General features: G+C 72.1%; 89 protein-coding genes and 1 pseudogene (2 of these 90 cut by a window edge). 50 read left to right on the forward strand and 40 right to left on the reverse strand.

The window, feature by feature from the left end; all coding sequences use genetic code 11:
• A protein-coding gene (locus IAG44_RS37520; RefSeq protein WP_187751519.1) for an NmrA family NAD(P)-binding protein crosses the window boundary here: on the reverse strand, positions 1-698 show its 5' portion. Its footprint begins 136 nt before the window's first position; only the first 698 of its 834 coding nucleotides appear in the window; it begins with the start codon at positions 696-698; its stop codon lies beyond the left edge, outside the window.
• Positions 699-787: 89 nt separating this feature from the next.
• On the opposite strand from IAG44_RS37520, the gene IAG44_RS37525 reads away from it, so the two are divergent.
• The 6 genes and pseudogenes from IAG44_RS37525 (at position 788) to IAG44_RS37550 (ending at position 5616) form a co-directional block, all read left to right on the forward strand.
• A complete protein-coding gene (locus tag IAG44_RS37525; RefSeq protein WP_187751520.1) occupies positions 788-1663 on the forward strand; it encodes an AraC family transcriptional regulator in 876 nt (291 codons plus the stop codon).
• A 161-nt stretch (positions 1664-1824) separates the two neighbouring features.
• Complete coding sequence (locus tag IAG44_RS37530) at positions 1825-2664, forward strand: alpha/beta fold hydrolase (RefSeq protein ID WP_187751521.1); 840 nt, start codon at positions 1825-1827, stop codon at positions 2662-2664.
• 65 nt (positions 2665-2729) lie between these two features.
• Positions 2730-3683 (forward strand): ankyrin repeat domain-containing protein, encoded by a 954-nt coding sequence (locus IAG44_RS37535; protein WP_187751522.1) that lies wholly within the window; start codon positions 2730-2732, stop codon positions 3681-3683.
• A 139-nt stretch (positions 3684-3822) separates the two neighbouring features.
• Positions 3823-3990, forward strand: a pseudogene (locus IAG44_RS37540) (Dyp-type peroxidase); the annotation flags it as partial.
• Between the two features lie 157 nt (positions 3991-4147).
• Positions 4148-5053 carry an ion transporter gene (locus tag IAG44_RS37545; RefSeq protein ID WP_187753028.1) on the forward strand — a complete coding sequence of 302 codons (906 nt, stop codon included), beginning with the start codon at positions 4148-4150 and terminating at the stop codon, positions 5051-5053.
• Between the two features lie 86 nt (positions 5054-5139).
• On the forward strand, positions 5140-5616 hold the full coding sequence (locus IAG44_RS37550) for a MarR family winged helix-turn-helix transcriptional regulator (protein WP_187751524.1): 477 nt from the start codon (positions 5140-5142) through the stop codon (positions 5614-5616).
• 9 nt (positions 5617-5625) lie between these two features.
• Here IAG44_RS37550 and IAG44_RS37555 read toward each other — a convergent pair whose 3' ends face one another.
• The 10 genes from IAG44_RS37555 to IAG44_RS37600 are packed head-to-tail and all read right to left on the reverse strand — an operon-like array spanning position 5626 to position 16686.
• The gene (locus IAG44_RS37555; RefSeq protein WP_187751525.1) at positions 5626-7128 is read right to left on the reverse strand and encodes an ABC transporter ATP-binding protein; all 1503 of its coding nucleotides are present in this window, start codon (positions 7126-7128) and stop codon (positions 5626-5628) included.
• Positions 7125-7940 (reverse strand): ABC transporter permease, encoded by an 816-nt coding sequence (locus tag IAG44_RS37560; protein WP_187751526.1) that lies wholly within the window; start codon positions 7938-7940, stop codon positions 7125-7127. Before IAG44_RS37560 ends, IAG44_RS37555 begins: the two co-directional genes overlap by 4 nt.
• Entirely contained in the window at positions 7937-8890 is a 954-nt protein-coding gene (locus IAG44_RS37565) for an ABC transporter permease (protein ID WP_187751527.1), read from the reverse strand. The genes IAG44_RS37560 and IAG44_RS37565 overlap by 4 nt, the downstream gene beginning before the upstream one ends.
• The gene (locus IAG44_RS37570) at positions 8887-10446 is read right to left on the reverse strand and encodes an ABC transporter substrate-binding protein (RefSeq protein ID WP_187751528.1); all 1560 of its coding nucleotides are present in this window, start codon (positions 10444-10446) and stop codon (positions 8887-8889) included. The genes IAG44_RS37565 and IAG44_RS37570 overlap by 4 nt, the downstream gene beginning before the upstream one ends.
• Before the next feature lie 28 nt (positions 10447-10474).
• Positions 10475-11251: a class I SAM-dependent DNA methyltransferase gene (locus IAG44_RS37575; protein WP_187751529.1), complete on the reverse strand. Its 777-nt coding sequence runs from the start codon at positions 11249-11251 to the stop codon at positions 10475-10477.
• 4 nt (positions 11252-11255) lie between these two features.
• On the reverse strand, positions 11256-12503 hold the full coding sequence (locus IAG44_RS37580) for an MFS transporter (RefSeq protein WP_187751530.1): 1248 nt from the start codon (positions 12501-12503) through the stop codon (positions 11256-11258).
• A complete protein-coding gene (locus tag IAG44_RS37585; RefSeq protein ID WP_187751531.1) occupies positions 12487-13560 on the reverse strand; it encodes a dipeptide epimerase in 1074 nt (357 codons plus the stop codon). Before IAG44_RS37585 ends, IAG44_RS37580 begins: the two co-directional genes overlap by 17 nt.
• Entirely contained in the window at positions 13557-14636 is a 1080-nt protein-coding gene (locus tag IAG44_RS37590) for a PLP-dependent cysteine synthase family protein (protein ID WP_187751532.1), read from the reverse strand. The genes IAG44_RS37585 and IAG44_RS37590 overlap by 4 nt, the downstream gene beginning before the upstream one ends.
• Entirely contained in the window at positions 14633-15439 is an 807-nt protein-coding gene (locus tag IAG44_RS37595; RefSeq protein WP_187751533.1) for a Rossmann-like domain-containing protein, read from the reverse strand. The genes IAG44_RS37590 and IAG44_RS37595 overlap by 4 nt, the downstream gene beginning before the upstream one ends.
• Complete coding sequence (locus IAG44_RS37600) at positions 15436-16686, reverse strand: ATP-grasp domain-containing protein (RefSeq protein ID WP_187751534.1); 1251 nt, start codon at positions 16684-16686, stop codon at positions 15436-15438. The genes IAG44_RS37595 and IAG44_RS37600 overlap by 4 nt, the downstream gene beginning before the upstream one ends.
• Positions 16687-16845: 159 nt before the next feature.
• On the opposite strand from IAG44_RS37600, the gene IAG44_RS37605 reads away from it, so the two are divergent.
• From IAG44_RS37605 to nagZ, 3 genes are all read left to right on the forward strand, one after another.
• On the forward strand, positions 16846-17394 hold the full coding sequence (locus tag IAG44_RS37605; protein ID WP_246562383.1) for an alpha/beta hydrolase: 549 nt from the start codon (positions 16846-16848) through the stop codon (positions 17392-17394).
• 163 nt (positions 17395-17557) lie between these two features.
• A complete protein-coding gene (locus IAG44_RS44385; RefSeq protein WP_187751535.1) occupies positions 17558-18490 on the forward strand; it encodes an LAETG motif-containing sortase-dependent surface protein in 933 nt (310 codons plus the stop codon).
• A gap of 143 nt (positions 18491-18633) precedes the next feature.
• Positions 18634-20130, forward strand: a complete 1497-nt coding sequence (gene nagZ / locus IAG44_RS37615; RefSeq protein ID WP_246562384.1) for a beta-N-acetylhexosaminidase — start codon at positions 18634-18636, stop codon at positions 20128-20130.
• 9 nt (positions 20131-20139) lie between these two features.
• Here the strand turns inward: nagZ and IAG44_RS37620 are convergent, their stop codons facing one another.
• A complete protein-coding gene (locus IAG44_RS37620) occupies positions 20140-21402 on the reverse strand; it encodes a glycoside hydrolase 5 family protein (RefSeq protein WP_187751537.1) in 1263 nt (420 codons plus the stop codon).
• A gap of 45 nt (positions 21403-21447) precedes the next feature.
• On the opposite strand from IAG44_RS37620, the gene IAG44_RS37625 reads away from it, so the two are divergent.
• Both IAG44_RS37625 and IAG44_RS37630 read left to right on the forward strand, forming a co-directional pair.
• On the forward strand, positions 21448-22596 hold the full coding sequence (locus IAG44_RS37625) for an N-acetylglucosamine kinase (RefSeq protein ID WP_187751538.1): 1149 nt from the start codon (positions 21448-21450) through the stop codon (positions 22594-22596).
• Between the two features lie 307 nt (positions 22597-22903).
• Positions 22904-25138 (forward strand): glycoside hydrolase family 3 N-terminal domain-containing protein, encoded by a 2235-nt coding sequence (locus IAG44_RS37630; RefSeq protein ID WP_187751539.1) that lies wholly within the window; start codon positions 22904-22906, stop codon positions 25136-25138.
• Here IAG44_RS37630 and IAG44_RS37635 read toward each other — a convergent pair.
• The 6 genes from IAG44_RS37635 to IAG44_RS37660 all read right to left on the reverse strand — a co-directional run bounded on the left by IAG44_RS37635 (position 25128) and on the right by IAG44_RS37660 (position 34679).
• Complete coding sequence (locus IAG44_RS37635) at positions 25128-26012, reverse strand: carbohydrate ABC transporter permease (RefSeq protein WP_187751540.1); 885 nt, start codon at positions 26010-26012, stop codon at positions 25128-25130. The two genes, IAG44_RS37630 and IAG44_RS37635, sit on opposite strands and share 11 nt — an antisense overlap.
• Positions 26009-27019 (reverse strand): carbohydrate ABC transporter permease, encoded by a 1011-nt coding sequence (locus tag IAG44_RS37640; RefSeq protein WP_187751541.1) that lies wholly within the window; start codon positions 27017-27019, stop codon positions 26009-26011. The genes IAG44_RS37635 and IAG44_RS37640 overlap by 4 nt, the downstream gene beginning before the upstream one ends.
• Positions 27020-27021: 2 nt before the next feature.
• The gene (locus IAG44_RS37645; RefSeq protein WP_187751542.1) at positions 27022-28392 is read right to left on the reverse strand and encodes an extracellular solute-binding protein; all 1371 of its coding nucleotides are present in this window, start codon (positions 28390-28392) and stop codon (positions 27022-27024) included.
• A 149-nt stretch (positions 28393-28541) separates the two neighbouring features.
• Positions 28542-29117 (reverse strand): peptidyl-prolyl cis-trans isomerase, encoded by a 576-nt coding sequence (locus tag IAG44_RS37650; RefSeq protein WP_187753029.1) that lies wholly within the window; start codon positions 29115-29117, stop codon positions 28542-28544.
• A gap of 305 nt (positions 29118-29422) precedes the next feature.
• Complete coding sequence (locus tag IAG44_RS37655; RefSeq protein WP_187751543.1) at positions 29423-33697, reverse strand: glycoside hydrolase family 38 N-terminal domain-containing protein; 4275 nt, start codon at positions 33695-33697, stop codon at positions 29423-29425.
• Positions 33698-33794: 97 nt separating this feature from the next.
• A complete protein-coding gene (locus tag IAG44_RS37660) occupies positions 33795-34679 on the reverse strand; it encodes a MurR/RpiR family transcriptional regulator (protein ID WP_187751544.1) in 885 nt (294 codons plus the stop codon).
• Positions 34680-34831: 152 nt separating this feature from the next.
• On the opposite strand from IAG44_RS37660, the gene IAG44_RS37665 reads away from it, so the two are divergent.
• Positions 34832-35608: a sugar isomerase domain-containing protein gene (locus tag IAG44_RS37665; protein ID WP_187751545.1), complete on the forward strand. Its 777-nt coding sequence runs from the start codon at positions 34832-34834 to the stop codon at positions 35606-35608.
• Between the two features lie 61 nt (positions 35609-35669).
• On the opposite strand, the gene IAG44_RS37670 is transcribed toward IAG44_RS37665, so the two are convergent.
• From IAG44_RS37670 to IAG44_RS37690, 5 genes are all read right to left on the reverse strand, one after another.
• Complete coding sequence (locus IAG44_RS37670) at positions 35670-38705, reverse strand: beta-N-acetylglucosaminidase domain-containing protein (RefSeq protein ID WP_187751546.1); 3036 nt, start codon at positions 38703-38705, stop codon at positions 35670-35672.
• A gap of 263 nt (positions 38706-38968) precedes the next feature.
• The gene (locus tag IAG44_RS37675; protein WP_187751547.1) at positions 38969-39880 is read right to left on the reverse strand and encodes a YceI family protein; all 912 of its coding nucleotides are present in this window, start codon (positions 39878-39880) and stop codon (positions 38969-38971) included.
• Positions 39881-40026: 146 nt separating this feature from the next.
• Positions 40027-41076, reverse strand: coding sequence for a maleylacetate reductase (locus IAG44_RS37680; protein ID WP_187753030.1), 1050 nt, complete (start codon positions 41074-41076; stop codon positions 40027-40029).
• Positions 41077-41099: 23 nt separating this feature from the next.
• Positions 41100-41951 carry an intradiol ring-cleavage dioxygenase gene (locus tag IAG44_RS37685; RefSeq protein ID WP_187751548.1) on the reverse strand — a complete coding sequence of 284 codons (852 nt, stop codon included), beginning with the start codon at positions 41949-41951 and terminating at the stop codon, positions 41100-41102.
• Between the two features lie 9 nt (positions 41952-41960).
• Positions 41961-43703 (reverse strand): FAD-dependent oxidoreductase, encoded by a 1743-nt coding sequence (locus IAG44_RS37690; RefSeq protein ID WP_187751549.1) that lies wholly within the window; start codon positions 43701-43703, stop codon positions 41961-41963.
• Between the two features lie 141 nt (positions 43704-43844).
• Between IAG44_RS37690 and IAG44_RS44605 the strand changes: the two genes are divergently transcribed.
• Positions 43845-46064, forward strand: coding sequence for a helix-turn-helix domain-containing protein (locus IAG44_RS44605; RefSeq protein WP_343075759.1), 2220 nt, complete (start codon positions 43845-43847; stop codon positions 46062-46064).
• Between the two features lie 157 nt (positions 46065-46221).
• Positions 46222-48267, forward strand: coding sequence for a galactose-binding domain-containing protein (locus IAG44_RS37700; protein WP_187751550.1), 2046 nt, complete (start codon positions 46222-46224; stop codon positions 48265-48267).
• A gap of 87 nt (positions 48268-48354) precedes the next feature.
• On the opposite strand, the gene IAG44_RS37705 is transcribed toward IAG44_RS37700, so the two are convergent.
• Positions 48355-52365 carry an SdrD B-like domain-containing protein gene (locus IAG44_RS37705; RefSeq protein ID WP_187751551.1) on the reverse strand — a complete coding sequence of 1337 codons (4011 nt, stop codon included), beginning with the start codon at positions 52363-52365 and terminating at the stop codon, positions 48355-48357.
• 165 nt (positions 52366-52530) lie between these two features.
• Here IAG44_RS37705 and IAG44_RS37710 point away from each other — a divergent pair, with 165 nt between their 5' ends.
• A complete protein-coding gene (locus tag IAG44_RS37710; RefSeq protein ID WP_187751552.1) occupies positions 52531-52812 on the forward strand; it encodes a hypothetical protein in 282 nt (93 codons plus the stop codon).
• A 221-nt stretch (positions 52813-53033) separates the two neighbouring features.
• A complete protein-coding gene (locus tag IAG44_RS37715; protein WP_246562386.1) occupies positions 53034-55313 on the forward strand; it encodes a M4 family metallopeptidase in 2280 nt (759 codons plus the stop codon).
• 59 nt (positions 55314-55372) lie between these two features.
• Here IAG44_RS37715 and IAG44_RS37720 read toward each other — a convergent pair whose 3' ends face one another.
• Entirely contained in the window at positions 55373-56314 is a 942-nt protein-coding gene (locus IAG44_RS37720; protein ID WP_187751554.1) for a GNAT family N-acetyltransferase, read from the reverse strand.
• A gap of 234 nt (positions 56315-56548) precedes the next feature.
• Here IAG44_RS37720 and IAG44_RS37725 point away from each other — a divergent pair, with 234 nt between their 5' ends.
• The gene (locus IAG44_RS37725) at positions 56549-57073 is read left to right on the forward strand and encodes a hypothetical protein (protein WP_187751555.1); all 525 of its coding nucleotides are present in this window, start codon (positions 56549-56551) and stop codon (positions 57071-57073) included.
• A gap of 16 nt (positions 57074-57089) precedes the next feature.
• On the opposite strand, the gene IAG44_RS43895 is transcribed toward IAG44_RS37725, so the two are convergent.
• Together IAG44_RS43895 and IAG44_RS37740 are read right to left on the reverse strand one after the other, a co-directional pair.
• A complete protein-coding gene (locus tag IAG44_RS43895) occupies positions 57090-58454 on the reverse strand; it encodes a DUF6745 domain-containing protein (protein ID WP_246562387.1) in 1365 nt (454 codons plus the stop codon).
• A gap of 13 nt (positions 58455-58467) precedes the next feature.
• Entirely contained in the window at positions 58468-58794 is a 327-nt protein-coding gene (locus IAG44_RS37740) for a hypothetical protein (protein WP_187751556.1), read from the reverse strand.
• A gap of 173 nt (positions 58795-58967) precedes the next feature.
• Here IAG44_RS37740 and IAG44_RS37745 point away from each other — a divergent pair, with 173 nt between their 5' ends.
• From IAG44_RS37745 to IAG44_RS37765, 5 genes are read left to right on the forward strand one after another with little or no spacing between them, the layout of a single operon-like run.
• Positions 58968-59927: an STM4015 family protein gene (locus IAG44_RS37745; protein ID WP_187751557.1), complete on the forward strand. Its 960-nt coding sequence runs from the start codon at positions 58968-58970 to the stop codon at positions 59925-59927.
• A gap of 5 nt (positions 59928-59932) precedes the next feature.
• The gene (locus IAG44_RS37750; protein WP_246562388.1) at positions 59933-61372 is read left to right on the forward strand and encodes an STM4014 family protein; all 1440 of its coding nucleotides are present in this window, start codon (positions 59933-59935) and stop codon (positions 61370-61372) included.
• 1 nt (position 61373) lies between these two features.
• A complete protein-coding gene (locus IAG44_RS37755; RefSeq protein WP_187753033.1) occupies positions 61374-62186 on the forward strand; it encodes an STM4013/SEN3800 family hydrolase in 813 nt (270 codons plus the stop codon).
• Positions 62183-63487 carry an STM4012 family radical SAM protein gene (locus tag IAG44_RS37760; RefSeq protein WP_187751558.1) on the forward strand — a complete coding sequence of 435 codons (1305 nt, stop codon included), beginning with the start codon at positions 62183-62185 and terminating at the stop codon, positions 63485-63487. Before IAG44_RS37755 ends, IAG44_RS37760 begins: the two co-directional genes overlap by 4 nt.
• Before the next feature lie 8 nt (positions 63488-63495).
• Entirely contained in the window at positions 63496-64356 is an 861-nt protein-coding gene (locus tag IAG44_RS37765) for an STM4011 family radical SAM protein (RefSeq protein WP_187751559.1), read from the forward strand.
• Here the strand turns inward: IAG44_RS37765 and IAG44_RS37770 are convergent.
• Genes IAG44_RS37770 through IAG44_RS37785 form a run of 4 tightly spaced genes read right to left on the reverse strand, consistent with a single transcriptional unit; the run spans position 64328 to position 70624 of the window.
• On the reverse strand, positions 64328-67387 hold the full coding sequence (locus IAG44_RS37770) for an alpha-mannosidase (RefSeq protein ID WP_187751560.1): 3060 nt from the start codon (positions 67385-67387) through the stop codon (positions 64328-64330). The two genes, IAG44_RS37765 and IAG44_RS37770, sit on opposite strands and share 29 nt — an antisense overlap.
• 50 nt (positions 67388-67437) lie before the next feature.
• Positions 67438-68325, reverse strand: coding sequence for a carbohydrate ABC transporter permease (locus IAG44_RS37775; RefSeq protein ID WP_187751561.1), 888 nt, complete (start codon positions 68323-68325; stop codon positions 67438-67440).
• Positions 68325-69248: a carbohydrate ABC transporter permease gene (locus tag IAG44_RS37780; RefSeq protein ID WP_425508497.1), complete on the reverse strand. Its 924-nt coding sequence runs from the start codon at positions 69246-69248 to the stop codon at positions 68325-68327. The genes IAG44_RS37775 and IAG44_RS37780 overlap by 1 nt, the downstream gene beginning before the upstream one ends.
• Positions 69245-70624 carry an extracellular solute-binding protein gene (locus IAG44_RS37785; protein WP_187751562.1) on the reverse strand — a complete coding sequence of 460 codons (1380 nt, stop codon included), beginning with the start codon at positions 70622-70624 and terminating at the stop codon, positions 69245-69247. Before IAG44_RS37785 ends, IAG44_RS37780 begins: the two co-directional genes overlap by 4 nt.
• A gap of 315 nt (positions 70625-70939) precedes the next feature.
• Between IAG44_RS37785 and IAG44_RS37790 the strand changes: the two genes are divergently transcribed.
• Positions 70940-72178, forward strand: a complete 1239-nt coding sequence (locus tag IAG44_RS37790; RefSeq protein WP_246562389.1) for an ROK family transcriptional regulator — start codon at positions 70940-70942, stop codon at positions 72176-72178.
• A gap of 1421 nt (positions 72179-73599) precedes the next feature.
• Here IAG44_RS37790 and IAG44_RS37795 read toward each other — a convergent pair.
• Entirely contained in the window at positions 73600-75006 is a 1407-nt protein-coding gene (locus tag IAG44_RS37795; protein WP_187751564.1) for an MFS transporter, read from the reverse strand.
• A 111-nt stretch (positions 75007-75117) separates the two neighbouring features.
• A complete protein-coding gene (locus tag IAG44_RS37800) occupies positions 75118-75474 on the reverse strand; it encodes a peptidase inhibitor family I36 protein (protein ID WP_187751565.1) in 357 nt (118 codons plus the stop codon).
• Between the two features lie 273 nt (positions 75475-75747).
• Between IAG44_RS37800 and IAG44_RS37805 the strand changes: the two genes are divergently transcribed.
• Positions 75748-76794: a cellulase family glycosylhydrolase gene (locus IAG44_RS37805; protein ID WP_187751566.1), complete on the forward strand. Its 1047-nt coding sequence runs from the start codon at positions 75748-75750 to the stop codon at positions 76792-76794.
• Positions 76795-76881: 87 nt separating this feature from the next.
• Here the strand turns inward: IAG44_RS37805 and IAG44_RS37810 are convergent, their stop codons facing one another.
• The gene (locus IAG44_RS37810) at positions 76882-77247 is read right to left on the reverse strand and encodes a hypothetical protein (RefSeq protein ID WP_187751567.1); all 366 of its coding nucleotides are present in this window, start codon (positions 77245-77247) and stop codon (positions 76882-76884) included.
• Between the two features lie 151 nt (positions 77248-77398).
• Between IAG44_RS37810 and IAG44_RS37815 the strand changes: the two genes are divergently transcribed.
• The 4 genes from IAG44_RS37815 (at position 77399) to IAG44_RS37830 (ending at position 79306) form a co-directional block, all read left to right on the forward strand.
• A complete protein-coding gene (locus IAG44_RS37815; RefSeq protein ID WP_187751568.1) occupies positions 77399-77752 on the forward strand; it encodes a hypothetical protein in 354 nt (117 codons plus the stop codon).
• A complete protein-coding gene (locus tag IAG44_RS37820; protein ID WP_187751569.1) occupies positions 77749-78552 on the forward strand; it encodes a hypothetical protein in 804 nt (267 codons plus the stop codon). The genes IAG44_RS37815 and IAG44_RS37820 overlap by 4 nt, the downstream gene beginning before the upstream one ends.
• A complete protein-coding gene (locus tag IAG44_RS37825; protein WP_187751570.1) occupies positions 78549-78770 on the forward strand; it encodes a hypothetical protein in 222 nt (73 codons plus the stop codon). The genes IAG44_RS37820 and IAG44_RS37825 overlap by 4 nt, the downstream gene beginning before the upstream one ends.
• A 146-nt stretch (positions 78771-78916) precedes the next feature.
• Entirely contained in the window at positions 78917-79306 is a 390-nt protein-coding gene (locus IAG44_RS37830) for a roadblock/LC7 domain-containing protein (RefSeq protein WP_187751571.1), read from the forward strand.
• A gap of 73 nt (positions 79307-79379) precedes the next feature.
• Here IAG44_RS37830 and IAG44_RS37835 read toward each other — a convergent pair whose 3' ends face one another.
• Positions 79380-79586 carry an antitoxin gene (locus IAG44_RS37835; protein ID WP_246562391.1) on the reverse strand — a complete coding sequence of 69 codons (207 nt, stop codon included), beginning with the start codon at positions 79584-79586 and terminating at the stop codon, positions 79380-79382.
• A gap of 165 nt (positions 79587-79751) precedes the next feature.
• On the opposite strand from IAG44_RS37835, the gene IAG44_RS37840 reads away from it, so the two are divergent.
• From IAG44_RS37840 to IAG44_RS37860, 5 genes are all read left to right on the forward strand, one after another.
• Positions 79752-80837 carry an S-(hydroxymethyl)mycothiol dehydrogenase gene (locus IAG44_RS37840; RefSeq protein WP_187751573.1) on the forward strand — a complete coding sequence of 362 codons (1086 nt, stop codon included), beginning with the start codon at positions 79752-79754 and terminating at the stop codon, positions 80835-80837.
• A complete protein-coding gene (locus IAG44_RS37845) occupies positions 80837-81454 on the forward strand; it encodes an MBL fold metallo-hydrolase (protein WP_187751574.1) in 618 nt (205 codons plus the stop codon). The genes IAG44_RS37840 and IAG44_RS37845 overlap by 1 nt, the downstream gene beginning before the upstream one ends.
• A gap of 184 nt (positions 81455-81638) precedes the next feature.
• Positions 81639-82001, forward strand: coding sequence for a bifunctional 3-phenylpropionate/cinnamic acid dioxygenase ferredoxin subunit (locus IAG44_RS37850; RefSeq protein WP_187751575.1), 363 nt, complete (start codon positions 81639-81641; stop codon positions 81999-82001).
• Complete coding sequence (locus tag IAG44_RS37855; RefSeq protein WP_187751576.1) at positions 81998-83161, forward strand: NAD(P)/FAD-dependent oxidoreductase; 1164 nt, start codon at positions 81998-82000, stop codon at positions 83159-83161. Before IAG44_RS37850 ends, IAG44_RS37855 begins: the two co-directional genes overlap by 4 nt.
• 34 nt (positions 83162-83195) lie before the next feature.
• Positions 83196-84332, forward strand: coding sequence for an aromatic ring-hydroxylating oxygenase subunit alpha (locus tag IAG44_RS37860; RefSeq protein ID WP_187751577.1), 1137 nt, complete (start codon positions 83196-83198; stop codon positions 84330-84332).
• Between the two features lie 8 nt (positions 84333-84340).
• Here IAG44_RS37860 and IAG44_RS37865 read toward each other — a convergent pair whose 3' ends face one another.
• Positions 84341-85138, reverse strand: a complete 798-nt coding sequence (locus IAG44_RS37865) for an IclR family transcriptional regulator (protein ID WP_187751578.1) — start codon at positions 85136-85138, stop codon at positions 84341-84343.
• Positions 85139-85290: 152 nt separating this feature from the next.
• Between IAG44_RS37865 and betA the strand changes: the two genes are divergently transcribed.
• A complete protein-coding gene (gene betA / locus IAG44_RS37870; protein ID WP_187751579.1) occupies positions 85291-86961 on the forward strand; it encodes a choline dehydrogenase in 1671 nt (556 codons plus the stop codon).
• Positions 86962-87037: 76 nt separating this feature from the next.
• On the opposite strand, the gene IAG44_RS37875 is transcribed toward betA, so the two are convergent.
• A complete protein-coding gene (locus IAG44_RS37875; RefSeq protein WP_187751580.1) occupies positions 87038-87196 on the reverse strand; it encodes a hypothetical protein in 159 nt (52 codons plus the stop codon).
• Between the two features lie 115 nt (positions 87197-87311).
• Positions 87312-88184, reverse strand: a complete 873-nt coding sequence (gene purU, locus IAG44_RS37880; RefSeq protein WP_187751581.1) for a formyltetrahydrofolate deformylase — start codon at positions 88182-88184, stop codon at positions 87312-87314.
• Between the two features lie 237 nt (positions 88185-88421).
• Here purU and IAG44_RS37885 point away from each other — a divergent pair, with 237 nt between their 5' ends.
• The 7 genes from IAG44_RS37885 (at position 88422) to asnB (ending at position 99626) form a co-directional block, all read left to right on the forward strand.
• Positions 88422-89891 (forward strand): aldehyde dehydrogenase family protein, encoded by a 1470-nt coding sequence (locus IAG44_RS37885; protein ID WP_187751582.1) that lies wholly within the window; start codon positions 88422-88424, stop codon positions 89889-89891.
• A 33-nt stretch (positions 89892-89924) separates the two neighbouring features.
• On the forward strand, positions 89925-91001 hold the full coding sequence (locus tag IAG44_RS37890; protein ID WP_187751583.1) for a quaternary amine ABC transporter ATP-binding protein: 1077 nt from the start codon (positions 89925-89927) through the stop codon (positions 90999-91001).
• The gene (locus IAG44_RS37895; protein ID WP_187751584.1) at positions 90998-92974 is read left to right on the forward strand and encodes an ABC transporter permease; all 1977 of its coding nucleotides are present in this window, start codon (positions 90998-91000) and stop codon (positions 92972-92974) included. The genes IAG44_RS37890 and IAG44_RS37895 overlap by 4 nt, the downstream gene beginning before the upstream one ends.
• Positions 92971-93927, forward strand: coding sequence for an ABC transporter substrate-binding protein (locus IAG44_RS37900; RefSeq protein WP_187751585.1), 957 nt, complete (start codon positions 92971-92973; stop codon positions 93925-93927). Before IAG44_RS37895 ends, IAG44_RS37900 begins: the two co-directional genes overlap by 4 nt.
• A 181-nt stretch (positions 93928-94108) precedes the next feature.
• On the forward strand, positions 94109-96547 hold the full coding sequence (locus IAG44_RS37905) for a GcvT family protein (protein ID WP_187751586.1): 2439 nt from the start codon (positions 94109-94111) through the stop codon (positions 96545-96547).
• A 13-nt stretch (positions 96548-96560) separates the two neighbouring features.
• Positions 96561-97415: a bifunctional methylenetetrahydrofolate dehydrogenase/methenyltetrahydrofolate cyclohydrolase gene (locus IAG44_RS37910; RefSeq protein ID WP_187751587.1), complete on the forward strand. Its 855-nt coding sequence runs from the start codon at positions 96561-96563 to the stop codon at positions 97413-97415.
• Positions 97416-97784: 369 nt separating this feature from the next.
• Positions 97785-99626, forward strand: a complete 1842-nt coding sequence (gene asnB, locus IAG44_RS37915; protein WP_187751588.1) for an asparagine synthase (glutamine-hydrolyzing) — start codon at positions 97785-97787, stop codon at positions 99624-99626.
• Here asnB and IAG44_RS37920 read toward each other — a convergent pair.
• The gene (locus IAG44_RS37920) at positions 99623-100423 is read right to left on the reverse strand and encodes a GNAT family N-acetyltransferase (protein ID WP_187751589.1); all 801 of its coding nucleotides are present in this window, start codon (positions 100421-100423) and stop codon (positions 99623-99625) included. The two genes, asnB and IAG44_RS37920, sit on opposite strands and share 4 nt — an antisense overlap.
• A 132-nt stretch (positions 100424-100555) precedes the next feature.
• On the opposite strand from IAG44_RS37920, the gene IAG44_RS37925 reads away from it, so the two are divergent.
• The 3 genes from IAG44_RS37925 to IAG44_RS37935 all read left to right on the forward strand — a co-directional run bounded on the left by IAG44_RS37925 (position 100556) and on the right by IAG44_RS37935 (position 105120).
• Positions 100556-102751: a hypothetical protein gene (locus tag IAG44_RS37925; RefSeq protein ID WP_187751590.1), complete on the forward strand. Its 2196-nt coding sequence runs from the start codon at positions 100556-100558 to the stop codon at positions 102749-102751.
• 1 nt (position 102752) lies between these two features.
• The gene (locus IAG44_RS37930) at positions 102753-104378 is read left to right on the forward strand and encodes an ABC transporter substrate-binding protein (RefSeq protein ID WP_187751591.1); all 1626 of its coding nucleotides are present in this window, start codon (positions 102753-102755) and stop codon (positions 104376-104378) included.
• A gap of 73 nt (positions 104379-104451) precedes the next feature.
• Complete coding sequence (locus IAG44_RS37935; RefSeq protein ID WP_187751592.1) at positions 104452-105120, forward strand: type 1 glutamine amidotransferase domain-containing protein; 669 nt, start codon at positions 104452-104454, stop codon at positions 105118-105120.
• Positions 105121-105197: 77 nt separating this feature from the next.
• Here IAG44_RS37935 and IAG44_RS43905 read toward each other — a convergent pair whose 3' ends face one another.
• On the reverse strand, positions 105198-108644 hold the full coding sequence (locus IAG44_RS43905; protein WP_246562393.1) for a glycosyltransferase family 39 protein: 3447 nt from the start codon (positions 108642-108644) through the stop codon (positions 105198-105200).
• Positions 108645-108995: 351 nt separating this feature from the next.
• Here IAG44_RS43905 and IAG44_RS37950 point away from each other — a divergent pair, with 351 nt between their 5' ends.
• The 6 genes from IAG44_RS37950 to IAG44_RS37975 form a co-directional block, all read left to right on the forward strand.
• Positions 108996-110282: a sensor histidine kinase gene (locus IAG44_RS37950; protein WP_187751593.1), complete on the forward strand. Its 1287-nt coding sequence runs from the start codon at positions 108996-108998 to the stop codon at positions 110280-110282.
• Between the two features lie 83 nt (positions 110283-110365).
• A complete protein-coding gene (locus IAG44_RS37955) occupies positions 110366-111679 on the forward strand; it encodes a beta-ketoacyl-[acyl-carrier-protein] synthase family protein (protein ID WP_425508549.1) in 1314 nt (437 codons plus the stop codon).
• Positions 111676-112881, forward strand: a complete 1206-nt coding sequence (locus IAG44_RS37960) for a ketosynthase chain-length factor (RefSeq protein ID WP_187751595.1) — start codon at positions 111676-111678, stop codon at positions 112879-112881. The genes IAG44_RS37955 and IAG44_RS37960 overlap by 4 nt, the downstream gene beginning before the upstream one ends.
• Positions 112882-112934: 53 nt before the next feature.
• Positions 112935-113981, forward strand: a complete 1047-nt coding sequence (locus IAG44_RS37965; RefSeq protein WP_187751596.1) for a methyltransferase — start codon at positions 112935-112937, stop codon at positions 113979-113981.
• A gap of 62 nt (positions 113982-114043) precedes the next feature.
• Positions 114044-115090: a methyltransferase gene (locus IAG44_RS37970; RefSeq protein ID WP_187751597.1), complete on the forward strand. Its 1047-nt coding sequence runs from the start codon at positions 114044-114046 to the stop codon at positions 115088-115090.
• A 26-nt stretch (positions 115091-115116) separates the two neighbouring features.
• A protein-coding gene (locus IAG44_RS37975) for an acyl carrier protein (protein ID WP_246562394.1) crosses the window boundary here: on the forward strand, positions 115117-115343 show its 5' portion. 37 nt of this gene lie beyond the right edge of the window; 227 of the gene's 264 nt are visible here — the first part of the coding sequence; it begins with the start codon at positions 115117-115119; its stop codon lies beyond the right edge, outside the window.

The raw sequence follows: 115343 nt of genomic DNA on the forward strand, positions 1-115343 counted from the left end.
AGGTCATGCACGGCCTCCTCGGGATAACCCTCGTCCAGCAACTCGGCACGGTACTCCTCCGGCGTCAACTCCTCGTAAACAATGGGCCGTTCGGCAGCGCGAGCGATCACCTCGACCGCCTCCGCGTAGGTCGGCGCGGTCGCCCCCGACAGGTCGTACACCTCGCCCTGGAGAGCGTCGGACGTCAGCAGCGCGGCGGTCACCTCGGCGATGTCCCGTACGTCCACGAAGGGTTCGGGGACGTCCCCGACGGGCAGGGCGAGGCGCCCGGCGCGCAGCGGGGCCCGCCACTCGGCCTCGTCGAAGTTCTGGTTGAAGCTGTTGGGGCGCAGCACCGTCCACTCGACCCCGGAACCCTGAACTGCCTTCTCCGCGGCGGCCATTCCCCGGAACGCGTCGGACGGAACCCGGTCCATGCCCCGCCCGGACAGCGCCACGAACCGTCGCACACCGGCGTCGACGGCCTGCCGCACGAACGGCTCGGCGAGGGCGGGATCCTGCGGTGCGAGCAACTGGACGGCGCTCACGCCCTCCAACGCCCCGGCCCACGTGTCCTGTTCGGTCCAGTCGAACCGCACCGCGCCCGAGCGCGACGCCGCCTTCACCCGCCGCCCGGCCGCCTGAAGCACCGGCACGAGTCTGCGGCCCACCTTGCCGGTCGCGCCCAGTACGAGAATCGCGTCTGTGTATGTCGTCATGACCGTCAGTCAACTGGGCTGCCGGAGCGGGGGACATGGCCGATCGTCCGGCGCGGCTGCGTGATCGTCCGGGCCACTAGGGTGTGCCCATGGATCCGTTCGACGATCTGTTGCAGGGCGTGCGCGCGGACGGGGCCGGGCTGCGGCGCACCGACCTCGCGCCGCCCTGGTCCGTGCCGCTCGGCGGCACCAACTCCCTTACGCTGTGCACGGTGCTGACGGGCGAGGGGCGCCTCGACCGGGGGGACGCCGTGCGGGCCGGTGACTCCGTCGTCGTGAAGGGACCCGAGGCCGTGGAGCTGTCCGGCACGGAGCCGGCGGGGCTGCTCAGCGGGGCGTACGAGACGCGGGGCACCGTCGCACGGCGGCTGGTCGGGGTGCTGCCCGAGGTGATGGTGGTGCCCGGGCACGCGGGGTGCGCGCCCCTGCTGGACTTCCTCGCCGGGTCCGGGGACGGGGGCCGGCCCGTCGTGCGGGACCGGCTGCTGGACTGGCTGCTGGTGTGCGCGCTGCGGGGCTGGTTCGACCGGCCCGGCGCCGTGCCGCCGGGGTGGTTCGGGGCGCTCGGGGACGAGGTCGTCGGGCCGGTGCTGCGGGTCATGCACGCGGCGCCGGAACGCCCCTGGACGCTGGTCGGGCTCGCCGCCGAGGCGGGTGTCTCCCGGACGACCCTCGCGGACCGGTTCGTCCGGCTCGTCGGGACGCCGCCGCTGACCTATCTGACGTCCTGGCGGATGAGCCTCGCGGCCGACCGGCTGACCGGGACGCGGGAGACCGTGGGCGCGGTGGCGCGGCGGGTGGGGTACGCGGACGCGTTCGGGTTCAGTGCGGCGTTCAAGCGGGTGTACGGGGTGAGTCCGAGCGTGTACCGGAGGTCGGGGGGTGCGGGGTCGTCGGCGGGTGAGGGCCCGACGGGTGCGGGTGCGGGTGCGGGTGCGGGGCCGGGGCCGGCAGGGGCGGGCTGATAATCTCATCGCGTATACGCATCGGCCGCCGTCGCGGCCCTCGACCGAGGAGGTGGGACCCATCACCGCAGGAGCAGGACGGGCACTCACCGCCAGGCGCCGCTGACCTTGAGGTCGTCGCCGGAGTGCCCCGAAACGGCACCCCGAAAGGCTTGAACCTCATGACGTACGACCACTTCACCGCCCCCGACGGCACCCGCCTCGCCCACCACACCTCCGGCGCCGGCACCCCCCTCGTCTGCCTCCCCGGCGGCCCCACCGACTCCGCGTACCTCGGCGACCTCGGCGGACTCACCGCCCGTCACCGACTGATCCGGCTCGACCTCCGGGGCACCGGCCGCTCGGCCGTCCCGGCGGACGCGGCCTCCTATCGCTGCGACCGCATGGTCGACGACGTCGAGGCACTGCGCGTCCACCTGGGTCTCGAAAGGGTGAATCTCCTCGCGCACTGCGCGGGCGCGAACCTCGCCGCCCTGTACGCCGCCCGCCATCCGGAACGCGTCGCCCGCCTCGCCCTCGTCACCCCGAGCACCCGGGCCGTCGGGCTGACGATCCCCGGGGAACTGCGGCTCACGACGGCCCGGAAGCGGCGCGGCGAGCCCTGGTTCCCGGACGCGTACGCCGCCCTGGAGGCGATCAGCGCGGGGCGCGCCGACGCCGGCGCCTGGGAGGCCGTCGCACCGTTCTCGTACGGGCGCTGGGACGCCGTCGCGCGGGCGCATCACGCCGGGGAGGCACTGGATCCGGTGATCCTCGCGGCGTACGGGGCCGACGGGGCGTACGAACCGGCGCGCACACGCGCGGGGCTCGCGCGGCTCGCGGCGCCGGTACTGGTGGTCGCCGGGTCGGTCGACGTGGTGGCTCCGCCGGGGGTGGTGGGGGAGTTCGCGGGGGTGTTCCCCGACGCGGAGGTGGTGGTGCAGGAGGGCGGCGGGCACTTCCCGTGGCTGGACCGGCCTGAGGAGTTCGCGCAGGTCGTGGGCGGGTTCTTCGGGGAGTAGGGGGCGTTGTCAGTGGCGTCTGCGAGGGTGGGGGCAGTGGGTGATCGGCGAGGGAGGGACGCGGGATGGGCGCGGGTGACTGGGTGGGCATGGGGGACTGGAAGGACCACGCGCAGGTGCGCGCACGGCTCGACGCGGGCGCCGATCCCGAGTCCTGGAGCGGCGGACGGCCCCTGCACCGCGCGGCCGCCTTCGGCTCGCCCGAGGTCGTCGCGGAACTCGCCGCGCGCGTCGCCGACGTGGACGCCCTGGAGCGCGGGGTGAGCGCCCTGTGGGAGGCGGTCGAGTACGGGCGCGTCGAGCACGCCCGCGTACTCGTCGCCGCCGGGGCCGATCCCTGGCTGCCCCAGCTCGCCGGCTGGTCGCCGGGCCGCCTCGCCCTCGCGGGACCGACGCCGGACCTCTTCGAACTCCCCGCTGGGCAGGCCGGGTTGACCGACGCGGAACGGCTCCTCGCCGAGGAAGCGGCACGGCTCCGGGCAGCGCTCGGGAAGTTCTGCTCCGACGGGATGAGCGTCGCCTGCGTGACGGGCGTCGACGCCGACGAGGCCGTCCGGCGTCTGGACGCGTCCGACGCCGACGCCGAGGTGCTCGAAGACGTGCGGGAAGCGCCGGACGACTTCGAACTGGACGAGGTCCTGCCCTTCGTCGGCGTGACCTCGGTGCCCGGCGGCTGCGTGCTGGTCCAGCCGTGGGGGTACGCGGCCTCCACCCCGGTCGTCCTGAAGCTCCTCACCCCCGGCACGCGCGCCTACGGCGTCTACGCCAACCCCAAGAGCGGCAACCAGGGCAGCACCGCGCGCGACGGCGTCATCGAGGGGTGGGACCTTCACCCCGGCGGCGGCCCGGACACCGGCCAGACCCCCGAGGACGTGCTCAGGGGGTACCTCTACTCCTGCCGCCCGATGGCGTACGCGTGCGCGTGGGCGGGGCTGGCACCGGCCGACGCGCGGGCGTTCGTGGGGGAGCCGGACAGGTGGGTGAGGCTGCCGGAGCGGGATTACTGGGGGGAGGGGTGAGGGGGCTGGGCGGAGGCGTTGGGGCGAACCGGCGGGACGGGGCCGGTTGGCTCGGGGTGCCCCATCGGGGCAGGCGTGGGCGTCGAACGCCGGGCCGGGCCGACGAGGGAGAGGGCTACCGGTGAAAATCCAGTGCCTGCTCGCGTACGCGCGTGTCCCCGAGGTGCCCGAGACCATGCCGCGCCGGATGTTCCTCGGCACGCGGGACACCGGCCCCGACCCGATCCTCGACTTCTCCGAGGCCGTCACCGGCACGCTGTTCTGCGTCCCGCCCGTGGACTTCCTGAAGGGCCTGGCGGCTCGCTGACCCCAGCCTCTCCCCAGCTTCTCTACTGTCCTGTAGAAGCCGCCGTCCTGTAGAAGTATCCCGGGTGATCACTCAACCCGCCCTCCACCGGGGCGGGTTGACCGGGTACGCCCTCTCGCACGCGTGACGAAGGAGCAAGGGCAGCAGGATGCCGCACATGCACGACCGGGCGATCGAAGCGGGCGCCGCCGAGATCGCACCACCGAACACCGCCCGCCGGGAACTGGCCGACCGCTGCCGCACGGTCGCCGAGTCCCGCTGGTTCGCCCTCACCGTCTTCGCGGTGATCCTCCTCAACGCGGCGCTCCTCGGCGTCGAGACGTACACCGGGCTCGTCGCGCGCTGGCACACGGGGTTGCGGCTGGCCGAGCACGTCTGCCTCGCCGTGTTCACCGTCGAACTGCTGATCCGGCTCGCCGCGCACGCCGACCGGCCCCGGGAGTTCTTCAAGGACCCCTGGAACCTCTTCGACCTCGCCGTCATCCTCACGACGTTCCTGCCGGTCGTCCGTGAGAACACGACGATCCTGCGGCTGCTGCGCCTCGCCCGCGTCCTGCGCAGCGCGAGGTTCCTGCCGCAGTTGCGGGTGATGCTGGTCGCGGTGCTGCGCAGCCTCCCCGGCACGCTGAGCTTCCTGCTGGTCGGCGCGCTGCTGCTGTACGTGTACGCCATGGTCGGCTGGGTGTTCTTCAGCCGCGAGGACCCCCAGCACTACGGCTCCATCGGGCGGGCCGTGCTGACCCTGTTCCTCCTGATGACCCTGGACGGCATCGGGGACGCGGTCCACAGCGGACTGGAGATCTCCCGCTGGAGCCTCGTCTACTACGCCTCTTACGTGCTGCTCGCCTCGTTCGTGCTCGTCAACGTCCTCATCGGCGTGGTGATCACCTCACTGGACGAGGCGCGGGACATGGAACGGGAGGCCGAACGGGAGGCACGCGGCCCGGAGCCGCACGCCCTGTCCGGCGACGACGCACTCCTCCTGGCCCGCATCAGCGCCGCCCGCCAGGCCCTCGACGACCTCGAACGCGACCTCGCGAGCAGCACCCGGGAGAGACCTTGACCTGAACACAAGCCTTGACCTGAATATAACTTGAGGTCCTACGGTCGAAGACGTCACCGACCGCACCGCACCCAGGGGGAACCGCCATGACGGCCCAGCACCTCACCGACGCCGAACTCGCCGCGCAGCCCGTCGCCCACTGGACGGGCCTCGCCTACGAGGCGACCCTCGCCCACATCCGCGCCCACATGGCCGAACTCGGCACTTCCCAGCCGCAGTTCTGGATCCTGCGCAACCTCTCCCGCCACGACCTCTCGCCCGACGGCCACGGCAGGACCATCCCGCAGCTCCGCGAGGCCATGGCCACCTACCTCCGCCCCGAGGACGACCTGGCCGCCGAGGCTGACCTCATGCTGGCCAAGGGCTGGCTCACTCGCGACGGCGAGGCGCGCCTGTGGATCACCGGGGCGGGCGAGGAGGCCCGCACGGAGATCCGGCGGCACGCCCCCGCCGTCCGCGCGCGGATGCACGAGGGCGTCGACGACGCCGACTACGTCACCACCGTCAAGGTGCTGCGGCGGATGATCCGCAACGCCGGCGACCCGGCCGGGGTCCTCGGCTGAGAGCCCGTGTCACGCGCCCTGCAGACGCGCCGTCGTCCGGGTCAGCGCGGCCGTGAAGGGATGCGCCGGGGCGGTCAGGATCTGCCGCGCCGGGCCCGTCTCGACGAGTTCCCCCGCGTCGAGGACCGCGATGCGGTGCGCGAGGGCGGCGGTGTCGAGGTCGTGGGTGATGAGGACGAGGGTGAGGTCGGGGCGGGTGCGCAGGAGGCCGGTGAGGGTGTCGAGGATGGTGCGGCGGGTCACCGGGTCGAGGGCCGAGGTGATCTCGTCGCACAGCAGGACACGCGGGTGGGCCAGCAACGCGCGGGCCAGCGCGGCGCGTTGGAGCTCACCGCCGGACAGGCCCGTCGGCTGACGGTCCCACAGGGACTCGGTGAGACCGAGGCCCGCCAGCGTCTCCCGCGCCTCCTCCCGCGCCGCCTCCGCGCCCGCGCCGCGCAGCCGGACCGCCGTGCGGGACACCTGGTCCAGGACCGTGCGGTGCTCGTCGAACGCGGCCCGCGCGTCCTGGAACACGTACTGCACGGCCGCGAGTTGGGCGCGCGAACGGTCACGGAGACTGCGGGGCAACCGGGCGCCGTCGAGCGTGACCTCACCGTCGTACGCGCGGTGCAGGCCCGCCAGCGCGCGGGCCAGCGTCGTCTTCCCGCTGCCCGAACGGCCCACGACGGCAAGGCACTCGCCCTGGTGGAGGGTGAGCCGGGGGACACGCACGACGTCCGCCCGGCGGTGACGTGCCGTCAAGTCCCGGATCTCCACGACGGGTTCGCCCGGTGCCGTCTCCGGAGAGGTGAACGGCCGTGCCGCGTCGAAGAGTTCACGCGTCCAGGCGTGCCCCGGGGTCAGCCGCAGGCGGTCTGCGGGCCCCGACTCGACGACCCGCCCGGCGCGCATGACGTGCACCTCGTCCGCGAGGGCGCCGACGACGTCGAGGTCATGACTGAGGAGGACGACCGCGATGCCGCGCGCGGCGAGCGCGGCCAGCTCCTCCACCACCCGGCTCTTGGTCAACGCGTCCTGACCGGTGGTGGGTTCGTCGGCCACGACCACCCGCGCCCCGAGGAGCAGGGCCTGCGCGAGGGTGACGCGCTGCTGCTGGCCCCCCGACAACTGGTGCGGGAAACGCCGCAACAGAGGCTCGGCGTCCGGGAGTTGCGCGTCCCGCAGCGCGTCCAGGACCCGTCCCCGGCGCTCCTCGCGCGGCCGGGTGCGCGCGATGTCCCGCAGCAGCGCCGAGACCCGGCGGGCCGGGTTCAGGGCGGCCGCCGGATGCTGGGGAACGTACCCGGCGCGGTCGGCGGCCCGCACCTCGCCGGTCACCGCGGCGCCGGGCGGGAACTCGCCCAGCAGCGCCAGTCCCGTCGTCGTCTTGCCGCTGCCCGACGCCCCGACCAGCGCGGTCACCCTGCCCGCGACGACCCGCAGGGACACGCCGTCGACGATCGCCCGGCCGCCGATCTCCACGCGCAGATCACGGAGTTCGGCCACGACTTCTTCGGCCCCGAGGCTCATGTACGCGCCTTCCCCTTCTCGCGGCCCGGCGCCGCCTTGCCGCGGTCGAGCGCCGCGTCGAACAGCAGATTCGTCCCCGTCGTCAGCGCGACGATCAGCAGCGCGGGCACCACCACCGCCCAGGGCTGCACGAACAGCCCCGTCCGGTTGCGGTCCACCATCACCGCCCAGTCCGCCGCGTCCGGCGCGACCCCGACGCCCAGGAAGGCGGCCGTCGCCACCAGATAGAGGACGCCGGTGAGGCGCGTCCCCGCGTCGGCGGCCAGCGTCCGTACGCCCGAGCGGGCGACATGGCCGACGGCGATCCGCCACCAGCTCTCGCCCTGCATGCGCAGCGCCTCGACGGCCGGCCGCGACGCGGTCTCCCCGGCCGCCGCCCGCACGATCCGCGCCGCGTCCGGCACGTTCACCGCCGCCACCAGCAGCGCCAGCCCCACCGCGCCCGGCGAGAACACGGCCGCCACCAGCAGGATCAGCAACAGCGACGGCACCGCGAGCAGGACGTCCAGCGGACGCATCAACGCCTCCTCCAGCCACCGCCGGTGCGTCAGCGCGCAGAACAACCCCACCGGCAGCGCCACCAGATACGCCAGCGCGGTCGCCGCGAGCGCCGTCACCACCACCGGCCGCCCGCCGTACAGGATCTGCCGGACGACGTCCCGGCCGACGAAGTCGGTCCCGAGCCAGTGCCCGCCGCCGAGCGTGAACGACGTGCCCCGGGGCCCCGGTTCACCCGCGAACAGCGGCCCGAACAGGGCCAGGACCAGCGGCACGGCGACGATGACCGCCCCGTACACGAAACGACGTCTCACGCCGCCACCTCCGCCCGCGGCGCGAACCGGTGCGCCACCAGATCCGCCCCCAGATTCAGTACGACCGTCAGCACCCCGAACACCACGGCGAGGCCCTGCACCACCGGCACGTCCCGCTCGGACACCGCGTTGAGCAGCACCGTGCCGAGGCCGGGCACCACGAACAGGGCCTCGACGACGATCACCCCGCACAGCAACCAGTCGACCGTGCGCGCCAGTTGCTGCACGGCCGGCGCGAGCGCGTTGGGCAGCGCGTGCAGATACCGCACCCGCGCCTCCGGCACCCCGTACCGCCGGGCCTGCGCCACGTACGGCGAGGCCAGCGCCTCGACCATGCCGGCCCGCACCAGCCGCGACAGCGAGCACACCGGCCGCGCCAGCAGCACGAGCACCGGCAGCACCAGCACCGCCGGATGCGCGAGGAGATCCGTGCCGTAGCCGACGGCCGTCGGCGGCAGCCAGTCCAGGCGCAGCGCGAACACCGTCACGAGCAGCACCCCGAGCGCGAACTCCGGTACCGCGTACACCCCGAGGGTCACCGAACTCGCCAACCGGTCGAGGAGGCCGCCCTCGTGACGGGCCATCAGCACCCCGAGCCCGAACCCGGCCGGGATCAGCAGCGCCAGTGTCAGCGCCGCGAGCAGCAGCGTCGGTCCGAACCCCTCGGAGAGGTACGTGGCGACCGGCCGCCCGGAGACCAGGGACGTGCCCAGGTCCCCGTGCAGCAGCCCGCCCGCCCAGGTCAGCAGCCGCTCCCCGGCCGGCTGGTCGAGGTGCATCGCCTCCCGGATCGCCGCGATCCGCGCCGGATCGGGCTGATCGCCCGCGAGGGCGACCGCCGCGTCACCCGGCAGCGCCTCGGTGAGCGCGAAGACCAGCAGCACCACGGCCACGGTCTGCGCGACGCCGAGCAGCAGCCGCCGGACGACGAAGGAACCCAGAAAGGTCACGCGAGCCACACCTTGTCGAACCGCGCCCAGCCCAGCGTGTTGGCGGGCGCCTTGGTGTCAACACCCTTGACCTGGCGGCCCGTTCCGATGATCCAGTCCGCGAACCCCCACACCAGGAATCCGCCCTCGGTGTAGAGGCGGCGCTGCATCCGCGCGTACACGGCGGCGCGTTGCGCCGGGTCGGCCGTCGACTGGGCCTGCTGGTACTGGGCGTCGAAGTCCTTGTGCCGCCAGTGCGTCGCGTTGGTCGTCGAGTCGGTCAGCAGCCGCTGCGAGATGTGCGCCTCGATGGGCATCGCGCCGGAGCGGTAGCAGGCGAGGACACCGGAGTCGAGGATGTCGCTCCAGTACGAGTCCTTGCTGCCGACGCGCACCTCGACCGTGACCCCGGCCTGCTTCGCCTGGTCGCGGAAGATCCCGGCGGCCTCCGTGAACCCGGCCGCGACCTCCGACGTGTCCAGCGTGACCTTCAGGTCCGAAGCTCCGGCTGCCTTCAGCAGGGCTCGTGCCTTCGCCAAGTCCTGGGCGCGCTGCGGGAGATCGGCCGCGTAGTACTCGTACCCCTTGCCGAACAGGTCGTTGCCGACGACGCCCGCGCCCGACAGCGCCCCGTTCACGAGTTCCTGCCGGTCGGCGATGAGGAAGAACGCCTGCCGCACCCGGGGGTCGTCGAACGGCGGCCGGTCGGTCTTCATCGCGAACGCCTGCATCGCGCTGCCGCGCAGCCGCACGATCTCGATCTGCCCGTGCCCCTCGTGCGCGCGGGCCGTCGTCGGGTTCAGCTCGTGCGCGTACTCGATCTGCCCGCCCAGCAGGGCGTTCACGCGCGCCGACTCCTCGTTCGCGACGACGAACTCCAGCTCGTCCAGGTGCGGGGCGCCCTCCCAGTAGGCGTCGTTGCGCCGGAAGACCGCCGAGCGGCCCGGCGCGAACGACACGAACCTGAACGGCCCCGACCCGACGGGCCGCTTGTCGAAGTCGGCCGCCTTGTCGGGCACGATGTACGCGCCGAACGCGGCGAGCACGTTGGGGAATTCGGCGGTCGGCCGCTTCAGCACGAACTCGATCGTCCGGGCGCCCGTCGCGCGGCTCGCGGTGAGGTCGATGGGCTCCAGGGACGCCTTCGCGCGGAACGCCTTCGCCGGGTCGGCGATGCGGCGGTAGCTGTAGAGGACGTCCTGCGCGGTGACCGGGCGTCCGTCGTGGAACTCGGCCTCGCGCAGCGTGACCTGCCAGCGGTCGAGGGTCTTGTTCGGTTCCCACTTCGCCGCGAGCCGGGGCTGGGCGGACAGGTCGGCGCCGTAGTCGGCGAGCTTGTCGTACTGCGCCTTGGCGCGGGCCGCGTCACCGAAGAGGTTCGCGAGGTGCGGGTCGAGGTTCTCGCTCGCCCCGCCGCCCGCGAACGCGGCCCGCAGCCGGCCCCCGCGCTTGGGTGAACCGCCGCCGCTGCCGGCGGACTTGCCGCCGTCGTCACCGCCGCACCCGGTGAGCGCCAGCGCGCCCAGCGAGGCCGCCCCCGCCGCGAGGAAGCCTCTGCGGCCCCAGGAGTCACGCATCTGTTCAGTCCCCAACTGTGTTCAGTCCTCAGGAAGTAGTGAGTCGAGCGATCACGTGCAGCCGGTCGGCGTCCGCCGAGGAACCCGGCAACAGGCCCTCCCGCCAAGGAGGTTCGGTCCGGGGGCCGGGCCCGTCGTGCAGTTCGAGCACGTCGAAGCCGTACGCGGCCAGCCGGTGGCGCAGCTCCAGCGGGAACAGCAGCCGCCACGCGGACCGCTGCTCGACCGGCCCGTCGTCGGTTTCCCAGACCCTGCTGCGGCGCAGGAGCTGAGCCGTGCGGTCGACGGTGAGCGTGGTCGTCGACCGGTACGAAACGCCCTGCCAGACGAAGGAGTTGACGCCCGGCGTGTCCAACAGGTCGGTCCGGCCCAGGAAGTACGCGCCGTTGCGCATCTCCGCGACGAACAGCCCGCCGGGGGCGAGCGCCCGCCGCACCGCGCGCAGGCAGCCGTCGAGCTGGTCGTCGGTGTGGCAGTACAGCAGCGCGCTGTCCAGGCACAGCACGGCGTCGAACTCGCCCGCCCCCAGGTCGAATCCGTGCAGGTCGGCCTCGACGTACGCGGGCCCGGGGTGGACGGTCCTGGCGTGCGCCAGCATCGCCTCGGACAGGTCGGCGCCCGTGACCGTGCGGCCCGCGCCGTGCAGGTACGCCGCGTCGCGCCCGGTGCCGCAGCCGAGGTCCAGGACGCACGGGCCGGCGCCGTGCCGGCGCAGGCAGTCCTCGGCCCAGCGCCCGGCCAGCCGCTCGGCGTCGGGGAAGCGGGCCTCGTACAGCGCGGGGTTGTCCGTGAGGAAGTTGCTCACCGGATCACACCCCCGCCGGGGCGGCGGCCCGCGACTCGGACGGCAGCGAGCCCAGCCGGTACATCCACGCCACCCCCGCCGCCGACAGCAGTCCGAACACCGCGCAGCACACCCACGGCAGCCAGGCGGCGTCGCCCCGCTCCCCGGTGTCCATCGCCCACCCGACGACCGCGTTGCCCACGGCCGCCGCGATGCCCGACACGACGTAGAAGATCCCGAAGTACGTGCCGGTCAGCTCGGGCCTGCCGAACCGGGGGATCAGCTCCATCACGAACGGCTGCGCGACCATCACACCGAGGTACAGCAGCAGCGTCCCGACGAGCACCGGCAGCACCCGCAGGGCCACCGGACCGTCGGAGACCCCCGCGACGACGGCCGGCGGCAGGAACCCGACGGCCATCACCCCGAGCCCCACCGCGATCCAACGCGCCCTGTTCCCGCGCTCCTTGAGCATGGCGGTGATCCGCAGTTGCAGCGCGAGGTTGGCGAGGGTGCCGACGAGGAACACGATGCCCGCGGCCCCGTCCCAGCCGGTCGCCCGGCGTGCCCCGTCCGGCAGCAGCAGGTAGAGCTGGTTCTCCAGGGTGAACATGCCGACCATCGCCAACGCGAAGGCCAGGAAGGCCCGTTGGCCCAGCACCTCGCGCCAGTCCCCGAGGACCGTGCCCTTGCTCGGCGCGACCTCGCGGGCGGGCAGCACCAGCGCCTGCGCGACGGTGAGGGCCGCGAAGATCCCGGCGGCGGTCAGCGCCGACGTCCGGAAGTCCACCAGCAGCAGCGCGCTCCCCAGCAGCGGGCCGACCAGCGCGCCGGCCGTCGCGAACACGTTGAACAGCGCGAACGCCTCCGCCTTGCGCTCACCGGACTCCTGCGAGACGTACGCCCGCACGGCCGGGTTGAACAGCGCGCCCGCGAACCCGCTCAGCACGGACGCGGCCAGCAGCACCGGCAGGCTGTCTCCGAGCGCGAACAGCGCGAACCCGACGGTCCGCAGCGCGCACCCGGCGATGATCACCCCGCGCGCCCCGAGCCGGTCGGACGCGGAGCCGCCGATGATGAACAGGCCCTGCTGGCTGAGGTTGCGCACCCCGAGGACCACCCCGACCACGGCGGCCGACAGCCCCAGGTTCTCCCCGAGGTGCGTCGCGAGATACGGGATCAGCAGGTAGAAACCGGTGTTGACGCCGAACTGGTTGACCAGCAACAACTGGACGGCGAGCGGGAATCGCCGCATCTCACGCCACGTGCGCACGCGCGGCCTCCTCACCGGAACCGGACGCCGCACCGGAGTCGGCGGGGACAACTCCCAGACCCGGCAGCCCACTTGCCCGCACGACCCCGTCCTCGCCCCCGATACCCCGCCAGGGATCGCGAGCCAGCAGCAGATGCCCGTCGAGGTCCACCCACCGCGCCCGGTCCGCGAGATGCACCGCGGGCGCGATCCCGAGCGTGCTCGCCGTGAGGCAGCCCAGCATCAGCGACGTCCCGCTGCCCTCGATCGACTCCGCGATCCGCAGGGCCGCCCGGACGCCCCCGCACTTGGCGAGCTTGACGTTCACCCCCTGCACCCGCCCGGCCAGCCGCCGCACGTCCTCGATCCGCACGGCGTCCTCGTCGGCGATCACCGGCACCGGCGAGGCGGCCGCGAGAGCGCCCAGCCCCTCCGGGTCACCGGGCGCCACCGGCTGCTCGACCGCCTCGACGCCGAGCGCCGCGAACCGGGGCAGCAGCTCCCGGGCCTCCGCGAGGCTCCACGCCCCGTTCGGGTCCAGCAGCACCCGCACCCCGGGCGCCGCGTCACGGATCACCCGGACGCGCTCCAGGGCCTCGTCACCGGCCCCGGCCTTCACCTTGAGGACGCCGAACCCGCGCGCGGCCAGCGTCCGGGCGTCGGCGGCGGCCTTCTCGGGCGGGACGATGCCGATCGTGCGCGCGGTCGAGGCGACCGGCCGCTCGGGCGTGCCGAGCAGTGCGTGCACGGGCCGGCCGGCCCGTTTGCCGACAAGGTCGAGGAGCGCCGACTCGACGGCCGCGGTGACCGCCGGGGGAGTGTCGTCGCCGGTCAACCCGGCGTCGTCCAGGGCGGTTTCGGGGTCGGGGTAGCGGGTGAGGTCCACGGCCGACAGGTGCCGGGTCAGGGTCTCGGCGTCGAGGCCGTAGTAGACGCTGCTGACGGCCTCGCCGTGGCCGCGGACGCCGTCGGCGTCCGCGACGGTCAGCCAGACCGCGTCGCGGGCGGACATGGTGGAGCGGGAGATGCGCAGCGGCTCGGCGAGGTCGAGGCGTACGGTGCGCAGGGTGGCCTTCACGGCGTCCTTTCAAGAGACTTGAGGGGGTCGGTGACGCGGGTGCAGCGCGCCCAGCCGACGGCTTCGGCGGCCGACGGATGCGGGATCTCCACCGGGCGGGTCGCGGCCGTGGCGGGCGTGATGCCGTGCGCGGCGGCGAAGTCGTCGTCGAAGACGGTGCCCAGGTAGCGGTGCGGGCCGTCCGGGAAGACCGTCGCGACGACCGCGCCCGGGTGGACGCGGGCCGCCCAGGCGGCGACCCGCGCGACGGCGCCCGTGCTCCAGCCGCCGCTGACGAAGCTCTCCCGGGCCAGCCTGCGGCAGCCGTCGACGGCCTCGGCGGGGCCGACCCAGTGGACCTCGTCGAACGCGTCGTAGGCGACGTTGCGCGGGTGGATGCTGCTGCCGAGGCCGCGCATGAGCCGGGGCCGCGCGGGCTGGCCGAAGATCGTGGAGCCGGTGGCGTCCACCCCGATCAGCCGCAGCGCGGGCCAGTGCCGGCGCAGCGGACCGATCACCCCGGCGCTGTGCCCGCCGGTGCCGACGCTGCACACCAGGATGTCGACGTGGTCGAGCTGGACGGCGAGTTCGGCGGCGAGCGAGGCGTAACCGGCCGTGTTGTCGGGGTTGTTGTACTGGTCGGGCCAGTAGGCGTCCGGCAGCACCGCCAGCAGCTCGCGCAGCCGGGCCAGCCGTGCCGCCTGCCAGCCGCCGACGGGCGCCGGACGGTCCACGAGTTCGAGCCGGACCCCGTGCGCGCGCAGCAACTGCCGCATGGACGGCTCCAGTTCGCTGTCGCCGACGAGCACCACCGGATGCCCGAGCGCCTGCCCGGCGAACGCGAGTCCGACGCCGAGCGTGCCCGACGTGGACTCCACCACCGGTGCGCCCGGCCGCAGTTCACCCCGCTCCCGGGCGCCGAGGAGCATCGACACGGCGGCCCGCGCCTTCATCCCGCCCGCCGCGAGCCCTTCCAGCTTCGCCCAGAAACCGGGGTGCGGTCCGGGCAGCCCCGCCGTGATCCGCACGACGGGCGTACGGCCGAGCAGTTCCAGCAACTCCGGGCGGGCCAGGGCCCGTCGGGCGGCGGTGGTCATCGCTCGCCCCCCGCCCGGTAGCGGTGCAGCAGGCCCGGTCCGCCGTCCAGCCAGAAGAACGGGTACGGCTCCGCGCACACCGCGCTCACCCCGTGCCCGAGGAAGTGCGGCAGGATCGCGCTCCCGGTCTGCGCGAACATCACCAGGGGCCGCCCGGCGGCGCGTTCGCGCAGCGCGTCGAACGTGCCGTTGCCCAGCGTCATCCCGGACACCAGCAGCGCGTCGCAGCCCTCCAGCGCCGCGAGCGCGTCGGTCGCGACCGGCTCGCCCCACTCCGTCGTCCCGCCCTTGAGATCGCACGCCACATACCGCAGCCCGCGCGAACGCAAGTCCTCCAGCAGGGAGTTGACGACCCCGACGACCAGGACGACGGACCCCTCGGGGACGTCGAGCAGGTCGACGACGGCCCGTGCGCGCGCCCGTGACTTCTCCAGCGAGGTCCCGGCGGGCAGGGCGACGGTGTCGCCGCCGTGCGGGACGGTGTGCATGAGGTACGCGTCCAGGGCCGCGACCCGCACCGGCAGCAGCGGGTGCGTGAGGAGGTGGGCGACGTCGGCGCCGACACAGTCGTCCAGCGCCTCCTCGGGCAGCGCGCCCGGCTCGACCGCGCAGGAGCCGGTGGCCTCGCCGATGCGCAGGCTCAGCACCTCGTTGCGGTAGCCGGTGCCGCGCCCGTCGTGCCGGACGGCCTGCTGGGTGCGGAAGGCGACGGCGACACGGACGTCCGCCGGGTCGGGGCCGATTCCGCCGCGCAGCGCCCGGTCCAGGAGCGCGTCGAACGAGGTCCGGGTGAGCGCGGTCACCGGATCACCAGACCGGAGCGCAGCGCGGCCAGGGCCGATTCGACGCGGTCGCGGGCGCCGAGGCCGTCCGCGTCGCCCGCCATGACGTGGCCCAGGTACTCGTTGTTGCTGCCCGCCGCCTTCACCTGCCGTCCGGGCTCGGCGAGTTGGACCTCCAGGAGGTCACCGGGGAGCGATGCGCCGTCCAGCGCTTCGAGGGTGCCCGAGACCTCCGGGACGACGAAGCCGATCGCGGCGCTGGTGAGGCCGGTGTCCTTGCGGGCGAGGTCGGGGGCGGTGCCGAGGGCGACGTCGACGAACGCGGCGGCGAGGTCGATCCCGGTGACGTGGCGGACCAGTTCGGTGATGCGGTTGCCCGCCGGACGCGGGTTGACCTCGACGATGCGCGGGCCGGACGAGGTGAGCTTGACCTCGGTGTGCGCGACGACGCCGGCCACCAGGCCCAGTGCCTTCAGCGCGGCCAGCGCGGTCTGTTCGGCGGCCTCGGTGTCGGCGGCGCTCAGCGCGGCGGGGAACATGTGGCCCGTCTCGATGAACGCGGGCGCCCCGCCGACGCTCTTGTCGGTCACGCCGATCACCTGGACCGAGCCCGCGTGCGACACCGTCTCGACGCTCACCTCGGGGCCGTCGAGCAGTTCTTCGAGGAGGACGGCCGGATCGCGGCGCTGGCCACGGGCGTTGACCGGGAAGGCGGCCAACGCGCGGAAGGCGTCCGCGAGTTGGGACTCGTCGTCGACGCGGCGGACGAACATGCCGGCGCACAGGTCGACCGGCTTCACGACCAGCGGGTAGCCGATCTCCCGGGCGGCGCGGGCGAGTTCGGCCCACTCGGCGTGGACGGCGAAACGCGGTCCTGGGACCCCGGCGTCGGTGAGGACCCGGCGGGTGGCGTCCTTGCGGCACGCGTTCTCCACGGCTTCGGCGCCGGGCCCCGGCAGACCCAGGTGGGCGGCGATCCGGGCGACCGCCGGGAGGTAGTAGTCGCAGGACGTGATGACGCCGTCGAAGCCGAACACGCCGTGCAGGCGGGCGACTTCGGGCAGCAGGGCGTCCGTGTCGTTGGTGTCGGCGGTGATGACGTGGCGGGCGCCGAGCAGCGGGTGTGCCGTGCCCTCGGGCGCCGAGCGCAGGTAGTGGTGCAGATCGCGGGTCAGGAACGTGAACGTGTGCCCGCTCTCCCGGATCGCCCGCGGCAGCAGTCTGCTCATCGAGCCGACCCAGCTCTCTACCACCAACAGATGAGCCACGACTCCCCTTTCCAGGACTGGAGTTGAGTTCTTGGCGCAGGACGGAGCGCGCCTTCGCGGAAGGCGGCTCCGGTTGTGACCCGGACACGTTATCGATAATCATTTTCATTGTCACCCAGTTCTCCGATGACCGTCCGATGGCCGTCCGAAGAGACTCCCTTGACCTTCCTGCCGCGCCGCGTGACCGTCCCCGACGGCATCCGTGCCCACCCCCACGACGGCGCCATCGACGGACTGCGCCTGCCCGCGCCCTTCGACGGGTCCGCCTCGCGGAACTACGAGGCCGCCAACCGGATCGTGAAGTGCGCCGACGGACCCGGCCCGGCCCCCGCCCGGATCCTCGCCGACCGGTGCCGCCTGCACCGCCTCGCCCCCGCGCCGGTGCTCACCGGCATGGAGGCCGCCGCCTGCGCGTACTGGACCTACCGCCCCGCCCACCGGACCGCACTCGGCAACCCCGGCGCCCCGCCCCTGATCCTCGTCTCCTCCGTGCACGACCCCGTCACCCCGGCCGAGGGCGCCCGCGCGCTGCGCCGGCTGCTGCCCGGGTCCCGGATCGTCACCCTCGACGACGACTACTCCCACGGCGTGTTCGCGAGCCGGGGCAACGGATGCGTCGACACGACGGCCGCCGCCTACCTCGTGGACGGCACCGTGCCGACGGCCGACGTCCGGTGCGCGGGCCCCGGACTGCCCGCCGTGAACTGACGGTGACGCGGTCGTACGACCGGCCGCACAGGGGAGCCGATGACCAGCGGTTGGCACCCCCTTTACGGGCCGGGGCATCGAATTGACGTTCGTCGTGGACGTCGAAGATGATCGCGGCGAGATCCACCTCCCACACGATCCACTCACTGCACAGAGGCTCAACTTGTCCCGTACGCAGTACTCCACGTCGCGGCGCGCCAGAAGCCTGGCGCTGCTCGCGGCGACGGCCTTCGCCACCTCCGCCGCGCCCCTCCTCTTCGCGGCCCCGGCGAACGCCACGACCGGTGCCGACTGCTCCGCCGCCACCATCCAGTACCGCCTGGCGGGCGGCGACTGGACCTCCACCGGCGGCTTCCGCACCTGGAGCTCCGGCCTCGACAAGGTCGAGGTCCGCCTGGCGGCCGGCCAGCAGATCGGCGCCGACTGCAAGTACCCCGTCTCGCTCGCCGAGTACACGACCGAGGGCCCGAGCTGGGCCACCTCCGGCACGCAGACCCTCGTCGACAAGGCCACCGTCTACCTCGGCGCCGACGACGTCGCCGGCCAGGACGACACCGGCCGCACCTGGCAGCAGCTCAGCGTGAAGACGCCCGACTGCTACGGCCAGATCGACCTCTACGGCGACGACGTCACCTACGACGGCGGCACCGGCGAGGGCCACGGCCCCGCGCCCTACCAGCCCGGGAACGTCGCCACACCGCAGCACCTCATAGCCGCGTGGAACGGCGGCGACAAGAAGTGCGCGGCCGAGGAGACCCCCTCGACGCCGCCGTCGACGCCCGGCGTCCCCGAGGAGCCCAGCACCCCGCCGGCCTCCCCGACCCCGACCCCGCCGTCCGCCGGCGAGGTCACCCCGCCCGCGCCCACCACCCCGGGCTCGGACGAGACCCCGCCGACCACGCCCGAGGTGCCGCCGCTGACGTCGACCCCGCCGGCCACGCCGTCGCCGTCGCCCAGCGCGTCCACGCCGCCGCTGGCCGAGACCGGCGCGAGCACGCCGGTCGGGCCGATCGCGGGCGGGGCCGCGGCGGTCGTCGCCATCGGCGCGGGCGCCCTGTACTTCGCGAACCGCCGCAAGAAGGGCGCCGCGCAGTAGGCGTGATGTAGCTGCCTGGCTTCGAAGGGCCTCTCCGTCCGAGACGGGGAGGCCCTTCTGCGTGCCCTTTCTGTGGCGCCGGATGAATGATCAAATCCTGTCGCTTGTTGACTTTCGGTTCGGTGAGCCAGAGGATTCCGGGGGTGACCCCATCTGCGCGCCCCGCCCTCCCCGCCGCCCTCGACGAGGCCGCCCACCGCTGCCTCGTCGCCGGTTTCGCCGGGACGACCACCGTGCCCGACGACCTCGTAGAGCTGATCCACCGAGGGCTCGGCGGGGTCATCCTCTTCACCCGCAACATCCGCGACGCCGACCAGGTACGCGAGCTGACGTCCACCCTGCGGAACCTGCGGTCCGATCTGCTGATCGCCATCGACAACGAGGGCGGCGGGATCGGCCACCTCGTCACCGCCGGGGCGCCCGAGGTGCCCGGCAACTACGCGCTCGGCGTCGTCGACGACCCCGCGCTGACCGCCGCCTGCGCGGACGCGCTCGCCGCGCACCTCGCGAGCCTCGGCATCGGGGTGTCGTACGCGCCCGTCGCGGACCTCCAGCACCGGGGGGAGAACCCCATCGTCCGCACGCGCGCCTTCGGGTCCGACCCTGCCGTGGTCGCCCGGCACCTTGAGGCGTGGATCTCCGCGACCGAGGCGCGGGGGGTGGCGTCCTGCGCGAAACACTTCCCCGGACACGGGGGGACCGTCACCGACAGCCACTACGAACTCGCCGTCGACCCCCGGGAGTCGACGGAGCTGGACCTCGCGCCGTTCCGGGCGGCGATCGGGGCGGGGGTGCCCATGCTGATGAGCGCGCACGTGGTGTTCCCGGCGCTCGACCCCGCGCTGCCCGCGACCCTGAGCCCTTACATCCTCGGGGAGTTGCTGCGCGGGGAGCTGGGGTTCGACGGGGTGCTCGTGAGTGACGCGCTGGAGATGAAGGCCATCGCCGACGGGTACGGGGAGGCCGCGGGGGCCCGGCTCGCGCTGGCCGCCGGGGCGGACCAGGTGATCGTCGCCGTACCGGAGTTGGCGACCACGCTGGCGTGCCGGGACGCGGTGCTCGGGGCGCTGCGCGACGGCTCGCTCGGCGAGGAACGGGTGGGGGAGGCGGCGGCCCGCGTGCGGCGGCTCGCCGACCGGTACGCGACACCCGCGGTGCCGGGTGAGGCCGGTTCGGAGGAGGCGGGGCTGGCGGCCGCCCGACGGGCCGTGGACAAGGGGGAGTTGGCGTCCGCGGTGGCGGGGGCGTACGTCGTGGACCTGTTCCCCCGGCCCCACCCCGCGCTGAACTGGGGCGGGGAGAGCCTGGTGAGCGCCGTGCGGGAGGTCGACCCGGGCGCGGACGGGGTGGCGGTCGCCGGGGAGCCCGAGGACCGGGAGGAGGCGGTGGCCGAGGTGCTGAAGGAGGCCGCCGGGCGGCCGTTGGTGGTGGCCACCTGTGACGCCGAGCTGTATCCGTGGCAGGGGTGGGTGAAGAAGGCGCTGGTCGCCGCGCGGCCGGACGCGGTGCTGGTGGCGACCGGGCTGCCGGGGGCCGGGGACGCGGGGGCCGTGCTGTCCTACGGGCGGGGGAGGGTGAACCTGCGGGCCGTGGCCGAGGTGGTGGCGGAGCCGCGCACCGGCACGGCTCCGCGCCCCTGACCGCGCGCCTCACCCGGCGTCGATCAGCTCCGTGACTCCACGTGCCGCCAAGTACGTGGAGTCCCCGGCGTGTTCGGCCAGGACCACGGCCGGACGCACGCCTTGCGCGCGCAGCCGCATCCACTCCTCGAAGAACGCGCCCCCCGGACCCGACGTCGACCTCGTCGACGGGGTGCAGTCCAGGACCAGCGCCGCCGTGCGCGGCGACGGGGTCAGGGGGAGCGTGCGGACCTCCGTGATCGTCTCCTCGATCGCCTCCGCGATCGGCTTCGGCTTGCCCTGGGAGTCGAACAGGCCCAGCGTGTACTCGAGTTCGGGGTAGTCCGCGAGGCTGCGGTCCACGTCGTGGGAGCACCACCACGTGATGCCCCACAGGTTCGTGCAGCTCGCCGCGTTGAGCAGGGTCTCGCGGGCGAAGAGGGGGGCGTCGGCGGCGGGGATGTGGGGCTCGGGGGCGCCGGTCTCCTGGACCCAGACCGGGCGGGCGGGGTCGGTCGCGTACGCCTTCGCCAGCTCCGTGCCGTACTCGGCGAGGTGGTGGACCTGCGGGGAGCGCGGGCCGTAGCGGCGGGCGCAGTCGCCGGAGAAGACCCAGGGGTGGACGGTGGTGACGTCGCCCTTGCGGGCCGACGCCTGCGGGGTGAAGGGGTGGTCGTCGCCGTACCAGGCGGCGTCGTACGCGGAGTGGGTCACGAGACCGGCGGTGCCGAGGCCGTCGCGGGCGGCGGCGAGGAGCGTGTCGAGGTAGTGGTCCACCTCGTGGACCGTCACGGGGTTGTGCTCGACGAGGTTGTTCAGCTCGTTGCCGAGTTGCAGGCCGATCAGGTTGGGGCGGCCGGCGAGGGCCTTGCCGAGGGTGCGCAGCAGGGTCGCCTGGGCCTCGATCGCCTCGGGGTCGGTGAACACGTTGCGGTGGTGCCAGCTGCGGGTCCACTCCGGGTAGAAGTCGAAGCTCGACAGGTGGCCCTGGACGCCGTCCACCATCACGTCGAGGTCCACCTCCGCCGCGAGGTCCACCAGGTGGGCCAGCTGGTCCACGGCCGTGGTGCGGATGAGGGTGCGGTTGGGCTGGAGGAGGGGCCAGAGGTGGAAGACGCGGATGTGGTCGAGGCCGAGTTCGGCGATCTGCGCCAGGTCCTCGCGGGCGTGCCGCGCGTCGAAGTCGTGCCAGGCGTGGAACCAGCCCCGGCGTGGGGTGTAGTTGACGCCGAAGCGGAGTTCCGTGGCAGGTGGCGTGGTGCTGATGGCGTGCTCCTCGGGTCGCGGATCCACTTCGGACCTTGTCTGCGGCGAATGTATCAACCACCATGGGGACCGATGAATAGTGATTTGAACCAAGTCTTGGTCTGCGACGAGGGCCCCGCTTACGTCCTCGGCGTCGACGCCGGAGGCACCCGCACCCGCGCGGTCCTCGCGGACGCCGCCGACGGCCGCCCCCTCGCCGAGGGCGCCTCCGGGCCGGGCAACGCCCTGACCGTCCCGGTCGAGCGCGTCACCGCGCACCTGACCGAGGCGATCGGCGCGGCCCTGCGGGGCGCCGCCGTGCCGGGACGCGTCGTCGCCGTCGCGGGCGGGTTCGCGGGCGCGGCGAGCGTACGGGCGGCTCCGCCGGGACGTGAGGCCGGGGACGCCGAGGACGCGGGGGAGGGGACGTCGAACGGGTCGACGCGCGCGGATGCCCCGGCGCCCCAGGACCCCGCCGAGGAACCCGGCCGCCGTCACGCCCGTGCCGCCCTGACCGCGGCCCTGGCCCACCTCGGCGTCCCCCTCCCCCCGATCACCATTCACAGCGACATCGAGGCCGCCTTCGCCGGCGCCCCCGGCCACCCCGCCGCAGGGCTCGCCCTGATCGCTGGCACGGGATCCGTCGCCGCGCGCGTCGAGGGCCGCGTCCTCGTCGCGACCTCCGGCGGCGACGGCTGGCTCCTGGGCGACGAGGGCAGCGGCTTCTGGATCGGCCGCCGAGCGGTCCGCGCGGCCCTGCGAGCGGCGGACGGCCGGGGCGAGCCGACCACGCTGGTGACGTCCGTCGGCCGCGCACTGGGCATCCCGCAGGCCCTGCTGCCACCGCAGACCTCGGATCACCTCGCATCCCCGCACCCCTCCTCCCCCTGGCCCCTCTCCCACCGCGCCGCCTACCGCGCCCACCTCCTCCCCGCCGTGATGGAACGCCGCCCCACGGACCTCGCCGCACACGCCCCCCTGGTCACCCGCGCGGCCGACGACGGTGACGAGGTCGCCCGGCAGATCCTCCGGGAGGCCGCCGCCGCGCTGGTCGAGACGGTGGCCGCCCTCAGCCCACGGCCCGGTGAGCCGCTGGTCGTCACGGGCGGCCTCCTCGCCCCCGCCGGTCCCCTCCTCACCCCCCTCACCGAACACCTCGCCCCCCTCGGCCTCACCATCGCCCCCGTGACGGACGGCTCCGCCGGAGCGGTCGCCCTGGCGAGGCTCGCGGCGAAACGCTGACGCGCCGGGACGGAGAGATGCCGAGACGTCGAGACCCCGAGGCGCCGAAACGCTGACGCGCTGACCCCCTGAAACACCGCGCGCCACACGAGAACTGCACTCCCGCCGCAAGACGCGGCCCCGCCGAACACCGGGAGCCGACCCGCACGGGACGCCACAGCCGTCGCCCCGACCCCGAAGGGGACCGGCGGGAAACCGGCCCCGCCGTACCGCGAGACCACGCCGAAGCCCCCGCCCGCACACCCGACGCCCACCCCCGCCGCCCCCTCAGCCCGCCCCCGCCGCCCCCTCCCCCCGAAGGACCCCGATGCCGACCCCCCTCTACCAAGACCCCTCCGCCCCCACGGACTCCCGAGTCGCCGACCTTCTCTCCCGCATGACCCTGCGCGAGAAGGTCGGCCAGCTCAACCAGCGCATGTTCGGCTGGAACGCCTACCACCGCACCCCCGCCGGCGACTTCACCCTCACCGAGGCGCTGCGCGAGGAGACCGCCCGCTGGGAGGGCCTGGGCGCCGTGTACGGCCTGATGCGCGCGGACGCCTGGTCCGGCGTCGACCACGGCACCGGCCCCGACGCGGCGACCAGCGCGGACCTGGCCGACCTGGTGCAGCGGCACGTCCTGGAGAGCAGCCGCCTGGGCATCCCCGCCCTGTTCGTGGAGGAGGTCCCGCACGGCCTCATGGCCCTGGACGGCACGGTCCTGCCCGTGAACCTGGGCGTAGGCGCCACCTGGGACCCGGAGCTGTACGAGCGGGCCGCGGCGCACGCGGCGGCGGAACTGCGGGCGAGGGGCGGTCACGTCGCCCTGGTGTCGGCGCTGGACATCGCGCGAGACCCCCGCTGGGGCCGCACGGAGGAGTGCTTCGGCGAGGACCCCCACCTGGCAGCCCGCCTCACCGAAGCCCTGGTCCACGGCATGCAGGGCCACCCGGGGGAGAGGTTCGCCGAGGACAAGGCCCCGGTCGTCCTGAAGCACCTGGCCGGCCAGGGAGCCACCACCGGCGGCAGGAACTCCGCCGAGACCGAACTGGGCCGAAGGGAACTGCACGAGATCCACCTCCCGGCGGCCAGAGCGGGCGTACGGGCGGGCGCCGCGGCCTTCATGTCCGCGTACAACGAGGTCGACGGCCTCCCCTGCGCCGGCAACAGGCCCCTCCTGACCGGCCTGCTGAGGGACACGTGGGGTTTCGACGGCCTCGTCATGGCGGACGGCCTGGCCGTGGACCGCCTGGCCCGCATCACCGGCGACAAGCTCACCGCGGGCGCGCTCGCCGTCAACGCCGGTGTGGACATGAGCCTGTGGGACGAGGGCTTCACGCACCTGGAGGAGGCGGTGGAGCGGGGACTCGTCACCGTGGCCACCCTCGACGCGGCCGTCGCACGGGTCCTGCGCCTGAAGTTCCGCCTCGGCCTCTTCGAGAACCCCTACACCCCCCGCGCCGCCCTCCCCGACGGCCGTGGCATCAGCACCGACCTGGCCCGCGCTTCGCTCACCCTCCTGCACAACGACGGCGTCCTCCCGATCCCCCCGGACACCCGCCGCATCGCGGTCCTCGGCCCCCACGCGGCGACCATCACCCACCAGCTCGGCGACTACACGGCCCCCCAGCGCGAGGGCGCCACCGTCCTGGACGCCCTGCGCAGACTCGCGCCCGCCCTGGACGTGCGGCACGCGAAGGGCTGCGCCCTCACCGGCGACGACCGCACCGGCATCCCCGAGGCGGTCGCGGCGGCAGCCGCCTCCGACCTGGCCGTCCTCGTCCTCGGCGGCAGCAGCGCCCGCACCCCCGACACGGAGTTCGACGCGAACGGCGCCGCACTTCAGGCCCGCGACGACATGACGTGCGGCGAGGGCGTCGACCTCGCGCACCTGCGCCTGGGCCCCGCGCAGCACGCCCTGCTGGACGCGGTCACCGCGACCGGCACCCCGACGGCCGTCGTCCTGGTCCAGGGCCGCCCGCACGCCGTGCCCGAGGCGGCCGAGCGCGCCGGGGCCGTGCTGAGCGCCTGGTACCCGGGCCCGTGGGGCGGCGACGCGATCGCCGAGATCCTGCTCGGCCTCGCCGAACCGCGCGGCCGGCTCCCCGTCTCGGTGCCCCGCTCGGCGGCCCAACTCCCGGTCTACTACAACCACAAGGACACCGAGTACGGCCGCTACGTCGACGAGGACGCCGAGCCGCTGTACGGGTTCGGGCACGGCCTGGCGTACACGACGTTCGCGTTCGGGACTCCCGAGGCGAGCGGGGACACCGTCCGCGTGGACGTCACCAACACCGGTACCCGGCACGGCCGTTGCGTCGTCCAGGTCTACATCCGCCCCCTGCGCACCACCGTGTGGCCGCGCACCCTCGAACTGCGGGCGTTCCAGGGCGTGGAGCTGGCCCCCGGCGAGACCCGTACCGTCTCGACACGGCTCGGCGCCGACCAACTGGAGCTGGTCGGCGCCGACTTGGAGGCGTTCGTGCCGGAGGAGACCGAGATCAGGGTCGCCGCCTCCGCGCGGGAGGCGCTGAGCGTCGTCCCCCTGATCCTCAGAGCTTGACCGCGCCCGACGAGACGCCCTTGTAGAACCAGCGCTGGGTGATGATGAACAGCACCAGCACCGGGATCACCGAGATCACGGACCCCGCCATCACCAGGCGCTGGTCGTACCCGAACGACGACGACTGAAGACGCGAGAGGCCCAGCGTCAGCGTGAAGTGGTCCTCGGTGCGCAGCACGATCAGCGGCCACAGGAAGTCGTCCCAGGCGCTGATGAACGTGTTGATGGTGACGACGAGGAGCGCCCCGTACGCGGACGGCAGGTACAGGTGCCGGAACCGCTTCCACTCGCCCGCGCCGTCCAGCATCGCCGCGTCCTCGATCTCGCGCGGCACCGCGAGGAACGCGGCGCGCATGATGAGGACGTTGATGGCGGCGACGAAGCCGGGCAGCCAGACGCCGGTGAGGTGGTCGACGAGCCCGAGGTCGCGGATGCTCAGGAACAGCGACACCATGATCGACTCGAACGGGAACATCATGGACGCCATCAGCAGCACCCACACCAGCCCCCGGCCCTTCCAGGCCGGCTTGGAGAGCATGTAGCCGGCGAGGGTGGAGAACAGCAGCTGGCTGCCGACCGACAGCACGACGACGACCATGCTGTTGCGGATGTACGTCCACACCGGCACCTGGTCGAAGACCTGCCGGTAGGCGTTGAGCGTCGGATGCCGGGGGAAGATCGTGGCGCCCGCGCCGAACACGTCCTCGCCCGCGCCCTTCAGCGACGACAGGAACTGCCACACGAGGGGGCCGACGGTGATGCCGAGGACGAACAGCAACAGCAGGTAGCGGACGATGAGTTCACGCGGGCGGCCGTAGTCGCGCCAGCGCGGCACGAAGCGCCGGGGCTTCGCGGCTGCGGTGGCCGTCGTCATGACTCGTCCTCCTTGGTGAGGCGCTGGGACAGGAGCGTGAGGCCCAGGGTCAGTGCGAAGAGGGCGACGCTGACGGCGGAGCCGTAGCCGGCGTTGCCGGTGAGCGGGTCGAGGGCGACGTCGCGGATGTAGAAGGGGAGCGTGCGGTCGGCGCCGCCGGGGCCGCCGGTCGAGCCGCCCAGCATGTAGATCTCGGTGAACACCCGCAGCGAGCCGATGCCGGTGAGGGTGCCGACCAGCATCATCGAGGTGCGCACCCCGGGCACGGTGACGTGCCAGAAGCGGCGGATCGCGCCCGCGCCGTCCACGGAGGCCGCCTCGTGGAGTTCCTTGGGCACGTTCCCGAGAGCGGCCAGGTAGAAGATCATGTACCAGCCGAGGCCCTTCCAGATGGTCAGGCCCATCGCGGAGAACAGGATCAGCCACGAGTCGGAGAGGAAGGGGATCGCCGACCTGATCAGATGGGCCTTCTCCAGCCAGGTGTTGACCAGGCCCTGGTCCGACAGCAGCCACTGCCAGCTCAGGCCCACGACCACGCTGGAGGCGAGGACCGGGGTGTAGAAGGCGGAGCGGAAGAAGCCGATGCCCGGCAGGTTCTTCTCCACCAGCACCGCCAGCATCAGCGGCAGCAGCACCATCAGCGGGACGACGATCACCGCGTACAGCAGGCTGTTGCGGGTCGCGAGCCAGAAGTCCGGGTCGTCCAGCATCCGCGTGTAGTTGTCCAGGCCCACGAAGTCCGCGGCCCCACCGAGGGGTTTGGCGTTCGTGAAGGACAGCAGCAGCGTGTTCAGGAACGGGTACACGCCGAACACCGTGACGCCGAGGATCGCCGGGGACATCCACAGCCACGGCAGCCACCAGCGCCGGTACAGCGCGGCGCCGCCCGCCTCGGCGGTGGGGCCCGGCTTGACCAGCCGCAGCAACCGGCGCACCCCGGAGGGGCGTTCGGGGGCCGGACGGCCCGGTGCCGCGACGGGCACCGGGGTCAGGGTCTTGGACGCCATGCTCAGCTACCTTGCGCGATCAGCTCGTTCATCTTCTTCTGGGCGTCGTCCAGGGCGTCCTGGGCGCTCTTCTTGCCCTGCATCGCGAGCTGCACCTGGGCGGAGGCCGCGTTCAGTTCGCCCGGGGTGAGGGCGATCTCGTCGGCCGTCGCCGTCTTGCGGTCGCCGGCGACGATCTTGCGGGCCTCGGCGAACGGGTCGTCGCCCTTCACGTCCTGGAAGAACGGGTCGTCCAGGGAGGCGGTCGTCGAGGGGAAGATGACGACGTTCGGGTCCTTCGCCCAGGCGAGCTGGTTCTGCGCGTTCGTCAGGAACTGCGCGAACGCGAGCGCGGTCGCCGCGTGCTTGCTGGTGGAGGCGACGCCGATGTACTGCGGGGCGCCGACGGTGTGGCCGAGGCCGTCCAGCATGTAGCGGGCCACGCCGGTCTTCTTGTAGACGCTCGGGTTGTTCTGCTCGATGAAGCGCAGGAAGTTCGGGTTCGACGAGCCGTACACCAACTTGCCCTGGCCGTAGACCGTCGAGGGGTCCTGGTTGGAGGAGAGCGAGTCGCGCGGCATCGCGCCGGCCTTGTAGAGCTTCGTCATGCCCTCGACCCACCGCACGGTCTTCGGGTCGTCGGCGAAGGTGAACTTCTTGCCGTCGTCGGAGAGGACCTTGACGCCCATCTGCTGCCAGTCGGCGGGGATGCGCAGTTGCGGGTTGGCGAGGAAGGCGTAGTAGTCGCCGTCGGACGCCTTCGCGATCTTCTCCGCGTCGGCGAACATGCCGAGGACGGTGGTCGGAGGTTTGGCCGGGTCGAGGCCCGCCTTCTTCAGCAGGTCGGTGTTGAAGGTCTGCACGATGCCGCCGGAGTACCAGGGCAGGACGCTGTGCACCTTCTGGCCGGCCGCGTCGGTGTAGGTGCTCGACTCCCACATCGCGGGGGCGAACGGCTTGCCCGCGTCCGGGGCCTTCTGGTCGAGGTTCAGCAGGTAGCCGGTCTTCGTCAGCGCCGTCGCCGTGTTGACGTTGATGTTGACGACGTCCGGCAACGTACATGCCTGCGCGTCCGAGACGAGGCGCTGGGTGAACGTCGCGTCACCGGGGTCGTCGATCCACTTGACCTTCGCGCCGGGGTTCGCCTTCTCGAAGGCCGCGATGACGCCGTTGAAGTACGGGGAGAAGTCTTTCTTCAAGTTCGTCGTCTGGAAGGTGATCTCGCCCTTCACGTCGCCGGTGAGCTTCCCGGAGCCGACGTTGGCCTTGTCCACACTGCAGTCGCCCGCCTTGGCGCCGCCGTCCGAGCCGCCGCCGGAGAGGCCGCAGCCTGTGGCGGTCAGGGCCAGGGCGATGACGCCCACCATGGTCCCGGTCAGTGTTCTCGCGTGCATGCCTGGGCCTTCCTGCTGGTTCAAATCACCAAGTTGGACTCCGATTGATGAAAAGGTGGACCAGAATTCATCGGAGGTCAATGGTTTGCCGTGTTGCGTTTCGGTTCCGTGCGTTACCGGGGCGTTCACCACGGCGAGCCCGGCACGCCTCAGTGCCGGTGCTCGTGATCCGGATGCGCCGGGTCGCCCGGGTGCTCGTGCCCGTGCGTGTACCGGACGTCGGCCCGCTCGCGGTCCAGCCAGTCGAAGAACGCCTGCCGTCCCCGGGCCCGCCGCAGCTCACCCTCGATCCCGTCGCGCACGCGCGCGTACGGCACCAGATCCCGCGCCGCCGCACCCCGGAACGGGTCCACGCCCCGCCGCAGCGCCTCCGGCGTCAGGAACCGGTCGGGGTTGCGCTCGTAGTACTCCCGCACGGCCGCCTCCGCGACCACCTGCTCACCCTCCAGCGCCGCCAGCAGCGCCCGCGCGGCGGCGGAGTGCGCGAGCGCCACGGCGACGATGGACCCCAGGTCAGCGACGTCCGACCCGGACACCCCGCGCACCCGCGAGGGCGCCAGCTCCGGCGGCGCCGCCAGCCCCCGCGCCGCACACGCCCGCCGCGCCAGCTCGTCCACGACCACGACCTGCGTAGCCCACCTCCTGCGCTGCCGCTCGTCCCGCGCCAACCCCTCGGGCCGCGTCACCCGCTCCCGCGCGGGAACAGCGGCGAGCAGCGCGTCCACCCGGCCGACGGGAACGGCGTCCCCGCCGACGGTGGCGGCGCGCGGGGGATGGTGATCGTGCGGGTGCGCGTGCGCGCGCGGGGCGTGCGGCTGGGGTGGGTCGAGGACGGTGGTGTCCGGCGGCGGGACGGCACTCAGCGCACCGCCTGCCGGCCCCTCCGGCCCGCCGGGCTCCGCCCCGGCCCGGCGCTCCGGTCCTGGGGGAGTCCCCGGCCCCGAGGAGACAGTCGAAGCGGGGCCGCCCACCCCGGCCCGCACCCTCGCTGCCCGCACCCCCTCTGCCTGCGCCGCCGCCTTCTCACCGCTCACTCCGTCACCTCCACCACGACGGCCTCCGTGTACGCGACACACCCGTGCCACCCCACCTTCGCCATCAGCCAGTACGAGCCCGGCGGCACGGCGCCCGCGTCCACCTCGATCGCGCAGTCGACGCTCTGCCCGGCGGGCACGGTGAAGCCCTGGAGGCCCGGCGAGACGCCGGTCCAGGTGCCCCAGGCGGACAGGGCCCAGAGCTGCCCGTTCACCGTTCCCCGTGTGGTGTTGCGTAGTTGGACGGGCACGGTCGTCCGCTCGCCCCGCCGCAGCAGGACCCGCTCGGTGCCGAGGGAGGTGAGCAGCGTCGGCCCGGTGCGGCCGTCGGGTTCGCCGGGCGCGGCGGTGCCCGGGACGTCGAGGGCGATGACGTCCTCGTACGTCTGGCCCGCGTGGACGAGGCGCGCGGTGAGCCAGTGGCGGCCGGGGGCGGCGTCCGGCGGCGGGACGACGGTGACGTCCGTGAGGCTGAAACCGGCGGGCGCGAGGTCGTAGGGGACCACGGCCGGCTCGGCGGACCAGCCGTCCGGGACCTTGACGCGCACGGTGCCGGAGACGGCCGCGTCGGTCAGCTCCGAGGAGACGCGCAGCGTCGTCGTGACCGGGCCCGAGGCCGTGAGGGCGGTGGGGGAGAGGTAGAGGGCGACCGGGAGGTTGCCGCGCGGCGCGGGCCCCGAGTTGTGCAGCCAGTACCGGGTGTAGACGGGCTGCGCGGGCTCGTCGGCGTCGACGGGAGCGGCGGACGCGCAGGCCGGCGCCAGGATCCCGCCCACCGGCACCGCCGTCACCGTCCCCACCTCGAACCCGCCGAGCCCGACCCCCACACCCCAGTCGGTCTCCAGCTCCTCGCGCATCCGCTCCAGCACATCGGCCCGCGCCGCCGAGGCCCACTCCACAGGCCCGGTGATCCGCGCCCGCACGCCCCGCCCCTCGACCTCGTGCACGCGCACGACGACCCCACGCACGGGATCCACGGCGACGGACCCGCCCCGCGCGAGCGGCGACCCGGCGGGCTTGAGCGCGTCGAGCAGCACCCGCCCCTCCGGCTCGACGGCGAACAGCGTCGCCGACCGGGGCAGCCCGGCGACGACCTCGTCCCCGCCCCGCACCCGCCCGGTCAGCGGCCGGTTGAACGCGTGCCCCGCCTGCGGCAGCCGCTGCGCACGCCAGTCACCCGCCCCGGCGACGACAGCGTGGTCGAACGTGTGCGACCAGTGCTGGAGCTGGAACCCGGACCCGTCGGGCGCGGTCCGCCGGGGCGGATCGACCCAGATCCCGGACGGCCAGCCCGTGCAGGACCGCATCAGCGACATGTAGAGGTCACCGGACGGCGTGACGACACACCCCGGCGTCCCCCGGTTCAGCACGGCGAAGCCCCGCCCGTCCCACGCGTCCCCCGGCGGCAGCGCCTCCCCGCCCCCGGCGGCGACGGCACGCACGACCGCGTCCTCCAGGTCGGCGATCAGCGCGTCGACGGCCTTCGCGTCCTGCTCGGCGTCCACGCCCGCGACGACCAGCAGCGGCAGCCGCTCCAGGTCCCGCAGATCCGCGCCGGGCACCCACTCCTCGCGCAGCGAGGCCCGCGGCGCCACCCACACCGACGCGAGCCCGTCCTCCGCGAGCTGCCGGCGCAGCTCGCGGGCCGCCGCCGGGTCCCAGCCGAGCGCTTCGGCGACCAGCGCGTTGCGCTCGGGCCCGCCGACGGCGATCCGGACGTCCGGCAGGTTGGAGTCGACCTCCAGATCGCCGTAGCGCTGCCCGCCCGCGATCGTCGAGGTCGCCGTGACCCCGGCCCGCACCAGCGCGGCGGCGAGCGGCGTGCCCAGCTCCCCGGCGCTGCCCCAGTCGGGGTAGATCAACTCGGCGACGCCGACGGCCCGTTCGCCCAGCAGCGCGCCGCTCGTGTCGTGGACGGCGACACGGGCCGTCGAGCCGAGCGCGAACCAGGTGTTGACCGGGTTGTCGAGGGTCCACGGGAACCGCTCGCTGTCGACCTCCACGAACCCGAACCCGCGCCCGATCACCGCGTCCGCGACCTCGTGCACCGGCAGCCCGCCCCGCACGTCCGAGGGCCAGCGCACCCGGATCAGCCGGTCGGCGCCGTCGTACCCGTCGAGGGTCGTGGAGACGTCGACCCGGTCGACCCCGGCCCACAGCGTGATCCGCTGCGTGTACCGGAACAGCCCGAGGTCGCCGCGCACGGTGATCCGGGACCCGGCGGGCGACGTGTGGACATCGATGTCAGCCGGGACGTCGCCGCTGCGCGCGGCGGTCACCCCGGTCGGCGTGAGGTGCCAGGGCCCCTCCCCGAAACGCGGGTGCCGCGCGAACTCCTCCTGCACCACAAGCTCGTTGCCGATCTCCCCGGCCCGCAGCAGTTCCCGCCCGTCCTCGCCGAGCGCCCGCAAGTTGCACACCCCGCCCCCGCGCGCGGGATCGACGGTGACCTCGTAGAACGCGTTGCGGATCGTCGCCGTCCCCGGTTGCGGCGTCCACTCCGGCGCCGAACCCTCCGCCAGCGAGAGGGCCTTGAGACCCATCCCGGGGACGTCGGGGACGACGACGGTGAGTTCACCGTTCTCCCGGACGGCCGGCAGCGGCAGCCCGGTGACGTCCAGCGGGACGAGCCCGGGGTCGGGGACGGTGAGGACGTCACGCCGCGTCCAGGTCGCCGAGTTGAACACGACCAGGTCCGGCGCCCCGCCGGGCAGCGAGGCGACCCGGGCGGCGAGCGCGTCCGTCGCGTCCGCGTGGACGCTGCGCGCCAGGTCGTACAACTCCCGCCAGCCGGTGAGGAGATCGACGTACACCTGGTCCGACTCGGAGCCGGTGATCGCGTCGTGGTGGGCGCCGTAGATCAGCTGGCGCCACGCCTTGTCGAGGGCCGCGTCCGGGTAGGGGTGCCCGGTCACCAGGGAGGCGAGCGTCGCCCACGACTCCGCGTCCGACAGCAGCGACTCCCCGTACCGCTGGGCCTGCTTGGTGTCGATGTAGGAGACGTCCTTGCCGGTGTAGATCGGGTTCATGTCCCGCGTCTGCGGCGAGGCGAGGCGCCCCTCGGCCTCCAACTCGGCGCGGACGGCGGCGAAGAAGTCGCGCGGGATGCCGCTGACGAACCTCGGCCAGACGTAACGGGCGTTCCAGTCCCGGTGGATGCCCATCACCCAGCGGCACGGCGGCGCGTAGTCACCGCCGACCGGCAGCATCACGTTCTTCGTCAGCGCGACCTTCTTCAGCCCCGTGAAGAGCTTGAGGGCCGCCTGCTCGGCCTCGGGGAGCGTGGGCGCGTTGTCGATGGCCCAGCCGGCGCCGTAGTGGTTGACCATGTACGCCGTGAGCAGCCCGCGCCCCGAGGGCGCGATCCAGTTGAACTCCGCCTGGAACTGCATCCGTTCGGGGTCGCGCGGCTCCTCCCCGAACACCGACAGCGTCGGCCCCCACTGGTGGAAGGGGCCGCGCGCCCAGGAGCTGGTGGAGATGTCCGCGTCCGCCATCAGACCGGGGAACTGCGGATCGTGCCCGAACGCGTCCAACTGCCAGGCCGTGTCCGGGTCCGCGCCCATGATCCCGCGCTGGAAACCGTCCCCGTACAGCGCGTTGCGGACGGTCGCCTCGGCGCCGGTGAGGTTGGTGTTGGGCTCGTTGTAGGTGCCGCCCATGATCTCGATCCGCCCGGTGCGGATCAACTCCCGCAGGAACGCCCGCTCTTCGGGGAAGGAGTCCCAGTACGGCTTGAGGTAGTCGACCTCCGCGAGCACGAACGTGTACGCCGGGTCGCGCCGCGCGAGGTCGCAGTGGGCGCGCACGAGACTCATCCCGGACTGGCCGCGCGAGTCGAAGGTACGGGCGGGCAGCCCGCTGCTCGCGGGGTCGTCGGCGACGTCCCAGGTCTCGGTGTAGGCGGCCTGCGTGTTCCACCACACGGGGTCGTAGTGGAAGTGGCTGACCATGAACATCGTCCAGCCGGGCTCGGCGGCGGTGAACTCGGCGGTGAGGTCGGCCCGCCGCTCCTCGTCCCGCGCGGTGACGGTGATCTCGCTGGTGTCGCCGGGCGCGAGGCCGTCGGCCGTCACGGATATCTCGGCGCGGACGGTGCCGTCCTCGCCGACGGTGGCGAGGACGTCCTCGACCGCGCGGACGCCGGGGCCCGTCAGCGTCAGGCGGACCTGACGGCCGGGTTCGTGACCGATCTCGACGGCCACCACCTGGTGCGGATGCTCGGCGGTGCCGGTGAACAGCTCGGTCGACTCGACGGAGATGACACGCATGGGGCTCCTACGGGAGGTCGAGGGAGCCTCATAGTGGCACCGCGTGCTGGTTCAATCAACCATCGCTTTTCACCTTCAGTGGTTCATCCATGCATGATCAGCGTCCGCGCCGCGCCTTCACCGCGTGCTGCGGGCCGATGTGGTCGGTCAGCGCGAGCGAGGCGCTGGCCCGCTGGTAGGAGAGCTGCGCGACCCGCACGTACAGACAGTCCACGAGCATCAGAACCGAGTGCCGGCCCCCGATCGACCCGGTCCGGAAACTCGTCTCCGAGGTCGCCGAGATCAGCCGGACGTCGGCGGCGCGGGCCAGCGGGGAGCGGGGGTCGGTGGTCAGCGCGATCGTCGTCGCGCCCCGCTCCCTGGCCATCTCGAACGGCTCCAGCGTCTCCCGCGTCGACCCCGAGTGCGAGATGCCGATCGCCACGTCCGCCGGGGTCAGCAGCGCCGCCGAGGTCGCCGCGCCGTGCACCTCCGTCCAGCCGCGCACCGCGCAGCCGATCCGGAACAGCCGCGTCTCCGTCTCCTGCGCGACCGCGCCGCTCCCGCCGACCCCGTACACGTCGATCCGGCGGGCCCGCGCCAGCGCCTGCGCCGCGCGCTCCAGGGCGTCGAGGTCGATCCGGTCCACGGTCTGCTGGATCGCCCTCAGGTCCGCGCTGCCGACGACCTGGACGACCCGCTCCAGGCTGTCGTCCGGCGAGATGTCCGGGCCGATCTCGGCCGTCCCCCAGTCCGACGCCTCGCCCCGGCCGCGCTCCTGCGCCAGCTCGATCAGCAGGTGCTGGTAGGAGTCCAGGCCGATCGCCCGGCAGAAGCGGGTCACCGTCGCCTGCGAGGTGCCGGTGCGGCGGCCCAGCTCGGCCGCCGAACAGTGGGTGACGGCCGCCGGGTCCTCCAGGATCAGCTCCCCGACCTTCCTCAGGGAGCCGGCCAGCCTCGGCAACTCGGTGCGGATCAGTGTGGTGACGTCGGTCGTGGGCATGGGAAGAAGGTACCAGCCACCGACTGACCGGTCTGATGAATACCAGGACCGAGCGGGCGTCTCATTGCCCGTGAGCCGGTGGGTGTGATTTATTGATTCACCTGTTTGGTAGAGCAGGGTGGTTTGAGCCATCAACAGTGGGGAGTGCCCAGGTGACCGTCGAGCCCGCCAACGAGTCCGTGAACGCGGAACGCTTCGCCCGGGAGGGGCTCGACGTCCTCTCCCGCCTCGTCGAGACGTCCGGACCCGACGTGTCCCGGGCCGCCGCCCTCATCGCCGACTGCGTCCGCGGCGACGGGGTGATCCAGGCGTTCGGCACCGGCCACTCCCAGGCGCTCGTCCTCGAACTCGCGGGCCGCGCGGGCGGGTTCGTACCCACCAACCGCCTCCAGGTCCCCGACCTCGTGCTCTTCGGCGGCGACGCGCCCAGCGCCCTCGACGACCCGCTCCTGGAGCGCGAGCCCGGCGTCGCCGCCCGGCTCTACGACCTCGCCGCCCCCCGGCCGCAGGACCTCTTCGTCGTCATCTCCAACTCCGGCGTCAACAACGTCATCGTCGAGATGGCCATCCAGGCCAAGGAGAACGGCCACAAACTGCTCGCCATCACCTCGCTCGCCCACACCCGGGCCGTGCCGGCCAAGCACCCGAGCGGGAAGAAGCTCGCGGACCTCGCGGACGTCGTGCTGGACAACGCGGCGCCCCCCGGGGACGCGCTGCTGCCGCTGCCCGAGGGCGGGGCGGTGTGCGCGCTGTCCACGCTGACCGGGGTGATGCTGGTGCAGATGGCCGTGGCGGAGGCGGCGGGACAGCTCATCGCCTCGGGCGACCGGCCGCCGGTGTACGTGTCGGCGAACGTGCCGGGGGGCTTCGAGGGGAACCTGGAGCTGGAGAAGCGGTACGCGGGACGGATCCGGCGCACGGCCAGCTGAGCTCCTCGGCATCGGGGGTTGCCCTTCTCAGTGGAGAAGGGCAACCCCCTTTGTGTTCCGCCTACTTCACCGGCACCCCCGTCACCGTCGCCGCCAGCGGGTACGCGCCCGTCGGCAGCGGCGTGCCCGGCCTGCCGGTCCCCGTGTCCACCGGGACGAGCCGGTTCGCGTCGGACGTCGTCACGTAGACCGTGGCGCCGTTCCAGTCCGGGGCCACGTCGAAGGCCGAACGGCCCACCGTCACCGGGGTTCCCGGCGCGCCGGTCACCGTGTTCAGCGGGGTGACCGTGTCGCCCGTACTGGCGCTGACCCACAGGGTGCGGCCGTCGGGGGACAGTGCCAGGCCGTACGCCTGGCCGGTGACCAGGAACGTCGGACGGGTCTCCTTGGTCGCCGTGTCGATCGGCGTGATCGTCGAGCCGCCCGAGTTGGAGACGTAGACCGTCCTGCCGTCAGGGCTCGCCACGACGTTGAAGGGGCGCGGGCCGACGGCGATCGCCTTGCCCGCCGTACGCGTCGCGAGGTCGACCGGCGTCACCGTGTTGTCCTGGATGTTCGGGACGTACAGGGTGGCGCCGTCCGGGGTGATCGCCAGGTTCTCGGGACGCCTGCCCACCTTGACCGGCGTGCCGGGTTCGAGCGTCGCCGTGTCGACCGGCTGGACCGTGCCGTCCGTGTAGTTGGCGACCCAGAGGGTCTTGCCGTCCGGCGTCAGGGCGAGGCCCGCCGGGACCTTGCCGACCGGGACCGTCGCGGTGACCGTGCCCGACGCGACGTCGATGACGCTGACGGTGTCGGCGCCCTGGTTCGCCGCGTAGGCCGTGCGGCCGTCCGCGCTCGCGATCACCTCGCCGGGGTTGGCGCCGGTCTTGATCTCGGTGCCGGCTCCGGTGGCGAGGTCGATCGAACTGACCGACGCGCCGCTGAAGTTGGCGGTCAGGGCACGGAACGTGCCGGTGCCGTCGGTGACTTGGACGGGGAGAGCGCGGGGGAGGGCGCCGTCGACGGTCACCGCGCGGACGCCGGGCTTCGCGGTCGCGTCGGCCTTGAGGGTGATCGTCGCCGCGCCGGTGCCGGTGGACGGGGTCGCGGTGAGGCCGGGCGGGGTGGTCAACTGCCAGCGGGGGGAGGCGGTTTCGGAGAAGGTGAGGCGGACCGTGGCCTCCTCGCCGGGTTTCAGGGTGAGGGACGTGGGGGTGAAGGCGGCGTCGGGGCCGGGGGCGGGGGCGTTCTCCAGCATGGTGCGGTAGAGGAACTGGTCCATGACGCCGGGGGAGACCTGCTGGGGGACGGCGTCGAGGGCCTTGCGTTCCGACTGGAGGCGGTTCCAGAGGCGGGTCACGGCGTCGGTGTCGCCGTCCCGGTGCGCCAACAGGAGGTCCACGGCGGTCAGTCCGGCCGTCCCGTAGGCGCCCAGCTTGTCGAGCCAGCGTGAACTCTCGGCCAGGAAACCGGGGTTGGCGAGATGGGCGCGCAACTGGGCCGGGGTGGCGGCCATGTCCGTGAAGTAGGCGCGCAGGGCGGCGGTGGCCTGTTCGCCGTACCCGTCGCGGAAGTCGGCGATCAGCTTCGTCAGCGTGGGGGACTCGGTGGCGTCCAGGGCGGAGGAGTAGCTGTTCTCCGCGAAGATCCGCAGCCAGTGCTCGGCCGCAGGACCCGCGAGGTCCCGTACGGAGGCGAGGAACGCCTTGCGGGGGTCGTAGGCGTGCGGGTTCCACAGGTAGGCGGCCGACGTGAACAACGCCAGCTTGCTCGCCTCCGCCTGCACCATCGGGTTCGCGGTGACCCCGACGGCCGCCGTCGCCACACCGGGCTCACGGCCGGTGTACGGGCCGAGCAGGAGACGGGTGGTGACGTAGTCGTTCACCGGATAGTTGTCCCAGACGAGGACCGGGTGCCCGTACACCTGCCGGGCCTGCTCGACCTGGGCGGTGGTGATGACCGGCGGGATCGTCGCGGTGCCGGTCCACTCGACGACGACGTCCTCGCCCAGGTGCTCACGCAGCGCCGTCTTGTACGGGCTGTCGGCGAGGTCGGAGTACTCGGTGGGGACCATCTCCAGCGGGCCGAGCCCCGGGCGGCCCTCGCTGAACGCCGCCCACGCCTCGTTCAGCAGGTACGACTGGGCCGTCCCCGCCGCGCCGCCGCCCGTGCCGAACCGCGCCTCGTCGGCCGCGCAGTTCCACTTCGTGTAGCTGATGTCGTCCAGCGGGATCGCGAAGGAACGGACGCCGATGTCGTACAGCGAGGCGAACTTCCGCACCAGGGCGGCGATGTCGTCCGGCGAGGAGTAGCAGACCGACAGGCCCGGGGAGAGGGCGTAGGTGAAACGGACGTGGTTCTCGCCCGCGCGGTCGACCAGTTCCTTCAGTCGGGCGAGCGCGGCGGGCGGGTACTCGTCGCGCCACCGCGCCCTCAAGTAGGCGTCGTCCTTGGGGGAGTAGACGTACACGTTCTGCTTCGTGCGGCCGTAGAAGTCGAGTTGGGCCAGGCGCGCCGCGTGCGACCACGGGGTGCCGTAGAACCCCTCGATCACACCCCGCAGCCGGGCCGCCGGCCAGTCCCGGACCGTGACGTCCGGCAGCCGGTTGTCGGCCAGGAGCTGACGCAGGGTCTGGGCGGCGTAGAACGTGCCGGCCGGGCCCGCGCCGGAGAGGGCGAGGGTGCCGCGCGCGGCGGCCAGGACGTACCCCTCCGCCGGCAGGCCGTCCGGCGCCGGGGCGTGCAGGCGGCGCAGGGCGCGCGCCGTGTCGGGGTTCTCGGCGGGGCCGCCCACGTACACGGTCAGCGCGGCGGGCGGGGGCCTGTGGCCCGCCGTGACGGTGACGATGTCCTCGGCGCCGGCCTCGCGCAGCGCCGTCTCCACGGCCCGGCGCGCCGCGGGGTCCGTCGCCTCGCCGACGACCTCGACGACCCGGTCCGGGACGGGGCGGGAGCCCTTGCCCGGCGTGATCTGCCGGGGGGTGGGCCAGACCTGGGGGAGGGGGGTGGCCGCCGGGGCGGCGGAGGTGGGGGGAGCGGTGGGAAAGGTCAGCCCGAGGGCCAGCAGCAGAGCCAGGGGGAGCCGTCTGCGCAGCGCATGGGTGAATGAATCCATCGGCGCATGGTAGTGACGTTGAATCAATCATTCAATAGCGCCGCGCGGGGTGGGGTGGAATGGCCGGGAACGGGCGGGGCGGCCAGGCGGGCGTTACTTGGCGTACGCAAGTAAAGGGTGGGCTGAGCCGCAAGGCCGCCCACGGCCTCCGCGCGGCCGGCCGCCGGAGCTGGAACCCGCGCCGGAAAGGGCCAGGTGAGCGGCGCCGGAAAAAAGACAGCCGGTGCCGGGACGACTCGTCCCGGCACCGGTTCAGCCCACGCTCACTCCGGAGGGGTGGGCATGTCCGGGGAGCGGTACATCGCCTGGACGTCCAGCTCCAGCTGCACCGTCGGGCCGACGACCGCGATGCCCCGGGCCAGCATCGAGCGCCAGTTGAGGGTGTAGTCCTCGCGGTGGAGTTCGGCGGTCGCGAGGGCGGCGCAGCGCAGTTCCTCGCCGTAGCCGCCGTTCACCGTGCCCAGGTACGTCGTGTCGAGGGAGACCGAGCGGCTGACGCCGTGCATCGTCAGGGTCCCCTGCAACGTCCACTTCGAGCCGCCCCGGTAGGCGAAGCGGGTGCTCTGGAAGTCGATGTACGGGAAGCGCTCGACGTCGAGGAAGTCGGCCGAACGGAGGTGGTTGTCGCGGGTGTTGTTGCCGGTGTTGATGCTGTCGGCGTGGATGCGCACGCGGACGGCGGTCTCGGCCATGTCGGGGGAGACCCGGATCGCGCCGTCGAACCGCTCGAACCGGCCGTGGACGTGGGCCATGCCGACGTGCTTGGCGATGAACCGGATCGCGGTGTGCGGCGGGTCGAAGGCCCAGCCGCCGGGCGGCGGCAGGGGGAGCTGACGGGCCGGCTGGAGCCGGACCACGGCCGGCGAGGCGCTGTGCCCGCCGATGATGTCGACGGTCTCCCGGTGCGGGTTCAGCCCCTCCGCGACCGCGAGCATGCTGTACCGGCCGGGCGGCAGGACGGCGACGAAGAACCCGTACGGGTCCGTGATGCCGCGCGCCGCCACCTGGTGGGAGTCGAGCGCGGTGATCGTCACCTCGACGCCGCCCATGGGCTGGTCGACGGGATCCACGATCGTCCAGCCGACCGAGCCCGCGCCCGACGGCAGCGCCAGCCGCAGCCCGGTGTCGGCGGCCGTGCCTTTGTCCCGTCGGCGCCGGAGCAGTCCGAGGGCCATGATGTTCACCTTCCTGAGTTCCTGAATATGTCCAGCGGGCCCGCCGGAAGCCGGATCACGCCACACGCCGTGTCACAAAGGCACCGTGCCCTGTGTCACGCCCCATGCCGCACCCCGGCGTCCGCATACCCGCACCCCGTGCCCCCTCACGGCACCCCCGGCTCCCGCCCCTCGAACGCGCCGCGCAGTACGCCCAGCACCCCGTCGACGGTCACCTCACGCGGATTCGGGTAGGCCGTCCCCACAGCCAACTCCGCCGCGCGCCCCAAGTCTCCCTCAACCAGCCCGAGTTCACCCAGCGACCTGGGTGCCCCGAGCCGCCCGCACCACCCCCACAGCGCCCCCACCGGATCCCGGGAGTCACCGAGCGCCCGCCCCAGCCGCTCCAACGCCCCCGGCGCGGCAGGGGAGTTGAACGCGAGGACGTACGGCAGCAGCACCGTGTGCGTCTCGGCGTGCGGCAGCCCGAAACTCCCGCCCAGCACGTGCGCCAGCTTGTGGTGCAGCCCCATGACGGTCGCCCCCAGCACCGCCCCGCACAGCCACGCCCCGTACAGCGCCCGCCCCCGAGCCGCCAAGTCCCCCGGATCCGCGGCGACGTCGGGCAACGCCCCCACCATCGCCCGCACCCCCTCCTCCGCCATCAGCGCGACCAGCGGCGACACCCCCGGCGCGTACAGCCCCTCGGCGGCGTGCGCGAGCGCGTTCACCCCGCTCACCACCGACAGGCCCACCGGCATCCCCACGGTCAGCGAGGGGTCGTACACCACAGCGCGCGGCAGCACCACCAGGTCCCGCCCCGTACGCTTCACCCCGCCCTCGGTGAGCCCCCACACCGGCGTCATCTCCGAGCCCGAGTACGTCGTCGGCACGGCGACCAACGGCAGCCCGGTCCGCAGCGCGAGCGCCTTGCCGAGCCCGATCGCCGAACCCCCGCCCACGGCCACACACCCGTCGGCCCGCAGCGATTCCGCCACCTCGACGGCCCGCCCGGCGACCTCGGCGGGGACATGCATCCGCGCCCCGGCGTGCACCCCCACGCACACCGCCCCCAGCGCACGGGCGACCTCCCCGGCGACCGGGGCCCCGCGCTCCCCGCTCACCACCAACACCCGCTCCAGACCCAGCCGTTCGACCTCCCCCGGCACCGCGTCCAGCGCCGCCCCGGCCCGCAGGACCACCCGCGAACCCGGCATGTCGTGCACGAACTCCACGCCGCTCACCGCGGGGCGAGGACGAGATCGAACCGCGCGTGCCTGAAGGGGGTCGCCACCCCGAACTCCCCCGCCAGGACAGGGTCGTCGGTCGCCGTGAAGTCCTGCACCAGGCTCTCCTTCACCGCGAACACCGCGTCGGAGTCCAGGTAGTCGCCGCCCGCGACGAAGATGTGCGTGGTGACCGGCACATGCCCCTCGGCGGACGCGATGAAGTGGATGTGCGCCGGCCGGTACGGGTGCCTGCCGGTCGCCCGCAGCAGCGCGCCGACCGGACCGTCCGTCGGGATCGGGTACGCGCTCGGCACGCACGTCCGGAACCAGAACCGGCCCTCGCCGTCGGCTGTGAACAGCCCGCGCCCGTTGCCCGGCGGCTGGACGTCCGGCTGCTGCACGTCGTAGAAGCCCTCGGCGTTCGCCTGCCACACGTCGAGGACCGCGCCCGGCAGGGGAGTGCCGTCGGCGGACAGCACCCGGCCGCTCACCACGCACGGCTCACCGCTGCCCGTCAGGTCGATGTCCGCGCCGAGTTCACGCACCGGCGACTCGGTCATGTGGAACGGTCCGAGCACCGTCGACTCCGTGCCGGGACCGGCGTCCTCGTGGACCGTCTCGACCAGCATCGACACGCCCAGCACGTCCGACAGCAGGATGAACTCCTGCCGCGTGTCCGTGCACGCCTGCCCCGTCGCCGTCAGGAACCCGACCGCCCGCTCCCACTCCTCACCGGTCAGCCCCGTCTCCCGCACGAAGTCGTGCAGATGCCGGGTCAGCGAGTCCAGCAGCTCCCGCAGCCGGGGATCGGACGTACCGGCGAAGCTCGCGACGACCGACTCGGTCAGGTCCTGCGTACTCATACGACTCCCTCAACCCCGCCCGAGAACCCGCCCGAGCGCGTCCGACAACCGCCGCCCAGCATCCTGTGCCGCCCCGGCGTGCCGGAACGCGACATACCCGTCCGGCCGCACGAGCAGCACGCCCGCGTCCGAGACCTCCCGCAGCCGGGCCCAGTCCCCGTACGGGTCCTCGTACTCCTGCCCGGGACCGATCACCACGGACGCGAGCCCCAGCTCGCCGGCGGCGCGCACCCACTCCTCGCCGCCGATGCCGGTCAGCACCGTGAACCGGCCCTTGCCGACCGTGTCCAGCGTCGACAGCGTCCGCGTCCCGGACGTGATCCAGGCGTGCGGGAGCTTCGCGCCGGGCCGCGACGAGGGCTGGTGGTACAGCTCGGGGTCCCGGTCGAACCCGGGGTCGGGCGTGCCGTCCGGGACGACCGCGTCGGAGTCGTAGCGCTGGTTGAGGTCCACGCCGTGCGCGTTGAACTCGTACGCCTTGAACGCGATCGCCTCCCGCAGCCGCTCCCGGCGCTTCTCCGCCGCCGCCCCCGTGTCCTTGCGGGAGGCGATGTTGGCGTGCAGCTGCTCCGGCGTCTGCGGGGCGAGCAGGTCGAGGGCGTCGAACACCGGGGCCGTCTCGCCGATCGACTTGTTGGCGCGCGTGACGATCTGCCGCCCGATGGGCGCGCGTTCCGCGCTGTACGTGTCGAGCAACCTCGGGCTCGCCGTGCCCTCCAGGACCAGCTTCAGCTTCCACGCCAGGTTGTAGGCATCCTGGATGGAGGTGTTGGAGCCGAGCCCGTTGGACGGCGGGTGCCGGTGCACGGCGTCCCCGGCACAGAACACCCGGCCGTTGGAGTAGGTCTCCGCGTACAGGTCGTTGACCGTCCACGCCGACGACGACTTGATCGTCACCGGGATCTCGTCGTCCCCGATCAGCTTCCGGACGACCGACTCGGCGTACTCCGTCGTCAGGTCGGGCGCGCCCGCCGTCACGTCGTACCCCCACACGATCAGCCACTCGTGCCACGGCCGCACGCACCGCACCAGGCCCGCGCCGATCCCGCCGACCGTCGCGCCCGGCGTCAGCACCCAGTACAGGGTGGACGGCCGGTGCGCGGTGTACTGGGTCAGGTCCGCGTCGAAGACGATGTTGACGCTGCCCGCCACGCCCATCCGGCCGACCGTCGGCAGCCCGGCGTCCTCGGCGACCTGCGAACGGCCGCCGTCCGCGCCGATCAGGTACTTCGCGCGGATCGTGTACTCGTCGCCGCGCACCCGGTCCTCGACGGTCACCGTCACGCCGAACTCGTCCTGGACGAACGACTTGTAGACCGTGCTGTACCGCAGCACCGTGCCGCGCGCGACGGCCGCGTCCACCAGGACCGGTTCCATCAGGTGCTGCGGCATGTCGCACATGCGGGTCGGGCTCGCGAGGTCGTGGGCGGCCTGGACGAGGGGGTCGTTGCCCCAGGAGCGCAGCCGGCCCAGCTCCTCGCCGGCCAGGCTCGTGCAGAACGTCGTGTTCCCCATCAGGTGCTGCGGCGTCGCCTTCGCGATCACCTCGTCCTCGACGCCGAGGTCCCGCAGGACCTCCATCGTCCGCTGGTTCGTGATGTGCGCGCGGGGCGTGTCCGCGAGGCTCGCGTACCGGGTGACGACCATGTTCGCCACGCCGTACGTGCTCAGCGCCAGCGCCGCCGAGGCGCCGGCGGGGCCGCTGCCCACGATCAGGACGTCGGTCACGACATCGGGCTGGACGGTGTGCACGGCAACGCTCCGGAAGGGAAGTGAGGGGGACCTCCCAAGATCGTGAACCCTCGCGGGCCCGCGCGGGTGTATCAATCCGAGACACTTGCGCGTAGCCCGCTTGGTTGTCTGTTAAACATTCCCGATACGGTGAGGAGCGCTATGACGACCGCAGAACACCTCCCCTCCCTCACCCGCCTGCGCCACGCCCGCGCCCGGTTCCTCGCCGGGCGCCCCCTGCCCGAGGACCTGCCGCAGGAGGTCGTCTCCGCCTGGCGCCGCGCCCGCTTCCACGGAGTACGACAGGACGCGACCTGCGAGAAACCGCAGCTCAACGACGTCCCCCCACTCCTGGAAGCGGCCCGCCCGATCCTGGACCGACTCGCCCCCACCCTCGACGACCGCACCGTCCTCCTCCTCACGGACGCACGCCTACGAGTCCTCTGGATCAGCACCCACCACCCCCACGCGCGCGCCGACCTCTCGGAAGAACAAGTCGGCCCCAACAGCGCCGCCCTCGCCCTCCGCACCGACCGCCGCGCCGAACTCCACGGCCCCGAACACTTCCTCGACGCCTGGCAACACCTCTCATCCATCAGCGTCCCCCTCCACACCCCGGACACCCCCCGCCCCACCGGCACACTCACCGTCGCCACCCGCCTGTGCGAGGCCTGCGGCGCCCACGACCAGACACCACAGCCCCCCACAACGCCGCCGACACCGGCACCGGCCGAGCCGACCGGGCACCGTCCAGCGGCCTCTGCACCCGCCTCACCGACCGCACCGCGCCCGGCGACGGCACCCACGCTCGACGCACCGGCCGCGCCGCTCCGGGCGGAGGTTCCGGGGTCTGGTTCACCGGCTGAGCGTCGTTCGGTGGTGGCGTCCGTGTCGGGGTCGGAGTCTGATGCGGCGGCCGGGTCCTGCTCGGTGTCTGTGTCCGGCTCGCTGATCGCGCCGAGCCCGGTGGCGGCACCCGCGCTCGACGCACCGGCCGCGCCGCTCCGGGCGGAGACTCCGGGGTCTGGTTCACCGGCTGTGTCCCGCCCGGTGTCGGCGCCTGCTTCCGGCTCGCCGGCCTCGCCTCGCCCCGCGATGGTGTCGGGGTCCGGTGAGCCGGTGGTGTCCCGCTCCGCGGTGGCGGCCGTGCCTGGTTCGCCGGCCGCGCTTCATCCCGCGACGGCTCCCGCGCCTGGTTCGCCGGTCGTGCCGTCCCTCGGGACAGACCCCGTGTCCGACTTGTCGCATCCCGCTGCGGCCTCTGCCGTCTCCGACTCCCCGGCTCCCTGCCCCGCCGCCCACTCCCCGGCCGCCCACTTCGCGGCGGGTTTCGCCGAAGCCGCCGCGGCGGCGGTCGAGGCTGCGTTGGCGGCGCGTTCCGCCGGGCCGGAGCGGGTTTTGTTGGATGCCTATCTGGCGGCACGTACGGGGGAGCGGCCGGTGGTGGCGTTCGGGGGGCATCATCGGCTTGTGGATGAGGTGGCGTCGCGGATGCTGACGCCGGAGGATCTGGATGTGCTGGAGCGGGCGGCCCGGCGGGCGCCGGATGCGGGGCGGGTGAGGGTTGCGGGGAGGGGTGTGGAGTTGATCCCGGTGCGGAGGGGTGCGGCGAACGTGGGGGTGGTCGCGGTGCTGGAACCGGCGGCCGACAAGCCCGTCCCCACGCCCGATCGCCCGCACCCCCCGCTGCTCATCACCGGCGAACGGGGCACCGGCAAGACCACCCTGGCCCGCGAACTCGCCCCGGACGCAAGGACGGTGGACGCGGCGGAGGGTGAACTCGGCGACGCCGTCGAGGAACTGACGGCCGGTCACCCCCTGATCATCCGTCACGCCGAACGCCTCACCCCGCCCGACACCGCCGCCCTCAACTCCCTCCTCGACGCCGACCCCACCGCCCCCCTGCTCGCCACCTACACCCCCGGCACACCACCGGGCCCCTGCCTCCAGCGGCTCCTGGACGTCCTGGGCGCCCGCACCCTAGCCCTCCCGGCGCTGCGTGAACGCCCGGAGGGCATACCCGAGTTGCTGAAGACGGGCGCCCCGAAAACCCCGCCGGGACACCCCCCGCTCACCTGGTCCCTGGACGCCCTGCGCGCCCTGGAACGCCACCCGTGGCCCGGCAACCTCACCGAACTCGCCCACGTCGTCCACACGGTGGCCCACGACCGCCGCCTCACGGGCCCCGTCCGCAGGGCGGAACTCCCGGACGCGGTGCGAGAGGGCCCGGCGCACCGACCGCTCAGCCCGATGGAGGACGCGGAGCGCACCGCGATCCTCGGCGCCCTGGAACGGCACGGCGGCAACAAGGCGCGCGCGGCGGCGGCACTGGGCATCGGGAGGGCAACTCTGTACCGGAAACTGCGCAGTTACCGGGTCTGACCCGTCAACTCGCCCTGTCCGTAAGCCGATTGAGATCATCCGGTCTTTCCCGAGTCTTGACTGCGCGCCGGGTCCGCCTAGATCCTCATCCGTGAAGATCTTGCGACGGTCATGACAATTCCGTGGACCGCGCCCCGCCGACCTTGAGGGACCGCCCATGACCACGGCCGGACGCAGACGCGTCACCCTGCTCGCCCTCCTGCTGCTCGTGCTGGCGACAGCCCTGGTGCCCACGAGGAGTTCGGCCGCCACCGACTGGTGGACCCCGGCCGCGCGCCCCTCCCCGGACGTCCGGATCGACGTCACGGGCGAGCCGTTCACCGGCACGAACGCGGCCGGCGAGGTGCGCGGCTTCGTCGACGCCCACAACCACCTCTTCTCCAACGAGGCGTTCGGCGGCCGCCTGATCTGCGGCAAGGTGTTCTCCGAGGCCGGCGTCGCGGACGCCCTCAAGGACTGCCCGGAGCACTACCCGGACGGCACCCTCGCGATCTTCGACTACATCACCCACGGCGGCGACGGCAAGCACGACCCGACCGGCTGGCCCACCTTCAAGGACTGGCCCGCCTACGACTCGATGACCCACCAGGCCAACTACTACGCCTGGGTCGAGCGCGCCTGGCGCGGCGGCCAGCGCGTCCTGGTCAACGACCTCGTCACCAACGGCGTGATCTGCTCGGTCTACTTCTTCAAGGACCGCTCCTGCGACGAGATGACGTCGATCCGCCTCCAGGCGAAGCTGACGTACGACCTCCAGGCGTTCATCGACCGGCAGTACGGCGGCACCGGCAAGGGCTGGTTCCGCGTTGTCACCGACAGCGCGCAGGCCCGCAAGGTCATCGAGCAGGGCAAGCTGGCCGTCATCCTGGGCGTCGAGACGTCCGAGCCGTTCGGCTGCAAGCAGGTCCTCGACATCGCCCAGTGCTCCAAGGAGGACATCGACAAGGGTCTCGACGAGCTGTACGCGCTCGGCGTGCGCTCGATGTTCCTGTGCCACAAGTTCGACAACGCGCTGTGCGGCGTCCGCTTCGACGAGGGCGGCCTCGGCACCGCCATCAACGTCGGCCAGTTCCTGTCCACCGGCACCTTCTGGCAGACCGAGAAGTGCACCACCGCGATGCACGACAACCCGATCAACGGCGCCACCTCCCCGGCCGAGGAGGAACTGCCGGACGGCGTCGAGGTGCCCGACTACGTGTCCGACGCCCAGTGCAACAAGCGGGGGCTGACCGAACTCGGCGAGTACGCGGTGCGCGGCATGATGCAGCGCGAGATGATGCTGGAGATCGACCACATGAGCGTCAAGGCCACCGGCCGGGTGCTCGACATCTTCGAGTCCGCGTCCTACCCCGGCGTGCTGTCCTCGCACAGCTGGATGGACCTCAAGTGGACCGAGCGGGTCTACGCGCTCGGCGGCTTCGTCGCCCAGTACATGCACGGCACCGAGGAGTTCGTGAAGGAGGCCGGCCGCACGGACGCCCTGCGCGAGAAGTACGGCGTCGGCTACGGCTTCGGCACCGACTTCAACGGCGTCGGCTCCCACCCCGGCCCGCGCGGTGAGACGGCGTCCAAGGTGACCTACCCCTTCACCAGCGTCGACGGCGGCTCGGTCATCGACCGGCAGACCAGCGGGCAGCGCACCTTCGACATCAACACCGACGGCGCCGCCCACGCCGGGATGATCCCCGACTGGATCGAGGACATCCGCAGGTCCGGCGGCCAGGACGCGGTGGGCGACCTCTTCCGGGGCGCCGAGTCCTACCTCGGCACCTGGGGCGCCACCGAGGGCCACCAGGCCGGCGTCAACCTCGCCCGCACCGGCACCGCGACCGCGACGGCCACCTTCTCCGAGTCCAACCCGTTCACCAGCTACCGGCCCGACCGCGCGATCGACGGCGACCCCGCCACGCGCTGGGCGAGCGACTGGAGTGACGACCAGTCCTGGCAGGTCGACCTCGGCGCCACCCACCTGGTCAGCCGGGTGACCCTCGACTGGGAGCGCGCGTACGGCAAGGCGTACCGGATCGACCTCTCCTCGGACGGCGTCAACTGGCGTACCGCGTGGTCCACTTCGGCCGGTGACGGCGGCCTCGACACCGCCCGCTTCACCGCGACCCCGGCCCGCCACGTCCGCGTCCAGGGCCTCCAGCGGGGCACGCAGTGGGGCTACTCCCTGTACGAAGTCGGCGTCCACAGCCGCTGAGTGACGAGACGTCAGCCATGACGTGACGCGACGACAGGGCCGCGCACCGGTGAACTCCGGTGCGCGGCCCGTCGGTCAGTCAGGGGATCAGCACTTCCCCTTGCAGGGCTCCCCTCGGGTGATCGGGATCCTGATGACGAGCCCGTCGTTCTTCACGGTGAGCCGGTACGTCTTCGTCGTGGGGTTCTTCGGCATGTCGTAGCCCTCGGGAACGTCCTTGACGACCGCGTAGTACGTACCGGGCGGCAGCTTCCCGAAGGCGCACTTGCCGGTGCCCGGGGTCGAGCAGTCACCGACGAGCGTCTTCTTGCCGCCCGCGTCCCGCCACAGCTGGACGACCACGTTGCCCAGCGGCGACCCGGTCTTGGCGTCGACGGTCTGGACGGTCAGCTTCAGCTCCTTGACCAGCCCGGCGTCCAGCGTGAGGTCCGCCCGCTTGCCGGGGCCGAGCGTCACGACGTCGGAGCAGCCGCTCTTCACGTCCACGACCGAGTCGTTGCCGACCGCGCCCGCGTTCTTCTTCGTCCACTGGTAGCCGTTCGGCTTGACGAAGCAGACCTTGTACTTGCCGTCGGGCAGGTTGTCGAACAGGTACTTGCCCTGCGCGTTCGTCTTGGTCGTCCTGAGCGTCTTGCCGGTCGCCGGGTCGACCAGCTTCACGGTCACCCCGGACGCGGGCTTCTCGCCCCTGTCCTGGATCCCGTTGGCGTTGTCGTCGTACCAGACGTAGTCACCCAGCTTGTTCAACGGGGTCAGCCCCGCGTCCAGGGTGAGGTCCGCGCGGTTGCCCGGACCCAGCGTGACCGGGGCGGAGCATCCGGTCTTCCGGTCGGCGACCGAGTCGTTCCCACTGGCGCCGGCGTTCTGCTTCGTGAACTGGTAGCCGGCCGGGGCCGTGAAGCAGACCTTGTAGGAGCCGTCGGGCAGCTTGTCGAAGAGGTACTTGCCGTCGGCGTCGGTCGTCGTGGTCTTGAGCGTCTTGCCGGTCGCCGGGTCGACGAGCTTGACCGGGATCCCGGAGGCCGGCTTCTCACCCGGGTCCTGGATGCCGTTGCCGTTCTCGTCGTACCAGACGTAGTCGCCGAGCTTGTTGAGCGGGGTCAGGCCCGCGTCCTGGGTGAGGTCCGCGCGGTTGGCCGGGCCGAGGACGACCGGGTCGGAGCAGCCCGTCGCCGGGTCGACGACCGAGTCGTCACCGGAGGCGCCGGCGTTCTGCTTCGTGAACCGGTAGTCGTCGGGAGCCGTGAAGCAGACCTTGTAGGAGCCGTCGGGCAGGTTGTCGAAGAGGTACTTGCCGTCCGTGCCGGTGGTCGTGGTCTTCACGGTCTGGCCGGTCGTGGTGTCGATGAGCTTGACGGGGATCCCGGGGGCCGGCTTCTCGTCCGGGTCCTGGATGCCGTTGCCGTTCTCGTCGTACCAGACGTAGTCGCCGAGCTTGTTCAGCGGCGTGAGACCGGCGTCCAGGGTCAGGTCGGAGCGGTTGGCCGGGCCGAGGGTGACCTCGGGGGAGCAGCCCGTCGCCGGATCGACGACCGAGTCGTCACCGGAGGCGCCCGCGTCCTTCTTCGTCCACTGGTAGCCGTCGGGCTTGCTGAAGCAGACCTTGTAGGAACCGTCGGGCAGCTTGTCGAAGAGGTACTTGCCGTCCGTGCCGGTCGTGGTCGTCCTGATGGTGTTGCCGGTGGCCGGGTCGATCAGGGTGACGGTGATGCCGGGGGCCGGCTGCTCCGTCGGGTCCTGGATGCCGTCGCCGTTCGCGTCGTACCAGACGTAGTCGCCCAGCTTGTTCAGCGGGGTCACGCCCGCGTCCACGTCGTGGTTGACGTAGCCGGGGTCACCGACGGCGACCGTGGTCTTCCCGGCGCTGTCGGGCTTGGAGTTGATGTGGTCGTCGCTGCCCGCGTTCGCCTTGGTGAACTGGAGGTCGGCGGGGGTGGGGGTGCCGGGCAGGCCGGAGGTGTCGGCGCCCGAGTAGTCGAAGGTGACGTCGTACGTCGTGTTCGGCTTCAGACCCTCGGCGGTGCCGATGTAGTACTCGCCGTTCGCGTCGGTCGTCGCCGTGAGGGTGGTCCCGTCGGGGGCCTTGAGGGTGACGACGACGCCCGGCAGCGGCGCCTCGGACGGATCCTGGATGCCGTCGCCGTCGGCGTCGTACCAGGTCCGGTTGCCGATCTGGACCGGCGGCGGGGCGGAGATCAGCTCCAGGTCGGCGAGGCCGTTGCCCTTGCCGAAGAGGTTCGCGCCGTCGGACCACGTCGACTTGATCAGCAGGTTGCCGATGATCGAGCCGCTGTCGTCGGCCTTCTTCCTGGCCGTCGGCACCGAGCCGTCGGCGACCCACTCGCGGATCCCCTGCTCGTACGCCTGGTTCGTCCACGGGTCGAAGGCGGTCGTCCACAGCTTCTTGCGGTACGGCTGGAGCGCGGTGCCGCCCTCGGTGATCTGGTCGTGGTTGGCGTCGGAGAGCGTGGTCGTGTCGTTGTAGAACTCGCCGTTGCCCGGACCCTGCTGGTTGTTCGGGTTCGCGCCCGTGAACGACCCGCAGGTGGCGTTGCTCTCCAGCGTGTACGTCGTCCCCGACAGGCACGCCCGCAGGACGTCACCCGCGGCGACCGCCGACACCTGGGTCGTCGTCGAGCCGAAGGAGTAGGTCTGGTTGCCCTGCATGTCCGCGAAGCGGTCGCGGAAACCCATGATCAGGTCGCCGTTGTCGGCGATCTCCAGGTTGGACAGCATGGGCTGCGGCGCGGAGACGAACGTGTGCTCCTCGCGCACGGGCACCCGCTCGTTCCACGCCTCCCAGTCCGCGCTCATCTGCTGGCCGACCGTCGTCGTGTCGTCGCAGCGGTAGCCCGACGCGCCGAGGAAGCGGTAGGCGCAGCCCCGGTCGAAGTCCAGCTTGGAGGTGAACAGCTCGCTGAACGCGCCGCCCTTGAACTCGTAGACGTGCGCGCTCAGTTGCGAGGGGTCGCCCCACGCCGAGGTGGCGCTGACGGTCGACTCCGCCCCGCACACCCCGCCGACCAGCACCCGCTTGCCGCGCACGCCGATGCCGTACGGGTGCCAGTCGCCGACACACGCGGCCGGCTTCGGGATGTCGTACGAGACCGGCGCGCCCGCGCTGACACCGTCGCCGGTGCCGTTGACCGGCACGCTGTAGAGCTTGGAGTCGTTGAGGTTGACCGCGTACAGCGTCTTGCCGTCGCCCGAGACGTCGACGTCGCCGAGCCCTTCGCGGCCGACCTTGTCGTAGATGGCGTCGTCGTGCAGGTAGCTGTTCGTGGCGTCGTGCGCGGTGAGGGCGCCGGGCAGGGTGGTGAACGTCGTCACCGCCTTGCTGGTGCTGTTGTAGCGGTAGATCGCGTTGACGGGGCCGGCCGGGCCGTACTCGGTGTGCCGCTTGACCGAGGTGCCCATGAAGACGTTGCCGGAGCGGTCGGTGCCGATGCCGAAGACGGCCTGCTGGGCGGTGTTGTCGGTGAGCTGGTTGACCGTGCCGCCCGGCGAGGTGTTCGTGAGGTTGCCGTCGAACTGGAGCAGACCCTGCATGCCGGTCGCGTCGCCCTTGGCGAGACCGGCGGTGACCAGGGTCGGGTTCTCGGGGTAGTAGACGTCCGGCTCCAGGAAGCCGGTCGTGTAGCTGACGTCGGTGCCGCCGGAGACGTCCACGAAGCCGGTGTTCGAGCGCATCACGCCCGCGCCCGTGCCGAGGCCCGCGACCGCCGGCTGGTAGGTGGTCGTGTCGGGGTTCTTCACCTCGATGCGGTACTTGCCGCCGGTCAGCGCCGAGGACGCCGGGGTGAAGGACGCCACGCCGTCCGCGTCGGTCGTCGCGGTGATCGTCTGCCCCGCGTCGTCCGTCAGTGTGACGGTCACGCCCGCCATCCCGGGCTCCAGGACGCTGTCGTAGGCGCCGTCGGCGTCCACGTCGGTGACGACCCGGACGGTCACCGTGCCGTCGCCGGCGCCCTTGACCCGCTTCTGCCCCGGTGCGGCGGATGCCGCCTGGGCGACGGGCGCGCCGGCCGCGCACACGGCCAGCACGAGACCGACGGCGATCCGCCGCCGGACCCGTCTCCGCAGTGTTTCCTTGCGCATGCTGCTCCTCGTCTTGTGGAGGTCTCATGGAGAGCCACTAACCCCATATAGCCACATAAAGCGCAAATATGATCAATTCGGACATCTGGGGGTGTGGGTTGGAGTGACCGTCACCCGGAGGTCGCCGCAGGGGCGTTGTCAGTGCCGGGTGGCAGGCTGATGACCATGGACGAGACGGAGTTCATGCGCGGCAGGGTCTACGGCGCCGACCACGAGGACGCGGGGCCGCGCCCCGGCAGGCGTTACGCCGAACTGGTGGGCGGCCCGCTCGATGGACTGCTCCTCGACGTCACGGAAGACGGCGCGGGCGAGGGGGGTGATGTGCGAGAGGTGGTGCTCGCGACGGAGATAGGGCGGTACGGCGCGGGAGGGCGGGCCGTGTACGCGCGGGGCGCGGCGGACGAGCGGCGGCTGGAGTGGCGGGGGGACGTGCCCGGGGTGGGATGAGGTCCGGGGTGGGGTGAGTCTGAAAACTCGCTCTTGAAATCTTGAACTCCCAGCAATCAAGGGCCAGTTCAAGCCGTTGGGTTGGCGCACTCATGACAATCCATGGCACGGAGTGTCACTCTTCTGTCTCGCGTTCACCAATTCTTCACCGACGCACCTCTGGCGGTACCCGCGCCCCCACCGGCCCTTCGACCAGGGGCCGAACGCAGAAGGAGACCCCCTTGCCCCGGAGATCCCGCCTCCTCCCACGGCGCAGACGCGCCGCCCTCCTCGCCCTCACCGCCGCCGGCGCCCTGCTGGCCGTCGGCACCCAGACCGGCGGCGCCACCGCCGCCCCCGACCAGGGCGCCGCCACCGGCAAGACGATCCGCGCGACCCCTCGCGCCGGCGCCGCCCAGCTCGCCCTGACCCCCGCTCAGCGCACGAGCCTCCTCAAGAGCGCCACCGCGCAGGCCGCGACCACCGCCCGCAGCCTCGCCCTCGGCACCCAGGAGAAACTCGTCGTCCGCGACGTCATCAAGGACGCCGACGGCACCGTCCACACCCGCTACGAGCGCACCTACGCGGGCCTGCCCGTCCTCGGCGGCGACCTCGTCGTCCACTCCCTCAAGGACGGCCGGACGACGGCGTCGAAGGCCAGCGACGCGCGCATCGCCGTGCCCACCGTCACGCCGAAGATCTCCGCCGCCACCGCCGCCGGCAAGGCCCTCGGCGCCGCGAAGAACGCGGACGTCGCGAAGGGCGAGACCGAGAAGGCGCCCCGCCTCGTCGTCTGGGCCGGCGACGGCAAGCCCGTGCTGGCCTGGGAGACCACCGTCCACGGCACCCAGGCCGACGGCACGCCCAGCGAACTGCGCGTCGTCACCGACGCCGCCTCCGGCAAGCAGCTCCTCGCCGAGGAGGGCGTCCACACCGGCACCGGCACCGGCCAGTACAACGGCACCGTCCCGCTCGGCTCTACCCTCTCCGGCTCGACGTACCAGCTCGTCGACGGCGAGCGCGCCGGCCACCGCACCTACGACCTGGGCCAGGGCACCTCCGGCACCGGCACCCTCTTCACCGACGCCGACGACGTCTGGGGCAACGGACTGCCGAGCAACCGGCAGACCGCCGGCGTCGACGTCGCGTTCGGCGCGGCGGCCACCTGGGACTACTACAAAGAGGTCTTCGGCCGCAACGGCATACGCAACGACGGCGTCGCCGCCTACAGCCGCGCCCACTACGGCAACTCCTACGTCAACGCGTTCTGGCAGGACAGCTGCTTCTGCATGACGTACGGCGACGGTTCCGGCAACGCCAACCCGCTCACCTCGCTCGACGTCGCCGCCCACGAGATGACGCACGGCGTCACCGCCGCCACCGCCAACCTCACCTACTCCGGCGAGTCCGGCGGGCTCAACGAGGCGACGTCCGACATCTTCGCCGCCGCCGTCGAGTTCTACGAGAACCTGCCCGCCGACCCGGGCGACTACCTCGTCGGCGAGAAGATCAATATCAACGGCGACGGCACGCCGCTGCGGTACATGGACAAGCCCTCGCGGGACGGTTCCTCCCACGACAACTGGAGCCCCGGCCTCGGCAACGTCGACGTCCACTACTCCTCGGGCCCGGCCAACCACTTCTTCTACCTGCTGTCCGAGGGCAGCGGCGCGAAGACCGTCAACGGCGTCGCCTACGACAGCCCGACGTACGACGGGAAGTCGGTCACCGGCATCGGCGTCCAGAACGCCGCGAAGATCTGGTACCGGGCGCTGACGACGTACATGACCTCGTCCACCAACTACGCGGGCGCCCGCACCGCGACCCTCTCGGCCGCCGCCGACCTCTTCGGCGCCTACAGCCCGACCTACCTCGCCGTCGCCGACGCCTGGGCCGGCATCAACGTCGGCAGCCGCATCGCCCTCGGCGTCAACGTCGAGCCGATCGCCGCCCAGGTCTCCGGCGTCGGGCAGAGCGTGTCCCTCCAGGTCAACGCCTACACCACCAACACCGGCGCGGGCCTGACCTACGAGGCCACCGGCCTTCCGGCGGGCCTCAGCATCAGCTCCTCGGGTCTCATCTCCGGGGTCCCCACGACGCTCGGCACCAGCGACGTGACCCTCAAGGTCACCGACGCCACCGGCGCCTCCGTCACCCAGACCTTCACCTGGCGGGTCGCGAACATCTACGCCAACGCCGCCCGTGTCGACATCCCCGACAACGGCGCCGCCGTCGAGTCCCCGATCACCATCACCGGCCGCAGCGGCAACGCCTCCGCGACCACCGAGGTGTACGTCAACATCGTCCACACGTACCGGGGTGACCTCGCCGTCGACCTGGTCGCTCCCGACGGGTCGGTCTACTCGCTGCTCGACCGCTCCGGCGGCTCGGCGGACAACGTCGACCAGACGTTCACCGTCAACGCCTCCTCGGAGGCCGTCAACGGCACCTGGAAGCTGCGGGTCCAGGACCGGGCCGCGATCGACATCGGCTACATCGCGCGGTGGCAGCTCACCCCGTGAACGCCTGAGGCATGAGACTCCGCCCGGCCCCCTCGTCCCGGGGGCCGGGCGTGGTCGTGTCAGGTCAGCGTGACCTCCCAGGTGTCCACCGCGAAGTGCACCGTCATGCCGTGCCGGGCGTACAGGGCGGGGGCGCCGGTCGTGTTGTCGGTGTCCACACCCAGGCCCACGGTGTCGCGGCCCAGGGCGGCGAAGGTGGCGAAGGAGTGGCGCAGGAGGAGACCGGCCAGGCCCCGGCCCCGGGCCTCGCGCAGGACGCCGAGGCTGCGGATCCAGCCCATCGCCGTGCGGTCGTTGCGGGCGATGAGGAAGGCGACGTCGCGCGCGACGGCGGCGCCCGCTTCGGTGGTGCTCGCGATCCAGACCAGGGACCAGTCGACGTTGTCGGCGTCGATGTCGTTCAGCCACTGCTCGTAGGTGCGCGGCTGGTGGTCGAAGTGCTCGGCGAACGTGGTCTGGTAGAGGGCGTGGACGGTGCGGCGGTCGTCCTCCGTCACGCAGGACCGCAGCGTCACACCGGCCGGGAACTCGACGGGGCCGTCCCGGTCGGCGTCCAGGGGACGGTGCAGGACGTGATAGCGGCGCACGACACCCCAGCCGCGTGCCGCCAGCAGGTCCGTGTCCATCGTGCAGTCGACGTTCAGATAGAGGTGGACGACGGCCCGCGCGGCCCCGTTCTCGCGGGCCCGCTCCAGCGCGCGGTCCTCCATCGCGGCCAGGACGGCGAGGCCCGCCTCCTGGTGCTCGGGCAGGACGTAGTGGTCCATGTCGATGCGCTCGCCGCCCGACTCGTCCCACAACAGGCCGTACACGACAAGGCGTTCACCGTCGAAGGCCAGCCAGGAGTCGCGGGCGAGGTCGGCGTCCGGGTGCTTCAGGTCGGCCTCGACCGTGTGCTGGTCCGTCTCGGGACGGCCCACCTCGATCACGTCGATCGCGTTGAGGAGACCGGTGATGGCGGGAGCGTCTTCGAGGGAGGCCGGGCGCAGGGAATAAGGCATGCGGCCAGGGTCCGGGGGCGGGGGTGAGGGCCGCAATCGAATTTCCGTGGAGCCCGTGTACCGGCCGAACTCCAAGGCCCGGCAATGCACTTGCCACCCCCCACCCCGCCCCCGGCAATCCGTCCCTCAAGCCGTCATCTCCTTCGGCAAAGACGTCTATCCGCGTAGAACCCCGGGGTGCTGCCATGTACGCGACCGCCCGGACCGTTGCCGGGCCTTCATCGGGAGACCCCCATGTCCCGTACCACTCGCCCCGTGGTGACCGCGCTCTCCGCCTTCGCCCTCGCCGCCGCCGGACTCACGTTCACGGCGGGCACGGCACACGCCCAGTCGTGCAGCCAGTCGTACCTCCCGCTCCCCGACCCCTCCTGCCAGCCCGGGGCCCTGAACCCCGACGTCACCCAGGACACCATCGGCTCCACCATCTGCGTCTCCGGCTGGACCGCGACCGTGCGCCCCTCCAGCTCCTACACCACGGCCCTCAAGAAGCAGCAGATCGTCGAGTACGGCTACACCGACACCAGCACCTCCGACTACGAGGAGGACCACTTCGTCCCCCTCGAACTCGGCGGCGCCCCCAAAGACCCCCAGAACCTGTGGCCCGAGCCCGAGTACGGCAACCAGACCGCCGGTAACAAGGACACCGTCGAGAACCGCCTCAAGAAAGCCGTCTGCGCCGGCCAAGTCAGCCTCTCCGACGCCCAGAACGCCATCATCACCGACTGGACGACGGCCCTGTCGAACCTCGGCCTGAGCTGAGCCCGCCCGGGGGTGGTCAGGTCTCCTGGAGCGGCGCGTACGCGGAGGCGTCGAGCCCGAACGTCCAGGCCACCCCCTCGCGGGCCGTCCTTGTCCGGGGCGGTACGCGTAGCCAGTACACGTTGCGTGAACCGTCCGGTTCCGGCGTGGAGTTGGTGACCTCGACCATCACGACCGGTTCGTCGATGCCCATCTCGATGCGCCACAGCACGCCTGTCTCGTCCCGGTGCACGGGCTTCGCGCCCGAGTCGGTGAGGTAGCGCTCGTATCCGTAGAACTCCAGCATCACGCGGCGCAGTTCGGCGTTCTCCTCGGCCTGGATGCGTTGCGGCACCAGTGTCCGCAGCTCGTCGAGGAAGCCCGGCGGCACCGGCATGCCGCGCCACGCGCACAGCGCGAACCCGTCCGCGAACGCCAGCGCCGGACCGTCGCCCCGGTCCAGCCGCCCCGCCTCGTCCCGGTGCAGCTCCACCGGGCGCTCGCACACCACGGCGACCTCCTCGAACGCCCACCACCAGCCGGCGCTGCGACAGACTTCGGCGAGGCCGGCCAAGGGGTGTGCGGGGAGGGCCGCTTGGGATCCCGGACCGCCGTCCGAGAGGCCGTGGCCGGCGCCGTCGGCGGGCGCCGGGTACCCCGGGCCGCTGTGCGGAAGGCCGCGCCCCGCGCCGTCGGTGGGATCGGCGGACTCGGCCGACTTCGGGAGGCCGGGGGAGAGGCCACGCCCCGCACCGCTGCCGGATGCCGGGAACTCCGGGGCGCCGCCCCGAACGCCCCGCCCCACACCGGCGCCGGACGCCGAAGGCTCCGACCCGTCGCCCGGAGCGCTCCGCCCCGTGCCACCGCCGGACGCCGGGGACTCCAGGCCGCCGCTCAGAACACTCCGCCCATCGGCGTCGGCGGATCCCGAGTCGCCGTCCACACGCTCCCGGTCCGCCGCGAACGCCGCCAGCCACGGTGCGTCGTGCTGGCCCAGCATCGCGTCCAGGAGGATCAGGCGGGCTCGCGCCGACTCCTTGCGGCCGATCTCCTCCAGGACGCCTTCCCGGATGCGGTCGACCAGGGACTGGGTCAGTTCCCAGAGGCGGCCTCCGGTCGCGGACCAGCGGGCGGGCCAGCCCTCGGGGCCCAACTCCTCGTGCAGGCGGCGCCGTTCGGCCGCCCAGGGGCGGGTGCGTACCGCTTCGCGGACGCTCGCGCCCGCGTCGGTCAGGCCGGCCACGGTGCGCACGCCTTCCAGGGGTGAGCGCGCCCACAGGATCCGCGCCGGCTCGGGGAGCCCCGCGAGGCGGTAGGCGAGGCGGACACCTGCCTCGGCACGCGCCCGGTCCGCCGGTGCGGCCGAAGCGGCGTACGACCGCCACTCGTTCACGTCGTCCATCGCCAACTCCCCCTCAGTCCGCCACGATCCGCACCGACCCGGGCACGTACTCCCGCTGCCGGATCACCCGGTACCACCCCGCCGGGAGCACGATCGTCCCGTGCTCCTCGTGCACCACCCGCCCGCCCCTGGGGACATGGAGCAGCATCGGCCCGAACGGGCCCGGCTCCCGCACGAGTTCGCCCGGACCCACGACCGCGTGGGCGTGCCCGGTCACCTCGCCCAGCGCCAGCACCAACCGGCCCCGCCCGTCCCTCGGCTCCCTCGGCGCCCGCTCCACATGCTCCGGAACCGCCTCCTCGGCGACCGACACGATCAGCACGTCTCCCTGCCGGTACATGGACACACCCCCTCGACTCGACCGCGGCACACCTCGCGCCGCCCTCATGACCACGACCGTACGACCCACCACTGACAACGCCCCCGAACCCCGACCCCGGCGCCGCGTTGTCAGTGCCGGTTGGTACAACTTGCGGCAACAGGCCACACCCGCCGCGAGCATGGAGCAGCCGCATGACCGTCCACGAGCATCTGACGACCTTCCACCGGCTGCCGGTCCACGAGTTCCCGAGTGCCGAGGACCCGAGGCCGCTGCCCGCCACGGACTCCGTCGCCTGGCGGCTCTCCAGTGACACGTACGACTCCGAGGAGGAGTGGACGTCCGTCTTCGCCCGCTTCCTCGACGCCGTCGACACCACACGCGTGCGCGCGATCGTCGTCGGCGCCTGGGAGGAGGCGTACGACACCAGCCCCGGCCCGATCGTCGAGGCGCTCGTCGCCGCCCGCGACCAACTGCCCGCGCTGCGCGCCCTGTTCCTCGGGGACATGACGTCCGAGGAGTGCGAGATCTCCTGGATCCACCAGACCGGCGTCACCCCGCTCCTGACCGCCTACCCGGAGCTGGCGGAGTTCGGCACGCGCGGCGGACAGGACCTGGTGCTGAACGGCGTCACGCACACCGCGCTGCGCCGGCTCGTCCTGGAGTCCGGCGGGCTGCCCGCCCAAGTGGTGCGCGGCGTCGCCGCCTGCGACCTGCCCGCCCTCGAACACCTCGACCTGTGGCTCGGCACCCCCGACTACGGCGGCGACAGCGAGATCGCCGACCTCGCCCCCGTCCTCGCCGGCACCCGCCTGCCCGCCCTGCGCCACCTCGCCCTGCGCAACAGCGAGATGCAGGACCAGGTCGCCGCGGCCGTCGCCGCCGCCCCCGTCGTCGCCCGCCTGGACACCCTCGACCTCTCGATGGGCATCCTCACCGACGACGGCGCCACCGCCCTCCTCACCGGCCAGCCCCTCACCCACCTCAAGAAACTCGACCTCCACTACAACTACCTGACCGACCCCCTGCGCGAGCGCCTGCGCGCCACCCTCGAACCGGCCGGCGTCGAACTCGACCTCGACAGCGACGACGCCGACGAGGACGCGGACGACGAAGACGGCACGGTGTGGCGTTACGTGGCCGTGGGGGAGTGAGGGGGATGCCGATCAGCGGGGGGACGGACGCGCCTGAGACGACGACCTGGGCGCGCGGCGAGGCGGACACGGCCGAAGCACCGCGCACGCCAGGCGAGACACCGGCCTCACCGGCCTTCCCCGCGCGGGGAGCCGCGCACCGGGAATCACCAGCCGCCCCGGCGCCCCTCGCCGGCCTCCCGGCGTGCGGGAACCCCGCAGAAGCGGCACCGGCCCGCGCACACACGCCCGGACCCGCGCCGGCCACCCCCGCACCCCGCCCGCCCGTCCTCACCGTGATCGGCAACCCCGGCAACCGCCGCGTCACCCTCTACACCGACGCCGTCCGCGCGGCCGGCCTCCCCGCGCCCCGCGTCCTCGCCTGGGCGGACGTCCTCGCGGCGGGCGGCGCCGACTTCGCGCCCGGCGAGGTGGTCCGCCTCGACTCGCCGGGCGAGCACCCCGAGGTCGACCGAGTGCTGCGCGGCGGCGACGACCCGACGCGGGTCGAGGGCTCCGCGCGCTGGTACGCGGCGTTCCTGACGGCGCTCGGCACTCTGCGGGGCGGCGTGCGCCTCGACGATCCGGACGACCTCGCGGTGCTGTTCGACAAACGCCGCTGCCACGGCCGCCTGCGCGAAGCGGGCGTCCCCGTCCCCCACTCGCCCACCTCGGGCCCGGCCGCGCCCGCCGTCCACGGCTGGGACGACGTCCGCACGGCGATGCGCGAGCACCGCATGCCGAGGCTCTTCGTGAAGCTCGCGCACGGCTCGTCCGCGTCCGGTGTGCTGGCCGTCGAGACGGCGGGCGGCGGGCGGATCAGGGCGACGACGTCGGTCGAACGGGCGCCGGACGGACGACTGTTCAACTCGCTCAAGGTGCGCCGGTACGACAGCGAGCGCGAGATCGCGGCGATCGTCGACCGGCTCGCCCCGGACCACCTGCACCTGGAGCGCTGGTTCCCGAAGGCGGCACAGCGCGGGCGCGCGGCGGACCTGCGGGTCGTGGTCGTCGCGGGCCGCGCCACCCACGCGGTCGTCCGCACCAGCGGCACCCCGCTGACCAACCTGCACCTGGGCGGCAGGAGAGGCGACCTGGCGGAGGCGCGGGCGGCGGTCGAGGCGGCGGGCGGGCGCTGGGCCGACGTCCTCGGCGTCGCCGAACAGGCCGCCGCCCGCTTCCCGCGCACCCTGTGCGTCGGCGTCGACCTGCTGCCCGCCGTCGGCTGGACCGGCGCCGTCGTCGGCGAGGTCAACGCCTTCGGCGACCTGCTGCCCGGCCTCACCGGCCTGCCCGGCAGCGGCGCCGAAGGACTCGACACGTACGCGGCGCAGGTCGACGCCACCCTGAACCACACGCACGCCCTGACCCACGCGCACGCCGCGCACCACACGCCGAAACCTCCCGCGCACGCCGCCGCGACCCTTGCTCCGAACCACGGAAGAACCACCCATGCGCACCCCTGACATGACAAGGATCGTCGGCACCCACGACCTCCTCCTCGTCACCCTCGACACCCTGCGGTACGACGTCGCCGTCGAACTCGCCGAAGAGGGCCGCATCCCGAACCTCGCACGCCACCTCCCCGGCGGCCGGTGGGAGGAACGGCACGCCCCCGGCAGCTTCACGTACGCCTCCCACCAGGCCATGTTCGCCGGCTTCCTGCCCACCCCGGCGACCCCGGGTCCGCACCCCCGCCTCTTCGCCGCGCGCTTCGCGGGCAGCGAGACGACCGCCGGCGGCACCTTCGTGTACGACACCCCGGACCTCGTCTCCGGACTGGCGAAGGAGGGCTACCGCACGGTCTGTGTCGGCGGCGTCGGCTTCTTCAACCAGCGGGGCCCCCTCGGCAGCGTCCTCCCCGGCCTCTTCCAAGAGGCCCACTGGGAACCGGAGTTCGGCGTCACCTCCCCGCACTCCTTCGAGAACCAGGTCACCCGCGCCGAACAGATCGTCGCCGGACTCCCGCAGGACCAGCGCCTGTTCCTCTTCGTGAACGTCGCCGCCCTGCACCAGCCCAACTGGTTCCACCTCCCCGGCGCCACCCGCGAGGCCGGGGACACCCGCGCCACCCACGCCGCCGCCCTGGAGTACGTCGACCGGCACATCGGCCGCCTCTTCACCGCCGCGAGCAGCCGCCGCCCCTGCTTCACGATCGTCTGCTCCGACCACGGCACCGCCTACGGCGACGACGGCTACACCGGCCACCGCCTGGGCCACCCCGTGGTCTGGACGGTCCCGTACGCCCAATTCACCCTGAACCAGGGGGAGTCCGCGTGACCACCAACCGCGTGACCGAGAGCCCCTACCAGTCGTACGTCTACGCCTACCCCCACAAGACCGCGTACCGGAAACTCGACGACCGCCCCCCGCTCACCAAACTCTGGGCGGACGAGCCGAAGGCAGCCCTCTCCCTCTACTTCCACATCCCGTTCTGCGAGGTCCGCTGCGGCTTCTGCAACCTCTTCACCCGCATCGGCGCCCCCGACGGCCTCACCGCCGCCTACCTCGACGCCCTCGAACGCCAAGCGGCCGCGGCCCGCGAAGCCCTCGGGCCCGGCGACCGCCGCTTCGCCACCGCGGCCTTCGGCGGCGGCACCCCCACCTTCCTCACGGCCGCCGAACTCGACCGCCTCTGCGACCTCGCCGAAGACATGGGCGCCGACCTGCACACCATCCCCCTCTCCGTCGAGGCGTCCCCCGCGACCGCCACCGCCGACCGCCTGAGCGTCCTCGCCGACCGCGGCACCACCCGCCTCAGCCTCGGTGTCCAGAGCTTCGACGACACCGAGGCGCGCGCCGCCGTCCGCCCGCAGAAACGCGCGGACGTCGAAGCCGCGCTCGGCAGGATCAGGGACGCGGCCATCCCCGTCCTCAACATCGACCTGATCTACGGCATCGACGGCCAGACGGCTGCGACCTGGCTCAACTCCCTCGACGCGGCGCTGAGTTGGCGCCCTGAGGAGCTGTACCTCTACCCCCTGTACGTCCGCCCCCTCACCGGCCTCGACCGCCGGGCCCAGGACGCCCCCGACCCGGCATGGGACCAACAACGCCTGCGCCTCTACAAGTTGGGCCGCGACCACCTCCTCGCCCACGGCTACGTCCAGCACTCCATGCGCATGTTCCGCCGGGCCGACGCCCCCGACCAGGGCGCCGACGACTACGCCTGCCAGACCGACGGCATGATCGGCCTCGGCTGCGGAGCACGCTCGTACACCAGAGACCTGCACTACTCCTTCGACTACGCGGTCAACATGACCGAGATACGCGGGATCGTCGACGCGTACGTGGCCACCGAGGACTTCACCCACGCGGAGATCGGCTTCGAGATGGACGACGACGAGCGCCGCCGCCGCTACCTGCTCCAGTCCCTCCTCCAGGCGGAGGGACTGCCCGCGGTGGGCCAACGGGAGTACTTCGCGCCCGAGTTGGAGCGCTGGGTCGAGCGCGGCTGGCTGACGGACACGGACGACCACCTGAAGCTCACCCCGGAGGGCCTCGCCCACTCCGACGCGATCGGACCCGAGCTGTTCTCCCCGGTGGTGCGCCACCGGATGGCCGAGTACGAAAGAAAGTAGCCCCCGGGATGGACCTCACCCTCCTCTACCGCGGCCCGCTCGCCTCCTGCGACTACGACTGCCCCTACTGCCCGTTCGCCAAGCGCCGCGACACCCCGGCCCAACTCCGCGCCGACAGACAGGCGTTGGACCGCTTCACCACTTGGGCCACCCACCAGACCGACGACACCCTGTCGATCCTCTTCACCCCCTGGGGCGAGGGTCTGGTCCGTTCCTGGTACCGGCGCGCGCTCGCCGACCTCTCCCACCTCCCGCACGTCCGCCGCGTCGCGATCCAGACCAACCTGAGCTGCCGCACCGACTGGCTGACCGAGGCCGACCCCGCCACCCTCGCCCTGTGGTGCACCTACCACCCCGGCCAGACCCCCTACGACCGCTTCCTGACCAAGTGCCGTGACCTCGCGGCGAAGGGCATCCGCCACAGCGTCGGTGTCGTCGGCCTCCCCGACCACCTCGACCACGCCCGCCGCCTGCGCGCCGACCTCCCGGGCCACGTCTACCTGTGGATCAACGCGGCCGAGGGCCACACTTACGACGACGCCTCCGCCGCCGACTGGACGGCCCTCGACCCCCTCTTCCCCTACAGCCGCCACCCGCACCGGAGCGCCGGACTGCCCTGCCGCACCGGCGAGTCGGTGATCTCGGTGGACGGCGAGGGGACGGTCCGGCGCTGTCACTTCGTCAAAGCGGAACTGGGGAACCTGTACGACGGCTCCTACCGGGAAGCCCTGAAGCCCCGCGCCTGCCCGCTCGCCGCCTGCGACTGCCACATCGGGTACGTGCACCTGGAAACCCTCCCGCTGTACGACGTGTTCGCGGGAGGGGTCCTGGAGCGGATCCCTACGGCCGTCGCGCGAGCCGCAGGGTGAGGATCTGGAACGGCCGCAGCGCGAACCGCACGCCGTCCCCGTCGACGTCCACCGACTCGCCTTCCAGCGGGCGTTCCAGCAGGTCGGTGACCGTCGCCCCGGCCAGCGGGAAACCGGCCGTGAGGGTGGCGCGGGCGCGGGTGCCCCGGGACTCGAAGAGCCGGACGACGACGTCGCCGCTCTCGTCGTCCGCGAGCTTCACGGCCTCGACGACCACGCCTTCGTCGTCCACGGCGACCAGCGGCGCGACCGTCGCCGAGCCCGGCACCGTCCGCTCGGCCAGGTTGACCCGGTAGCCCTCGCGGACCGCGTCCGGCACCTGCGCGCCGATCAGGAGGCCGTAGGACAGGCGATGGGTGCCCTGGTCCTGCTCCGGGTCGGGGAAGCGGGCCGCGCGCAGCAGGGTCAGGCGGACGGTCGTGGTCGTGCCGCCGTCGGCGCGGACGTCACGGGTGACGTCGTGCCCGTACGAGGAGTCGTTGACCAGGGCCGCGCCCCAGTCGCGCTCGCCGACGTGCAGATAGCGGTGGGCGCAGATCTCGAACTTGGCGGCGTCCCAGGTGGTGTTGGTGTGGGTGGGGCGCTCGACGTGGCCGAAGGGGATCTCGGCGGTGGAGTGCGCGGCCCGCACGTCCAGTGGGAACGCGGCCTTGAGGACCTTCTCCCGCTCGTGCCAGTCGACGACCGTGTCCACCGAAAGCCGCCGCGAACCGGCCGGCAGGGTCAGCGTCTGCTCGATCCGCGACTCCCCGAACACCCGGACCACCCGCACCCCGTCCCCGGCCTCGGTCGCCGTCACCGACTCGGCCTCGGTGAGGTCGCGCACGGTGTTGCGGTAGAAGACGTCCAGGTCCCAGGCGTCCCACTGGTTCGGGAAGTCCTGGTGCAGCTGGAGCAGGTTCCCGACCGTGCCGGGTGCCAGCGCCTCACGGTCGGCCGCCAGGTCGTACGCGGAGGTGACGAGACCGCGCTGATCGATGACGACCCGGACCAGCCCGTTGTCGAGCACGAAAGTCCGGCCATCGACGACGGGACTCACCGCAGCGCCCGGGTTCTGCGCGCGCGGCACCGCGCCGAACGCCGCGACCCCGCCCCGGGCATGGGGCGCCGCGTTGAAGACGACCGTCCCCTCCCCGTCCCCGGCCAGCGCCTCCTGCGCCGCCGAGATCAGCCCGTTCAGCTCCTCGGCGACCCGCGTGTATGTCACCTCGGCCTCGCGGTGCACCCAGGCGATGGACGTGCCGGGCAGGATGTCGTGGAACTGGTGGAGCAGGACCGTCTTCCACAGCCGGTCCAACTCGGCGTACGGATACGCCACCCCCTCCCGCACGGCCGCCGTCGCCGCCCACAACTCGGCCTCCCGCAACAGGTGTTCGCTGCGCCGGTTGCCCTGCTTGGTGGCCAACTGGCTGGTGAGGGTGCCCCGGTGGAACTCCAGGTACAGCTCGCCGGACCAGATGGGGGCGCCGCCGTTCGCCTCGTACTCGGCGTGCGCCTTCTCGAAGAACGCCAGCGGGCCCTCGATCTCGACGCGCGGGGCGCCCTCCAGGTCCTTCATGCGCGCGGCGCGCGACAGCATCTCGCGGGTGGGGCCGCCTCCGCCGTCGCCGTAGCCGAAGGGGATCAGGGAGTGGTTGGCGCGCGCCTTGTCCTGGAAGTTGCGGACGCTGTGGGCGACTTGGGCGCCGGACAGCTCGCCGTTGTAGGAGTCGACGGGCGGGAAGTGGCTGAAGATCCGGGTGCCGTCGATGCCCTCCCACCAGAACGTGTGGTGCGGGAACTTGTTCGTGGTGTTCCAGGAGATCTTCTGGGTGAGGAACCACTTCACCCCGGCGAGCTTCATGATCTGGGGGAGCGCCGCGTTGTAGCCGAAGGTGTCCGGGAGCCACATGTCCTCGGTCTCGACGCCGAACTCGTCGAGGTAGAACCGCTTTCCGTGGACGAACTGGCGCACCAGCGCCTCGCCGCCGCTGATGTTGGTGTCGGGCTCCACCCACAGGCTGCCGGTCGGCACGAACTGCCCGGTCTTCGCCTTCTCCTGGGCGCGCGCGTACACCTCGGGCCGGTGTTCCTTGAGCCAGGCGAGCTGCTGCGCCTGGGACATGACGAACGTGAACTCGGGGTGGTCGTCCATGAGTTGGGTGACGTTGGAGACCGTGCGGGCCACCTTGCGGACCGTCTCGCGCAGCGGCCACAGCCACGCCGTGTCGATGTGCGCGTGCCCGACGGCCGTGATCCGGTGGGCGCCCGCGTGCGCGGGGGAGGCCAGCGCCGGGGCGAGCGCCGCGCGGGCCGCTGCCGCCGTGCCGCTGATGTCCTGCAAGTCGACGGCGTCCAGGGCGAGTTCGACCGCGCGCAGGATCTGCCAGCGGCGCGGCGAGTCCGGGGAGAGTTCGTGCATGAGCTGGCCGAGGACGTCCAAGTCCTGTGTGAGTTCGTGGACCTCGCGGTCGACGACGGCCAGGTCCATGCGGCGCAGCCGGTAGACGGGGGCACCCGGGTCGGCGGCGGGGTCGCCGAGCCAGGGGGCGGGGCCGCCGACCGAGACCGGGAGGAACTGCACCTGGTCCTGGCCGGTGTGCATGACGACCGGGTTCGCGGCGGCCTCGACGAACACCGTGAACTCCTCGCCCCCGACGGCCTGTTCGGTGACCGGGAGCCAGGTGTTGCGCGGGTTGAGGGCCTTCACGGCGGTGCCGTCGGCCCGGTACACGAGCCCTTCGGCGGAGAAGCCGGCCGAGTGCGTGCCGAACCCGAGGTCGAGCACCGCCTCCACGGGCAGCCCCGCCCACTCGGCCGGTACGGTCCCGCTCACCTTGAACCAGCTCGTCGTCCAGGCGGGCCCCCACGCCTCCCCGACCTTCACCGGGCGGTACGGCGCCGTGAGTCCTTCGCCGACCGGCACCGGCTCGCCCGGCACGTCCCACACCTCGACCGAGAGGGGGACCGCGCGGGCGTGGACGGCCGGCCGGATGCGTTCCTCCAGCACCCGGCGCAGCCGCTGTTCGGTGACGTCACGGTCGTTGTGCATGTGGATCTCCGTAGCAGAAGTGGGGGAAGCCGGCGTGTTCCGGGGCGGGTTCAGCCCTTGAGCGCGCCGCCGAGCGCGAAACCGCCGCCCAGCTTGCGGGCCAGCAGCAGGTACAGCATCACGACGGGCAGCGAGTAGATGATCGAGAACGCCGACAACTGCCCGTACTGCGTCTGGTCATGGGCGCTGAGGAAGGTGAACACGCTGACGGACGCGGGCAGTTTCTCCGGCGAGAGCAGCAGGATGAAGGGGACGAAGAAGTTCCCCCACATGCCGATGAACGTGAAGATGGTGACCACGACGACCCCGGGGCGCATCAGCGGCAGCACCACCCGCCACAGCACCTGCATCGTGTTCGCCCCGTCGATCCGGGCGGCCTCCTCCAGGACGACCGGCACGCCGTCCATGAAGTTCTTCATCAGCCAGATCCCGAACGGCAGCGACGACGCCGCCAGGAACAGCGTCGTGCCCGGCATCGAGTCGATGAGGTCCACCTGCACGAACATGCTGTAGACGGGGATCATCACGGCGGTGATGGGCAGCCCCGTCGAGAACAGGATCGTGTAGAGGAACGGCCGTCGCACCCGCGACCGGTACCGCGAGAGCGGATACGCGCACAGGATGGACGCCACGACCGTGATCGCCGTGCCGAAACCGCACAGCAGCAGGCTGTTGAGCATCGGCCGGAAGGTCGTGTCGACGTTCAGGACCGCGTCGAAGTTGTCCAGCGTGAGCGAGTCGGGCAGCTTCAGCTTGAACGTGTTGAGGTCGCTGACGGAGGCGAGGGCCATCCACAGCAGCGGCAGGACGTACACGACCGACACCGCGACGAGGACGAGGTTCACCGTCGACGTGCCCAGCCGCAGGCGGCGTTTGCGGGGCGCGGCCGGTGCCGCGGGGACCTTGGTGACGGGCGGGGTGGTGAGGGCGGCGGTCATCAGTCGTCCTCCAACTTGAGCAGGCGGATGTAGACGACGGAGAACAGGGCGCCGACCACCAGCAGCACCAGCGCGATCGCCGTGCCGTAGCCGATCAGGCTGTTCTGGAACGCCTGTTGGTACATGAAGATCGGCAGGGTCTCGCTCTTGTTGCCGGGCCCGCCGCGCGTCATCGTGTAGATGAGGCCGAACACCGACAGGGTCTGGAGGGTGATCAGCATCAGGTTCGTCAGGATGGTCGGCCTGATGACCGGGAGCGTCACCCGCCACAGCCGCTGCCAGGCGTTCGCGCCGTCCATCTCGGCGGCCTCGGTGAGTTCGGCGGGCACGTCGTTGATGGCGGCGCTGAACACCATCAGCGAGAACGCCGTCCCGCGCCACACGTTGGCCAGGCACACCGCGAGGATCGGCATCGTGTAGAGCCAGTTCTGGGTGGGCAGGCCGACGGCGTCGAGCAGCGAGTTCAGCGAGCCCTGGTCGAAGAAGAACGCGTACATCAGGTAACCGGCGACGACCTCGGGCAGCACCCAGGCCGCGATGACGACGCCGCTGATCAGCGAGCGCACCGGCTTGCTGGCCTTCTGCATCAGGATCGCGAGCGCGAGCCCCAGCGTGTTCTGCCCGACGACCGCCGAGCCGACGACGAACACCAGCGTCAGCTTCACCGCGTTCAGGAAGTCGGCGTCCTGGAACGCGCGCGTGAAGTTGTCGACGCCGACGAAGCTCGTGCCGGACGCGCCGGTGAGCTGCATGTCCGTGAACGCGTAGTACACGCAGTACGCGATCGGCCCGGCGAGGAACACCGCGAGCAGGACGACCGCCGGGACGGTCGGCAGCCCGCGCAGCAGGGAACGGATGACCGGCGAGGGCGCCGTCCCGCGAGTGCGCTGCTCGCGGGACGGCACCGGGGAGACGGCGGTCACCGGGCGCCCTCGACGGTGTTCTCGTCCCCCACCGCCGACTTGACATCGTTGTCGAATGTGTCTGCGGCCTTGTCGGCGGACGCCTGCCCGGTCGTCACCGACTCCATCGCCTTCTGGATCGCCGTCGAGACCTGGTTGTACTCGGGCAGGCCCGGACGGTAGTGGGTGTCGGCGACCAGCGTGGTGAAGAACTTGTTGGTCGGGACGGCCTTCAGGTACTCGGGGTCGGCGGCGACGTCCGAGCGCACGGCGATGGAGGCGTTGAGGATGTTCCACTTCGCCGAGTTGGCCTTCGTCTGGAGCGTCCCGGAGAGGAACTTCCAGGCCAGGTCGGGGTTCTTGGCCTTCGCCGGGATCGACCACGCCCAGCCGCCGGACATGCTGGTGGCGCCGGGCGCCTGCCCGCTTTGGGTCGGCATCGCCGCCGTCCCCATCACCGTGTTCCACTCCTTCCACGGCGTCGGGCTCGTCGTCCCCCAGTTGTTCGGCATCCAGGAGCCGTCGATGTCGATCGCGAGCTTGCCCTGGGGGATGAGTTCGGTGCCGACCGTGGTGCCGAAGTTGGCGCCGAGCGCCTGTTCCTTGGCCGGGCCGAGGCCGTCGTTGTAGACGGTGTGGACGAATTCGAGGGAGTCCTTGAAGCCCTGGCTGCCGATGACCCACTTCTTCTTCGAGGCGTCGTACAGGGCGTTGCCTCCCGCCCGCGTGCCGTACAGCAGCATCTCGAAGCCCTGCATCGAGGACGCCTCGCCGCCGGCCTGGCCCGTGTAGAGGTTCAGCGGGGTCACGCCGGGGAGCTTCGCCTTGATGGTCCGGGCGGCCGCGAGGACGTCGTCCCACGTCTTCGGCTGCCAGGGGAGCGCGATCCCGGCCTTCTGGAAGAGCTGCTTGTTGTACCAGATGCCGCGTGTGTCGGTGTTGTCCGGGACGCCGTACACCTTGCCGTCGGCGGCGCCCGTCACCGCGCCCTTCGAGGCCGCCGCGTACTTCGGCCAGTCCGCCCACTGGGCGGTGTAGGCGTCGAGGGGTTTGAGGTAGCCGCCCGCGATGTCGGAGTTGATCAGCGCGGTGTCCTCGTAGACCAGGTCGGGGGCGGTCGACGGGGACCGCATCATGAGCTGGATCTTCGTGTAGTAGTCGTTCTCGGAGGCGGTGACCGGGACCAGCTGGACCTTGGTGCCCGGGTTCGCGGCCTGGAACTCCTTGACCATCGAGGAGAGGAAGTCGGCCTGGAGCTTGACCGAGCTGTTCAGGTTCTGCCAGTAGACGACCTTGACGGTCTTCGACGAACTGCCTGACGACCCCGAACCGCAGGCGGTGACGGCCAGTGCGGTGGCGGCGGTGAACGCCGCGGCGGTGACGATTCTCGTGCGCACAGTGGTTCCTCCGGAACGCGAAACCTGGGGGAAGGACGAGATTTTCTGGCTTGATCTCGGCCACGAGGGCGAACGTGTGCGCCGCTCTGACCTGGCCTCGGCGCCACATCGCCCGGCCCCTGCGGCCGGATTTGACGGTCCTGAGCTAAATCCAATTGATGGATTAAGTCAATGCTTCCTGCGTGTAAACTTCCGGCCACGACGCGCTCTGGGGGAGCGGCCGGGTCGAGGTGAGGGGTCCAGGTGGTACGGGTGAGGCAGCAGACTCCGGCAACACGTGTGACGGACGGGGCGCGGGCGCCCCAGGGGAGTCAGGTGACGACGCCGAGCGGGACGAACCTGCCGCGCGTCGGTGGCTACAACCAGGCGGTCGTCCTCGACGCGGTCCGCACGCGCGGCGAGGTCAGCCGGGTCGAGCTGGCCGCGCTGACCGGGCTCACCAACCAGACCGTCTCCAACGTCGTGCGCAAACTCCTCGACGCCGGTCTCGTCGCCGAGGCCGGGCAGGCGCCGTCCAACGGGGGCAAACGGCGCACGCTGCTGTCGCTGCGCGCGGACGGGGCCTACGCGGTCGGCGTCCACCTCGACCCCGACGCCGCCGTCATCGTCGTCGTCGACCTCTCCGGGCAGGTCGTCGGCAGCCGCCGGCTGCGGCTCACCGACCCCGGGGACGCGGACGGCATTGTCGATCGGGTCGCGCGCGCGGCGCTGCGGCTCGTCGAGCGGGCCGGGGTCGACCGGGGGCGGCTGCTCGGGCTCGGGATCGCCGCGCCGGGGCCGCTCGACGGGAGCAGCGGGGCCGTCGTCTCGCCGCCGAACTTTCCCGGGTGGGGGAGAGTGCCGCTGACCGAGATGTTCGCGACGGCCACCGGGTTGCCGGTCGCCCTCGACAACGACGCGACCGCCGCGGCCATAGGGGAGCGGTGGATCGGGGGCGCCGAGCGCGCCGGGAGCTTCCTCTTCGTCTACCTCGGGACCGGGGTCGGCGCCGGGATCGTCCTCGACAACACCGTCCTGCACGGGGACTCGGGGAACGCCGGGGAGTTCGGGCACATGCCGGTCGAGCCCGGCGACCGGATCTGCCAGTGCGGCGCGAACGACTGCCTCGGGCCCTACTGCAGCCCCGCCGCCATCGTCGAAGACCTCGTCGCCCGGCACGGCCTCGGCGCCGCCGCCCGCATCGGCCTCAAGGCCGCACCCGACACCGTCCACCTCGACTGGAAGGCCCTCCGCCGCGCCGCCCGCGCCGGCGACCCCGCCGCCGTCGACGCCGTCCACCGCGCCGCCCGCCGCATCGGCCAGGCCGCCCGGGGCGCGACCAGCCTCCTCGACGTCGAACGCATCGTCCTCGGCGGCGAGGCGCTGCGCGGCATCGAGGGCCTGATGCGCGAGGAGATCGAAGCCGCCGTCAACCGCACGTCCGTCGCCCGCACCATCCGCGCGATCGCCGTCGAGCCGAGCGTCATCGGGGAGACGGTGGGGGCGGTGGGGGCGGCGTCGCTGGTGCTGCACGGGAACTACGCGCCGGGGTGGCGGTTGCTGACGGAGGCGTGAGGGGGCGTGATGGGGGCGGGGGAGGGGGTGCCGGCGAGGGCTCCGGGCGGGAGGGGGGTGCGGAGGAGCGCCGGCCGGGGCGGTGCCGCGCTGGCTGTGACGAGGCGGGGGCGGTGTTGCGGTGGCTGTGGCGCGGTGGCTGTGCTGAGGCGGTTTCCGGTGATGTCCCGCCGGTGTACCCGCGGGGAGCCGGTGGCTCGGCAGGTCGGCCCGCTGATGCTGTCGCCTCCGGGCGAGGGTCGACAGCCTCGCGTGGGTACATCACCCGGCGTCCAGCCAGGGGGCATGCGGCTGTCGTTCTCCGGCCGGAGCCGAAGCGGCGTCCGCCGGCCCGCTCGCCCGGCCGGGGTGCGAACCGTCCGCGCACGTCGGCACCACGCCGGCCGGCCTGCCGGGGCGTGGGCCGCGCGTCGCCGCACCACGGCGCGGGGCACCGGCGGGCGAGGGCCGGTTCGGGCAGGCGGGGCGCGGGGTGATCGTGTACGGCGCGTGTGGTCGGCGTGGGCATGGTCAGGGTGGCGGGGCGCGGGGGATGATCCACCCCGTAGGCTCAGCACCGTATGCGGCGGCGCCCGGTGCCTTGTGTGCTGGGCCGATCAGGCAGGAAAACAGACTCGACGTGTTCAGTTACACCCCCATCTTCGACCGCCTCGTCGCCGAGCGCGGGGACATACCGGCCCAGGTCCGAGCCGAGGCGGAGGGGATACAGCGCGACTTGGCGCGGATCATCCAGGCGCCACCGATCGGAGCGGGGCCGCTCGGGCGACGCCCGTTCTCCGCGGACGGGGGGTCGGGATCGGCGTTCTTGTGAGGGGGCCCGGCGGGGACCGGTGCGCTCGACAGGGGGACCAGTGCTCGCGCGGGACGACGACCGGCGCTTCGGCCGCGGGGTGGTTCAGGCACCTCCGGAAGCGCCCCTCACCCCCACGGCCCCGCCGATGACGGCCACGGGGCCGAACGGGCCCCGCGCACACCGGACAAGACGGCCTGTCAGACGCGGTCCCACGCACTCCGCATCAGCGTCCGGACCGGCGCCTGTGGCGACAACTCGTCCCGGGCGAGGTCGAGTTGGACAACTCCCGTGAGAATACCGGGGTGTTCGGGGCGTCAGGAGACCGACTGGTGATCGAGAGTCTCGCCCCCGGCGCGGCTCCGGCCGTCACCGGCCTCGCCGGCGTCCGGCGGGCCCGGTTCGACGCCGCCCGCGTCCGCCCACGACAGCCCCTCCGCCGGCAGAACCCACCGCCCCCACCCCTTCGGCTCCGGACGCGGGCCGACCGCCCGCACGGCCATCCCACCGGGCGGGGCGCCACCGGATCCGTCGACGGCCGAGCGGGGGTATGCGGGGCCGCCGCGTCCGGTCCTGTGGTGGTACAACGCCGGATCCCCGCCGGCGGTGCGCCCGCTCCGAGGTACGCGGTTCACCGCGCGGGGCCCGTTGAGGTGTTCCTCGGGTGTGAGGCGTGAGCGATGAGGAGGAGCAGGGCGCCGCAGGCGGCGACGAGGATCCAGCCCGGACGGGACGCGTGCGCGAGTTCTTGTGGGGCGGCGGCCGTGACCAGGCCGCCGGCGAGGGCGATGCCGAGGGCGGCGCCGAGTTGCCGTGCGGTGGAGGCGATCGCGCCGGCCACGCCGGCACGGGCGGGTGGCAGTCCGGCGACCGCGGTGGTGGTGATCGGGGCGTTGGCGAAGCCGAACCCGACGCCGATGAGAGCGTACGCGGCCGTCAGCAGGAGCACGCTCGTGTGCGGGGTGAGCCGGACCAGGCAGAGCGCGCCGGCCGTGATGAACCCGCCGGCCAGGAGCAACGGCAGCCGGGGTCCCTTGTCGCCGACCATGCGGCCGGACCAGGGTGCGCAGACGGTGGCTCCGACGGCCAGCGGCAAGGTCGCCACCCCGGCGGCCAGCGGCGCCCACCCCCGGGTGTGCTGGAGGTAGAGGGTGTTCAGCAGCAGCGTCATGTTCAGGGCGACGAAGACCGCCACCGCGCCCACGACGGCACCGCCGAAGGCCGGACGCGCGAACAGCCGCACATCCATGAGCGGTTCGGGCCGACGGGACTCGACCCACACGAACCCGGCCGCCGCCAGCACGGCCCACGCGTACCCCGCCAGCGCCACGGGCGACGTCCAGCCGAGGCGAGGCCCTTCGATCAGGACGCCGACCACGACCGCGAGGACCATGGTCAGCAGAAGCTGGCCGGGCAGGTCGAGCCGCCGGGGCCGCGCCGCCCGGGACTCCGGCACGAACACCGCGCTGAGCAGCAGAGCGGCCACGACGACGGGCGCGTTGATCCAGAACAGCGCCCGCCAGTCGAGCCCGGCGAGCAGCGCCCCGCCCGTGACGGGTCCGGCGGCCGTACTCAGCCCGAACACCGCCGCCCACACCCCGATCGCCCGCGCCCGCTCCTTCGCGTCGGGCATCGCGTTCACCACGATCGCGAGCGCGACGGGGCTGAGCATCGAGGCGCCGACGCCCTGCACGGCGCGGGCCGCGACGAGCACACCCGCCGACGGGGCGAGCGCGCAGAGCAGCGACGCCGCGCCGAACACGGCCAGCCCGCACTGGAACACCCGCCGGCGCCCGAAGCGGTCCGCCAGCGCGCCGGAGGAGATCAGGAGACTGGCCAGGACGAGGGTGTAGGCGTCCACGATCCATTCGAGACCGCGCGTATCGGCGCCCAGACCGCGCCCGATGGCCGGCAGCCCGACATTGACGATCGTGGTGTCCAGGCCCACCAGGAACATGCTCAGACAGCAGACGGCCAGCACCGTCCAACGTCTGCGCGCGCTGAGCACGGGTGGAACGGGGTGCGTCGTCGTGGTCACATCTGCCTCTGCGGTCCGGGAACAGTGCCCGCCAAGACTCAGGCCGGACCGGGTCAGCAGTGCTCTGAGTTTGCGGATACGGCAAAAACGAGAACCCCGGATGTGCGGAACTCAGCAGAGCCGTTCGACCCGGTCCGCCGCGTTGGGAACGGGAACCCAGCCGTAGGCGGAGTACGGAGCGTCGAACCAGACGGCCCCGGTCGTCGCGTCGGAGTACTGGACCGTGCGGTTGGTGTTGTTGTACGAGGACTCGATGCGGTTGCCCCAGCCCCAGGTGCTCAGATACTGCACACCGCAGTCCGAGAGCCTTCCCCGGGAGCCCTGGAAGTTCGGGCCGTCCCAGAAGCAGAACCAGCCCTCCGGACATGAGGGGGCCGGCGGGGCGGCGGACGCCGAGGCGACCGTCGATCCGGCCAGCAGCCCGACGGCCCCCGCGAGCACCGCGATACGACGCCTGATCACAGACATGCCATCCCCTTCCTTGCGGATGCGCGCGCTGCGCATCCGGATGCCTCGGACGATGGCAGCGGCGAGACGGCCCGGCCAGGCAAGTGACACGCAACTGACCCGCAACTCGCCTGACGCGGGTTTTGGGTAAGCGCTTTCTGAAACCTGGGCGCAACACCCTTGACAACGTTGTGCGCTCCGACCCAGACTCACCGCGTTGATCACCCCAGGTCAGACAGCGGGCGCCGGCCGATGCGAGGCGGGAGCCGCGTTCAACCGTAAGAAGGTACTGCCGTGCCCCTGCGTTCCTCCCACTCCCGGCGTCCCCGCGTCCGTTCGCTGGTCGCCACCGCCGTGGCCCTGGCCGGTGTCGCGGCGCTGGGTGCCGGTGTCCCGGCGTCCGCCGCGGACCGCGCGGCCGCGACCCCGGTGAACACGAGCCAGTTCAAGGGCGTCAACTGGGCGGACCCGCGCGACAACTTCGCCAACGACGAGGTCGTCCTGTCGGGCCTGTCCCTCTCGGACACGTACGCGCAGACCTACCACAAGGCCACGCGGATCATCTCGGCGTTCCGGGCGAACCTGGGCGCGAACACCGTCCGCATCCCGATCAACCCGTACACGGTGAACGGGACGTACTGGCACTCCTACCGCGCGGTCATCGACGCGGCGACCCGCCAGGGCTTCAAGGTGATCGTCTCCTACTGGGAGGGCGCCGGCGACAAGCGGGACGGCTTCATCGACGACACGGCGACGTACTGGCCGATGTGGAAGACCGTCACCAGCGCGTTCCAGGGCAACAGCCGCGTGTACTTCGAGCCGATGAACGAGCCTCACGGCTACGCGCCGTCCGACTGGGCCGACATCGCCGCGAAGTGGATCGGCACGTTCCCGAAGATCCCGCGCGACCGGATCTTCGTCAGCGGCTCCGGCTACAACGACAGCGTCGTCTCCGTCTGCGCCGACCCGCGTCTCAAGGGCACGTACCTGTCCCTGCACCACTACGGCTTCTGGGGCAACCGCACCTACGACGAGTGGGTCACCGACCTCAAGGCCCGCCTCGGCGACTGCGCCTACCGCACGGTGGCCGACGAGTTCGGCGCGACCATGACCAGCGGCCTCGACTACAACGGGTCCAACGTCGGCAACAACGAGATCTCCTTCATCCAGGCCGACACGGACGTCTTCCGCGAGCTGCGCATGGGCTCCGTCTACTGGCCCGGCCTGCGCACCGGCGACACGTACTCCCTCCAGACCCTCACGGGCCCGGCCGCCAACCCCTGGCTCGCCACGACGAACAAGTCCGGCGCGGACCGCCTGAAGTGGGCGTGGGGCCGCTAGCCGGCACGGTTGTCGAGCATGACGACGAGGGCGGGGCCACCGAGGCTCCGCCCTCGTTCGTGTTGCCGTCCCGGAGAGCGGACGGTCCTAGACCTCCAGTTCCCGCTCGATGCGCTTCAGGGCGTGGCGCGCCAGCGCGAGGTTGCCGCGGGTCCGGTCGAGGGCGAGGTAGAGGAAGAGGGTGCCGCTGGTGCTGCCGAGGGGGCGGATGAGGTGGTACTGCGCGCCGAGGGTGATGAGGATGTCCTCGACGGTGTCCTCCATGCCGAGCAGTTCGAGGGTGCGGGTCTTGGCGCGGACGACCTCGGTGTTGCCGGCGGCGGCGACCTCCAGGTCGAGACCCTGGCCGCCGCCGAGGGTGCCGAGGGACATCCCGCTCTCGTAGTCGACGAGGGCGACACCCAGGGCGCCGTCGATCGTCATCGCTTCCTTGAGCGCGGTCTCGATGTTCATGGGTCCTGTCCTTCGCTCTGTTCACGCGGTGCTGCACTGCGATGTGACGACGGGTCAGAAATTGAGCGACTGACGCCCTGTCCTGAACCTTTCGGATTAAACTACTGTGCTTCCCGTTGTCATGTGAAGCAATAGTGAAGAGGGAGTCCCGTTGTCATCAGTCGAAGCCTCCCTGAGTCGCCTCCTCGAACTGCCGGGCGTCACAGGTGTCTCGCTCATCGACGCGGTCACGGGACTGACGTACGGCGACGCGGGCGCCGGCGGCTCGGACCCGGTCGAGTGCGGCAGGCTCGCCGAGTTCGTCGAGACCGGCCTCAACGCGGCGGGTGCGCAAGGGGAGTTGGAGAGCATCGTCATCACGGGCAGCCGCCGCCAGCTCGTCGTCGCGACGGTCCCGAGACGGGGTGATCCCCTGCTGCTGACGGCCGCGTTGGAGCGCGGCCAGGCCAACTTGGCCCTGGTTCTGCACCACTTGGGCCTGTACGCGGCCGAGGTGGGCGCATGACGCCCGCGCCGGCCCCACGCAACCTCCCCGCCCTGCTGGCCGGCCTGCACGACGAACGCCGCGACGCCGCCGTCGCCGTCTCCGGCACCCCGGGCGGCACGATCCACGTCCGCGCCGGCCTGGTCGTCGCCGTGGACACCCCCGGCGCCCCGGGCGTGGAGTCGGTCCTCCTCAAGTCCGGTCGTGTGGACGACCGTTCATGGGCGGCGGCCCGCGCTGCGGACGGTCCGCTGGACGAACAGCTCCACAAGCGCGGCCTGTTGAGCCCCGAGGAGTTCGAAGTCACCTGCACGGCAGCCCTGTTCGACGGCGCCTTCGCCCTCGCGCTGGGCCCCGGCGCCGTCTGGGAGGTGCGCGACCCGGCCCCGGACGTCGTCGCCGCCCGCGCCTTCGCCCCGCACCTCGTCGCCGCCGAGACCACGCGCCGCCTCGCCGTCCTCACCGAACTCTGGGGCTCTCCCAGCGAGTTGGCCCGCACCAGGCTCCGCGCGACGGACACCGCCCGCCCCGCCACGCTGCGCGCCCGCCACACGGACGTCCTCGACGCCGTGAACGGCCGCCGTACCCCGCGCGACCTCGCCTTCGCGCTGGGGCGCGGCACGTACGCCGTGATGCTCGACCTGGCGCACCTGCGCACGCTCGGCCTCATCCACCCCGACGTGACGCCAACGGGCCGCCCCAGTACGGCACTTCGCGTCCCCGTACGTCGCGCCGGGGCACCCCACGCCCCGGCGGGCGGCACCCCGCTGCCGCAGCGAACGCCGGGGACACACCACCCTCACCGATCGGATACCGTGTGAACCCGCGCCGGCGCAGGAAGTCCCGACAGCGATACCTCGCGCTCGCCCGGCGACGGCGGACCGGCAGCGAACCCCTCGTCGCGGACACCCCGCCGCCGCTCCCCGTCCGCCGCCCCGGCACCTCGCCCGGCCGCCCCGCCCCCACGGACCTCAAGGAGCACCAGCCTGAGACAGCAGTCCTGCACCGGGTGCGCGACCTCCTCGCGGCTCTGCCCTGAGAGCCTGTGTCATATCCCCGGCCGGGCGCCCGCCGCCTTGCGATCGCACGCGCCAGACGACGCGCGCTATCCGACCGGGGATATGACACAGGCTCTCACCTCCCCGCCCCACCTCGCACGTCACCGCTCACCAGCAGGGATCGCCGATGACCGAAGTCCACCAGTCCGAACCGCTCGTCGAGGTGCTGACCGCGCTGCGCGAAGGGGTGATGGGGGTCAGCGAGACGGTGATCTCCACCGTCGACGGCCTCCTGGTCGCCGCCGACGTCGACGCCGTGCACGCGGAGTCCGTGGCCGCCCTCACCGCCGCGACCTACAGCCTCGCCCGGCGCATGGCCGAGGAGGCGGGCGGCACCGGTCTGCGCGACGTCACCACCCGCAGCGCCGACCGCCACATCGTCGTCCTCGCCGTCAACGACCGCGCGCTCCTGACGATCCTCGGCGACGACGGTCTCGACGTCACCGCCCTCCAGCGCGAGATCCACCCCACGCTGGAGAACCTGGCGAAGATCCTGGACTCCGACACGCCCGAGTGAACACCGACACGCCCGCGTGAACGCCGACAGGGCGCCCCCAACCACCAGTCGGGAGCGCCCTGTTGACGTGCCGTCAGCTCTTCTTCTCGCCCAGCTTGCCGAGGTAGTCCTGCGCCTTGTCGACCGCCGTGTCGATCTTGTCGCCGTGCTTCCCGCCGGTCCGCTCGTCGATGAACTCCCCGGCCTTCTCCAGCCCCGCCGAGATCTTGTCCCCGTGCTCCCCGGCCAGCCCCTCGACCTTCTCCTTGAGCTCCTTGAGGTTCTTCAGCCCCTCGAACACCTGCACTCCTCTACAGTCCTGTAGTACCGACCCCTTCATGATCTCACCTCGCCGCCGTGCGTACTCCCGCCGCCCTTCTTGACCCCCGTAGGGCACCTCCCCGATGCTGTGTTGCGTTACTTGAGATGTGTACCGCAATAAGCAACATCGAACTCGGGAGTGGTCATGGCTCACCAGGTCCGTGCTGTCGTCGCGAGAGGAAAGGGCGCCCCCGTCTCGCTGGAGACGATCATCGTGCCCGACCCGGGACCGGGGGAGGCGTTGGTGAGGATCGAGGCGTGCGGGGTGTGTCACACCGATCTGCACTATCGGGAGGGCGGGATCAATGACGAGTTCCCGTTTCTGCTGGGGCACGAGGCGGCGGGGGTTGTGGAGTCGGTGGGGGAGGGGGTGACGGATGTCGCGCCCGGGGACTTCGTGATTCTGAACTGGCGTGCGGTGTGCGGGAGTTGCCGGGCGTGTCTGCGTGGGCGGCCGTGGTACTGCTTCAACACGCACAACGCGAAGCAGAGGATGACCCTCCTGGACGGCACCGAACTCGCCCCGGCCCTCGGTATCGGCGCGTTCGCGGAGAAGACCCTCGTCGCGGCGGGCCAGTGCACCAAGGTGGACAGAGCCGCCTCCCCGGCCGCCGCCGGCCTGCTCGGCTGCGGCGTGATGGCGGGCATCGGCGCCGCCATCAACACCGGCAACGTGGGCCGGGGCGACACGGTCGCCGTCATCGGCTGCGGCGGCGTCGGCGCGGCGGCCGTCGTCGGCGCGAGCCTCGCGGGCGCGGCGAAGGTCATCGCCGTCGACATCGACGACAAGAAACTCCAGACCGCCGCCGAGCTCGGCGCCACCCACACGGTCAACTCCCGTGGCACGGACGCCGTCGAGGCGATCCGGGAGCTGACGGGCGGGTTCGGCGCGGACGTCGTGATCGAGGCGGTCGGCCGGCCGGAGACGTACCAGCAGGCGTTCTACGCACGGGACCTGGCCGGGACGGTCGTCCTCGTCGGCGTCCCCACGCCCGAGATGAAGCTCGAACTCCCGCTCCTGGACGTCTTCGGGCACGGCGGCTCCCTCAAGTCGTCCTGGTACGGCGACTGCCTGCCCTCACGGGACTTCCCGATGCTGATCGACCTCTACCTCCAAGGTCGCCTGCCCCTGGACGCGTTCGTCACCGAGACCATCCAACTGGAGGACGTGGAGAAGGCGTTCGAGCGGATGCACCAGGGCGACGTCCTGCGCTCCGTGGTCGTCCTCTGATGCCCGCCCGCATCGAACACCTCGTCACCTCGGGCCAGTTCACGCTCGACGGCGGCACCTGGGACGTCGACAACAACGTCTGGATCGTCGGCGACGACGACGAGGTGATCGTCATCGACGCCGCCCACGACGCGGAGGCGATCGCGCGGGCGGTGGGCGGCAGACGGCTGAAGGCGGTCGTCTGCACCCACGCCCACAACGACCACGTCAACGCGGCGTTCGGCCTGGCCGCCCCGGTGCTGCTGCACCCCGGCGACCTGCCCCTGTGGAAGCACACCCACCCCGACCGCGCGCCCGACGGCGAGCTGGCGGACGGGCAGGTCATCACCGTCGGCGGCACCGAGCTGACGGTGCTGCACACCCCCGGCCACGCGCCGGGCGCCGTCTGCCTGTACGCGCCCGGCCTCGGGGCCCTGTTCAGCGGGGACACCCTGTTCGCGGGCGGCCCCGGGGCCACGGGGCGCTCCTACAGCGACTTCCCGACGATCGTCGACTCGATCCGGGACCGGCTGCTCACCCTGCCCGGCGAGACCGTCGTCCACACCGGGCACGGGGACACCACGACGGTCGCCGCCGAGGCGCCGCACGTCGAGGAGTGGCTGAAGCGCGGTTTCTGACCGCACGTCACAACCAGCGCACCGCGCCCGTTCCCCCTGCTCACGCGGGGTGGGACGGGCGCTTCGGGCTGCCCCGAACTCGGCCGGGAACGGGGGCCTTTGGACTCCTTGACAACGGTTCTGGCCGCCCCCACACTGGCGTTGCGCTTACCGCAATCCGTTTCGCTATACGCACCGAGGTGTCATGATGATTCCCGCGTGCCGTCTCGCGGACCTGCCGCGAGGTGAGGCCCACCGGCTCGATATCGACCCGCCGGTCACGGTGTTCCACACCGACGACGGCGAGCTCTACGCCATCGACGACACCTGCACCCACCAGGACGCCTCGCTCGCGGACGGCTGGCTGGAGGGCTGTGAGGTGGAATGCCCCCTGCACGCCTCGAAGTTCGACCTGAGGACCGGCGCGGTGGACTCCCCGCCCGCCAAACTCCCGGTCCGTACCCACGAGGTCGTCATCGAGGACGGAATGATCCACGTGAAGGTGTCCACCGACGCCCCCAACCTGCCGCCCTGCGTGGCCTCCCGGCTCGCCAAGGGGCCCGCGTGAGAACGGTCGCCGTGGTCGGGGCGTCCCTCGCTGGCCTCTCGGCCGTCCGCGCCCTGCGCACTCAGGGCTACGACGGCCGGCTGATCGTCGTGGGCGACGAGGTCCACCGCCCCTACGACCGGCCCCCGCTGTCCAAGGAGTTCCTGGCCGGCACCCTCACCGCGGCCGACCTCGCCCTGGAGACCGACGACGAGGACCTGGCCGCCGAGTGGCTGCTCGGCGCCCGCGCCACCGGCCTCGACCTCGCGGCGGGCGACCGCGCGGTCCTGCTCGGCGACGGCCGCAGGGTCGCCGCCGACGGCGTCGTCATCGCCACCGGCGCCGCCGCCCGCACCCTGCCCGGCTCGGAGGGCCTGGCCGGGGTGCACACCCTGCGCACCCTGGACGACGCCGTCGCGCTGAAGGCCGAACTCGCCGAGGGCGGACGGCTCGTGGTGATCGGCGGTGGCTTCATCGGCGCCGAGGTCGCCTCCACCGCACAGGCCCTCGGCCTGGAGGCGACCGTCGTCGAGGCCGCCCCGACCCCGCTCGCCGGACCCCTCGGCGCCGAGATGGGCGCCGTCGTCTCCGGCCTCCACACCGACCACGGCGTCCGCCTCCTGTGCGGCACCGGCGTCAAGGGCCTCGGCGGGGAGCGGCGCGTGGACGCCGTGCTGCTGGAGGACGGGCGGACCCTGCCCGCCGACATCGTCGTCGTCGGCGTCGGCGCCCGCCCCTGCGTGGAGTGGCTGGCCGGCTCGGGCGTCCCCCTCGACAACGGCGTCACGTGCGGCGCGGACGGCCGGACCGGCGTCCCCGGCGTCGTCGCCGTCGGCGACTGCGCCAACTGGTACGACCCGCGCACCGCGGGACACCGCCGCGTCGAGCACTGGACCGGCGCCCTGGAGCGGCCCGCCGCCGCCATCGCGGCCCTGCTCGCCGGGGACGGTGCGAGCGCGGGCGTGCCGAGGCCGCCGTACTTCTGGTCCGACCAGTACGGCGTGCGCATCCAGTTCGCCGGCCACGCGGCCGGCGCCGACAGCGTCACCGTCGAGGCGGGCAGCCCCGGCGACCGTGACGTCCTGGCCGTCTACCGGCGCGGGGACACCCCCGTCGCCGTCCTCGGGATGAACCAGCCCCGGCTGTTCACCCGCTGGCGCAAGCAGCTCGCCGCCGCCTGAACGCCCCTTCACGACGCAACCCGAGGAGTGCCCCGTGACCTCGACCAGCCTGCCGGACAGCCTGATCGCCACCCTCCCCGGCTCCTCCTACACCGACCCGGGGATCTTCGCCCAGGAGCAGGAGCGCATCTTCGAGACGATGTGGTTCTGCGTCGCGCGCGCCGCGGACCTCCCCAAACCGGGCGCGTTCCGCACCGTGGACGTGGGCCGCGAGTCCATCCTCGTCACCCGCGCCCGCGACAACTCGGTGCGCGCCTACTTCAACGTCTGCCGGCACCGCGGCGCCAAGCTGTGCACGGAGGAGAGAGGCGAGGTCAAGCGCGCCTTCCAGTGTCCGTACCACGCCTGGACCTACGACCTCACCGGCAAGCTCGTCGCCGCCCCCAACCTCACCAAGATGCCCGACGTCGGGCGCACCGAGTACGGCCTGGTGAGCGTGCACGTGCGCGAATGGCTCGGCTACGTCTGGGTCTGCCTCGCCGAGAACCCGCCGTCCTTCGAGGACGACGTGATGGGCGCGGTCGTCGAACGCCTCGGCGACACCGAGTCCATCGACCACTACGACATGGACAACCTGTCGCTCGGCAAACGGATCGTGTACGACGTCAAGGCCAACTGGAAGCTCATCATCGAGAACTTCATGGAGTGCTACCACTGCGCCACGATCCACCCCGAACTCACCGAAGTCCTCCCGGAGTTCGCCGACGGCTACGCCGCCCAGTACTACGTCGGGCACGGTGCCGAGTTCGGCGAGGACGTCCAGGGGTTCACCGTCGACGGCTCCGAAGGGCTCGACCGCATCCCCGGGGTCGCGGACGACCAGGACCGGCGGTACTACGCGATCACCGTCAAGCCGCAGGTGTTCATCAACCTGGTGCCCGACCACGTGATCTTCCACCGGATGTACCCGATGGCGGCCGACCGGACGATCGTGGAGTGCGACTGGCTCTACCTGCCGCACGTCGTCGAGTCCGGCAAGGACGTCAGCCGGTCCGTGGAGCTGTTCCACCGCGTCAACCAGCAGGACTTCGACGCCTGCGAGCGCACGCAGCCCGGCATGCACTCCCGGATGTACGCCAAGGGGGGCGTGCTGGTGCCCAGCGAGCACCACATCGGGGCGTTCCACGAGTGGGTCCTGGAGCGGCTGGGGGAGCCTGCCCAGACACGCTGAACCGGGGCTCAGCCCAGGTGCCCCATGCGGTGACTGATCTCCTCCGCGCCCTTCAGCAGCACCGGCGCCAGGCTGTGCAGCCGGTCCTCGGTGAACCGGTACGCGGGCCCGGACGCGCTCAGCGCCGCGATCACGTCGCCGTCCCGGCCCCGGATCGGGGCGGCCATGGCGTGCAGCCCCACCTCCAGCTCCTCCAGCGTGTACGCGTACCCGCGCTCCAGCGATTCGACGAGGTTCTTCTCCAACTTGGTCTTCGCCGTGATCGTGCGCGGGGTGAGCTTCTTGAGGCCCGCCTCCGCGAGGAGGGCCGCGCGCTCGGGCGCCGGGAGGTGCGCGAGCAGCACCTTGCCGCTGGAGGTGGCGTGCAACGGCGTGAGCTGGCCGACCCAGTTGTGCACCGCGACGGCGCCGGGGCCGCGCACCTGGTACAGGTTGATCGCGTAGTGCTCCTGGAGCACCGCGATGTTGACGGTCTCGCCGATCTGCTCCGCGAGCCGTTCGCAGATCGGCCGCGCCTGCTGGGTGATGTCTATGCGGCCGGTCACCGCGCCCGCCAGGCGCACGATGCCGAAGCCGAGCCGGTACTTGCCGCGCTCACCGGCCTGTTCGACGAGCCCGCGCGCCTCCAGGGCACCGAGCAGGCGGAACGCGGTGGACTTGTGAACCTCGATCTCCGCCGCCACCTCGCTGACCCCGGCTTCGCCGCGCTGGGCAAGGATCTCCATGACGCTGATCGCGCGATCGACCGACTGGACCCCGCCGGCCTGGGAAGTGGACGTCTCGGTATCAGGCGTGTAGTTGCTCACAGTGAAACTATACGCGCGGTAAACAACGCGGCCGCAAGCAACACGGCCGTAGCAAAGACGTTCCAAGTTGCGCTTACCGCAACCTGGTGCGCATAGCGCGCCCAGCACTAGCATTCCCGGCGTACCACTGGCGCGAGGGAAGACGAGGCACCATGGCAGCACCGCAGTACGACTTCGTCATCGTCGGCGGCGGTTCGGCAGGCAGCGCACTGGCGAACCGGCTCTCCGCGAACCCGGCGAACCGGGTCCTGGTCCTTGAGGCGGGCCGCAGCGACCACCCCTGGGACGTCTTCATCCACATGCCCGCCGCACTCACCTACCCCATCGGCAGCCGGTTCTACGACTGGAAGTACGAGTCCGAGCCCGAGCCCCACATGGGCGGCCGGCGCGTCTACCACGCGCGCGGCAAGGTCCTCGGCGGGTCCTCCAGCATCAACGGCATGATCTTCCAGCGCGGCAACCCCATGGACTACGAGCGCTGGGCCGCCGACCCCGGCATGGAGACCTGGGACTACGCCCACTGCCTGCCCTACTTCCGGCGCATGGAGAACTGCCTCGCCGCCGACCCCGACGACCCCTTCCGGGGCCACGACGGTCCCCTCGTCCTCGAACGCGGGCCCGCCGCCAACCCGTTGTTCGGCGCGTTCCTCAAGGCCACCGAACAGGCCGGGTACGCCCCGACCCCCGACGTCAACGGCTACCGCCAGGAAGGGTTCGCCGCCTTCGACCGCAACGTCCACCGCGGCCGGCGGCTGTCCGCGTCCAAGGCGTACCTGAGGCCCGTCCGCAAGCGGGCCAACCTCACCGTGAAGACACGGGCGTTCGTCACCCGGATCCTTTTCGAGGGCAAACGCGCGGTCGGCGTCGAGTACGAACGCGGGCCCGGCGCCGCCCAGCAGGTGTTCGCCCGTGAGGTCATCCTCTGCGGCGGCGCCATCAACTCCCCCCAGCTCCTTCAGGTGTCGGGCGTCGGCAACGCCGAGGAGCTGAGCGCGCTCGGCATCGACGTCGTGCACGACCTGCCCGGCGTCGGCGAGAACCTTCAGGACCACCTGGAGGTGTACGTCCAGTACGCCTGCAAACAGCCCGTCTCCATGCAGCCGTACATGGCCAAGTGGCGCGCCCCCTTCATCGGGCTCCAGTGGCTCTTCCGCAAGGGGCCCGCCGCCACCAACCACTTCGAGGCCGGCGGGTTCGCGCGCTCCAACGAGGACGTCGACTACCCCAACCTGATGTTCCACTTCCTCCCCATCGCCGTCCGCTACGACGGCTCCTCCCCGGCGGGCGGCCACGGCTACCAGGTCCACGTCGGCCCCATGTACTCCGACGCGATCGGCTCCGTGAAGATCAAGAGCCGCGACCCGCGCGTCCATCCCGCCCTGCGCTTCAACTACCTCTCCACGGAACAGGACCGCCGCGAGTGGGTCGAGGCGATCCGGGTCGCCCGCAAGCTCCTGAGCCAGCCCGCGCTGGCCCCCTACAACGACGGCGAGATATCCCCCGGCCCCTCCGTCGAGACCGACGAGGAGATCCTGGCCTGGGTCGCGAAGGAGGGCGAGACCGCCCTGCACCCCTCCTGCACCTGCAAGATGGGCACCGACGAGATGTCCGTCGTCGACCCCACCTCGATGCGGGTCCACGGCGTGGAGGGCCTGCGCGTCGTCGACGCCTCGGTCATGCCCTACGTCACCAACGGCAACATCTACGCCCCGGTCATGATGATCGCCGAGAAGGCCGCCGACCTGATCCTCGGCAAGGCCCCCCTGCCGGCGTCGGAGGCGGCGTACTACCGCCACCGGGACGCCCAGCGGCAGGCGGGCTAGCCGTATACGGAAACGGGCGGAGTCGTATACAGAAACGGGCGGGCGGAGCCGGAAACCCCCGGCTCCGCCCGCCCGTTCAGCTCTCGTCCCGCCGCCCCGGCATCAGCACGGCCAACGTACTGCGCGCCTCACGCCGCAGCGCGCGGCTGCGGGAGAACGTCGCGGTGAGGGCGAGAACGGAGACCGTGCAGCCGTAGAACACGGCGGCGATGCTGGAGAGGAGCCCGACCGACACCGGGCACGCACCTTTCTTCCCCCGTCCGGCCCGCGGATCCTGGATCGCGGCGGGCGCTGATGCGTTTCCCCTCCACCATACGGTCCCCGTCAACCGCGCGCCGGGAATTGCCGGTTCAGCGGAACACCACCGTGCGGTTCCCGTCCACCATCACCCTGCTCTCGCAGTGCCACTTCACCGCGTGCGCCAGCACCTGCGCCTCCACATCCCGCCCCACCGTCACCAGATCCCCCGGCGCCAGGGAGTGGTCCACGCGGATCACGTCCTGTTCGATGATCTGGCCCTCGTCGAGGTCGGACGTGACGTAGTGGGCGGTCGCCCCGACCAGCTTCACGCCCCGCATGTGGGCCTGGTCGTACGGCTTCGCTCCCTTGAAGCTGGGCAGGAACGAGTGATGGATGTTGATCGCGCGCCCCTCCAGCTCCTTGCAGAGGTCGTCGGAGAGCACCTGCATGTACCGCGCGAGCACGACGAGGTCGACGTCGAGTTCGCGCACCAGATCGAGGAGGCGCGCCTCCGCCTCGGGCTTGGTCTCCTTGGTGACGGGGATGTGGTGGAAGGGGATGCCGTAGCTCTCGGCGAGCCCTTCGAAGTCACGGTGGTTGGAGACGATCGCGGGGATCGAGATGTTCAGCGCGCCCGAACGGCTCCGGAAGAGCAGGTCGTTGAGGCAGTGCCCGAACTTGGACACCATGATCAGCGTCCGGGTCGGCGTCGCGGCGTCCCGCAGCGTCCAGGTGATGTGGTACGCCTGCGCGACGGGACCGAACCGGAAACACAGCTGTTCCAGATCCGTAGCGGGGTCCGAGACGTCGAAGTGGACCCTCATGAAGAAGCGTCCCTTGAGCCGGTCGTCGAACTGCTGGCTCTCCAGGATGTTGCCCGAGTTGCGGACGAGGAACCCGCTCACGGCGTGGACCAGTCCGGCGCTGTCGGGGCAGGAGACGGTGAGGACGAACTCACGGCCGGATTGCGTACGAGGGGACATGGAAGCGGCCTCCGTTGATGCGTATCACACAACGCGGTGAGCTATACGCAACATGGTCAGGTCGGCGTGGACGGAGGTCAAGGGCACCGTGCCAAGTGCCCGGTTGGCGAAATCGTCATCAGCGAACCCCTTGACGGAGCCTCGGCTGTTCGTCACTGTGTTCCACCACAAGCAATCAGATGCACTATGCGCAACGAATCTCGATACGGGGCATTTCCTTCCGGAAGGGCACGGCGCGTGGCAGACCTGTACGTGGACGGTGAGTGGCGGGATTCGGCCGCGGGAGGACACCGGGAGATCCGATGTCCCGCCGACGGCTCGCTCGTGGCGAGCGTGTCGGAGGCGACCCGGGCCGACACCGAGGCGGCGATCGCCGCCGCCCGCCGCGCCTTCGACACCGGCCCCTGGCCGCACACCCCCGAACGCGACCGCGGCGCCCTCCTGCTGCGCACCGCCGGCCTGATCGAGCGCGACGCCAAGGAGTTCGCCCGCGCCGAATCCCTCGACACCGGCAAACGGCTGGTGGAGAGCGAGTACGACATCGCGGACGTCGTCTCCTGCCTGCGCTACTACGGCGGCCTCGCCGGCACCGCCGCGGGCCGCGTCATCGACACCGGCCGCGACGACGCGATCAGCCGCGTCGAGTACGCCCCCGTCGGCGTCTGCGGACTGATCACCCCGTGGAACTACCCGCTGCTCCAGGCGAGTTGGAAGGTCGCACCGGCGCTGGTCGCGGGCAACACGATCGTCCTGAAGCCCAGCGAGCTGACCCCCTCCACCGCGATCCTGCTGATGCGGGCCCTCGAAGAAGCCGGCCTGCCGGCGGGCGCCGCGAACCTGATCCTGGGCGCGGGCGCCGAGGCGGGCGCACCCCTCGCCGACCACCCCGACGTCGACCTGGTCTCCTTCACCGGCGGCCTGGAGACCGGCAAGCGGATCATGGCGAGCGCCGCCGCGACCGTGAAGAAGACCGCGCTCGAACTCGGCGGCAAGAACCCCAACGTGGTGTTCGCCGACGCCGACTTCGAGACGGCCGTCGACTTCGCGCTCACCGCCGTCTTCCTCCACTCCGGCCAGGTCTGCTCGGCCGGCGCCCGACTGATCGTCGAGGACGCGCTGCACGACCGCTTCGTCGACGAGGTCGTCCGCCGAGCTCAACTCATCAGGCTGGGCGGCCCGTTCGACGCGAACGCCGAGACCGGGCCGCTGATCTCCGCGCGACACCTCGCGAAGGTCGAGGCGTACGTCGCGGCGGGCATCGCCGAGGGCGCCGTCCTGCGCTGCGGCGGCGAGCGGCCCGCCGACCCCGCCCTCGCGGGCGGCTTCTACTACCCGCCGACCGTGCTCGACGCCTGCACCCAGGACATGCGCGTCGTCCACGAGGAGTCCTTCGGACCTGTCCTGACCGTCGAGCGGTTCACCGACGAGGACGACGCCGTCCGCATCGCCAACGACACGGAGTACGGCCTCGCCGGGGCCGTGTGGACCGAGGACGCCGGCAAGGCGCAGCGCGTCGCCAGGAGGCTGCGCCACGGCACCGTGTGGATCAACGACTACCACCCCTATGTGCCGCAAGCGGAATGGGGTGGCTTCGGGCGCTCCGGAGTGGGCCGGGAGTTGGGACCGACCGGCCTCGACGAATACCGGGAGCCCAAACACATCTGGCAGAACATCCGACCCCGGCCGCAGCGCTGGTTCAGCGGCTGACACGCCGGGAGACACCTGAAAAGAGGTCCGACTGTGCTCCCCACACAGACCGAGGTGCCCAAGCTGCGCGGCACACCCAAGGATTCGGACGGTACCCCGGTCATCTCCGTGCGTGACCTGTGGAAGGTGTTCGGACCGAAGGCCGACAAGGTCCCCGGCTCCGAGGAACTGCGCGGCCTCGGCCGCCGTGAACTCATGGACCGCACCGGCTGCACGGCCGCCGTACGTGACGTCAGCTTCGAGGTGGCCCCGGGCGAGGTGTTCGTCGTCATGGGGCTGTCCGGCTCCGGCAAGTCGACCCTGGTGCGATGTCTCACTCGGCTGATCGAACCCACCTCGGGCGAGGTCGTCTTCGAGGGCGAGAACATCCGCGACGCCGACCCCGCCCGGCTGCGCGACCTGCGCCGGCGCAAGTTCTCCATGGTCTTCCAGCACTTCGGGCTGCTGCCCCACCGCAAGGTCGTCGACAACGTCGCCTTCGGCCTGGAGATACGCGGCGCCGGCAAGGCCGAACGGATCCAACGGGCTATGGAAGTCGTCGAGTTGGTGGGCCTCGCCGGGTACGAGAACTCCTACCCCGACCAGTTGTCCGGCGGTATGCAGCAACGCGTCGGCCTGGCCCGGGCGTTGGCGGGCGATCCCGAGGTCCTGCTCTTCGACGAACCCTTCTCCGCGCTCGACCCGCTGATCCGCCGTGACATGCAGAGCGAGGTCGTCCGCCTGCACCACGAGGTCGGCAAGACCATGGTGTTCATCACCCACGACCTCTCCGAGGCCCTGAAACTCGGCGACCGCATCCTCATCATGCGCGACGGCAAGATGGTCCAGTGCGGCACCGGCGACGAACTCGTCGGCGCCCCGGCCGACGACTACGTCCGCGAGTTCGTGCGGGACGTGCCGCGCGGCGACGTCCTCACCCTGCGCTGGATCATGCGCCCCGCGCAGGACGGCGACGCCCTCGACGGCCCCGAACTCGGCCCCGACGTCGTCGTCCGCGAAGCCACCCGCGCGGTTCTCGCCGCCGAGAAACCCGTGAAGGTCGTCGAGAACGGGAAGCTGCTCGGGATCGTCGGCGACGAGGAGATCCTCGCGGTGGTGGCCGGTCGATGACGACAACGCTCGAAAAACCGGCGAAACCCGCGCCACCCAAGCAAGTTGACGTGCCGTCAGGGTTCCGGTTCACCCGGCCCCGGGCGGTCGCGGCCATCCTCGTGGGCTGGCTGCTGCTGTTCACCGTGCTGAAGGGCAAGCAGACGCTGTCGCTCGCGGCGGCCGATCTGACCGACCTGCACCGCTGGTTCAACGACGTCAACGACTCCATCGGCGCGAACCGCGACTCCAACCCCGTCTTCCAGTACTTCTTCAACGACATCCGCGCCGCGATCGACCATCTCGCCGTCTTCGTCCAGGAGTTGATCTCGCAGCCGCCGGACGGCCGTCCCCTCCCGCAGATCGGCTGGTTCGGGGTCGTCGGCATCGTCGCGCTGGTCTCCTGGGCCGTCGGGAACTGGCGGGTGGCGCTGCTCGCGGCGGCCGGGTTCACCTTCCTCGGGCTCCAGGGCCTGTGGCAGGAGAGCATGGACACCTTCGCGCTCACCCTCTCGGCGGTGCTCCTCGCCCTGCTGGTCGGGATCCCGCTGGGCGTCTGGGCGGGCGTGTCGGACCGGGTGAACCGGATCGTGACACCGTTCCTCGACTTCATGCAGACGATGCCGACGTTCGTCTACCTCGCCCCGCTCACCCTGTTCTTCCTGATCGGCCCGGCGTCCGCGACCATCGCGACCGTCATCTACGCCGCCCCGCCCGCGATCCGCATCACCTCGCACGCCATCCGCGCCGTCCCCCAGGCGACCGTCGAGGCCGCCGAGTCCCTGGGCGCCACCCGGGGGCAGGCGCTGCGCAAGGTGCTGCTGCCGATGTCCCGCCGGACGGTCGTGATGGGCGTCAACCAGACCATCATGGCCGCGCTCGCCATGGTCACCATCGCCGCCCTCATCGACGCGCCCGGCCTCGGCAAGACCGTCGTCCAGGCGTTGCAGTCCCTCGACGTCGGGACGGCGTTCAACGCGGGCCTCGCGATCGTCGTCATGGCGATCGTCCTGGACCGGGTCACCACGGCCGCCGCCGACCGGGAGCGCGGCGACTTCCGGTGGCGCCGCCACCTGCTCGCGGCCGGCGCGGTGGGCGTCGCCGTCATGGTCTACCTGTCCCATGTCTACGTGTGGGCCGCGCGGTTCCCCGGCAGCGGGCAGACCGGCGCGAAGATCGCGAGCGCCGCCGACTCGGCGACGACCTGGGCGCAGGACCACCTCTCCGGCCTGACCAACGGCTTCCGCGACGCCGTCACGACCGGCCTGCTCAACCCCTTCCAGACGCTGCTCACCGACTCCCCGTGGTGGCTCGTGGGCGCCGCGCTCGCCGGCGTCGGCGCGGTCCTCGGAGGCGTGCGCGCCGGGATCACGGCGGCGGTGTGCGTGGGGCTGCTGATCGGGACGGGCGTGTGGTCCGACGCGATGACGACGCTCGCCTCGACGGCCGTCGCGACGGTCATGGTGATGCTGCTGGGCGTCGTCTTCGGCGTCTGGATGGCCCGCAGCCGCGCGGTCGACCGGGTGCTGCGGCCCACGCTGGACGCGGCGCAGGTCATGCCGCCGTTCGTCTATCTGGTGCCGTTCCTCGCGCTGTTCGGGGCGACCCGGTTCACGGCGATCGTCGCGGCCGTGGTGTACGCGGCGCCCGTCGCCATCAAGATCATCGCGGACGGGGTGCGCAAGGTCCCCGAGACGACCGTGGAGGCGGCCACCTCCGCCGGTGCCGGGACCTGGCAGCTCGTCACCAAGGTCCAACTGCCCATGGCGCGAGGCGCGTTGACCCTCGCCACCAATCAGGGGCTGATCTACGTCCTGTCGATGGTCGTGGTCGGCGGACTGGTCGGCGCGGGCGCCCTCGGCTACGACGTCGTCGCCGGGTTCTCGCAGGGCCAGCTGTACGGCAAGGGGCTCGCGGCCGGGCTCGCGATCGTGCTGCTCGGCGTCATGTTCGACCGGATCACGCAGGCCGCCGCACGGAGGACGACGCGATGACACGACTGAGGCGAGCTGTACTGGGCGGTGTCGTGCTGTCGCTGGCCCTCACCGGGTGCGGCTGGGCGAAGGTCAGCGACATGGCGCCCGCCGCGGGCGCGCGCGGCGACTGCGGCACCTTCAACCTCGCGGTCAACCCCTGGGTCGGCTACCAGGCGGACGCGGCGGTCGTCGCGTACGTCGCGGCCAACGACCTGGGGTGCAAGGTCGTCCAGAAGGACCTCAAGGAGGAGATCGCCTGGCAGGGCTTCGGGACCGGGGAGGTGGACGCCGTCCTGGAGAACTGGGGGCACGACGATCTGAAGGCGAAGTACATCGGCGGTCAGAAGACGGCCGTCTCGGCGGGCTCCACCGGCAACGAGGGCGTCATCGGCTGGTACGTGCCCCCGTGGCTGGCCAAGGCCCACCCCGACATCACCGACTGGAAGAACCTCAACAAGTACGCCGCGAACTTCAAGACCTCCGAGTCCGGCGGCAAGGGCCAGCTCCTCGACGGCGACCCCTCCTACGTCACCAACGACGAAGCCCTCGTCAAGAACCTGAAACTCGACTTCAAGGTGGTGTACGCGGGCAGCGAGACCGCCCTGATCCAGGCGTACCGCAAGGCCGAGAAGAACAAGGAGTGGGTGATCGGCTACTTCTACGAGCCGCAGTGGTTCATGACCGAAGTGCCCCTGGTGAAGGTCAACCTCCCCGCCTACAAGACCGGTTGTGACGCGGACGCCGAGAAGATCGCCTGTGACTACCCCGTCTACGACCTCGACAAGATCGTCAGCACCCGCTTCGCGAAGTCCGGTTCCCCCGCCTACGACCTCGTGAAGAACTTCCACTGGACCAACGACGACCAGAACATCGTCGCCAAGTACATCGCCGTGGACCGGATGACACCGGAGGCGGCGGCGAAGAAGTGGGTGGAGGCGAACCGGGGGAAGGTCAACGCCTGGCTCAAGTAGCCCTGGTTCGAGGCCCGGTGGGCGGTGCGCTCAAGTGCGCGCCGCCCACCGGGCCTTGCCGTTTCCAGCAGCGGATTTCCGGGGTCACCCGGCCTCTTGACACCCCTCCGCACGCCGGGCACATTGAGTTGCGCAACCTGAAATCTGTTGCGTAAAAAGCAACTCAATCGGAGGTGCGGCGATGACGGGACCCCGCGTGGTCATCATCGGAGCAGGCGTCGTCGGCGCGGCGCTCGCGGACGAGATCTCGCAGGCCGGCTGGACCGAGGTGACCGTGGTCGACCAGGGGCCCCTGCCGGCCACCGGCGGTTCCACCTCGCACGCCCCGGGGCTGGTCTTCCAGGCCAACTCCTCGAAGACGATGACCGAACTGGCCCGCTACACGGTCGAGAAGTTCTGCTCGCTGGACGTCGACGGCAAGCCCTGCTTCCTCCAGGTCGGCGGCCTCGAAGTCGCGACCACCCCCGAGCGCCTGACCGAACTGAGGCGCCGGCACGGCTGGATCACCGCCTGGGGCGTCGAGGCGCGGCTCATCGACGCCGACGAGTGCGTGGAGCGGCATCCGCTGCTGGACCGCGCGAAGGTCCTCGGCGGTCTCCTCGTCCCCACCGACGGCCTCGCCAAGGCCGTCCTCGCCGTCGAGGCGCAGATCCGCCGGGCCACCGAGAACGGGGTGCGCTTCCTCGCCCGGCACGAGGTCCTGGACATCCTCCAGGAAGGCGGCCGCGTCACGGGCGTCCGCACCGACCACGGCGACCTCGACGCCGACATCGTCGTGTGCTGCGCCGGCATCTGGGGCCCGAAGATCGCCCGCATGGCCGGCATGAACCTCCCCCTCACCCCGCTCGCCCACCAGCTCGCCTGGACCGGCCCGATCCCCGCGCTCGCCGGCCAGACCGAAGAAGCAGTCCGCCCGATCCTGCGCCACCAGGACGCCGACCTCTACTACCGCGACCGCTACGACGGCCTCGGCATCGGCTCCTACGGCCACCGCCCCATGCCGGTCTCCGCCGACGACATCCTCACCTTCGACGACGACCGGCCCATGCCGTCCGTCCTGGAGTTCACCGAGGACGACTTCGCCGACGCCTGGAACGAGACGCAGTCTTTGCTGCCCGCGACGAAGGACGCCAAGGTCGACGAGGGCATCAACGGCCTCTTCTCCTTCACCACCGACAACTTCCCCCTGCTGGGCGAGTCCAGGGACGTCAGGGGCTTCTGGGTCGCCGAGGCGGTCTGGGTGACCCACTCGGCGGGCGTCGGCCGCGCGATGGCCGAGTGGCTGGTCGACGGCCACTGCTCCTCGTTCGACCTCCACGAGTGCGACGTCAACCGCTTCGAGCCGCACCAGCTCACCCCCGAGTACGTCCTGGCCCGCGACTGCCAGAACTTCGTCGAGGTCTACGACATCCTCCACCCCCTCCAGCCCTCCAGCGACCCCCGCCCGATCCGCACCAGCCCCTTCTACGCACGCCAGCAGGAGAACGGCGCGTTCTTCCTCGAAGCGAACGGCTGGGAGCGGCCCCACTGGTACGAGGCCAACTCCGCGCTCCTGGACGGCCGTTCCATCCTCACCCCCAACGACTGGGCGGCCCGGTTCTGGTCCCCGATCGTCGGCGCGGAGGCGCAGGCCACCCGCGAGACCGTCGCGATGTACGACATGACGGCCCTCAAACGCCTCGAAGTCACCGGCCCCGGCTCCGCCGCCTTCCTGGAGGGGCTGACGACCGGCAAGGTCGCCAAGTCCGTCGGCTCGGTCACCTACACGCTGCTCCTCGACCACGACGGCGGCATCCGCAGCGACGTCACCGTCGCCCGCCTCGCCGCCGACCGCTTCCAGATCGGCGCCAACGGCAACCTCGACCTCGACTGGCTCACCCGCCACCTCCCCGCCGACGGCACCGTCCAGGTCCGCGACATCACCGCCGGGACCTGCTGTATCGGCCTGTGGGGACCCCTTGCCCGCAAGGTCCTCCAGCCGCTCACCGACGACGACTTCAGCAACGACGGCCTCAAGTACTTCCGCGCCAAGCAGGCCCACATCGGCAGCGTCCCCGTCACCGCGATGCGCCTGTCGTACGTCGGTGAACTCGGCTGGGAGATCTACACCACCGCCGACCTCGGCCTCAAGCTCTGGGACACCCTGTGGCGGGCCGCCGAACCCCTCGGCGGCGTCGTCGCCGGGCGCGGCGCCTTCAACAGCCTGCGCCTGGAGAAGGGATACCGCTCCTTCGGCACCGACATGACCTACGAGCACGACCCCTACGAGGCCGGCGTCGCCTTCGCCGTCAAGCTCGACAAGGGCGACTTCATCGGCAAGGAGGCCCTTCAGCGCCGCAAGGACGCCGTCCGGCGCAAGCTGACCTGCCTCACCATCGACGACCCCTACGACGTCGTCCTCGGCAAGGAACCCGTGTACGACGGGGAGAAGGCCGTCGGGTACGTCACCAGCGCCGCCTACGGCTACACGATCGGCAAGGGCATCGCGTACGCCTGGCTCCCCGCCGAACTCGCCGTCCCCGGGCGGACGTTGCACATCGGCTACTTCGACCGGCGCGTGGAGGCCGTCGTCGCCGAGGAGCCCCTGTTCGACCCGACCATGTCCCGCCTGCGCGGCTGACCGAGGGAGCACCATGAGCGCGCGACTGCTCGACGGCAAGGCGACCGCCGCCGCCCTGCGTGGCGAACTCGCCGAACGTGTGGCCAAGTTGACCGCCGGCGGCGCCCGCCCGCCGGGGCTCGGCACGATCCTCGTCGGCGACGACCCCGGCAGCCGGGCTTACGTCGCCGGCAAGCACCGCGACTGCGCCCAGGTCGGCATCGCCTCGATCCGCGTCGACCTCCCGGCGGACGCGACACAGGCACAGGTCGAGGACGCGATCGGCGAACTGAACGCCGACCCCGCCTGCACCGGCTACATCGTCCAGCTCCCGCTGCCCGCGCACCTCGACGCGGGCGCCGTCCTGGAGCGCGTGGACCCCGCCAAGGACGCGGACGGCCTGCACCCCGTCAACCTCGGCCGCCTCGTCCTCGGCGTCGACGCGCCCCTGCCGTGCACCCCGCGCGGCGTTGTCGAACTCCTGCGCCGCCACGACGTCCCGCTGGCCGGCGCGCGCGTCTGCGTGGTCGGCCGCGGCGTCACCGTCGGCCGTCCCCTCGGCCTCCTGCTGACCCGCCGCTCGGAGAACGCCACCGTCACCCTCTGCCACACCGGCACCCAGGGCCTGGCCTGGCACGTCCGCGAGGCCGACATCGTCGTGGCCGCCGCCGGCGTCCCCGGCCTCATCACCCCCGACATGCTCCGCCCCGGCGCCGCCGTCCTCGACGTCGGCATCACCCGCACCCCCTCCGGCCTCGTCGGCGACATCCACCCCGACTGCGCCCGCACCGCCGCCTGGCTCGCCCCGATGCCCGGCGGAGTGGGCCCGATGACCCGGGCGATGCTGCTGGCGAACGTGGTGGAGGCGGCGGAGCGGAACGCGGCGTGAGGACACCGGGGTTCCCGGTGTGACGAGGTGGTCGAGGAGGGGCGCGGTCCGTGGTCGGGCGGCGCCCCGCCCGCTGATGCGCCAGTCCTTCAGGGTGCGGTTTCTTGCAGCGTGGGGAAGTTTTTGCCGATGGCCGGATCTCGGGGGGTGGGGGCAAGGCCGGAGTGGGGAGTTGGGTCTGGGGGCGGCAAAGTCGGGCCGGAAACGGGTGGTCGGGGGAGGGGGGTTTGTTACGGGGATGTTGACCGGGGGAGTCGCGCGGAGCACGCTCGGAAGTGAGTGGTTGTTACAACTTGTTTTCCGTCGGGGTGTGCCTGCCGTGCAGGTGGGGCGGGGTGGCCCGGTGGGAAGGATGAGTGGAGGACGCGTATGTGTGGGATCGCCGGGTGGGTTTCCTTCGACAGGGAACTGAAGGGCGAGGGTGCGGTATTGGATGCGATGACGGAGACGATGGAGTGCCGGGGCCCGGACGACCGGGGCGTGTGGGTGGAGGGCCCGGTGGGCCTCGGACACCGGCGGCTGGCGATCATCGACCTGCCCGGCGGCCGGCAGCCGATGAGCTTCGCCACGCCGCACGGCAACGTGGCGATGGTCTACTCCGGCGAGGCGTACAACTTCACCGAGCTGCGCCGCGAACTCACCGACAGGGGACACCGGTTCACCACCGACTCGGACACCGAGGTCGTCCTGCACGGCTACCTGGAGTGGGGCGACAAGGTCGCCGAACGCCTCAACGGGATGTACGCGTTCGCGGTCTGGGACGGCCGCGAGAACAAACTCGTGATGATCCGCGACCGCATGGGCATCAAGCCCTTCTACTACTACGAGACCCCGGACGGCGTCCTGTTCGGCTCGGAGCCGAAGGCGATCCTCGCCAACCCCCTGGCCCGCCCCCGCGTCACCCTCGACGGCCTGCGTGAACTCTTCACGATGGTCAAGACGCCGGGCCACGCCGTCTGGGACGGCATGGCGGAGGTCGAACCCGGCACGGTCGTCACCGTGGACCGCACGGGCCTGCGCCGGCGCGTCTACTGGGAGCTGGAGACCCGGGAGCACACCGACGACCGGGACACCACGATCGCGACGGTCAGGGAACTCCTCGACGACATCGTCCGCCGCCAGCTCGTCGCCGATGTCCCCCGCTGCACCCTCCTCTCCGGCGGCCTCGACTCCTCCGCGATGACGGCGATCGCGGCCCGACAGCTCGGCGCGCACGGCGAGAAGGTGCGCAGCTTCGCCGTCGACTTCGTCGGCCAGACCGACCGCTTCGTCGCCGACGAACTGCGCGGCACCCCCGACACCCCCTTCGTGCACGACGTCGCCCGCTCCGCCCACACCGAGCACCAGGACATCGTCCTGGACCCCCAGGCCCTCGCCGACCCGGAGATCCGCGCGAAGGTCGTACGGGCCCGCGACCTGCCCGCCGGGTTCGGCGACATGGACGCCTCGCTGTACCTGCTGTTCAAGGCGATCCGCCGCGAGTCGACGGTAGCCCTCTCCGGCGAGTCCGCCGACGAAGTCTTCGGCGGCTACCGCCAGTTCTTCGACGAGGAGGCCCGCAAGGGCACCACCTTCCCCTGGCTGGCCAACTTCGGCCGCACCTTCGGCGACGACACCGAGACCCTGCGCCCCGACCTGCTGACCGCCCTCGACCTCGACGGCTACATCGCCGACGGCCACCGCACCGCCGTCAAGGGCGTCCAACGCCTCGACGGCGAGAGCGACTTCGAGTACGGCATGCGCCGCATGAGCCACCTCCACCTCACCCGCTTCGTCCGCATCCTCCTCGACCGCAAGGACCGCGCGAGCATGGCCGTCGGCCTGGAGGTCCGCGTCCCCTTCTGCGACCACCGCCTCGTCGAGTACGTCTACAACACCCCCTGGGCGCTGAAGTCCTTCGACGGCCGTGAGAAGAGCCTCCTGCGCGAGGCCACCGCCGACGTCCTGCCCAAGTCCGTCTACGACAGGGTCAAGAGCCCCTACCCCTCCACCCAGGACCCCGACTACGCCACCGCCCTCCAGGACCAGGCCAAGGACCTCCTCGCCCGGCCCGCGCACCCCGTCTTCGACCTCGTCGACAAGAACGGCCTCAGCCGCCTCGCCCACCGCGACACCCCCGTCAGCGGCCAGGCCGAGCGGCGCGGCCTGGAACGCGCGCTCGACCTGGCCCTCTGGCTGGACCTGTACCGGCCCGAGATCAGCCTCGGCTAGTTCGCCAACGCCCAGAACGACATAGGCGAGTTGGCCCGGAACCCGATCCTCGGGTACACCGGCGCCCCCGCCGCCGTCGCGTGCAGGGTGGCCCGGGTCAGCCCCGTGGCCCGGCCACCCTCGTACAGCGCCTTCCGCGTCACCGCCTCCCCGTAACCCCGCCGCTCCCAGGCGGGATCCGTCGCGACGAGGACGACGAACAGCCGCCCGTCCGTCTCCACGGTCGCCGCGCACGTCACCGGGACGCCGTCCCGCAGCCCCAGATACGCGTGCACGCCCGTCTTCCACAGCACGGACCCGACCAGCCCGTCCCGCCCGTCCTCCACATCGAAGCCGTACGCACGGGAGTTGAGATCCGCGTATGCCCGCAACTGCTCGTCGTCGCGCACCCGGACGAACGTCAGCTCCGGATGGCCGGGTTCGGGCAGCGGCAGCAGGTCACCGGCCATGCCCGTGCCGGGGAACGCGTGGGCGAGGCCCGCCTGTTCGGCGGCCGGCGCCAGCGCGGCGCGGGCATCCGGGGTCAGCAGGTCCTCGAACAGCCACAGGAAACCGCCCTGCTTCTTCGCCCGCATGACGTCCGCCGCCTCGCCCAACCGCCGCTCCAACAGGCCGGGTTCGAGCCCCGCCTCGGTCAGCGTCACACAGTTCCAGAACAGGAACCGGCTCTCCGCCCACCGCACGGCGATCCCCGGCAGGTCCCTGACGTCGGCGTCCGGGCTCCGGTCGAGCACCAACGTCCGCCAGCCGGCCGTCAGTTGCTCCATGGACTCGATCGACTCCGCAAGGTCGGTCACCGATGCTCCTCACACCCGTTTGGTCACGACATCGACAAGTCAAGCAAACACCGCGTCAACACCCCTGCATTGAGAGAGAATTGACGCGATCTCACGGGCACTCCACGGCGCACATCTCTCACGGGGGCACGGATGGCGCAACGTGTACCGCACGGTTACGAACAACTCGCCGAGACGTTCGTGCCCAAGGCCGTCGGCCTGGGCCCGCGCGGCACCGGCGCCGAACCGGGCCATCCGCGCGGCGCCCCGGTGATCACCGTCCACGGCGGGCGCGGCACCGGCAAGACGGCCCTGTGCGAGCACCTGCACGACACCTACGCCGGCCGCCTGCACGTCGCGAAGTGGCCGATGCCCGGCACCCAGCCCGCCGGCATGCCCCCGCCCCCCGACCGGGCCAGCCCCCTCACCTCCCGCCCGCTCGCCGCGCTCGCCTGCCTGGTCTACGGGCTCAACGGCGACGTGCCGAAGTTCGGCCGGATCGACTTCCCCCGCTTCACCTACGGCCTGATGGCGGCGACGACCCTCTACGAGCCCCTGGACACCGACCAGTTGGAGGGCCCCGCCCTCACCGAGGTGCGCGAACTGGAGCAGCGGCAGCGCGAGTTGGAGGAGGAACTGGCCGGCGACGAACGCCCGGTGTGGAACTCCCTCACGGACTGGGTGGCGGCCCTCATCCCCCTGATCGGTGTGTTCGCCCCCGGCCTCGGCCCCCTGGAGGACCTGCTGGAACGCATCGTCCGCCAGTCCGGAGGACGGCAGACCGGAGGACGCCAGACCGGGGGGCGCCGCACGGCAGGACGCCGGCCCGACGCGCACGACCCCGGACGCCCGCCCGCCACCCGCGCCCCCAAACTCGACCAGTCCGCCCTGCGCTGGTGGGACACCGAACTGCGCACCGTCCCCGGCACCGGCATCCGCAAACTCCTCTACTGGGTCTCCCTGATCCTGCGCCACCAGGTCCCCGCCCAGGCCCGCCACAGCCTGGAGGAACACCTCACCGCCGCCTTCCTCGCCGACATCGACGCCCACCACCACCGAAGACACTGGCGCCTGCGCCCCCTCCCGCTGATCCTCCTCGACGACACGCACACCCCCACCGGACGCCGCCTGCGCGACCTCCTGCTGACCGCCTACGCGAACGCCGCCGGCCCCGACAACGCCAAGGGCGCCGAGGTGACCCGCCCGGTGATCGTCGCCACCGAACTCGACGCCCGCCCCCGCCCGGCCGCCCCCCGCCACCAACGGCCCCTGACCGTCCCCCAGTTCGCCACCCTCGCCTGGCACAGCCCGCGCAGCCACGCCCCCGAGGACTGGCAGGTGTGGCTCCAGGCCCCCGCGCTGAGCGCCGACAGCATCGCCGCCGCCCTCGGCACCCCCTGCCCGCGCGGCCTGCCCAACCTCGTCGAACAGCTCAGCGCGGGCCGCGCCGGCTGCGCCCGCCCCCTGATCGACGCCGCCCGCGAGAGCCTGCGCACCGGCCACCGCTCCGCCCTCCTGCGCGCCGAACCCCAGGACCTCGGCCCCGCCCTCCTCGCCCTCCCGCCGGCCGCCCCCGGCCAGGAACGCACCGTCACCGCCGCCCTGCTGCGCTACCTCGTCCCCGACCACGCCCTGATCGACGCCCTCCTGCCGTGGGCCGTCGCCCTGCGCCCCGAGGACGCCCCGCACCTGCCCGCCCGCGACCCCGACCAGCACCACCGCGTACGCGACCTCCTCAAGGAGGAGCACTGGTACCGCACCGCCTGGTGGGGCGTCCCCGGCCACGCGCCCGTCATCGGCGACCGCACCCTGCGCGAACTCCTCCTGCACCACCTGCGCACCGAGACCGGCACCGCCTACTGGACCGACCTGCACACCGCCGCCCACGACCGCTACGACCCCGGCACCGCGCCCCGCCTGCACCACGCCCTCGCGCTGGGCCGGCGCGAGGAGGCCGTCGCCGGACTGCACGAGGCGTTCGCGCGCAGCGACCGGCGCGGCTGGCTGGCCGCCGTCCAGACCGTCTGCGCCGCCCCGCACCCCCCGGACGGGTACCCGGCACCGGAGTCCGGCGCGGACTGCCCCGCCTGCCCGGGGCCCGTCCCCGACGACCGGCACCGCGCCGTCGGCCGCCTCCTCGACCTGCTGTGGGGCGTCTCCACCCTCTCCTCCCTCTACACCGACGACCCGGAGAGCCCCGACAACCGGCTGCGCCTGCTGCTGAGCGGATTCGACGTCGCCTACGAGGACCAGGACCTCGCCACCGCCGACGCCGCCCGCCGCTGGCCCGTCCTGCTCGCCCGGGGCCGGCGGGTCCCCGAACTCCCCATCGCCCGAAGGGAACCGTGACGTGGAACCCGAGTTCTGGCCGGCGTCGGTGCTGATCGCCGGACCGGTCTTCCTGCTCCTGGCCGCCGGCACCGGCGTGTGGCTGCTGCTGACCCGCTCCGGCTACGTGCACGCCGTCCGCAACACCCTCATGGGCCTGTGCGTGCTGCTCGGCGCGGGCGCGATCACCGCGCTCGTCTGGGCCGCCGACCTGCCCGACTACTGCCAGAGCGGCAACGAACGGCTGGTGCGCGAGGGCGGGGAGTGCATCGGCGTCAGCGACGGCGGGCACGTCTACATCTCCGAACTGGCCAAGGTCTCCCGGTCGATCAAGACCCTCAACGACGAGGTGACCGGCGGCGACAAGCCGTACGCCACCGTCGCCCTGATGATCCCCATGACCCCCGCCGCCGGCGACAAGGCCGACCGCGACCAGATCCTGCGCGAGGTGCAGGGCGCCTACCTCGCCCAGTACCGGGCCAACAAGGTCGACGACTCCGACATCGGCCTGCGCCTCGTCCTCGCCAACCCCGGGCGCGGACTCGACCACGGACGCCAGGTCGCCGACTGGCTGGGGGAGCTGACCCGCACGGACGACCGGCTGCGCGTCGTCTTCGGCTTCAACCTGAGCACCCGTCAGAACGCGGACACCATCGGCTACTTGACGAAGGACAAGGGCATCCCGGTGGTCGGCGGGCCGATTACCGCGACCGACCTCGCGAACGACGCGAGCGGACGCTACCCCGGCCTCGTCAAGGTCGTCCCCTCCAACCGGGACCAGGCCCAGGCCCTCAGCCACTACCTCGGCGGCGACCGGTCCAGGACGTTCCTCATCCAGGACGAGAACAGCGACGACCTCTACTCCCGCTCCCTGCGCGACGCCTTCCAGGAGGTCACCAGGGGAGCCGCGGGCGGACCCGAGACGTACGACGCGGCGAAGGTGCTCTACCGCGACTTCCGGCAGATGGTCGGCAACGTCTGCGACTCCCGGGCCACCACCGTCTACTTCGCGGGCCGCCCGCCCGCACTCGCCGACCTCATCCGCGCGCTCGGCGACCGGGGCTGCGCGGAGCGCCCGATCCGGGTCGTCACCGTCTCCGGCGCCTCGACGATCACCCTCGACCCGGACCTCGACTGGGGCGCCTTCACCCGGGGCGCCGGGCTGACCGTCGAGTACGCGACCATCACCCACCCCGACGCCTGGAAGGCCGGCGCGCGCGGCCGTCCCGCGACCGGGGGTTCCCCCGACGACCTCGCGAAACTCACCGACGTCATCGCCCGCCAGCCCGGCATCGGGGCCGTCGACCTGGCCGACGGGCGGACCATCACCATGTTCGACGCGGCCACCACCGCCTACAAGGGCATCGAGGACCGGATGGACGACCGGGAGACGGTCCCGGCGCTGGCCGACATCAAGGAGAGCTGGCGGCGGATGCGCGGGCAGTCCAAGGTGAAGGGGGCGAGCGGCTGGATCTGCCTCAGGAGCGACGGCACGCCGTACGACAAGGCCGTGGCGGTCGTCCGCCTCGTGCCGCCGGCGGCCGGGAAGGGCGGGAAGGACGGGAAGGGGACGCTGGCGTTCCAGGCGATCGCCTGGCCGACGGGGCGTCCGCTCACCGAGGACATGTGCCGCAACGCGCGTGGGTGAGACGCCTGCGTTGGTACATCGGTGGTGATTGCAACTACTCTCGTCGGTGCACCCCCGTACCAAGGAGAGCGACATGGCGAAGATCCTGTTCCTGATGACCGCCGCCGACCACTGGACGCTGGCCGACGGCACCACCCACCCGACCGGCTTCTGGGCGGAGGAGGCGGTCGTGCCCTACGAGGCGTTCCTCGCCGCCGGCCACGAGGTCACCGTCGCCACCCCGGGCGGCGCCGTCTCCCCGGTCGATCAGAACAGCCTCGACTCCGACGAGATCAAGGCCGCCCTGGAGAAGGCGACGGGGCTGCGCGAGCCGATCGCCCTCACGGACGTCCGCCTGGAGGACTACGACGCCGTGTACGTCCCCGGCGGGCACGGTCCGATGGAGGACCTTGCCGTCGACACCGACTCCGGCGCGCTGCTGACCGGCGCGGTCACCTCCGGCAAGCTCGTCGGCGTCGTCTGCCACGGCCCCGCGGCGCTCCTCGCGGCCGTGAAGGACGACGGCGTCAACGCCTTCGCGGGCTACCGCGTCGCCGCGTTCACCAACGAGGAGGAGCGCATCGGGGGGTTCGCCGACAAGGCGAAGTGGCTGCTCCAGGACCGGCTGACGGAGGCCGGCCTCCAGGTGGACGCCCGCGCGCCGTGGGCCCCGCACACCGTCGCCGACCGCAATGTCCTGACGGGGCAGAACCCGGCGTCCTCGGGGCCGCTGGCGGCGGAGATGATCAAGCACCTGGGCTGAGAGCCTGTGTCACCGCACCGAGGCCCGCGGCGGGGTCGGTGACCCCATCGCGGGCCTCGCAGCAGCACCCCGGGGTGTCACCCGGTGCGGGTCCTGGGGGCGCAGTCGTACAGGGTCGTGCCGTCCGCACTCCCGCCGTACTCCCGTGGAGGGACTACGGCGCAGTGCGCGGTGAGCCACTTCGACCGTTCGGCGACGGGGCTGTCCTCGCCGCCCAGCCGGGCGCCGAGGCCGCCGTCCGCCGGGTCCAGGACGTAGCGGAGTTCCCCGGCGGCGGTCCACTTCTCCAGTTGTCGTACGGAGGGGGCGTCGTCGATGCCGAGGAAGCCGCCCATGCCGATGATCGTGGCGTCGGTGTTGAGGATGTAGGCGGCCGAGGCCATGGCTCCGCTGTCGACCGCGAGGGCGATGCGGGTGCCTTCGGAGCGGTCCGTGACGTAGGTGAGGATCCTGCGCTGGGCGGGGGTGAGGGTGGTGCCGCCGAAGCCGGCCGGCCCGCCGGAGACGCCCGCCGTGCCGGAGCCTCCCGTTTCACCGAGGGCGCCCGCCTTGCCGGAGCCCCCTGCCCCTGCCTCACCGGAGCCGGAGCCCTCCGTTCCGCCGGAGCCGCCCGGACGTCCGCTCAAGCTGCCGCTCCCGCCGGAGCCGGCCCCCGGGGCACCCCCGTCACCGGATCCGGCCCCTGGACCGCCGCCCCCCGGACCGCCGCCCCCCTCCGGCATACCCTTGCCGACGGGCATCCCGAACCCCTGCGGCAACCCCCCGCCGGCTCCCGGCATCCGCGCGCCGGAGGACGCCGGCCCCGCCGTGGGAGGCGCCGCGCCCACCGTCGGCCCCGACCCGGCCGGCACGCTCACCGCCCAGGCGCCCGGCGCGAACAGCACCGCCAGCAGCACCCCGCCCACACCGGCCGCCGCCAGCCGGGGCCTGCGCACCGCCAGGGCCAGCACCCCCACGGCGGCCACCCCCAGCGCGGCCACCACCCAGCCCAGCCACCCGTGCCAGGACGGCACCCGGCGGATCACCGCCACCGTCCACGCCACGGTCACCAGGACGGTCCCCGCCCCGACCGGCAGCGCCCACCGCGCCCCGGCCCGGTGCGCCCGGACCAGCGCCGTGACCAGCCCGGCACTCAACGCGGCGACGGCGGGCGTGAGTTGGGTCGTGTAGTAGGCGTGGAACGTGCCCTCCTGCGTGGAGAACACCAGCCCGCACACGAGCAGCCAGGTCCCCCAGAGCACCCACCCGGCCGCCGGCAGCGCCTGACCGGCGGACGTGCTGCCGCGTCGCCGCAGCACCGCGCCCGTCACGGCGACGGCCAGCGCGACGCCGCTCGCCGGCAGCAGCCAGGCGATCTGCCCGGCCACCTGGTCGTTGAACAGCCGAAGCGGACCCGGCTCGCCCCCGAGGAACGCGCCGAGGTTGTTCCCGCTGCCGCCCCCGGTGTCCCCTCCGAAGACCCGGCCGAGCCCGTTGTACCCGGTCACCAGGTCCCAGGCGCCGCCGTCGGTGCTGCTGCCGATGTACGGCCGGTCGCCCGGCCACCAGGCGGTCACCGCGATCCACCACAGCGAGGAGACGGCGCACACCGCGCCGGCGGTGAGCAGCCGCCCGGTCCGCGCGAGCCAGGTGCCGCCCGCCCCGGCCAGCCAGGCGGCGGCGAACGCCGGCAGCACCATCCAGGCCGCCGTCATCTTGGTGAAGAACCCGCACCCGATCAGGAAGCCGCTCGCGCACAGCCACCACGTGGAGCGCCGGCCCGGCTCGGCCTGGAGGGCGCGGGTCAGCGCGTACGCGGCGCCGACCAGGAACAGCACCAGCAGGGGGTCGGGGTTGGTGTTGCGGTTGATGGCGACGGTGATGGGCGTCAGGGTCATCACGAGGGCGGCGAGGAGGGCCGTGCCCTCACCGGCCCAGCGCCGTACCGTCCGGTGCAGGACGAACACGGCGGCGACGCCCTCGAGGACCTGCGGCAGGATCAGCGCCCAGCCGTGCAGCCCGAACACCTTGCTGCTGACGACCTGCGGCCACAGCGCGGCGGGCGGTTTGTCGATGGTGACGACTCCGGCCGGGTCGAAGGAGCCGAACAGGAAGTTCGTCCAGCTCTGCCCCATCGACTTCACGGCGGCCGCGTAGTAGCCGTTGCCCCAGCCCAGGGAGCCGAGCGCCCAGCCGTACAGGAGCGCGGCCAGCAGCAGGATCGCCGTCAGCGCGGCGGGGGCGGCCCGGTCCGGCAGGGCGCGGCCGGTGGCGGTGCCCGACGGCACCTCGGTGGTGTGGGTCATGGCAGGAACCGTTCTCGGATCTGAGGGAGGCGGGTCCAGGGTGCGCGGGCGGAACACGGCCAGCCGCAGCACCAGGAAGCGGACGCCGGTCACCAGCACCGAGGCGACGGCGAGGACCAGGGTCTCCTCGCCCGTCGACGCGTCCGGCACGGCGTCGCGGAAGACCAGGACGGCCGCCGACGTGACGAGGTAGCCGACCAGGAACAGGGCACCGGCACCGAGGTGGGCGCGCCCGGCGCCCGTCCCGGAGTGGCGGAAGGTGAGCCGGCGGTTGGCCTCGGTGTTCAGCAGCGTCAGCACCAGCAGCGAGACGAAGTTGGCGACGGCCGGCGCCCACCACGTGCGCAGCGTCCAGTACAGGAGCGCCTGCCCGGCGGTCGAGGCGACGCCGACGGCGGCGAAGCAGCCGACCTGCCAGGTGAGCTGGGAGCGGCTGGTGTCGGGCGCGAGGACGGCGTCCGGATGTTCGGCGGCCGGTCCCGGGCGGGCCGGCACGGGGACACGGGCGGCGCCGGACGCCTTGAGGCGGGCCATCCGCCACAGCCCCTTGAGGTCGTCGGCGGCGGTCGAGACGACGTCGACGCGGGTGTCGATGTCCTCCACCCAGTCGACGGGCACCTCGTGGATGCGCAGCCCGTTGTGCTCGGCGAGCAGCAGCAGTTCGGTGTCGAAGAACCAGGCGTCGTCCTCGGTCTTCGCCAGCAGCGGGCGCAGCACCTCGGTCCGCGCGGCCTTGAAGCCGCACTGCGCGTCGGTGAAACGCGCGCCGTGGGTGAGGTGGACGAGGGCGTTGTAGCAGCGGGAGACCAGCTCCCGGCGCGGCCCGCGCACGGTCCGCGAGCCGGGCGCGAGCCGGCTGCCGATGGCCAGGTCGGAGTGGCCGCTGGCCAGGGGCGCGATGAGGGGCAGCAGCCCGTCGAGGCCGGTGGAGAGGTCGACGTCCATGTAGACGACGATCTCGGCGTCGCTCGCGCCCCACACCGTCCGCAGCGCGAGGCCGCGCCCCTTGCGGTCGAGGTGGACGACCCCGACGCCGGGCAGTTCCTCGGCGAGGTCGCGGGCCACGGCGAGGGTCGTGTCGGTGCTGGCGTTGTCGGCGACGGTGATCCGCCACGTGTAGGGCAGTTCGTCGCACAGCCGGGCGTGGAGGGTGCGGACGCAGCCGGGAAGCGCCCTTTCCTCGTTGTGGACCGGGACGACGATCTCGACGGTCGCCGCGCCACTGGATCTCCGCGTCATGGATTACCTCTGAAGGTGAGATCGGTTCTCGTGCGTCCACGTCCTCGCGGAAAACGCGGGGAGAAGGCTGGGAACAGACCGAAAGAAAGAAATGGACCGAGGTCGTCCGTTCCTTCATGCCTTTACAGGTAAATTGCTAGGGACTCTACCAGGTTGTTGCGAATGATTTGCGCCAAATAACGTTCCGCGATATTTCCCAGGAACATCGGCACGGATCGTGTACGACCTTTGTGTACGACCGGCGCGTACGACCAGGGATGTACGGCCCGCCCGCGTACAGCCCGCGATGCACGCGCCGGACGCGACCGTGACCTGACGACCGCCGCCCCTGTCCGTGAGTAGCCTGATCGTGTGTCCGGCATCGTTCCCGTACGACAGGTCCAGAGATTCCTCACCAGGAGACCGCCGTCCCTGGTCCTCCTCGACTCCGCGCTCGCCGCGCTGCTGTGCGTCGGCCTGCTCTGGGCGGACGCCGTCAGCGGCGCCCACCGCGCCGTCGGCGCCGAACTGGTGCTGCGGACGGCGGGCATCGTCTTCGCGGCGCTCGCCGTCGCCGTCCGCAGGCGGGCGCCGCGCCTGTCGTTCGCGGTGGCGTCGCTGTGCGCCTTCGTGGTCGCCGCGCTCGGCGGCGCGCCCCAGGTCTCGGTCTGCGTCGCCGTCACCGCCTACACCACGGCCGGGATCGCGGAGTACGCGTTCTGGTGGGTGCGCCCCGGTGTCTCCGGGCTGCTGATGGCCGCCGGGGTCGCCATCGGGCGGGTCTCCTCCGGCTGGGTGGCGGTCATGTTCGCCAACGTCGCCATCATCTGCGTCGGCTGGTTCGCCGGCCTCGCGGCCCGGGAACACCGCAACCGGCTCCTTGCCACCGCCGAGCAGGAGGCCGAGCGCGAGCGGCAGCACGCCGCCCAGATCCGGCAGGCCGCCATCGACGAACGCCTGGTCATCGCCCGTGAACTGCACGACATCGTCGCGCACTCGATGAGCCTCATCGCGGTGCGCGCCGGGGTCGCGCGCGTGGTGATGAACAGCGACCCGGCGCAGGTCGCGGAGACCCTGGGCATCGTCGAGACCACCACCCGCCAGGCCCTGCACGAGATGCGGCTGCTCGTCGAGGTGCTGCGCCACGAGCACGCCGTCGACCCCTCCCTCACCCCCACCCCCGGGCTCGCCGACACGGCCGCGCTGGCCGACCAGATCCGCAGCGCCGGCATCGACCTGAGCCTCGACGTCCAGGGGACGGCGCGCCGGCTCCCCGCCGCGGTGGACCTGTCGGCGTACCGCATCGCGCAGGAGGCGCTGACCAACGTCGTGCGCCACGCGGGTCCCACCCAGGCCGCCCTGCGCATCGAGTACCGCCCCGAGGACGTCGTCATCGAGGTCACCGACAGCGGGCCCGCCGAGCCGCACCGCCGCCGGCACCATCCCGCGCTGCGCTCCGCCGAGCCCGTCACCGGCACCGCCGGCACCTCCGGCACCGCCGGGCACGGGCTGATCGGCATGCGCGAGCGGGCCGCCCTGTTCGACGGCTACCTGCGCGCCGGCCCGCACGGCAGCGGCTTCCGGGTGCAGGCCCTCCTGCGCACCGGTGACGCAAGCCCCGTGACAGCCGCGGCCGTGCCCGCGGACGGGACCTCGTGACCTGCGCCGACATTCCCTGAAGCCAACTCTAGGCCGCTCCGGTCGAGGTTTGTTTGAGGTCTGCTCAAGCCCGTTGTTGAAGGATCTCCCGCAGAAAGGGTGGTGGCTGGCGGACTCCCAAAGGAGCGCTTGTGGACCGGGCCGTGGTAATCACCGGTATCGACGTGATAGCCCCAGGGGGGCTGGGCAGGAAAGAGTTCTGGAATCTACTCACCGCGGGTCGCACGGCGACCAGAAAAATCTCCTTCTTCGATCCCAGCCCTTTTCGCTCCCGGGTGGCCGGAGAATGCGATTTCAACCCTGCGGCAATGGGATTGCTGCCGCGCGAGATCCGCCGCATGGACCGCGCGACACAGCTGGCCGTGACCTGCGCCAGGGAAGCCCTGGTCGACAGCGGCCTCGACGTCGACACCCTCGACCCGTCCCGCGTCGGAGTGAGCCTGGGCAGCGCGGTCGGGGCGACCACGAGCATCGAGCGCGAATACCTCGTGCTGTCGGACAGCGGCCGCGAATGGTTCATGGACGAGGGACACCTCTCCCCGCACATGTACGACTACATGGTGCCCAGCGCCGCCGCCGCCGAGGTGGCGTGGCGCACCGGCGCCGAAGGACCGGTCGCGATGGTCGCGACCGGATGCACCGCCGGACTCGACGCGGTGGGCCGGGCCCACGAGGCGATCATGGACGGCACCGCCGACATCATGTTCGCCGGCGCCACCGACGCGCCCGTCTCCCCGATCGTGGTCGCCTGCTTCGACGCCATCAAGGCGACCACCCCGCGCGACGACGACCCGGCACACGCCTCGCGCCCCTTCGACGCGACGCGCAACGGATTCGTCCTCGCCGAGGGCGCCGCGATGATGGTGCTGGAGGAACGCGAGCACGCCATGGCGCGCGGCGCGCACATCTACGCCGAGGTCGCCGGCCACGCCACCCGCTGCAACGCCTACCACATGACGGGCCTCAGGCCGGACGGGCGTGAGATGGCGGAGGCGATCCGGCACGTCCTGGCGGACGCCCGGTGCGCACCCGAGGACGTCGACTACATCAACGCCCACGGCTCGGGGACCAGGCAGAACGACCGGCACGAGACCGCCGCGTTCAAGGACGCGCTCGGGGCGCACGCCTACCGGGCGCCGGTCAGCTCGATCAAGTCCATGATCGGGCACTCGCTCGGGGCGATCGGTTCGATCGAACTGGCCGCGTGCGCGCTGGCCATCGAGAACAACGTGGTGCCGCCCACGGCCAACCTGCACGAGCGGGACCCCGAGTGCGACCTGGACTACGTGCCGAACGAAGCACGCGAACTCCCGGTCAACACGGTCCTGTCGGTCGGCAGCGGCTTCGGCGGCTTCCAGAGCGCCGTGGTGCTGCGCTCCCCGGAGCGTGCGGCATGACCGACGCCCCCGTCGTGACCGGCATCGGCACCATGGTGGGCGACGGGGCGGGCGTCGAAGGACACTGGCGGTCCGTCCTCGACGGCCGCTCCTGGATCCAGCCGATCCAGCGCTACGACGCCTCGCGCTACAGCGCGCGGCTGGCCGGCCAGATCACCGGCTTCGACGTCGCCGAGCACCTGCCCAGCCGGCTCATCCCGCAGACGGACCGGGTGACGCAGCTCGCGCTCGTCGCCGGTGACCAGGCCCTGGCCGACGCCGAGGCCGCCGACCGCGGCTACGACTCCTTCGACATGGGCGTCGTCACCTCCAACGCCTCGGCCGGCTGGGAGTTCACGCACCGCGAGTTCAAGAAGCTGTGGACACAGGGGCCGGAGAAGGTCAGCGTCTACGAGTCGTTCGCCTGGTTCTACGCCGCCAACACCGGCCAGATCTCCATCCGCAACGGCATGCGCGCCGCCGGCGGAGTGCTGGTGGCCGACCAGGCGGGCGGCCTCGACGCGATCGGACAGGCCCGGCGCAACCTGCGCCGGGGCGCCAAACTCATGGTCGCCGGCGGCCTCGACTCCGCCTTCGACCCGTGGGGCTGGCTCTCCCACCTCTCCAGCGGCGAGGTGAGCACCGCCGAGGACGCCTCCCGCGCCTACCTCCCCTTCGACGCGGCGGCCGGCGGCTACGTACCCGGCGAGGGTGGCGCGATGCTCGTCCTCGAACACGCCGACTCGGGCCACCCGCCCGCCCGCCGCTACGGGGTGGTCGCCGGATACGCCGCGACGTTCGACCCGCCGCCGGGCAGCGGACGCCCCTCCAACCTGGCCCGCGCCATGCGCCTCGCGCTCGACGACGCCGGAGTGACACCCGACCAGGTGGACGTCGTCTTCGCCGACGGCGCCGGCGTCCCCGAACGGGACCGCAGCGAGGCGGCGAGCATCGCGGACGTCTTCGGGCCGAGGAAGGTCCCGGTCACCGTGCCCAAGGCCGGCGTCGGCCGGCTGCTCGCGGGCGGCGGCCCGCTGGACGTCGTCACCGCGCTGCTCAGCATGCGCGACGGCGTGATCCCGCCGACACCGCACTCCCGCACGATTCCCGACGAGTACGCCATCGACATGGTGGTGGAGCCACGGCAGAGCAGAGTCGACGTCGCCCTGGTGACCGCCCGCGGGCGGGGCGGCTTCAACTCCGCTGTGGTGATCAGGCGCTAACCGGTTCGCAACGCACCCAGAGACAGGCATGACTGCCGGGAAAAGGGGTCGACATGAGCCAAGGAACTTCCGTCAGCTACATGAAGGAACTGCACAGCGACTCGGCACTGAGCACCATGATCGAGCTGCACAGCGGGGTACGGATCACCTACATGCTCCAGGCGGTGGCCGAACTCGGCATCGCCGACCAGCTCGCCGCCGGCCCGCTGCCGGTGGACGAACTCGCCCAGAAGACCGACAGCGACGCGGACGCCCTCTACCGGGTCCTGCGGGCGCTGGCCGGCAAGGGCATCTTCACCGAGGTGTCCCGGCGCGTCTTCGCGCTCACCGCGCTGTCGGAGGTGCTGCGCTCCGACCACCCGAACTCCCTGCGCGACGCCTTCCACATGCACGGCCAGAAGTTCATGCACGACGCCTACGCCCAGATCGGCCACACCGTCCGCACCGGACAGCCCGCGTTCGAACATGTGAACGGTACGAGTCTGTTCGAGTACGTGGCGCAACGGCCGGAGCTGCAAGAGCTGTTCGGCAAGTCCATGGGCAAGGCCAACCGGCAGATCCAGCTCGCGGCGGTGGAGTCCTACGACCTCACCGGCGTACGGACCCTGGTCGCCGTCGGTGGGGCCCAGGGCCACGTCCTCGCCGACCTCCTCACCCGGTACCCCGGCATGCGCGGCGTGTACGTCGACGGCCCCCGGATGGCGCTGGTCGCCGAACAGGTGCTGCGCGCCGCCGGGGTCCTCGACTCCGTCGACATGGTCAGCGGGGACTACCTGGAGTCGGTGCCCCCGGGCGGCGACGTCTACCTCGTCTCCCACGTCCTGCACCAGCTCGGCGACGACGACACCGTCAAGGTGCTGACGAACATCCGCGAGGCGATGGCCGACGGCGGCCGGGTCATGATCGTCAACGCGGTCATCCCCGAGGGCGACGTCCCGCACCCGACGAAGATCCTCGACAGCACCATGCTGGTCCTGGGCCGCAGCCGGGACCGCACGGAGGCGGAGTTCGCGGAGGTCCTGCGCAAGGCGGGCCTGCGGCTGGTCGAGACGACCGGACGGGCACTGCCGTCGAGCGTGGTCGTCGCGGAGCCGTCCTGAGCCCGCTGTCCACACGCAACCGACAAGCATCCACGACATCAGCGGGAGTGAAGGGATCAACCATGCCCGAACAGGCAGCGGGTGCCATGGCCGGCGATGACCGTGAGGACGCCGTGCTGAGCCGGATGTGGGACTTCCACAGCGGACTGCGGATGGGCTTCATGCTCTCCGCGATCGCCGAGATCGGCATCGCCGACCACCTCGTGGACGGCCCGCTCTCCGTGGACGAACTGGCCGAACGCACCGGGAACAACGCGGACGGCCTCTACCGGGTCCTGCGGGCCATGGCGAGCAAAGGGGTCTTCACCGAGACCTCGCGCCGGGTCTTCGGCCTCACACCGCTCGCGGACATCCTGCGCTCCGACACCGCGAACTCCCTGCGCGACGTGTTCCGCCTCCAGGGCAAGCACTTCATGCGCAACGCCTACGCGGAGATCGGCTACTCCATCCGCACCGGCCTGCCCGCCTTCGACCACGTCAACGGCGAGGAACTGTTCGCCTACCTCGCCCGGCACCCGGAGATGAACGAGCTGTTCAGCGGCGCCATGGGCAACGCGGCCGGCCAGACCCAGCAGTCCGCCGTCGAGGCGTACGACCTCACCGGGGTGCGCAAGCTCGTCGACATCGGCGGGGCGCACGGCCACCTGCTCGCGTCGATCCTCGCCCGCTACCCCGACCTGCGGGGCGTGGTCTTCGACCAGCCGCACGTCGTCCCCGGCGCGGAACGGGTCCTGGCCGAGGCCGGCGTCCTGGAGCGGGCCGAACTGGTCGGCGGCAACTACCTCGAATCGGTGCCCGCGGGCGGCGACGCCTACGTCATCTCCCACGTGCTGCACCAGCTGTCCGACAGCGAGGCGATCGCCGTGCTGACCAACATCCGCCGCGTCATGGACCCGGCCGGCCGGGTGCTGGTCATCGACCCGCTCATCCCCGAGGGCGACGTCCCGCACCCCGGAAAGTTCATGGACATCACCATGATGGCGCTCAGCAAGGGCCGCGACCGCACCGAGGCGGAGTTCGTCGAGGTCTTCGGGAAGGCCGGACTGCGGCTGGCCGGCACGGTCGGCCTGAAGTCCGCGTCCAGCGTGGTCGTCGCCGAACCGGCCTGACAGTCACGGACGAGATGGGGGAGCACATGAGTGACCGCATGAACTACGACGACCTGAGGTCGATCCTCGTCGAGGCCGCCGGCACCGCGGAAGGGGTGGACCTGGCCAGCCAGGACATCATCGACACCGACCTCTACGGCCTCGGCTACGACTCGCTCGCGCTGATGGAACTCGGCGCGCGCATCCAGCAGCGGTACGGCGTCGACATCCCCGACGAGGAGGTGACCGAACTGCGCACCTTCCGCACCATCCT

Origin of the sequence: Streptomyces roseirectus, from assembly GCF_014489635.1 — a bacterium.
Lineage (GTDB): Bacteria > Actinomycetota > Actinomycetes > Streptomycetales > Streptomycetaceae > Streptomyces > Streptomyces roseirectus.

Bases quoted from the DNA above. Each gene is read 5' to 3' on its own strand.
- IAG44_RS37960 (WP_187751595.1), top strand. From the start codon at position 111,676: ATGACCGACGCCCCCGTCGTGACCGGCATCGGCACCATGGTGGGCGAC.
- IAG44_RS37830 (WP_187751571.1), top strand. From the start codon at position 78,917: ATGACCGAAGTCCACCAGTCCGAACCGCTCGTCGAGGTGCTGACCGCG.
- IAG44_RS37555 (WP_187751525.1), bottom strand. From the start codon at position 7,128: ATGAGCCTCGGGGCCGAAGAAGTCGTGGCCGAACTCCGTGATCTGCGC.
- IAG44_RS37775 (WP_187751561.1), bottom strand. From the start codon at position 68,325: ATGACCGCCGCCCTCACCACCCCGCCCGTCACCAAGGTCCCCGCGGCA.
- IAG44_RS37740 (WP_187751556.1), bottom strand. From the start codon at position 58,794: ATGTACCGGCAGGGAGACGTGCTGATCGTGTCGGTCGCCGAGGAGGCG.
- IAG44_RS37705 (WP_187751551.1), bottom strand. From the start codon at position 52,365: ATGCGCAAGGAAACACTGCGGAGACGGGTCCGGCGGCGGATCGCCGTC.
- IAG44_RS37770 (WP_187751560.1), bottom strand. From the start codon at position 67,387: ATGCACAACGACCGTGACGTCACCGAACAGCGGCTGCGCCGGGTGCTG.
- IAG44_RS37655 (WP_187751543.1), bottom strand. From the start codon at position 33,697: ATGCGTGTCATCTCCGTCGAGTCGACCGAGCTGTTCACCGGCACCGCC.
- betA (WP_187751579.1), top strand. From the start codon at position 85,291: ATGGCAGCACCGCAGTACGACTTCGTCATCGTCGGCGGCGGTTCGGCA.
- IAG44_RS37910 (WP_187751587.1), top strand. From the start codon at position 96,561: ATGAGCGCGCGACTGCTCGACGGCAAGGCGACCGCCGCCGCCCTGCGT.
- IAG44_RS37970 (WP_187751597.1), top strand. From the start codon at position 114,044: ATGCCCGAACAGGCAGCGGGTGCCATGGCCGGCGATGACCGTGAGGAC.
- IAG44_RS37745 (WP_187751557.1), top strand. From the start codon at position 58,968: ATGACCGTCCACGAGCATCTGACGACCTTCCACCGGCTGCCGGTCCAC.
- IAG44_RS37800 (WP_187751565.1), bottom strand. From the start codon at position 75,474: ATGTCTGTGATCAGGCGTCGTATCGCGGTGCTCGCGGGGGCCGTCGGG.
- IAG44_RS37720 (WP_187751554.1), bottom strand. From the start codon at position 56,314: ATGCCTTATTCCCTGCGCCCGGCCTCCCTCGAAGACGCTCCCGCCATC.
- IAG44_RS37755 (WP_187753033.1), top strand. From the start codon at position 61,374: ATGACAAGGATCGTCGGCACCCACGACCTCCTCCTCGTCACCCTCGAC.
- IAG44_RS43905 (WP_246562393.1), bottom strand. From the start codon at position 108,644: ATGACGCGGAGATCCAGTGGCGCGGCGACCGTCGAGATCGTCGTCCCG.
- IAG44_RS37680 (WP_187753030.1), bottom strand. From the start codon at position 41,076: ATGCCGGGTTCGCGGGTGGTCCTGCGGGCCGGGGCGGCGCTGGACGCG.
- IAG44_RS37750 (WP_246562388.1), top strand. From the start codon at position 59,933: ATGCCGATCAGCGGGGGGACGGACGCGCCTGAGACGACGACCTGGGCG.
- IAG44_RS37545 (WP_187753028.1), top strand. From the start codon at position 4,148: ATGCACGACCGGGCGATCGAAGCGGGCGCCGCCGAGATCGCACCACCG.
- IAG44_RS37700 (WP_187751550.1), top strand. From the start codon at position 46,222: ATGACCACGGCCGGACGCAGACGCGTCACCCTGCTCGCCCTCCTGCTG.
- IAG44_RS37530 (WP_187751521.1), top strand. From the start codon at position 1,825: ATGACGTACGACCACTTCACCGCCCCCGACGGCACCCGCCTCGCCCAC.
- IAG44_RS37535 (WP_187751522.1), top strand. From the start codon at position 2,730: ATGGGCGCGGGTGACTGGGTGGGCATGGGGGACTGGAAGGACCACGCG.
- IAG44_RS37965 (WP_187751596.1), top strand. From the start codon at position 112,935: ATGAGCCAAGGAACTTCCGTCAGCTACATGAAGGAACTGCACAGCGAC.
- IAG44_RS37840 (WP_187751573.1), top strand. From the start codon at position 79,752: ATGGCTCACCAGGTCCGTGCTGTCGTCGCGAGAGGAAAGGGCGCCCCC.
- IAG44_RS37660 (WP_187751544.1), bottom strand. From the start codon at position 34,679: ATGCCCACGACCGACGTCACCACACTGATCCGCACCGAGTTGCCGAGG.
- IAG44_RS37845 (WP_187751574.1), top strand. From the start codon at position 80,837: ATGCCCGCCCGCATCGAACACCTCGTCACCTCGGGCCAGTTCACGCTC.
- IAG44_RS37570 (WP_187751528.1), bottom strand. From the start codon at position 10,446: ATGCGTGACTCCTGGGGCCGCAGAGGCTTCCTCGCGGCGGGGGCGGCC.
- IAG44_RS37550 (WP_187751524.1), top strand. From the start codon at position 5,140: ATGACGGCCCAGCACCTCACCGACGCCGAACTCGCCGCGCAGCCCGTC.
- IAG44_RS37645 (WP_187751542.1), bottom strand. From the start codon at position 28,392: ATGCACGCGAGAACACTGACCGGGACCATGGTGGGCGTCATCGCCCTG.
- IAG44_RS37765 (WP_187751559.1), top strand. From the start codon at position 63,496: ATGGACCTCACCCTCCTCTACCGCGGCCCGCTCGCCTCCTGCGACTAC.
- IAG44_RS37590 (WP_187751532.1), bottom strand. From the start codon at position 14,636: ATGACCACCGCCGCCCGACGGGCCCTGGCCCGCCCGGAGTTGCTGGAA.
- purU (WP_187751581.1), bottom strand. From the start codon at position 88,184: ATGTCCCCTCGTACGCAATCCGGCCGTGAGTTCGTCCTCACCGTCTCC.
- IAG44_RS37900 (WP_187751585.1), top strand. From the start codon at position 92,971: ATGACACGACTGAGGCGAGCTGTACTGGGCGGTGTCGTGCTGTCGCTG.
- IAG44_RS37850 (WP_187751575.1), top strand. From the start codon at position 81,639: ATGATGATTCCCGCGTGCCGTCTCGCGGACCTGCCGCGAGGTGAGGCC.
- IAG44_RS43895 (WP_246562387.1), bottom strand. From the start codon at position 58,454: ATGGACGACGTGAACGAGTGGCGGTCGTACGCCGCTTCGGCCGCACCG.
- IAG44_RS37810 (WP_187751567.1), bottom strand. From the start codon at position 77,247: ATGAACATCGAGACCGCGCTCAAGGAAGCGATGACGATCGACGGCGCC.
- IAG44_RS37625 (WP_187751538.1), top strand. From the start codon at position 21,448: ATGAATAGTGATTTGAACCAAGTCTTGGTCTGCGACGAGGGCCCCGCT.
- IAG44_RS37905 (WP_187751586.1), top strand. From the start codon at position 94,109: ATGACGGGACCCCGCGTGGTCATCATCGGAGCAGGCGTCGTCGGCGCG.
- IAG44_RS37630 (WP_187751539.1), top strand. From the start codon at position 22,904: ATGCCGACCCCCCTCTACCAAGACCCCTCCGCCCCCACGGACTCCCGA.
- IAG44_RS37710 (WP_187751552.1), top strand. From the start codon at position 52,531: ATGGACGAGACGGAGTTCATGCGCGGCAGGGTCTACGGCGCCGACCAC.
- IAG44_RS37525 (WP_187751520.1), top strand. From the start codon at position 788: ATGGATCCGTTCGACGATCTGTTGCAGGGCGTGCGCGCGGACGGGGCC.
- IAG44_RS37925 (WP_187751590.1), top strand. From the start codon at position 100,556: ATGGCGCAACGTGTACCGCACGGTTACGAACAACTCGCCGAGACGTTC.
- IAG44_RS37670 (WP_187751546.1), bottom strand. From the start codon at position 38,705: ATGGATTCATTCACCCATGCGCTGCGCAGACGGCTCCCCCTGGCTCTG.
- asnB (WP_187751588.1), top strand. From the start codon at position 97,785: ATGTGTGGGATCGCCGGGTGGGTTTCCTTCGACAGGGAACTGAAGGGC.
- IAG44_RS37685 (WP_187751548.1), bottom strand. From the start codon at position 41,951: ATGAGTACGCAGGACCTGACCGAGTCGGTCGTCGCGAGCTTCGCCGGT.
- IAG44_RS44605 (WP_343075759.1), top strand. From the start codon at position 43,845: ATGACGACCGCAGAACACCTCCCCTCCCTCACCCGCCTGCGCCACGCC.
- IAG44_RS37820 (WP_187751569.1), top strand. From the start codon at position 77,749: ATGACGCCCGCGCCGGCCCCACGCAACCTCCCCGCCCTGCTGGCCGGC.
- IAG44_RS37935 (WP_187751592.1), top strand. From the start codon at position 104,452: ATGGCGAAGATCCTGTTCCTGATGACCGCCGCCGACCACTGGACGCTG.
- IAG44_RS37895 (WP_187751584.1), top strand. From the start codon at position 90,998: ATGACGACAACGCTCGAAAAACCGGCGAAACCCGCGCCACCCAAGCAA.
- IAG44_RS37725 (WP_187751555.1), top strand. From the start codon at position 56,549: ATGTCCCGTACCACTCGCCCCGTGGTGACCGCGCTCTCCGCCTTCGCC.
- IAG44_RS37635 (WP_187751540.1), bottom strand. From the start codon at position 26,012: ATGACGACGGCCACCGCAGCCGCGAAGCCCCGGCGCTTCGTGCCGCGC.
- IAG44_RS37640 (WP_187751541.1), bottom strand. From the start codon at position 27,019: ATGGCGTCCAAGACCCTGACCCCGGTGCCCGTCGCGGCACCGGGCCGT.
- IAG44_RS37675 (WP_187751547.1), bottom strand. From the start codon at position 39,880: ATGGCCCTCGGACTGCTCCGGCGCCGACGGGACAAAGGCACGGCCGCC.